The 115343-nt window shown below is 71.9% G+C and carries 92 protein-coding genes, 4 pseudogenes and 1 riboswitch; of the genes and pseudogenes, 25 read left to right on the forward strand and 71 right to left on the reverse strand.

Going from position 1 to position 115343, the window contains the following annotated elements; translation table 11 throughout:
- The 4 genes from ACP4IX_RS23460 to ACP4IX_RS23475 form a co-directional block, all read right to left on the reverse strand.
- Positions 1-185, reverse strand: a 185-nt coding sequence (locus ACP4IX_RS23460) for a flavodoxin-dependent (E)-4-hydroxy-3-methylbut-2-enyl-diphosphate synthase (RefSeq protein ID WP_164396686.1), incomplete at its 3' end; no start/stop codon positions are given.
- Between the two features lie 328 nt (positions 186-513).
- A complete protein-coding gene (locus ACP4IX_RS23465; protein ID WP_426522103.1) occupies positions 514-1806 on the reverse strand; it encodes a M50 family metallopeptidase in 1293 nt (430 codons plus the stop codon).
- An 8-nt stretch (positions 1807-1814) separates the two neighbouring features.
- On the reverse strand, positions 1815-3071 hold the full coding sequence (gene dxr, locus ACP4IX_RS23470; protein WP_426556541.1) for a 1-deoxy-D-xylulose-5-phosphate reductoisomerase: 1257 nt from the start codon (positions 3069-3071) through the stop codon (positions 1815-1817).
- Positions 3072-3253: 182 nt separating this feature from the next.
- The gene (locus tag ACP4IX_RS23475) at positions 3254-5209 is read right to left on the reverse strand and encodes an acyl-CoA dehydrogenase family protein (protein ID WP_426521992.1); all 1956 of its coding nucleotides are present in this window, start codon (positions 5207-5209) and stop codon (positions 3254-3256) included.
- Between the two features lie 353 nt (positions 5210-5562).
- Between ACP4IX_RS23475 and ACP4IX_RS23480 the strand changes: the two genes are divergently transcribed.
- From ACP4IX_RS23480 to ACP4IX_RS23490, 3 genes are all read left to right on the forward strand, one after another.
- Positions 5563-6576, forward strand: coding sequence for a LacI family DNA-binding transcriptional regulator (locus tag ACP4IX_RS23480; RefSeq protein ID WP_426521993.1), 1014 nt, complete (start codon positions 5563-5565; stop codon positions 6574-6576).
- 258 nt (positions 6577-6834) lie between these two features.
- Positions 6835-8880 (forward strand): glycoside hydrolase family 31 protein, encoded by a 2046-nt coding sequence (locus ACP4IX_RS23485; RefSeq protein ID WP_426556542.1) that lies wholly within the window; start codon positions 6835-6837, stop codon positions 8878-8880.
- Positions 8881-8971: 91 nt separating this feature from the next.
- Positions 8972-10159 carry a sulfotransferase family protein gene (locus ACP4IX_RS23490; RefSeq protein WP_426556543.1) on the forward strand — a complete coding sequence of 396 codons (1188 nt, stop codon included), beginning with the start codon at positions 8972-8974 and terminating at the stop codon, positions 10157-10159.
- Positions 10160-10199: 40 nt separating this feature from the next.
- Here the strand turns inward: ACP4IX_RS23490 and ACP4IX_RS23495 are convergent, their stop codons facing one another.
- From ACP4IX_RS23495 to ACP4IX_RS23525, 7 genes are all read right to left on the reverse strand, one after another.
- Positions 10200-10907: a glycoside hydrolase family 12 protein gene (locus ACP4IX_RS23495; protein ID WP_426556544.1), complete on the reverse strand. Its 708-nt coding sequence runs from the start codon at positions 10905-10907 to the stop codon at positions 10200-10202.
- Positions 10908-10950: 43 nt separating this feature from the next.
- Positions 10951-13161 (reverse strand): glycosyl hydrolase family 95 catalytic domain-containing protein, encoded by a 2211-nt coding sequence (locus ACP4IX_RS23500; RefSeq protein WP_426556579.1) that lies wholly within the window; start codon positions 13159-13161, stop codon positions 10951-10953.
- 71 nt (positions 13162-13232) lie between these two features.
- Complete coding sequence (locus ACP4IX_RS23505; RefSeq protein WP_426556545.1) at positions 13233-15209, reverse strand: beta-galactosidase; 1977 nt, start codon at positions 15207-15209, stop codon at positions 13233-13235.
- On the reverse strand, positions 15209-17434 hold the full coding sequence (locus ACP4IX_RS23510; protein ID WP_426556546.1) for a WD40/YVTN/BNR-like repeat-containing protein: 2226 nt from the start codon (positions 17432-17434) through the stop codon (positions 15209-15211). Before ACP4IX_RS23510 ends, ACP4IX_RS23505 begins: the two co-directional genes overlap by 1 nt.
- 118 nt (positions 17435-17552) lie before the next feature.
- Complete coding sequence (locus ACP4IX_RS23515; RefSeq protein WP_426556547.1) at positions 17553-18488, reverse strand: carbohydrate ABC transporter permease; 936 nt, start codon at positions 18486-18488, stop codon at positions 17553-17555.
- Positions 18485-19522 carry an ABC transporter permease gene (locus ACP4IX_RS23520; protein WP_426522001.1) on the reverse strand — a complete coding sequence of 346 codons (1038 nt, stop codon included), beginning with the start codon at positions 19520-19522 and terminating at the stop codon, positions 18485-18487. Before ACP4IX_RS23520 ends, ACP4IX_RS23515 begins: the two co-directional genes overlap by 4 nt.
- 26 nt (positions 19523-19548) lie before the next feature.
- Positions 19549-21237, reverse strand: a complete 1689-nt coding sequence (locus ACP4IX_RS23525; protein WP_426522002.1) for an extracellular solute-binding protein — start codon at positions 21235-21237, stop codon at positions 19549-19551.
- Between the two features lie 390 nt (positions 21238-21627).
- On the opposite strand from ACP4IX_RS23525, the gene ACP4IX_RS23530 reads away from it, so the two are divergent.
- Positions 21628-24525: a glycoside hydrolase family 3 C-terminal domain-containing protein gene (locus ACP4IX_RS23530; RefSeq protein WP_426556548.1), complete on the forward strand. Its 2898-nt coding sequence runs from the start codon at positions 21628-21630 to the stop codon at positions 24523-24525.
- Between the two features lie 57 nt (positions 24526-24582).
- Here ACP4IX_RS23530 and ACP4IX_RS23535 read toward each other — a convergent pair.
- The 4 genes and pseudogenes from ACP4IX_RS23535 to ACP4IX_RS23550 all read right to left on the reverse strand — a co-directional run.
- Positions 24583-24678: pseudogene (locus ACP4IX_RS23535) on the reverse strand (DNA-binding response regulator); the annotation flags it as partial.
- A gap of 343 nt (positions 24679-25021) precedes the next feature.
- Positions 25022-26467 carry an aldehyde dehydrogenase family protein gene (locus tag ACP4IX_RS23540; RefSeq protein WP_426556549.1) on the reverse strand — a complete coding sequence of 482 codons (1446 nt, stop codon included), beginning with the start codon at positions 26465-26467 and terminating at the stop codon, positions 25022-25024.
- A 215-nt stretch (positions 26468-26682) separates the two neighbouring features.
- Positions 26683-28362 carry a PucR family transcriptional regulator gene (locus tag ACP4IX_RS23545; RefSeq protein ID WP_426556550.1) on the reverse strand — a complete coding sequence of 560 codons (1680 nt, stop codon included), beginning with the start codon at positions 28360-28362 and terminating at the stop codon, positions 26683-26685.
- Between the two features lie 154 nt (positions 28363-28516).
- Positions 28517-30934, reverse strand: a complete 2418-nt coding sequence (locus tag ACP4IX_RS23550; protein ID WP_426556551.1) for an ATP/GTP-binding protein — start codon at positions 30932-30934, stop codon at positions 28517-28519.
- A gap of 257 nt (positions 30935-31191) precedes the next feature.
- On the opposite strand from ACP4IX_RS23550, the gene gabT reads away from it, so the two are divergent.
- Both gabT and ACP4IX_RS23560 read left to right on the forward strand, forming a co-directional pair.
- Positions 31192-32526 carry a 4-aminobutyrate--2-oxoglutarate transaminase gene (gene gabT / locus ACP4IX_RS23555; protein ID WP_426556552.1) on the forward strand — a complete coding sequence of 445 codons (1335 nt, stop codon included), beginning with the start codon at positions 31192-31194 and terminating at the stop codon, positions 32524-32526.
- Between the two features lie 500 nt (positions 32527-33026).
- On the forward strand, positions 33027-33707 hold the full coding sequence (locus ACP4IX_RS23560; RefSeq protein WP_426522010.1) for a phosphatase PAP2 family protein: 681 nt from the start codon (positions 33027-33029) through the stop codon (positions 33705-33707).
- Between the two features lie 105 nt (positions 33708-33812).
- Here ACP4IX_RS23560 and ACP4IX_RS23565 read toward each other — a convergent pair whose 3' ends face one another.
- From ACP4IX_RS23565 to ACP4IX_RS23590, 6 genes are read right to left on the reverse strand one after another with little or no spacing between them, the layout of a single operon-like run.
- Positions 33813-35240 (reverse strand): NAD(P)/FAD-dependent oxidoreductase, encoded by a 1428-nt coding sequence (locus tag ACP4IX_RS23565; RefSeq protein WP_426556553.1) that lies wholly within the window; start codon positions 35238-35240, stop codon positions 33813-33815.
- A gap of 35 nt (positions 35241-35275) precedes the next feature.
- Entirely contained in the window at positions 35276-36076 is an 801-nt protein-coding gene (locus tag ACP4IX_RS23570; RefSeq protein WP_426522012.1) for an ABC transporter permease, read from the reverse strand.
- Complete coding sequence (locus ACP4IX_RS23575; protein WP_426522013.1) at positions 36077-37009, reverse strand: ABC transporter permease; 933 nt, start codon at positions 37007-37009, stop codon at positions 36077-36079.
- Positions 37009-38193: an ABC transporter ATP-binding protein gene (locus ACP4IX_RS23580; protein ID WP_426556554.1), complete on the reverse strand. Its 1185-nt coding sequence runs from the start codon at positions 38191-38193 to the stop codon at positions 37009-37011. The genes ACP4IX_RS23575 and ACP4IX_RS23580 overlap by 1 nt, the downstream gene beginning before the upstream one ends.
- Positions 38194-38198: 5 nt before the next feature.
- Positions 38199-39446 carry a polyamine ABC transporter substrate-binding protein gene (locus ACP4IX_RS23585; protein WP_426556555.1) on the reverse strand — a complete coding sequence of 416 codons (1248 nt, stop codon included), beginning with the start codon at positions 39444-39446 and terminating at the stop codon, positions 38199-38201.
- A 56-nt stretch (positions 39447-39502) separates the two neighbouring features.
- The gene (locus ACP4IX_RS23590) at positions 39503-41038 is read right to left on the reverse strand and encodes a gamma-aminobutyraldehyde dehydrogenase (RefSeq protein WP_426556556.1); all 1536 of its coding nucleotides are present in this window, start codon (positions 41036-41038) and stop codon (positions 39503-39505) included.
- Positions 41039-41240: 202 nt separating this feature from the next.
- On the opposite strand from ACP4IX_RS23590, the gene ACP4IX_RS23595 reads away from it, so the two are divergent.
- Positions 41241-41891 carry an NADAR family protein gene (locus tag ACP4IX_RS23595; protein ID WP_426556557.1) on the forward strand — a complete coding sequence of 217 codons (651 nt, stop codon included), beginning with the start codon at positions 41241-41243 and terminating at the stop codon, positions 41889-41891.
- 160 nt (positions 41892-42051) lie between these two features.
- Here the strand turns inward: ACP4IX_RS23595 and ACP4IX_RS23600 are convergent, their stop codons facing one another.
- Positions 42052-42762 carry a DUF4190 domain-containing protein gene (locus tag ACP4IX_RS23600; RefSeq protein ID WP_426522018.1) on the reverse strand — a complete coding sequence of 237 codons (711 nt, stop codon included), beginning with the start codon at positions 42760-42762 and terminating at the stop codon, positions 42052-42054.
- Between the two features lie 157 nt (positions 42763-42919).
- Here ACP4IX_RS23600 and ACP4IX_RS23605 point away from each other — a divergent pair, with 157 nt between their 5' ends.
- From ACP4IX_RS23605 to ACP4IX_RS23615, 3 genes are all read left to right on the forward strand, one after another.
- Positions 42920-43981 (forward strand): adenosine deaminase, encoded by a 1062-nt coding sequence (locus ACP4IX_RS23605; protein ID WP_426522019.1) that lies wholly within the window; start codon positions 42920-42922, stop codon positions 43979-43981.
- Between the two features lie 14 nt (positions 43982-43995).
- Complete coding sequence (locus ACP4IX_RS23610) at positions 43996-44739, forward strand: glycerophosphodiester phosphodiesterase (protein ID WP_426522020.1); 744 nt, start codon at positions 43996-43998, stop codon at positions 44737-44739.
- 118 nt (positions 44740-44857) lie between these two features.
- On the forward strand, positions 44858-46057 hold the full coding sequence (locus ACP4IX_RS23615; RefSeq protein ID WP_426556558.1) for a serine hydrolase domain-containing protein: 1200 nt from the start codon (positions 44858-44860) through the stop codon (positions 46055-46057).
- Positions 46058-46114: 57 nt separating this feature from the next.
- Here ACP4IX_RS23615 and ACP4IX_RS23620 read toward each other — a convergent pair.
- Positions 46115-46273: pseudogene (locus tag ACP4IX_RS23620) on the reverse strand (spermidine/putrescine ABC transporter substrate-binding protein); the annotation flags it as partial.
- A gap of 127 nt (positions 46274-46400) precedes the next feature.
- On the reverse strand, positions 46401-47840 hold the full coding sequence (locus ACP4IX_RS23625) for a gamma-aminobutyraldehyde dehydrogenase (protein WP_426522022.1): 1440 nt from the start codon (positions 47838-47840) through the stop codon (positions 46401-46403).
- 210 nt (positions 47841-48050) lie between these two features.
- On the opposite strand from ACP4IX_RS23625, the gene ACP4IX_RS23630 reads away from it, so the two are divergent.
- From ACP4IX_RS23630 to ACP4IX_RS23655, 6 genes are all read left to right on the forward strand, one after another.
- Entirely contained in the window at positions 48051-48566 is a 516-nt protein-coding gene (locus ACP4IX_RS23630) for an Lrp/AsnC family transcriptional regulator (protein WP_351398245.1), read from the forward strand.
- A gap of 2 nt (positions 48567-48568) precedes the next feature.
- Positions 48569-49942: an aspartate aminotransferase family protein gene (locus ACP4IX_RS23635; RefSeq protein WP_426522023.1), complete on the forward strand. Its 1374-nt coding sequence runs from the start codon at positions 48569-48571 to the stop codon at positions 49940-49942.
- A gap of 406 nt (positions 49943-50348) precedes the next feature.
- Positions 50349-51134, forward strand: a complete 786-nt coding sequence (locus ACP4IX_RS23640; protein ID WP_426556559.1) for an ABC transporter ATP-binding protein — start codon at positions 50349-50351, stop codon at positions 51132-51134.
- Complete coding sequence (locus ACP4IX_RS23645) at positions 51116-52579, forward strand: hypothetical protein (RefSeq protein ID WP_426556560.1); 1464 nt, start codon at positions 51116-51118, stop codon at positions 52577-52579. The genes ACP4IX_RS23640 and ACP4IX_RS23645 overlap by 19 nt, the downstream gene beginning before the upstream one ends.
- Before the next feature lie 158 nt (positions 52580-52737).
- Positions 52738-53145, forward strand: a complete 408-nt coding sequence (locus ACP4IX_RS23650) for a VOC family protein (RefSeq protein ID WP_426522026.1) — start codon at positions 52738-52740, stop codon at positions 53143-53145.
- 331 nt (positions 53146-53476) lie between these two features.
- Positions 53477-54187: an LAETG motif-containing sortase-dependent surface protein gene (locus tag ACP4IX_RS23655; RefSeq protein WP_426556561.1), complete on the forward strand. Its 711-nt coding sequence runs from the start codon at positions 53477-53479 to the stop codon at positions 54185-54187.
- 66 nt (positions 54188-54253) lie between these two features.
- Here the strand turns inward: ACP4IX_RS23655 and ACP4IX_RS23660 are convergent, their stop codons facing one another.
- The 10 genes from ACP4IX_RS23660 to rpsB all read right to left on the reverse strand — a co-directional run bounded on the left by ACP4IX_RS23660 (position 54254) and on the right by rpsB (position 65154).
- Positions 54254-55054 carry a maleylpyruvate isomerase family mycothiol-dependent enzyme gene (locus ACP4IX_RS23660; protein WP_426556562.1) on the reverse strand — a complete coding sequence of 267 codons (801 nt, stop codon included), beginning with the start codon at positions 55052-55054 and terminating at the stop codon, positions 54254-54256.
- Positions 55055-55079: 25 nt separating this feature from the next.
- On the reverse strand, positions 55080-56099 hold the full coding sequence (locus tag ACP4IX_RS23665) for an ABC transporter ATP-binding protein (RefSeq protein WP_426522029.1): 1020 nt from the start codon (positions 56097-56099) through the stop codon (positions 55080-55082).
- Positions 56100-56118: 19 nt separating this feature from the next.
- Positions 56119-57720, reverse strand: coding sequence for an ABC transporter permease (locus ACP4IX_RS23670; RefSeq protein ID WP_426522030.1), 1602 nt, complete (start codon positions 57718-57720; stop codon positions 56119-56121).
- A gap of 44 nt (positions 57721-57764) precedes the next feature.
- On the reverse strand, positions 57765-58808 hold the full coding sequence (locus tag ACP4IX_RS23675; protein WP_426556580.1) for a thiamine ABC transporter substrate-binding protein: 1044 nt from the start codon (positions 58806-58808) through the stop codon (positions 57765-57767).
- 123 nt (positions 58809-58931) lie between these two features.
- A riboswitch (TPP riboswitch) is annotated at positions 58932-59037 on the reverse strand.
- Positions 59038-59103: 66 nt separating this feature from the next.
- Positions 59104-60216 carry a 23S rRNA (adenine(2503)-C(2))-methyltransferase RlmN gene (rlmN, locus tag ACP4IX_RS23680; protein ID WP_426556563.1) on the reverse strand — a complete coding sequence of 371 codons (1113 nt, stop codon included), beginning with the start codon at positions 60214-60216 and terminating at the stop codon, positions 59104-59106.
- 166 nt (positions 60217-60382) lie between these two features.
- A complete protein-coding gene (locus ACP4IX_RS23685) occupies positions 60383-61543 on the reverse strand; it encodes a phosphatidate cytidylyltransferase (protein ID WP_426522032.1) in 1161 nt (386 codons plus the stop codon).
- Entirely contained in the window at positions 61543-62100 is a 558-nt protein-coding gene (gene frr, locus ACP4IX_RS23690; RefSeq protein ID WP_345588792.1) for a ribosome recycling factor, read from the reverse strand. The genes ACP4IX_RS23685 and frr overlap by 1 nt, the downstream gene beginning before the upstream one ends.
- Positions 62101-62281: 181 nt before the next feature.
- The gene (pyrH, locus tag ACP4IX_RS23695; protein WP_426522033.1) at positions 62282-63040 is read right to left on the reverse strand and encodes a UMP kinase; all 759 of its coding nucleotides are present in this window, start codon (positions 63038-63040) and stop codon (positions 62282-62284) included.
- 206 nt (positions 63041-63246) lie between these two features.
- Complete coding sequence (gene tsf, locus ACP4IX_RS23700) at positions 63247-64083, reverse strand: translation elongation factor Ts (RefSeq protein WP_426522034.1); 837 nt, start codon at positions 64081-64083, stop codon at positions 63247-63249.
- 156 nt (positions 64084-64239) lie between these two features.
- Positions 64240-65154, reverse strand: coding sequence for a 30S ribosomal protein S2 (gene rpsB / locus ACP4IX_RS23705; RefSeq protein ID WP_426522035.1), 915 nt, complete (start codon positions 65152-65154; stop codon positions 64240-64242).
- Positions 65155-65518: 364 nt separating this feature from the next.
- On the opposite strand from rpsB, the gene ACP4IX_RS23710 reads away from it, so the two are divergent.
- Positions 65519-66067, forward strand: coding sequence for a murein hydrolase activator EnvC family protein (locus tag ACP4IX_RS23710; RefSeq protein WP_426556564.1), 549 nt, complete (start codon positions 65519-65521; stop codon positions 66065-66067).
- Positions 66068-66183: 116 nt separating this feature from the next.
- Here ACP4IX_RS23710 and ACP4IX_RS23715 read toward each other — a convergent pair whose 3' ends face one another.
- The 17 genes and pseudogenes from ACP4IX_RS23715 to ACP4IX_RS23795 all read right to left on the reverse strand — a co-directional run bounded on the left by ACP4IX_RS23715 (position 66184) and on the right by ACP4IX_RS23795 (position 79746).
- Entirely contained in the window at positions 66184-66741 is a 558-nt protein-coding gene (locus ACP4IX_RS23715) for a TetR/AcrR family transcriptional regulator (RefSeq protein ID WP_426522105.1), read from the reverse strand.
- Positions 66742-66869: 128 nt separating this feature from the next.
- Positions 66870-67712 (reverse strand): RNA polymerase sigma factor WhiG, encoded by an 843-nt coding sequence (gene whiG / locus ACP4IX_RS23720; protein ID WP_426522037.1) that lies wholly within the window; start codon positions 67710-67712, stop codon positions 66870-66872.
- 263 nt (positions 67713-67975) lie between these two features.
- Complete coding sequence (gene dprA, locus ACP4IX_RS23725; protein WP_426556581.1) at positions 67976-69106, reverse strand: DNA-processing protein DprA; 1131 nt, start codon at positions 69104-69106, stop codon at positions 67976-67978.
- Positions 69107-69282: 176 nt separating this feature from the next.
- On the reverse strand, positions 69283-70908 hold the full coding sequence (locus tag ACP4IX_RS23730) for a YifB family Mg chelatase-like AAA ATPase (RefSeq protein ID WP_426522038.1): 1626 nt from the start codon (positions 70906-70908) through the stop codon (positions 69283-69285).
- The gene (locus ACP4IX_RS23735) at positions 70908-71270 is read right to left on the reverse strand and encodes a YraN family protein (RefSeq protein ID WP_426522039.1); all 363 of its coding nucleotides are present in this window, start codon (positions 71268-71270) and stop codon (positions 70908-70910) included. Before ACP4IX_RS23735 ends, ACP4IX_RS23730 begins: the two co-directional genes overlap by 1 nt.
- A 127-nt stretch (positions 71271-71397) precedes the next feature.
- The gene (locus ACP4IX_RS23740; protein WP_003965949.1) at positions 71398-71706 is read right to left on the reverse strand and encodes a DUF2469 domain-containing protein; all 309 of its coding nucleotides are present in this window, start codon (positions 71704-71706) and stop codon (positions 71398-71400) included.
- 56 nt (positions 71707-71762) lie between these two features.
- On the reverse strand, positions 71763-72287 hold the full coding sequence (locus tag ACP4IX_RS23745; RefSeq protein WP_426522040.1) for an NUDIX hydrolase: 525 nt from the start codon (positions 72285-72287) through the stop codon (positions 71763-71765).
- Positions 72277-73053 carry a signal peptidase I gene (gene lepB / locus ACP4IX_RS23750; protein WP_426522041.1) on the reverse strand — a complete coding sequence of 259 codons (777 nt, stop codon included), beginning with the start codon at positions 73051-73053 and terminating at the stop codon, positions 72277-72279. The genes ACP4IX_RS23745 and lepB (ACP4IX_RS23750) overlap by 11 nt, the downstream gene beginning before the upstream one ends.
- Before the next feature lie 209 nt (positions 73054-73262).
- A complete protein-coding gene (gene lepB, locus ACP4IX_RS23755; protein WP_426522042.1) occupies positions 73263-74270 on the reverse strand; it encodes a signal peptidase I in 1008 nt (335 codons plus the stop codon).
- Positions 74161-75243 (reverse strand): annotated as a pseudogene (gene lepB, locus ACP4IX_RS23760) (signal peptidase I); the annotation flags it as partial. The gene lepB (ACP4IX_RS23755) and the pseudogene lepB (ACP4IX_RS23760), both read right to left, overlap by 110 nt.
- 166 nt (positions 75244-75409) lie before the next feature.
- Positions 75410-76132: pseudogene (gene lepB, locus ACP4IX_RS23765) on the reverse strand (signal peptidase I); the annotation flags it as partial.
- A 45-nt stretch (positions 76133-76177) separates the two neighbouring features.
- Entirely contained in the window at positions 76178-76528 is a 351-nt protein-coding gene (rplS, locus tag ACP4IX_RS23770) for a 50S ribosomal protein L19 (protein ID WP_003973398.1), read from the reverse strand.
- Between the two features lie 136 nt (positions 76529-76664).
- Positions 76665-77498: a tRNA (guanosine(37)-N1)-methyltransferase TrmD gene (trmD, locus tag ACP4IX_RS23775; protein WP_426522043.1), complete on the reverse strand. Its 834-nt coding sequence runs from the start codon at positions 77496-77498 to the stop codon at positions 76665-76667.
- Positions 77498-78076, reverse strand: a complete 579-nt coding sequence (gene rimM / locus ACP4IX_RS23780; RefSeq protein WP_426522044.1) for a ribosome maturation factor RimM — start codon at positions 78074-78076, stop codon at positions 77498-77500. The genes trmD and rimM overlap by 1 nt, the downstream gene beginning before the upstream one ends.
- Positions 78077-78276: 200 nt before the next feature.
- Positions 78277-78516, reverse strand: coding sequence for an RNA-binding protein (locus tag ACP4IX_RS23785; protein ID WP_426522045.1), 240 nt, complete (start codon positions 78514-78516; stop codon positions 78277-78279).
- 2 nt (positions 78517-78518) lie between these two features.
- Positions 78519-78938 carry a 30S ribosomal protein S16 gene (gene rpsP / locus ACP4IX_RS23790; RefSeq protein WP_426522046.1) on the reverse strand — a complete coding sequence of 140 codons (420 nt, stop codon included), beginning with the start codon at positions 78936-78938 and terminating at the stop codon, positions 78519-78521.
- 211 nt (positions 78939-79149) lie between these two features.
- Positions 79150-79746, reverse strand: coding sequence for a hypothetical protein (locus ACP4IX_RS23795; RefSeq protein WP_279561947.1), 597 nt, complete (start codon positions 79744-79746; stop codon positions 79150-79152).
- Between the two features lie 673 nt (positions 79747-80419).
- Between ACP4IX_RS23795 and ACP4IX_RS23800 the strand changes: the two genes are divergently transcribed.
- The gene (locus tag ACP4IX_RS23800; RefSeq protein ID WP_426522047.1) at positions 80420-81289 is read left to right on the forward strand and encodes a class I SAM-dependent methyltransferase; all 870 of its coding nucleotides are present in this window, start codon (positions 80420-80422) and stop codon (positions 81287-81289) included.
- Between the two features lie 213 nt (positions 81290-81502).
- Positions 81503-82099 (forward strand): hypothetical protein, encoded by a 597-nt coding sequence (locus ACP4IX_RS23805; RefSeq protein WP_426522048.1) that lies wholly within the window; start codon positions 81503-81505, stop codon positions 82097-82099.
- 66 nt (positions 82100-82165) lie between these two features.
- Here ACP4IX_RS23805 and ftsH read toward each other — a convergent pair whose 3' ends face one another.
- The 6 genes from ftsH to ACP4IX_RS23835 form a co-directional block, all read right to left on the reverse strand.
- Positions 82166-84112, reverse strand: a complete 1947-nt coding sequence (ftsH, locus tag ACP4IX_RS23810) for an ATP-dependent zinc metalloprotease FtsH (protein ID WP_426556565.1) — start codon at positions 84110-84112, stop codon at positions 82166-82168.
- A gap of 115 nt (positions 84113-84227) precedes the next feature.
- Positions 84228-85778 carry a signal recognition particle protein gene (gene ffh, locus ACP4IX_RS23815; protein ID WP_426522050.1) on the reverse strand — a complete coding sequence of 517 codons (1551 nt, stop codon included), beginning with the start codon at positions 85776-85778 and terminating at the stop codon, positions 84228-84230.
- Between the two features lie 218 nt (positions 85779-85996).
- Positions 85997-88498 carry a [protein-PII] uridylyltransferase gene (locus ACP4IX_RS23820; RefSeq protein WP_426522051.1) on the reverse strand — a complete coding sequence of 834 codons (2502 nt, stop codon included), beginning with the start codon at positions 88496-88498 and terminating at the stop codon, positions 85997-85999.
- A 26-nt stretch (positions 88499-88524) separates the two neighbouring features.
- Positions 88525-88863: a P-II family nitrogen regulator gene (locus tag ACP4IX_RS23825; protein ID WP_397770036.1), complete on the reverse strand. Its 339-nt coding sequence runs from the start codon at positions 88861-88863 to the stop codon at positions 88525-88527.
- Entirely contained in the window at positions 88860-90206 is a 1347-nt protein-coding gene (locus ACP4IX_RS23830) for an ammonium transporter (protein ID WP_426556566.1), read from the reverse strand. Before ACP4IX_RS23830 ends, ACP4IX_RS23825 begins: the two co-directional genes overlap by 4 nt.
- A gap of 401 nt (positions 90207-90607) precedes the next feature.
- The gene (locus ACP4IX_RS23835) at positions 90608-92101 is read right to left on the reverse strand and encodes a hypothetical protein (protein ID WP_426522053.1); all 1494 of its coding nucleotides are present in this window, start codon (positions 92099-92101) and stop codon (positions 90608-90610) included.
- Between the two features lie 443 nt (positions 92102-92544).
- Between ACP4IX_RS23835 and ACP4IX_RS23840 the strand changes: the two genes are divergently transcribed.
- The gene (locus tag ACP4IX_RS23840) at positions 92545-93216 is read left to right on the forward strand and encodes a bifunctional DNA primase/polymerase (protein ID WP_426522054.1); all 672 of its coding nucleotides are present in this window, start codon (positions 92545-92547) and stop codon (positions 93214-93216) included.
- Between the two features lie 443 nt (positions 93217-93659).
- On the opposite strand, the gene ftsY is transcribed toward ACP4IX_RS23840, so the two are convergent.
- Entirely contained in the window at positions 93660-94874 is a 1215-nt protein-coding gene (gene ftsY, locus ACP4IX_RS23845) for a signal recognition particle-docking protein FtsY (protein ID WP_426522055.1), read from the reverse strand.
- Between the two features lie 176 nt (positions 94875-95050).
- Here ftsY and ACP4IX_RS23850 point away from each other — a divergent pair, with 176 nt between their 5' ends.
- Positions 95051-96496 (forward strand): cytosine permease, encoded by a 1446-nt coding sequence (locus ACP4IX_RS23850; RefSeq protein ID WP_426556567.1) that lies wholly within the window; start codon positions 95051-95053, stop codon positions 96494-96496.
- Positions 96497-96664: 168 nt separating this feature from the next.
- The gene (locus ACP4IX_RS23855) at positions 96665-97036 is read left to right on the forward strand and encodes a hypothetical protein (protein ID WP_426522057.1); all 372 of its coding nucleotides are present in this window, start codon (positions 96665-96667) and stop codon (positions 97034-97036) included.
- Positions 97037-97177: 141 nt separating this feature from the next.
- Here the strand turns inward: ACP4IX_RS23855 and ACP4IX_RS23860 are convergent, their stop codons facing one another.
- From ACP4IX_RS23860 to ACP4IX_RS23875, 4 genes are all read right to left on the reverse strand, one after another.
- Positions 97178-98596 (reverse strand): sugar porter family MFS transporter, encoded by a 1419-nt coding sequence (locus tag ACP4IX_RS23860; RefSeq protein ID WP_426522058.1) that lies wholly within the window; start codon positions 98594-98596, stop codon positions 97178-97180.
- A gap of 193 nt (positions 98597-98789) precedes the next feature.
- Positions 98790-102362: a chromosome segregation protein SMC gene (gene smc, locus ACP4IX_RS23865; protein WP_426556568.1), complete on the reverse strand. Its 3573-nt coding sequence runs from the start codon at positions 102360-102362 to the stop codon at positions 98790-98792.
- Between the two features lie 263 nt (positions 102363-102625).
- Entirely contained in the window at positions 102626-102838 is a 213-nt protein-coding gene (locus ACP4IX_RS23870; protein WP_003973418.1) for a hypothetical protein, read from the reverse strand.
- Positions 102839-103216: 378 nt separating this feature from the next.
- Entirely contained in the window at positions 103217-103498 is a 282-nt protein-coding gene (locus ACP4IX_RS23875; RefSeq protein ID WP_426522060.1) for an acylphosphatase, read from the reverse strand.
- A gap of 178 nt (positions 103499-103676) precedes the next feature.
- Here ACP4IX_RS23875 and ACP4IX_RS23880 point away from each other — a divergent pair, with 178 nt between their 5' ends.
- Together ACP4IX_RS23880 and ACP4IX_RS23885 are read left to right on the forward strand one after the other, a co-directional pair.
- Positions 103677-104873 (forward strand): CAP domain-containing protein, encoded by a 1197-nt coding sequence (locus ACP4IX_RS23880; protein ID WP_426556569.1) that lies wholly within the window; start codon positions 103677-103679, stop codon positions 104871-104873.
- A 95-nt stretch (positions 104874-104968) separates the two neighbouring features.
- Positions 104969-105373, forward strand: coding sequence for a winged helix-turn-helix transcriptional regulator (locus tag ACP4IX_RS23885; protein ID WP_426522062.1), 405 nt, complete (start codon positions 104969-104971; stop codon positions 105371-105373).
- Here ACP4IX_RS23885 and mutM read toward each other — a convergent pair.
- From mutM to ACP4IX_RS23930, 9 genes are all read right to left on the reverse strand, one after another.
- Positions 105363-106223: a bifunctional DNA-formamidopyrimidine glycosylase/DNA-(apurinic or apyrimidinic site) lyase gene (gene mutM / locus ACP4IX_RS23890; RefSeq protein WP_426556570.1), complete on the reverse strand. Its 861-nt coding sequence runs from the start codon at positions 106221-106223 to the stop codon at positions 105363-105365. The two genes, ACP4IX_RS23885 and mutM, sit on opposite strands and share 11 nt — an antisense overlap.
- Positions 106224-106311: 88 nt before the next feature.
- Positions 106312-107154, reverse strand: a complete 843-nt coding sequence (gene rnc / locus ACP4IX_RS23895) for a ribonuclease III (RefSeq protein ID WP_426522064.1) — start codon at positions 107152-107154, stop codon at positions 106312-106314.
- Positions 107155-107161: 7 nt separating this feature from the next.
- Positions 107162-107335: a 50S ribosomal protein L32 gene (gene rpmF, locus ACP4IX_RS23900; RefSeq protein ID WP_006139588.1), complete on the reverse strand. Its 174-nt coding sequence runs from the start codon at positions 107333-107335 to the stop codon at positions 107162-107164.
- A gap of 2 nt (positions 107336-107337) precedes the next feature.
- Complete coding sequence (locus tag ACP4IX_RS23905) at positions 107338-107982, reverse strand: YceD family protein (RefSeq protein ID WP_426522065.1); 645 nt, start codon at positions 107980-107982, stop codon at positions 107338-107340.
- Between the two features lie 315 nt (positions 107983-108297).
- The gene (locus ACP4IX_RS23910; RefSeq protein WP_426556571.1) at positions 108298-109410 is read right to left on the reverse strand and encodes a cell division initiation protein; all 1113 of its coding nucleotides are present in this window, start codon (positions 109408-109410) and stop codon (positions 108298-108300) included.
- A gap of 141 nt (positions 109411-109551) precedes the next feature.
- The gene (gene coaD / locus ACP4IX_RS23915; protein ID WP_426522067.1) at positions 109552-110031 is read right to left on the reverse strand and encodes a pantetheine-phosphate adenylyltransferase; all 480 of its coding nucleotides are present in this window, start codon (positions 110029-110031) and stop codon (positions 109552-109554) included.
- A gap of 26 nt (positions 110032-110057) precedes the next feature.
- On the reverse strand, positions 110058-110645 hold the full coding sequence (rsmD, locus tag ACP4IX_RS23920; RefSeq protein ID WP_426522068.1) for a 16S rRNA (guanine(966)-N(2))-methyltransferase RsmD: 588 nt from the start codon (positions 110643-110645) through the stop codon (positions 110058-110060).
- Between the two features lie 63 nt (positions 110646-110708).
- On the reverse strand, positions 110709-112919 hold the full coding sequence (gene recG, locus ACP4IX_RS23925) for an ATP-dependent DNA helicase RecG (protein ID WP_426556572.1): 2211 nt from the start codon (positions 112917-112919) through the stop codon (positions 110709-110711).
- Positions 112920-113075: 156 nt separating this feature from the next.
- Positions 113076-114767: a DAK2 domain-containing protein gene (locus tag ACP4IX_RS23930; RefSeq protein WP_426522070.1), complete on the reverse strand. Its 1692-nt coding sequence runs from the start codon at positions 114765-114767 to the stop codon at positions 113076-113078.
- Positions 114768-115037: 270 nt separating this feature from the next.
- Here ACP4IX_RS23930 and rpmB point away from each other — a divergent pair, with 270 nt between their 5' ends.
- Positions 115038-115223, forward strand: coding sequence for a 50S ribosomal protein L28 (gene rpmB, locus ACP4IX_RS23935; protein WP_013000438.1), 186 nt, complete (start codon positions 115038-115040; stop codon positions 115221-115223).
- The last annotated feature ends 120 nt before the right edge of the window (positions 115224-115343 follow it).

The following is a 115343-nucleotide window of genomic DNA, read 5'->3' on the forward strand; positions in this document are numbered from 1 at the left end:
GCCGTCAGCTCGGCGATCTGCTGGAGCGTCGCACCGATGTCCGACGTACGGGTCGTGGTCATGGACTGCACCGACACGGGCGCGTCACCACCCACCGCCACGGACCCGACCTGGATCTGCCGGCTCTTGCGGCGCTCGGCGAGCTTGGTCGGAACGGACGGCATGCCGAGAGAAATCGCAGTCATCTGCTGTGCAACCCCAAGTCGTGGATCAGAATCCGGCCCCGTTCAGCGGCGGGCTCCGGCCTCCGAGATTACGGCACGGACATGGACGCCAGACACACGGCGTACGGGAGACGCACCCTTTGGCGTCCGTTCGCCGGGTGATCGGCGTGAAGCCCGGTCCGGAGGGGCATGCTCTCCGGATCGGGCTTCTCATCCGATCGTTTCAGATCGTACGTATCGTATGGATCGCACGGATCGCACGGATCGCACGGATCGCCTGAATCATGTGGATCGCAGGGGATCTTCTGAATCATGCGGCTTCGCGTGGATCGGGCGGATCGTCCCCGCCTCAGCTGATCCGTACCGGATTGACGACGTCCGCCACCAGGACCAGCAGCGTGAAGCAGACGAAGATGCCCGCCACCACGTAGGCCACCGGCATCAGCTTCGCCACGTCGAACGGGCCCGGGTCCGGGCGGCGCAGCACCTTGGCCGCGTTCCGGCGCAGCGACTCCCACAGCGCGCCCGCGATGTGGCCGCCGTCGAGCGGCAGCAGCGGGAGCATGTTGAAGAGGAACAGGGAGAGGTTGAAGCCGGCCACCAGCATGATGAACATGGCGAGCTGCTGGGTGGGCGGGATGTCCAGGGTCGCGATCTCACCGCCGACGCGGGCGGCGCCCACGACGCCCATCGGGGAGTCCGCCTCGCGGGGCCCGTCGCCGAAGGCTGCGTCCCACAGGGCCGGGATCTTGGCGGGCAGGGCGGCGAGGGAGTCGACGGCGTCGCCGATCCGGTCGCCCATCCAGGTCACGGACTGGCCGAAGTCCTGTTTGACCACGCCGGTGGCGGCGCTGAAGCCGAGGAAGCCCGCGGTGACGTACTCGCCCTCGACGATCTGTCCGTTGCCGTCCTTCTTCGCGACCTGGTTGGTGGCGATGGTCGCCTGGAGGGTGACCTCCTGGCCTCCGCGCTCGACGACGACCGGCACCTGCTCGCCGGGGTTGGCGCGGATCATGTCGGACAGCCGGTCCCACTCGTCGGTCCGTACGCCGTCGAAGGAGACGATCTTGTCGCCCGCCTTGAGGCCGGCCGCCGCGGCCGGGGAGGCCGGGTCGGACTTGGTGCAGTCGTCGCGGTTCTCGGTCTGCGAGATCACGCACTGGGAGACGGAGCTGACGGTGGTGGTCTGCTGCGAGATGCCGAAGCCCATCAGAACGGTGAGGAAGAGCACCACCGCGAGGATGAGGTTCATGAACGGGCCCGCGAACATCACGATGACCCGTTTCCACGGCTTGCGCGTGTAGAACAGGCGCTTCTCGTCACCCGGCTGCAGTTCCTCGAAGGCGGCCGAGCGGGCGTCCTCGATCATGCCGCGCCAGGGCGAGGTGGAGCGGGCCTCCAGCCGGCCGTCGGCGCCGGGCGGGAACATGCCGATCATGCGGATGTAGCCGCCGAACGGGATGGCCTTGACGCCGTACTCGGTCTCGCCCTTCTTCCGCGAGAAGAGGGTCGGCCCGAAGCCGACCATGTACTGCGGCACGCGGATGCCGAAGAGCTTGGCCGTGGACAGGTGGCCCAGCTCGTGCCAGGCGATGGAGAACAGCAGGCCGACCGCGAAGAGGACTATGCCGAGGATGAACATCAGGGTCGTCATGCACGGGCCTCCGCCGTCTGTGCCGCCAGTTGCCGGGCCCGCTCGCGCGCCCAGGTCTCCGCTTCGAGGACGTCCGCGACGGTGAGCGAGGTTCCCGTACGGGGGGTGCCGTGCTCCTCGAGCACCCGCGTGACGGTCTCCATGATCCCGAGATAAGGCAGCGCGCCGGAGCGGAACGCCTCGACGCACTCCTCGTTCGCGGCATTGAACACCGCCGGGGCCGTGCCCGCGAGTTCCCCGACGTGCCGGGCCAGGTCCACCGAGGGGAAGGCCTCGTTGTCGAGCGGGAAGAACTCCCAGGTCGAGGCCTTGCTCCAGTCGAAGGCGGGGGCGGCGTCGGGGACGCGTTCGGGCCAGCCCAGGCCGATGGCGATGGGCCCGCGCATGTCGGGGGGCGTCGCCTGGGCCAGGGTCGATCCGTCCGTGAACTCGACCATCGAGTGGACGTACGACTGCGGGTGCACGACCACCTCGATGCGGTCGAAGGGGATGTCGTAGAGCAGGTGGGCCTCGATCACCTCCAGGCCCTTGTTGACGAGGGTGGCGGAGTTGATCGTGATCACCGGGCCCATGGCCCAGGTGGGGTGGGCGAGGGCGTCCTCCACGGTGACGCTCGCCAGCTGCTCCTTCGTACGTCCCCGGAACGGGCCGCCGGACGCGGTGACGACCAGCTTGCGCACGTCGGCGCGGGTGCCGGCGGCCAGCGCCTGGAAGAGGGCGGCGTGCTCCGAGTCGACCGGGATGATCTGCCCCGGCTTGGCGAGGGACTTGACCAGCGGGCCGCCGACGATGAGCGACTCCTTGTTGGCGAGCGCGAGGGTGCGGCCCGCCTCCAGGGCGGCCAGGGTCGGTGCGAGGCCGATGGAGCCGGTGATGCCGTTGAGGACCGTGTGGCAGTCGGAGGCGGCGAGCTGGGTGGCCGCGTCGGCTCCGGCGAGGATCTCGGGGAGCGGCTCGCCGGGGCCGTACTGGCCGCTCAGTGCCTCCCGCAGGGCGGGGACGACGTCCTCGCGGGCCACGGCGACGGTCCGTGCCTTCAGCCGGTACGCCTGCTCGGCGAGGAGGGCGACCCGGCCGCCGTTGGCGGACAGGCCGGTGACCCGGAAGCGGTCCGGGTTGCGCAGCACGAGGTCGATGGCCTGGGTCCCGATCGACCCGGTGGACCCGAGGATCACCACGTCCTTCGGGCCGTCGCCCGCCACCGGGTCGTAGACGAGGTGGGGGTCGGCGAGTGGGGCTGGACTGTCGCTCATCCCCCCATTGTTGCCGCAACCGCCCTCCGGTTGGACAGCGCGTCCCTCGCACGGGTGTCGCGGGCCCGCGCGGGGCCCGGAAGAGCCCCGCGGCCTGCGGGCGGACCTGGCCCGCCGGGAAGGCCGGGCAACCCCGCCGGGAAGGCCGCGCAGTCCCGGCGGGGGCCTGACGTATGCCCGCCCTACCTGATGGGGCGGTGGACGTTGTCCCTGCTACTCGGGCCCGGTGTCGCGTCCGCGATCCACGGGCCGTCGCCGGACGGGTCGACGACGCCCCGCTCCAGCCACTCGTACGCGCCGCCCAGCACGCCCTTGACGACCTTGCGGTCGACGTCGTCGGTGTTGGTCCACAGGCGGCCGAAGAGCTCCTCGACGCGGATGCGGGCCTGGCGGCAGAAGGCGTCGGCGAGCTGGTAGGCCTCGCGGCCGTGGTCGCCCTCGGCGCGCAGGTGCTCGGCGCGGACGCAGGCGGCGCTCATCGCGAACAGCTCCGCGCCGATGTCGACGATCCGGCCGAGGAAGCCCTGCTTGGTCTCCATCCGGCCCTGCCAGCGGGACATGGCGTAGAAGGTGGAGCGGGCGAGCTTGCGGGCGGTGCGTTCGACGTAGCGCAGGTGCCCGGACAGGTCCTGGTGGCCGGACGGGTGGAAGCCGGCGTACGAGCGCGGGAGCTGCCCCGGCCCGGCGACCAGCTTCGGCAGCCACCTGGCGTAGAAGACGCCCGCCTGCGCGCCCGCCCGTGCCTTGTCGGACAGGGTCTTGTCGGGGTCGATCAGGTCACCGGCCACCGAGAGGTGGGCGTCGACGGCCTCGCGCGCGATCAGCAGGTGCATGATCTCGGTGGAGCCCTCGAAGATGCGGTTGATGCGCAGGTCGCGCAGCAGTTGCTCGGCGGGGACCGCGCGCTCGCCGCGGGCTTCGAGGGAGGCCGCGGTCTCGAAGCCCCGGCCGCCGCGGATCTGGACCAGCTCGTCGGCCATCAGCCAGGCCATCTCGGAGCCGTAGAGCTTGGCGAGGGCGGCCTCGATGCGGATGTCGTTGCGGTCCTCGTCGGCCATCTGGGAGGAGAGGTCCAGGACCGCCTCCAGCGCGAAGGTGGTCGCCGCGATGAAGGAGATCTTCGAGCCGACCGCCTCGTGCAGCGCGACCGGCTTGCCCCACTGCTCGCGCACCGCCGACCACTCGCGGGCGATCTTCAGGCACCACTTGCCGGCGCCGACGCACATGGCGGGGAGGGAGAGGCGGCCGGTGTTGAGGGTGGTGAGGGCGATCTTGAGGCCGGCGCCCTCCGGACCGATGCGGTTCGCGGCCGGGACGCGGACGCGGTGGAACCGGGTGACGCCGTTCTCCAGGCCGCGCAGGCCCATGAAGGCGTTGCGGTTCTCGACGGTGATGCCCTCGGAGGCGGCCTCCACGACGAAGGCGGTGATGCCTCCCCTGCCGCCCGTCCCGTCCTCGGACTTCGGGACGCGGGCCATGACGACCAGCAGGTCGGCGACGACGCCGTTGGTGGTCCACAGCTTCACGCCGTCGAGGACGTAGTCGTCACCGTCCCGGACGGCCGTGGTGGCCAGGCGGGCCGGGTCGGAGCCGACGTCCGGCTCGGTCAGCAGGAACGCCGAGATGTCGGTGCGGGCGCAGCGCGGCAGGAACGTGTCCTTCTGCTCCTGCGTCCCGAACATCTTCAGCGGTTGGGGCACGCCGATCGACTGGTGGGCGGAGAGCAGCGCGCCGATCGCGGGGTTCGCGGATCCGACCAGGGCGAGGGCTTTGTTGTAGTAGACCTGGGTGAGGCCGAGGCCGCCGTACTTGGTGTCGATCTTCATGCCGAAGGCGCCCAGCTCCTTCAGCCCCGTGATCACGTCGTCCGGGATCCGCGCGTCGCGCTCGATCAGGGCTCCGTCGATCTTCGTCTCGCAGAAGTCGCGCAGCTTGGCGAGGAACTCCTCGCCGCGCTGGACGTCCTCGTCGGCGGGGAGCGGATGGGGGTGGATGAGGTCGAGGCGGAAGCGGCCGAGGAACAGCTCCTTGGCGAAGCTCGGCTTGCGCCAGTCCTGTTCGCGGGCCGCCTCCGCGACCTGGCGGGCCTCACGTTCGGTGACGGTGGGTCGGGAGGAGGGGGTGGGTGGTGCGGACATGAGGCTCACCTCGCCGCGAATCGGCATCGGGGGAGGTACGTCCACGAAGATCGCCGGGGTGATCGCCGGGATTCGTCATTCGCGAACTTGCGGACGTACGTTACTAGTCGGTGCTACCCGATCGTATGTACCCGATCCCGGGCGCTCCCACCACCCTTCGTGCCGCCGTTCGGCCGATGACCGCAAGGAGGACGGGAGGCGGACGGAGGGCGGACGGAGCGAGAAGAAAGGTGTCGAAGCGCTTCGACAACCTATGGACACCCACCCCGGCTGAGGCTACTGTCGAACCACCCTCACCCGCTATTGTCCACCCCGCGCGCTGTCGAAGCGCTTCACAAAGCTTGGAGAGCTGGATGGTCACCCTCGCCGAGGTCGCCCAGCACGCCGGAGTCTCGGCAAGCACGGTGAGCTATGTCCTCAGCGGCAAGCGGTCCATCTCCACCACCACCCGGCAGCGGGTCGAAGAGAGCATCCGCACGCTCGGCTACCACCCGAACGCCGGCGCCCGCGCCCTGGCCAGCAACAGGTCGAACATCATCGCGCTGATGATCCCGCTGCGCACGGACATGTACGTGCCGGTGATGATGGAGATCGCCATCGCGGTCGCGACCAGCGCGCGCAGTCACGGGTACGACATCCTGCTGCTCACCGGTGAGGAGGGCCCCGACGCGGTGCGCCGCGTCACCGGCAGCGGGCTCGCCGACGCGATGATCCTGATGGACGTCGAACTCGACGACGAGCGGCTGCCCCTGCTGCGGGGCACCGACCAGCCGTCCGTGCTGATCGGTCTGCCCGCCGACACCACCGGGCTGACCTGCGTCGACCTCGACTTCCGGGCGACCGGCGCACTGTGCGTGGAGCATCTGGCGAAGCTGGGGCACCGCGACATCGCGGTCATCGGCGAGGCTCCCGCGGTCTACGAACGGCACACCGGCTTCGCCGAGCGCACCCTCGACGGGTTGCGCACCCGTGCGCGGGAGCTGGAGCTGCGGCTGCTGCACCGCCCCTGCGAGGGCGGGTACGACGCGATGGCCGCGACCCTCGCCCGCGTCTTCGACGAACGCCCGGACACCACGGGCTTCGTCGTCCAGAACGAATCGGCGGTCGAGCCGCTGCTCGCCCTGCTGCGCCAGCAGGGCCGGGCGGTGCCCGAGGACGTGTCGGTGGTCGCGGTCTGCCCCGAGCAGGTCGCCACCCAGGCCTCGGTTCGGCTCACCTCGGTCGCCGTGCCCGCGCAGGAGATGGGCCGGCATGCCGTGGAGCAGCTGGTCGCCAAGCTGGACGGGCGCGGCAGCGACGAGGTCGTGCTGCTCGCGCCGGAGCTGACGGTCCGGGCCAGCTCGGGGCCGGCACCCGTCCGGCCGTAGCTCACGCGACCGGCCCCACCGCAGGCCGCCCGCCCGCCTCCCCCGCACCGCGTCACCGCCGTCCTCGACCGCCGCCCTCCCCCGCACCGCGTGACCGCTCGGCCCGCCCGTGCCAGGGCACCGCCGTGTCCGCACTCGAAGCTCGCACTCGAAGCTCGCACTCGAAGTCCGCACTCGAAGCTCGTACTCGAAGTCCGCACTCGAAGCTCGTACTCGATGTCCGCACTCGAAGTTCGCACTCCCCCAGGAGCCTGCCTCGTGAACCAGCCTGCCGAGACACAGCCCAAGGTCAGCCTCGCCCAGTCCTCCCCCACCGTCGGCACGTTCCGCGAGCGGGACGGCGCGCTGGAGTGGAGCGGCCGTCAGGAGACCGTCCGGATCGAGGCGTGGGGGCCGGACGCCGTCCGGGTCCGGGCCCGCCTCGGCGGGCCGGTGCTGGAGGACCTGCCGGGCGCACTCCTCACCGAGGCCCCGCCGACCGAGAGCACCGTGAAGACCGAGGACGGGCACGGCTCACTGACCGTCGGCGCGCTGACCGTGGAGGTCAGCCCCGAGGGGCAGGTGCGGTTCGTGCGGACCGCGGACGGTGGTGAGCTGCTGGCCGAGGAGCGCGCCCACTTCTGGTGGCCCGGCCCGCGCCTGTACACGGCGGTCGGAGGCGGGCACCACCGGCTGGAGCAGCGGTTCGCCGCCTACGACGACGAGAAGCTGTACGGCCTCGGCCAGCACCAGCACGGCCGCCTCGACCAGAAGGGCCTGGTCGTGGACCTGGTCCAGCGCAACGCCGAGGTGTCCATCCCCGTCCTCACCTCCAGCCGCGGCTACACGCTGCTGTGGAACAACCCGGCGATCGGCCGCGTGGAGCTGGCGCACAACGGCACCCGCTGGGTCGCCGACTCGGCCCGGCAGATCGACTACTGGATCACCGCCGGCACCCCGGCCGACACGCAGCGCCGCTACAGCGCGGTGACCGGCCGTACGCCGATGCTGCCCGCGTGGGCGGCGGGCTTCTGGCAGTGCAAGCTGCGCTACCGCACCCAGGACGAACTCCTCGCCGTGGCCCGGGAGTACAAGCGGCGCGGACTGCCCATCGACGCGATCGTCTGCGACTTCTTCCACTGGACGCACCTGGGCGAGTGGAAGTTCGACCCGGCCGAGTGGCCCGACCCGGCGGCCATGGTCCGTGAGCTGGACGAGCTGGGCATCAAGCTGGTGGTGAGCGTCTGGCCGTCGGTGTCCCCGCTCTCCGAGAACCACCCGGTGATGGAGCAGCGCGGCTACTTCGTCGGCACCCAGTACGGCCCGATGGCGCACGCCGACTGGCCGGACAAGGAGGTCGCGTCGACGGTGCAGGTGGCCTTCTACGACGCCACCAACCCCGAGGCCCGCGACTTCGTGTGGTCGAAGGTCAAGGAGAACTACCTCGACAGGTACGGCATCACGGCCTTCTGGCTGGACGCCTGCGAGCCCGAGCTCAAGCCCGGCTTCCCGGAGAACCTGCGCTACTGGGCGGGCCCGGGCCTGGAGGTCGGGAACATGTACCCGGCCGAGAACTCCCGCGCCTTCGACGAGGGCCTGCGCGCCGCCGGGGTGGACGAGGTGATCACCCTCAACCGCTCGGCGTGGGCCGGCAGTCAGCGGCACGGCGCCGCGCTGTGGTCCGGTGACATCGGCACCGACTTCGCGACCCTGCGCCGTCAGGTCGCGGCCGGTCTGAACACCGCGCTCTCCGGCATCCCCTGGTGGAACACGGACATCGGCGGTTTCCACGGCGGCGACCCGGACGACCCTGCGTACCGCGAGGTGATGATCCGCTGGTTCCAGTTCGGCGCGCTGTCCCCGCTGATGCGCCTGCACGGCTTCCGCGACCCGGGCATGCCGCTGGGCCCGGACATGACCGGCGGCCCGAACGAGGTGTGGTCGTACGGCGAGGAGGCGTACCCGGTCCTCGAGAAGTACCTGCGGCTGCGCGAGCGGCTGAAGCCCTACGTGCTCGACGTCATGCGGGAGGCGCACGAGGAGGGGCTGCCGGTGATGCGGCCGCTGTTCCTGGAGTTCCCCGAGGACCCGGCGGCCTGGCCGGTGGACGACGCCTATCTCCTCGGCCGGGATCTGCTGGTCGCGCCGGTGCTCACGGCCGGTGCCACGGCCCGCACGGCCTACCTTCCGGCGGGCGCGCGCTGGACGGACGCGTGGACGGGTGAGACGTACGGGGGCGGGGCGGCCGTGACGGTGGACGCGCCGCTGGACCGCATCCCGCTCTTCCTGCGGGACGGGGCCGAGCTGCCGGTGGCTCAGGAGTAACGGTTCCGCCGGAGGGAGAGGGTTGCCGGGTGGGACGCCGGGTCACCTTACTAGCAGTGCAGTGCAGTCGACCGTTACCGAAAGGCCAGACGTGCCCTCGACTCCCCTCGCCCTCCGGCTCGCCGACCTGTTGCTGCGGCCGGCGTCCCGATCCCGGCACACGCCCGACCGGACCTTCGACCGGCTCCTCGCACGGGCGGGAGGGGCGGAGGCCGACGAGCGGTTCGCCGACGACTTCCGCTCCCTGCTGCGCTGGTGGGCCGGGGCGGAGAACCTCACCCCGGTCGGCTGGCAGTCCGCGCAGTCCCACGTCCGCAGACACCTCGCCGGCCGGGCCCGGATCCGGCGGCTGATCGCGGAGCACCCCGGCATCGAGCGGGAGCCCGTGGAGAAGCCGGTGTTCGTGGTGGGCCTGCCGCGCACCGCGACGACGCTCACGCACGGCGTGCTGTCGCTGTCGGACGAGCACCGCTGCCCCCTGCTGTGGGAGCTGCTCACCCCCGGCCTGGAGGTGCCGCCCGGTGGGCGACGCAAGGCGACGGCGCCCGCGCGCCGGATGGTCGACGGCATCAACCTGCTCGCGCCGCGCTTCCGCGACATCCACCCGATGGCCGCCGAAGGCCCCGAGGAGTGCACCTTCGCGCTGCCGCACGCGCTGATGCCGCTCTCCTCGGCGCGGATACCCGAGTACCAGGCCTGGCACTACGAGCGGGACTTCGTCCCCGACTACCGCCACCTCAAGCAGGTCTACCAGGTGCTCCAGTACGGCCGTCCGCGCCGCCGCTGGATCCTCAAGTCCCCCATGCACCTGGAGAACCTCGACGCGCTGCACACCGTCTTCCCGGACGCCACCATCGTGTGGACCCACCGCGATCCGGTCACCGTCGTGGCGTCGTTCTGCAGCCTGGTCGAGCACGGCATGGCCGTCAGCACCCGCCCCGTCGACCCGCACGGCATCGGCGCCACCTGGCTGGAGCTGCTGAGCCGCTCCGCGGCGCGCGGTGTCGCGGCCCGTGCCGCCCTCCCCCCGGAGAGGCTGGTGGACGTCCCGTACTCCTGGCTGGGGACCGATCCGGCCGTCGGCGCCCCCAAGCTCTACGCCGCCGTCGGCGCCCGCTGGACCGGCACGGAGGCCGCCCGGCTCGCCGGGGTCGCCGCCCGCCCCAAGGGCAGCCGCCCGCACCGGTACGAGCTGTCCCGGTACGGCCTGACCCGGGCCGAGGTCGAATCCGCCTTCGCGGAGTACAACGCGTTGCGGGCCGAGGTCGACCGCGCCTGACGTAGGCACGGCCGGCCCCGGCCCCGGCCGGGGAGCTGGGTCAGCCGCCGCTGACGGACATGCTGTGGGTACGGAAGTCCAGACCGCCCGGCGAGGAGGTGATCTCGAAGCCGAACTGGACGTCGCCGATGGTCTCGTCGCCCATCCAGCCCTTGGTGTCCTTGATCCATTTCAGGATCGGCAGGATCTGGACGCTCCCCGAGTTCGAGTCCGAGGTGCGCAGGAACGAGAAGACCTCGTTGGCGCCGTTGTCGCCCTTGTAGACGTTCCAGGTGTGGCCGCCGAGGGCGACCGACCCCTGCGGGCTGCCGAGCGGGCCGACGGCTCCGTGGTGGTTGACCCAGAGCATGATCTCGTAGTCGTGGTCCGTGTCCCAGATGTCGTACGACGTGTTGTACGCGCCGGACGACGGGACCGTCACGTTGTACGTGCTGCTGAGCGAGCCGAGGGAGGAGATCGGCTTGTTGATCACCTTCTTGGCGTTCGGGTAGGACTTGATGCCGCCGGTGCCCGGGTGGTCGGCCCAGACGCCCCAGTCGGTGCCGGAGTTGGCCCAGACGCACTGGCCGCCGGCGCCGGAGCCCCAGATGTTGTTGTAGAGGGTGTAGCCGTTCAGCTGCGTGTTGCCCCACTGGTCGCAGGAGTTCCAGACGGCTGCCTGGGCGGGGGCGGCGGCGAGGCCGGCGGTGACGCCGAGCGCGAGGGCCGGGGCCAGGAGGGCGGTCAGGGTGCGGGTGCGTGGTGCCATGGCGTTCCTTCCATGGGTGGGGGGAGTGGGGAGGGCGGTGGTGCTACCGCGTCTTGACGCTGATGACGCGGTCCTCTCCGGCGACGAGGTCGAGCGGCTCGGTGCCGGAAGGAGTCCGGAGTTCGATGCGGTGCGTGCGTCCGGGGCGCAGGACGGCCGTCGCGTCGCCGTCGGGCCTCCAGGTGAGGTCGACGACCGCCCCGAACCGGGTGCGCAGGCCCCTGATCCCGCCCTGCGGGCAGAACTCCGGGAGGGCGGGCAGCAGGACCAGCCGGTCGGGGGTGGACTGCACGAGCATCTCGATGAGCACGGCCGGCAGGGCGTGCGCGGCGTCCGCGTTGTAGACGTCGCGGTGGGGGTAGTGCGCGCTCATCAGGGACGTGTGGAAGAAGTCGCCGTCGAGGACCTGGCCGACGGCGTGGGCGACCCGGGCGGCGTCCCGCAGCCGGGCCGCGATCAGGGCGTGGTGGAGGTGGCCGTGGGCGGAGTCGTTCTCGGCGCCGCGCAGGTGGAGGGCCCGGTGGGCGGCCTCGGCGAGTTCGGGGGTGTCGTACGGGTTGATCTCGTCGAGCGGCCACACGCCGTAGAGGTGGCTGAGGTGGCGGTGGTCGTAGGTGTCCGCCAGGCCCGGCCACGCCCATTCCGCCAGGGCACCGTCGGCGTTGGTCCGGTGCGGTGGGAGGCGGTCGGCCAGGGCGCGCCAGCGGTCGGCGTGCTCGGGGTGGCGGTCGGCGGCGGTCAGCAGGGCGTGCCGGGCGGCGGAGAGGTCCATGGCCGCGTTGACGGTGCCCCAGCCGGCGTTCGCGGGACGGTTCTCGGGCGAGTACGAAGGGACGACGAGTACGTGACCGCGGTCGTCGGTCCGGGTGAGGAAGTCCTCGTAGAAGAAAGCGACTTCGGCGAGTGCCGCGGTGGTGCGGGGGTCGTGGGCGCCGCGGGTCTCGTCGTGTTCGACCAGGGGCGCCAGCAGCCAGTCGGCGCCGGCCGTCCACAGGTGCAGCGGGTACTCGCGGCTGAAGTGGCAGGTGTGCCCGGACTCGCCGTCGGTGTGCGAGGGGGCGACGACGCCGCGGGTGCCGAAGATCGCGCGGGCGTTGTCCCGCCAGTCCGGGAGCTGCCGGTGGACCAGGGCGGCATGGGCCTCGGTGACCTCGGGGAGGTCGGCCGCCGCGGCGGAGGCGGTCTGGAGGTTCAGGTTGGCGTTGGTGGTGAACGCCCCTGACCAGGCCGTGTCCCAGTCGCCGGTCCACAGGCCGGTCAGGCGGGGCGGGAGCATCCCGCTGGCCGACAGCAGGTGGTAGCGGCCGGCGGCGAAGAGGCGCTCCAGGAGGGCCGCGCGGTCCGTGCCACGGGAGCGGTCGAGCAGCGCGGAGCCCGGCAGGGCGCGCTCGGCGGGGTCGGCGGCGAGGTCGAGGGTGACGCGCTCGTAGGCGGTGCGGTGGAGGGCGAGGTGCCGGCCGAGGAGACGGTCGTACGACGTCGCGTCGGGCAGGTCGCGCAGGGCGCGGCCCTCGGCGACCACGTCCAGTTCGCCGGTGTGCCGGTGCACGCGGGTGAGGAGCAGTACCTCGGTGGCGCCCTCGACGAGTACGCCGGGCGGGACCAGCCTCGTGGTGCCGCCGGTGACGGCGACCAGGGTGACGCCGGTGTACGCCAGGTCGCTGCCGGGGTAGCGGGCGCGCAGGCTGAGCAGGGCGCCCTCGGGGGTGAGGACGGCGCCGTGGCCGACGCCGAGTCCGGCCGGGGCGCCGGGGAGGCGGGGGTCGAGGGACAGGTCGAGGATGAGGTGCGGGGCGGTGACGCGCTGGACGATCACGTCGTCGGCGCGGGAGACGAAGACGCGGCTGGTCCAGGTGGAGCAGGCGGCGGTCGTCTCGCCGGTGGTGAAGTCCACGGAGCGGTGGTAGGCGGCGTGGGTGTCGCCGGGCGGCCTGTTCAGGCGGACCTGGAAGGCCGGGTGGAAGGGCCGCACCCATTGCAGCGGGCGGCCGTCGGTGAAGCCCTCGGCGGCCGTCGTGTCGCCGGCCAGCAGGCGGTCCTGGAGGGCGGGGAGGTCGGCGGCGAGCCGGGGTGGGCGGCGGTGCTCGTCGTCGCCGTTCGGGCGGACGAGGGTGTGGTGGGTGACGACGACCCGGTCGGCGTTCGGATCGCCGAACACGAGGGCGCCGTGGTGGCCGTTGCCGCTCAGGAAGGCGTCCTCCCAGCGGGCGGCGGGCCCGGGCTCCCAGGTGCCGTGCACGGGCCCGCCGGGCACGGTCCCGCCGGGCGTGGGTGCGCCGGGCGTGGGTGCGCCGGATGGGGGTGCGTCTTTGATGGGCGTGTCGGTCATCGGGCCGGCTCCGTGAGGACCGCCACGCCGTAGCGGCCGAGGGTGACCCGGTCGGTGACGGTCGCGTCGGTCAGCAGGTCGCGGTGGGTGCCCGGGACGTCGACGGTGACCGGTTCGCGGCCGTGGTGGAGGAGGAAGAGCAGGTCACCGCGGCGTACGGCCTCGACGTCGGCCGGGAGCCCGTCGAGCACGGGGCGGACGCCCGCCTCGGCGGCGGCGCGGGCGAGCAGGCCGCGCAGCGCGTCCGGCTCGGGGAGGGTGGAGAGGTACCAGGCCCGGTCCTTGCGCAGGACGGCCGGCAGCCCGTCCAGCTCGCCGCCCTTGTACAGGACGGCCTCCGTGGCGGTGCCGTCGGGCTCGATCTCCTCCGACCAGAGGGTGCCGCGGAAGCCGTCGCAGGCGGCGGTACCGTCCGCCTCCAGGGGCCACCACTCGTGCAGGACGCGGATGCCGAACAGCTCGCGCAGCCGGGCGTCCATGCCGCCGGCCCTGACCCGGTCGTCCTCGTCGGCGACGCCGGTCCGGAAGCCGCAGACGAGGGTGCCGCCACCGCGGACGTAGGCGAGGAGGTTGTCGATCGCCGCGTCCGTGAGCGCGTACAGCTGGGGTACGAAGACCGCCCGGTACGGGGTCAGGTCGTGCTCCGGGTGGGCGAAGTCGGTGGTGAGGTGGGCCTCCCACAGCGCGCGGTGCCAGGCGCGCAGGACGTCGGGGTAGTCGAAGCGGGTGGAGGGGCGGCCGTCCTGGTCGCCGGCCCACCAGGAGTGCCAGTCGTGCAGGACGGCGATGTCGGCGGTGACCGTGCCGTCCGCCGCGTGCGGACCGAGCGTGGCGAGGTCGGCGCCGAGCTGCTTGACCTCCTGGTACGTACGTCCCTGCGCCCCCGCGTGGGAGACCATCCCGGAGTGGAACTTCTCGGCGCCCTGCCTCGACTGGCGCCACTGGAAGTAGCAGACGGCGTCCGCGCCGCGGGCCACGGCCTGCAGTGACCACAGGCGGTTGAGGCCGCGCGGCTTGGGGTGGTTCGCGCCGCGCCAGTTGACGGGGCCGGCCGCCTGCTCCATGAGCATCCAGGGGCCGCGCGCCTGGGAGCGGGTCATGTCCTGGACCAGGGCGCCCTCCTGCGCGCCGAAGGGATCGCGCGGGTCGGGGTAGAGGTCGACGGAGACGACGTCCTCCTCCTCGGCCCAGCGCCAGGCGTCCTGCCCGGACCACAGCGGCATGAAGTTGGTGGTCACCGGTATGTGGGGGGTGTGGCGGCGGACGATGTCGCGTTCGGCGGCGTAGCACTCCAGGAGCATGTCGGAGGTGAAGCGCCGGAAGTCGAGGACCTGGGCCGGGTTCTTCAGGTAGTGGGTGCGGCGGGCCGGCAGGATCTCGGCCCAGTCGCCGTAGCCCTGGCTCCAGAAGGCGGTGCCCCAGGCGGCGTTGAGGGCGTCGAGGGTGCCGTACCGGTCCTGGAGCCAGCGGCGGAAGCGGGTGGCGGCCTCGTCGCCGTGGTCGTAGGTGCAGTACTCGTTGTTGATGTGCCACAGGGTGAGGGCGGGGTGGCCGGCGTAGCGGGCGGCCAGGGCCTCGGTGATGGCGGCGGCGTGGCGGCGGTAGGTGGCGCTGGAGTGCGAGAAGTGCTGGCGTCCGCCCCACCACTCGGTACGGCCGTCCTCGTCGGCGGGCAGGGTGTCCGGGTGGAGCCGGCCCAGCCACGGCGGGGGCGACGCGGTGGGGGTGGCCAGGACGACGCCGATGCCGTTCGCGTGCATCAGGTCCATCAGGCGGTCCAGCCAGCCGAAGTCGTGCACTCCGGGGCGGGGTTCGAGTTTCGACCAGGAGAAGACGCCGAGGGTGACGGAGTTGACGCCGGCGTCCTTCATCAGGCGGACGTCCTCGTGCCAGGTCTCCTCGGGCCACTGCTCGGGGTTGTAGTCGCCGCCGTAGAGGATGCGGTGGCGGGTGGTGTCCGACAGGCTGGGCATCAGCGGGGCTCCCCGTACTGGATGCCGCGTCCGTTGGTGGCGAGGTAGACGCGGCCGTACACGCGGGGGTCGCCGGTGATCGTCTCGCCGGTCCACCCCCACTGGTTCTGGTCGTCGTTGATCCGCGTCCAGCTCTTCGCCTCGTCGTCGGAGCGGTAGACGGCGGTGATGGCCCCGGTGGAGCCGACCTGGTAGATCGCCGGGTAGCCGGCGCCGTCGGCGGCCTTTCCGAAGCCGAGGGTGTGGGAGGACCGGCAGCTGTCGACCTTGGTGAAGGTGAGGCCGCCGTCGGTGGAGCGGTGCAGGCCGTTGTCCTTGGTGCTCAGCCACAGGTCGCCGGTGCGGCCGGGTGCCGCGGCCAGCTTGTACTGGCTGTCGCCGGCGGGCAGTCCGGTCGCGCGGGCGGTGAAGGTACGGCCGCTGTCGGTGCTGGCGAGCAGCGTGCCCGTGTCGGTGTCGTACGCGTAGAAGAGCGTCGGGTCGGCCGGGTCGGCGACCGGCGTGGCGCCCTTCGGGAAGGAGGGGATCTCGGACCAGGTCGTGCCGTTGTCCGCGGAGCGGTGGGCGGGGTACCTGGTGCCGTCCCAGTGCAGGAAGGACCACAGCAGCACGCTGCCGTCGGCGTTGGCGGCGATCGGCCCGGGTGCGTTCTTGGCGAGGTCGGGCTGGGTCGCGAAGGGTTCCCAGGTCCGTCCGCCGTCGTGGGAGTACGCGCCGTTGCCGTGATCGCTCCAGCCCGCCCGGACGACGTACGCCGGTCTGCGTGCCGCCTGTGCGAGTCCGGTCGCCGACCCGGACACGGGGTTCGTCGCCATGCCGTGCGCCGGGGACGCCGTGAGCCGTTCGTGGTACATGACGCCGATGTCCCTCGACCCGCTGAGCAGGTGCGCCCGCCCGGTCGGGGGCGAGATCAGCTGGGTCACGGACGTCTCCTCCAGGCCGCGGATCTGCGGGGCCCAGCGTCGCAGGTCGCGGGTGCCGTAGAGGGTGGCGCCGGTGCCGTACACGAGGTGCTTCGAGTCGTACGGGTCGAGGGCGACGGCCTGGATCCACCAGCCGAACTTGGGCTGCTCCTCGCCCCACTTCAGGTACGGGGTCTCGGAGACGTCGAGGACGGCCGAGTCCTTCAGGGACGTCCAGGTGCGGCCGCCGTCGGTGGTCCGGTACAGGGTGTCGACGGCCGCCCAGCGGTTGTTGGTGGAGACGACGGCGGTGCCGGGGCGGCGGGCGTCGACGGCGACGCCGCCGTAGCCGAAGGTGTCGGCGGCGCCGTCATCGGTGGTGCCGCCGGGCCGGACGGGCGTGACCTCGGTCCAACGGCCGTTGACCGTGCGCAGCTTGTGCACGCTGCCGGTGGACTGGCCGTTCGGGCCCGGTGCGTCGGCGTACGTCACGTACAGCTCGCGGGTGTGCCGGTCGTACGCGGCACGGACCGGGACCGTGGCCGCGGTGCCGGAGGGCCGGCCGGGGACGGGCTCCCAGGTGGTGCCGTCGGACGTGCGGAAGAGGTTCGGTGCGGTGCCGCCGGCGTCGCCCCAGCCGGCGTAGACGGTGCGGCCCGCGGCCACGAGGAGGGTGACGCCCTGGCCGGTGGCGTTCGGGGCGGCCGGGAAGCCGGTGGCGGGAGCCCAGGTGGCGCCCCGGTCCACCGACTTCCAGAGGCCGTCGTGCCGGGTGCCCAGCCACAGGGTGTCGCTGTCGCGCGGATCGACCAGGAGCCGCTCGCCGGTGCCCCGGCCGTCCTCGTTGGCACCGAGCTTCACGGTGAGGTCGGTGCGCCGCCAGGTCCTGCCCCGGTTCTCGGAGCGCAGGACCGCGCCGTTGCCCGACCACGCCTGGGAGTAGGTGCCGCAGGCCAGGTAGAGCCGGTCCGGGTGGGCGGGGTCGACGGCCATCGCCTCGACGCCGAGGAGGTTCCAGTCGTCCCAGCCGAGGTGGTCCAGGAGCGGGATCCACCGGTCGGTGCGGTCGTCCCAGCGGTAGGCGCCGCCGATGTCGGTGCGGGCGTAGGCGAGCCCGCGGACGCGGGGGTGGAACAGGACGCCGGTGATGAACCCGGTGCCGCCGATGACGACGTTGCGCCAGCGGTAGGCGGGGGCGTCCGCCATGTCCTCGGCGGCGTGCGCGCGTCCGGGTGCGAGCGGGACTGCCGTGAGCGCGGCGACGGCCGCGGTCCCGGCGAGAACGGCACGCCGGCTCGGGCTGCGTGACACGGACGCATGCATGACATACCTCGTTCTGTGCGGCTCGGGGGCGGAGGTGGGCAGGGCGGACCGGGGCCGTCGTGGCCGGACGCGGGTCAGGAGCGGCCGGCCACGACGGGGCTGGGAACGGGCGCGGGCGTCAGCCCTTCACGGCGCCGGTCAGCATCCCCTTCTTGAAGTGACGCTGGACGAACGGCGACAGCACGGCCACCGGCAGCAGGGCCATGACCATGACGGCCATCTGCACGGCCAGGCCGGAGAGTTCGCCGGTCTTGATCGCCTGGCCGAGGCCGACCGGGGCCTCCTGCTTCTGCACGAGCTGGATCATCACGTTCTGCAGGGGCAGCATGTCCTGGTCGTTCAGGTACAGGGAGGCGTTGAACCAGGCGCTCCAGTAGCCGACGGCGTAGAACAGCGTGATCACCGCGACGACCGCGCGGGACAGCGGCAGGACGATCTGCCACAGGATGCGCAGGTCGCCGGCGCCGTCGATGCGGGCGCTGTCGATCAGCTCCTGGGAGATGCCCATGAAGAAGCCGCGCAGCACCAGGATGTTGAAGACGCTGATCGCGCTGGGCAGGATCAGCGCGAGGTAGGTGTCCGTCAGCCCCAGGGACTGCACCAGCAGGTAGGTGGGGATGAGGCCCGCGCTGAAGAACATCGTGGCCAGCAGCACCATGAGGATCCAGCGGTGGCCGAGGGAGCCGCTGCGCGACAGCCCGTAGGCGCACAGCACCGACACCGCCATGGAGAAGACGGTGCCGACCAGGGTGATGCCGATGCTGACGAGCGCGGCGCGGGTGACCTGGCCGCCGCTGAGCAGTTCCGTGTAGGCGACGAAGGTGATGTCCGTCGGGATCATCACCAGCCCGCCGGCCTCGTCGATGGCCTTGCGCGAGGAGAGGCTGGTGACGACGACGATCCACAGCGGGAACAGGATCGCCAGGCAGGCCAGGAGCAGGACCAGCCCCTTGCCGAGGAGTCCGGCCCCGCGGGGCTTCTCCTCCCACACCGGACGCGGCGGGGCCGCCCACCGGCTGGGCGTGCGCGCGGGTTTGCCGATGACTGCGGTCACTTCTTGTACACCCCCTGCTCGCCCATGAGGTGGGCCACCTTGTTCGCGATGAGGACCAGGCCGAGACTGATGACGCCCTTGACGAGACCGGCGGCGGCCGCGTAGCCGAAGTCCTGGTTGCGTACGCCGTTCCACCACACAAAGGTGTCGAGGACCTCCGCGGCTCCTGGTCCGACGGCGTCGCGTTGCAGCAGGATCTGTTCGAAGCCGACCGTCAGGGCGTCGCCCACGCGCAGCACCAGCAGCAGGGCGATCACCGGGCGCAGCGCGGGCAGTGTGACGTGCCACATGCGGCGCCAGCGGTTCGCGCCGTCCATCGCGGCGGCCTCGTACAGGTCGGGGCTGACCGAGGCGAGCGCGGCGAGGAAGACGATGATCCCCCAGCCGGCGTCCTTCCACACGCTCTGTGCGGTGACCAGGAACTTGAAGGTCTCCGGGTCGGTCATGAGGCTGAGCCCGTCGTACCCGTGGTCGCGCAGCAGCTGGGAGAGGAGTCCCGCCCCGCCGAGCAGCTGCTGGAAGACGGCGATGACCAGCACCCACGAGAAGAAGTGCGGCAGGTAGAGGATGGCCTGCGCGATCGCCCGCACCCGGGGCCGGACCACGCTGTTGATGAGCAGCGCGAGCAGGATGGGGATCGGGAAGTACAGCACCAGCTGGAGGACGAACAGCACCAGGGTGTTCTGTACGGCGTTCCAGAAGGCCGAGTCCTCGAAGATGCGCTGGAAGTTCTCCAGACCCACCCACGGGCTGTGCAGGATGGAGACGATCCCGTTCTCGCTGATGTAGGGGTCGTACTCCTGGAAGGCGACGACGTTGCCGAGGATCGGTACGTAGTTGAAGAGCAGTACCAGCAGGATGGCCGGCAGTGTCATCAGCACCAGGACACGGTCACGCCGGAACCTCAGCTTGAGGCTCAGCTTCCCCGAGGGCGGCTTCGCCTCACGAGGGCCGGCGGCGTCGTCGGACGCCACCGGGGTCTTCTTCGTCGCATCGGCCTCGGCTCTGGTCCGGGGCACCGTGTTGTGGGACACGGCCGTTCTCCTTGCCTCGGTACCGGTCAGCTCGCCGCCGTGCCGTTCTCGTCGAGCAGCTTCTTGTACCAGTCGCGCAGTTTGTCGCCGCCCTGGCTGCGCCAGTCGGAGACGGCCTGCTGCATGTCGCCGATCTTCTTGCGGCCGCGGACGATGTCGTCCTCCAGCTGCTCGAAGTCGTTGGACAGGTTGGTGTAGCGGTTGGGCTCGGTGACCTGCATGCCGTAGAAGGTGGGCTTCTTGGTGAAGGCCCCCATCCGCTGCTGCCACTCGACCTGCCCCTTGGCGACCTCGGGGAAGTCGGGGTGGGCGATGGTCGCGGCCGGGCTCGCGATCATCACGTAGGCGTTCATCACGTCGATGTTGCCCTGGTCGGTCTTGGTGGGCACGCCGTCCTTGACCGCGTAGTGGGTGCCTTCCACGCCGTAGTTGGTGGCCATGTACTCCTTGGTGCCGTACGGCGCGGCGGTGACGTTGGCGACGGCCAGCACGTCGCGGATCACGGACTCGGAGGCGTTCTTGTTGACGAAGGCGAAGATGCTCGCGGGGTTCTGCGCCCACAGCGTGGGCTCACCGCCGTCGTGCCCGAAGAAGTCCATGCCCCAGATCTTGAACCCGGGGTTCTGGGTGGCCTGTTCCGCGGTGCGGCTCCACCACTGGGAGATGTCCTGGTTGTAGACGAGGAACTCGCCGGCGGCGAACTTGGGCCCGGGGTCGGCGGCGTTGCTCTTGCCCAGCTTGGCGTCGGGGTGCACGACCCCGGCGGCGAACAGCTTGCGCGTCCACTCCAGCGCCTCGAGGTACTCGTCGGTCTCGGCGCGGTAGATCAGCTTCCCGTCGACCTGGTTCCAGCCGAGCGACTTCTCGTTGCCGGAGAGCACACCGAAGGCGTTGAAGGCGGTCCACTTCATGTCCAGGCAGGCCCAGCGCTTGGCCTTCGCGTTGGTGGCCTCCTTGGCCAGCGCCATGAACTCGTCGCAGGACCGGGGGACTTCGTAGCCCTCCTTCTCGAAGATGTCCTGGCGGTACAGCGGCACGATGCCGGACACGTACGAGGACGGCATCGGCAGGCCGCGCAGCTTGCCGCCGAAGATGGAGCGCTGCCAGGCGTCGGTGGGGATGGCCGCGAGGTTGGGGAAGTCCTTGACCGCGTCGCCGGAGAGGTAGGGGCCGAGGTCGGCGAACTTGCTGATGATGGCGCTGGGGATTCTGCCGGTCATGTTCCAGCCGGGCACGACCACCACGTCGGGCACCTCGCTGGAGGCGAGGACCGCGCCGAGCTTCTGGTCGTAGGTGTTGCCGTCCTGGTTCTGCCAGACCACGTCGACGCCGATGAGGTCGTTCATCGCCTTGTAGTAGGCGTTGCCGTCCTTCGGCGGGGACCCCCAGAACGGCGACATGACGGTGACCTTGCCGCCCTTGCCGAGCTTCTTCGGCACCGAGGTCTTCAGGCCCGCGAGGTCGAGCTTGCTGGTGAAGCCGACCGCGGAGCCGTTCTTGCTGGGGATGTCGGGGGTGACCACGTTGCTGGCCACGTACGCCGGCAGCAGCTTCTCGGCGTCCTTGCCCGACGTGGTGCCGTCCCGCGAACCTCCGTCCGACCCACCGCCGCAGGCGGAGAGCAGCGGCATCCCTCCCGCCACCGCTGCGGTGGCTACCGCCGTGGAGGCGAGGAACTTTCTCCGGCTGGGACCGGAGGCGGCGTTCGGCGTCATTGCGTCAACCCTTCGTGGCGCACCAGGACACCCGGCGGTGGCCGTCGGCTGCGGTGTCTTGAGTGGAACTGGCTGAGCTGAAGCGGTCGTCGGAGGAACGCCCGGCTCCCGTCGCACCCCGGGTGCACTGTCGAGCCAGAGCCTCTTAGTCGAAGCGCTTCGATGTTGCTGCGAGGTTAAGTGAACGCCTGGGGGTGCACAAGAGTCGATTGCAGAATTCCTCCGAGGTATCGGGAGGGCGATGGTGGCCGAACCGGGTCATGTGACACTTGGATTGCGATGACAAGTCGGAGGTGATGTGCGGAAGTGTCTTGACACCCACCCCCGGGGCCAATGAGCATCGAAGCGCTTCGAAAGCGTCTCGCCGCTCCATCGCAAGGGGAACTCCACGTGACCGCACCCACGCCGCCCACGCCGCCTTTCCGTGATCCGCACCTGCCGTTCGCGAAGCGCGTCGACGACCTGATGTCGCGGCTCACGCTCGACGAGAAGACCGCGTTCCTGCACCAGTTCGCGCCCGCCGTCGAACGGCTCGGCATCGCCGCCTTCCGCACCGGCCAGGAGGCCCTGCACGGCGTGGCCTGGATGGGCCCGGCGACCGTGTTCCCGCAGGCCGTCGGCCTCGGCGCCACCTGGAACGACGACCTGGTGCGCCGCGTCGGCGAGGCGGTGTCCAGGGAAGCCCGGGCCATGCGGGCGCGCGACGACCGCGTCGGCCTCAACGTCTGGTCCCCGACCGTGAACCTGCTGCGCCACCCGCTGTGGGGACGCAACGAGGAGGGCTACTCCGAGGACCCGAGGCTCACCTCGGCCATCGCCACCGCCTACACCCGCGGCCTGCGCGGCGAACATCCGACGTACTGGCGCACCGCGCCCGTCCTCAAGCACTGGCTCGCGCACAACAACGAGACCGACCGGGACACGTGCTCGTCGTCCGTCCGCCCGCGCGTCCTGAACGAGTACGACCTGCGGGCGTTCCGCGAGACGGTCGAGGCGGGCGCGGTGGCCGGGGTGATGCCGGCGTACAACCTGGTCAACGGACGCCCCAACCACGTCTCCCCGTACCTGCGGAGCCATCTGCGCACCTGGACCCAGGACGACCTCCTGGTCTGCTCGGACGCGGGCGCCCCCTCCAACCTGGTCGACTCCGAGCACTACTTCGACACCCATGAGGAGGCGACCGCCGCCGCGCTGCGGGCCGGGGTGGACAGCTTCACCGACCACGGCACGGACTCCTCGAAGATCGTCGCCCGGGTCCGGGGCGCCCTCGACCAGGGCCTGCTGACCGAGGCCGAGGTGGACGCGGCCGTGCGCCGGCAGCTGTCGGTCCGCTTCCGGCTCGGCGAGTTCGACCCGGAGCACGACCCGCACGCGGACTCGGCCGCCTTCGACACACCGGAGCACCGGGCGCTCGCGCTGGAGGCGGCCGAGCAGGCGGTCGTCCTGCTCAAGAACGACGGCGTGCTGCCCCTGGCCGACGGCACCCGGGTCGCCGTCGTCGGTCTGCTCGCCGACGAGTGCAAGCTCGACTGGTACAGCGGCACCCTCATCCACCGTGCCACTCCGCTGGAGGGCCTGTACGAGCGGTTCGGCGCCGAACGCGTGAGCTTCGGGGAGGGCGTGGACCGGGTCCGGCTGAAGACGGCCGCCGGTGCGTTCCTGTACGTGCCCCCGTCCGACGACTCCCCCGGCGAGGCCCGCGGCACCGAGGGCGCCCTCGACCCGGCCCTGCTGGCCGGCCGCACCGACCTGCCGCCCCTCACCACCGACGCCACCGGCAGCGAACTCGCGCTCGTCGACTGGGGCGAGGGCGTCCTCACCCTGCGCGCGCCCGACGGCCGCTACCTCTCGGTCGCCGAGGACGGCTACCTCCGGGCCTCCGCCGACCAGCCCGGCGGCTGGATCGTGCAGGAGACGTTCCGCCTGGAACCGCACGGGAACGGGCACCTCCTCCGGCACCTGGGGACGGGTCGTCACGTCCAGGTCGCCGCCGACGGCGTGAAGGTTGCCGCTCCGGACGCCTCCTCCGACACCTCCTCCGACGCCTCCCCGGACGCCTCCTCGGACGGCACGGCCCCGGAGGTCTTCGAGCTGGTCGTCGCCGAGCGCGGCGAGGACGCGGTCACGCGGGTGGCGGCCGAGGCGGACGTAGTCGTGGTGGTCGCGGGCAACGACCCGCACATCAACGGCCGGGAGACCGAGGACCGTACGACGCTGCGGCTGCCCGCCCACCAGGAACGCCTGCTGCGCGCGGCCCGCGCCGCGAACCCGAGCACCGTGCTGGCGCTGGTGTCCGCCTACCCGTACGCCGTCGACGCGGAGGCGCTCCCGGCGGTGCTGTGGACCGCGCACGGCGGCCAGGCGGGCGGCACCGCGCTGGCCCGGGTCCTCGCCGGTGACGTCTCCCCCGCCGGGCGGCTCCCGCAGACCTGGTACGCCGACGACTCCGACCTGCCCGACCTGCTCGACTACGACGTGATCGGCGGCCGCCAGACCTACCTGTACTTCGAGGGGACGCCGCTGTTCCCCTTCGGGCACGGCCTGTCGTACGCGTCCTTCTCGTACGCGGACCTGGCGACGCGGGTCGCGCACGGGAAGGTGTCCGTGTCCTTCACGGTCACCAACACGGGGGCCGTCGCCGCCGGCGAGGTGGCCCAGCTCTACGTCCGCGCCGAGGACCCGTCCCTCCCGCGTCCGCGCCGCGAACTGCTGGCCCACCGCCGGCTCGCCCTCGCCCCGGGCGCCACGGCGGAGGTCTCCTTCGACGTCCCGCTGTCCGCGTTCGCGTTCTGGGACGTCGCGCAGGACCGGTGGCGGCTCGAGCCGGGCCCGTACGCCCTGCTGGTGGGCGCGTCCAGCGAGGACGTGCGCCTGTCGCAGACCGTGTCCCTGGAGGGCGAACCCGCCGCGCCGCGCCCGGTCCGCGAACGCGGCCTCGACGCGGCCGGCTTCGACGAGCAGAGCGGCACGGAGATCGTCGACCGGACGAAGGCGGCGGGCGAAGCGGTGACGCCGGTGGCGGACCGGACCGGCGAACTGCTGTTCCGCGACTGCGACTTCGGTTCCGGCGTCACCGGCGTGACCGTGACGGTGGCGGGCGGCGAGGGCACCGTGGAGATCGCCCTCGACGGCGGCCCGGCATCGGCGGTGCTGTCTTCGACGACGCCCACCTCGGGACCGTACGACTACGTGGAGCTGGGTGCCCGGCTGACCGCCGAGGGCGTTCACGATCTCCGCGTCAGGCTGCGCGGCACTCTGCGGCTCGCGCACGTCGGCTTCTCCGGTTGAGGGTCCGGAGGAAGCCGGCACGATGAAGGGGCCCGGCACCGGTACCCACCGGCGCCGGGCCCCCGACTCGCCACCGGCCCGGACCAGGCCCGTCTCATAGGCCACGAGCACGGTTTGGGCCCGGTCGCGCAGCTCCAGCTCGGCGAAGAGCCGGTCGGGAGGCGACAGCCGCCTGTCCGCAGGCCGAGCGGGACCTCGGACGGCTGCCGGCCACCGTCTTCCCGCACACCGTGGCCCCCGCCGTCGTCGGGGCCGCCCGCCACCTGCTGATGAGCGGCGTTACGCACATCGTTGCCGGACTGCCCGGCTCCGCCGACCTGCCGCAAGCTCCGCCGACCTGCCGCAGGGGAGTAACCCTCCGTGTCCCCGCCGAGTTCCCGCGACCGGTCGGCTCTCCGTCAGATCCGGGACGTGGCGGCAGATCGGCGTGCGCCTACGCGCCGACGGCCCGAGCCCCCGCACAGTGGGCTCGGGCCGTCGGCCTTCTCGGGCTGTCTCAGAGCGCGAGGCCCGTCAGGACCAGCACCCGCTCGTACGTGTAGTCGTCCATCGCGGACTTCACGCCCTCGCGGCCCACGCCGGACTGCTTGGCGCCGCCGTACGGCATCTGGTCGGCGCGGTAGGAGGGGACGTCGCCGATGACGACGCCGCCGACCTCCAGGGCGCGGTGGGCGCGGAAGGCGGCCTGGAGGTCGTGGGTGAACACGCCCGCCTGGAGGCCGTACTTGGAGTCGTTGACGGCGGCGAACGCCTCGGCCTCGCCGTTCACCTTCTGCACGCTGAGGACGGGGCCGAAGACCTCCTCGCGGGCGAGGGTGGTGCCGTCCGGGAGGTCGGTGAGGACGGTCGGCGCGTACGAGGCGCCGTCGCGCTTGCCGCCGGTGTGGAGGGTGGCGCCGGCCTCCACGGCCTCCCGCACCCACGCCTCTACGCGCTCGGCGGCGGCCTCGCTGACCAGCGGGCCGACGTCCGTCGCGTCGTCGTTGGGGTCGCCGGTGACCTGGGCCTCGACGGCGGCGACGATACGGGGCAGCAGACGGTCGTAGACGGCGGCGTCGGCGATCACGCGCTGCACGGAGATGCAGGACTGGCCGCCCTGGTAGTTGGAGAAGGTCGCGATGCGGGTCGCGGCCCGGTCCAGGTCCTCGTCGCTCGCCCAGTCGCCGAGGACGACGGCCGCGCCGTTGCCGCCCAGTTCCAGGGTGCAGTGCTTGCGCGGGACCGAGTCCATGATCGCGTAGCCGACCGTCTCGGAGCCGGTGAAGGAGATGACCGGCAGGCGCTCGTCCTGGACGAGGGCGGGCATGCGGTCGTTCGGGACCGGCAGGATGCTCCACGAACCGGCGGGCAGGTCGGTCTCGGCGAGCAGCTCGCCGAGGACCAGGCCGGAGAGGGGGGTGGCGGGCGCGGGCTTGAGGATGATGGGCGCGCCGGCGGCGATCGCGGGGGCGATCTTGTGGGCGCACAGGTTCAGCGGGAAGTTGAACGGCGCGATGCCGAGGACGACGCCCTTCGGGAAGCGGCGCGTAAAAGCGAGGCGGCCCTGGCCGCCGGCGTCGGTGTCGAGGCGCTGGGCCTCGCCGCCGTTGAAGCGACGGGCCTCCTCGGCGGCGAAGCGGAAGACGGACACCGCGCGGCCGACCTCGCCGCGGGCCCACTTGACCGGCTTGCCGTTCTCGGCCGAGATCAGGCGGGCGATCTCCTCGGTGCGCTCGGCCAGGCGCCGGCTGACGTGGTCCAGCGCGGCGGCGCGGACGTGGGCGGGGGTGGCGGCGAACTCGTCCCGTACGGCGTACGCGGCGGCCACGGCCTCCTCGACCTGGGCGTCGGTCGGCACGCTCACCGTGCCGGCCAGGCTGCCGTCCCAGGGGGACGTGACGTCGAAGGTGGCCTCGCCGGTGGCCTGGCGGCCGGCGAGCCAGAAGGCGTGGGTGGAAGTCATGGAGTTCCGGCCCTTCCGCGTTGGGGGTGTGCACGTTTCCGTGGCTTGCGGGTCCACGGTAGGGCGGGGGGCGGTGAGGGACGCTTGTCCGGGGCGTAGTGGTGAGGACGGGGGGTTCGACGTTGTGGCCATGTGCGGACACTGGTCGAAGGGTTCTCTCCCCACCGCGCCGCCGCCCCGCGGGCCGCCGCGCCGCCCCTTCCGCCAACGGGCTGTCAGTCCGACGACGTCGCCTTCAGGGCCAGCCACAGCTCCATCCGTACGTCCGGGTCGTCCAGTGAACGGCCCAGGATCTCCTCCACCCGCCGCATCCGGTAGCGCAGCGTGTGCCGGTGGACGCCGAGGTCGGCCGCTGCCGCGTCCCACTGTCCGTGGCGGGAGAGCCAGGCGCGCAGGGAGGCCACCAGGTCGCCCCGGCCGGTGGCGTCGTGGTCGCGCAGCGCCCGCAGCAGGCCGTCGGCGAAGGCGCGCACCGCGTCGTCGGCGAGGAGCGGAAGGACCGACCCGGCCGCCAGGTGCTCGTGCTCCACGCAGACGCGTCCGCGGCGGCGGGCCACCGACAGGGCCTGTTCGGCCTGCTTGTAGGCGGCGGACGCGGCGATGGGCCCGGACGGTGCCGACAGGCCGACGACCAGGCCCTCCTCGTCGCCGCCCGGCATCGGCTCCGGGTGGGCGGTCTCCAGCGCCGAGGCGTACTCGACGCAGGCGGCGACGGCCGCGCCGCCGTCCGTGGCCAGCACCACCAGTCGCTCTCCCTCCGGTACGACCAGCACCGACTCTCCGGAACGGGCGGCGGCCGACTCCACGACCTCGGCGAGCGCGCCGAGCGGGTCGCCGTCGGTGTCGGCGGCGGCCAGCGCGGCGGCGGAGGGCCTGGGCCGGGTGGCGGGCCCGCGCGCGTGCGGGCCCGCGTGCGTGCGCGCGGCGGACGCCGAGGCCGCCTCGGCGACGACCATCCGGAAGGGCGCGTCCAGCAGGCCGCCGTACAGGTCTCCGGCGACCGTGCGCGCGTGGTCGGGCTCGCCGGCCAGCAGCATGCGCAGGACCGCCGCGTCTATGCGCTGCTCGGCCTCGTGCAGGGAACGCGAGCGTTCCGTGGTGAGCGTCAGCAGGGCGATCGCGGAGTGCACGGCGTACCGCTCGGCGGTACCGAGGGCGGCGGCCGTGCCGACGGCGAGTGCGGAGCGGGGCCTGCGGGAGGTGCCGAGGGAGTGGAGTTCGACGCGGTCGGCGCTCTCGGGATGTTCCGCGGTCGCGGCTCCGCCGACGACGGAGGAGGCCGGTGCGGGGCGTTCACGCAGCCGCTGTACGTCCGCCGTGAGCCGCGCGGCCCTGCGGCCCGCCCACTCCGGTGCGGCGGCGACGACCGCGCCCGAGGCGTCGTACAGCGCCGCCCAGCCGTCGACCTGCGAGGCCAGCGCGGCCAGCAAGCCCTCCGGGCCGTCGGTCAGCGCCTGCCTGGTCAGCTCGCGCTGGGCGGCGAACCCCGCGGTGACCGCGCGGTACTGGTCGGCGGCGATCGCGGCGGACACGGCCTTGCTGATGGCGAGGAAGGGGGTGCGGCGCGGCACCTCGAGCAGTGGCAGTCCTTCCTGCCGCGCGGCTTCGACCAGCGCCTCGGGGACGTCGACGTAATTGACCCCGACGGCGAACCCGAGCCCCACCACGCCGGCGTCCGCCAGCCGCTTCACGTACCGCCGCATCGCCTCGGGGTCCTCGGCGTCCAGCTTGAGGGCGGTGATCAGCAGCAGTTCCCCGCCCTCCATGTAGGGCACGGGGTCGGCGAGCTCACTGACGTGCGCCCAGCGCACCGGCACGTCGAGGCCGTCCTCGCCCGCGCGCACGGTCAGCTTGAGCGCGGAGTGGTGGACGAGGGAGGCGAGCGTGGGGGGCATGGGTGCCTGGGCCTTCGGATCTGCGTCAGCGGCGCGAGGTACGAGGTGCGAGGTCGGAGGTGTGAGGCATCGGTGATCTTTTGGCCGCGGCGTATGAACGACCTGTGTCGATTCTGCCTCACTGTACGGTCCCCGGGCACGCGCCCCGGACAGGTCACCCGCGCAGGTCCACCAGCAGCGGCGGCGCGTGCTCCCCCTCGACGGTCGTCAGCGACAGCACCGCGTGTCCGGCGGGCACGGCGTGCGCCAGCTCGGACGCCGACCAGCGCTCGCGTTCGACCTGCCGCACGGTCACCGCGTCCGTCGTCACCGCCTTGCCCGTCACCAGCTTGCGCAAGGCGTGGAAGAACCGGGTCATCGGCTGGTCGGCGAAGACCGTGTGCTTGGCGACCTCCGTCGTCTCCACCCACTCGGTGCCCCAGGTCTGCGCGAACCGGCTGCCGTCCCAGGTGGAGACGCCGCAGAAGGCCATGCGGCAGCCCACCGCCCCGTAGAGCGGGCCGTGCAGCGCCTCGGGGACGTCCCCGATGGTGCGCAGGGCGAGCAGCACGCCCGCGTTCTGCGAACGCAGTCGCTGGATGCGGCGCACCGATTCCGGGGTGACCGCGCCCGTCGCGTCGTCCAGGACCAGGCAGGCGAAGTGCTCGCGCCGGCCCTCCCGGACGATGGCGTGGAACTGCGCGAGGACCAGCCGGGTGATCAGTCGGCAGGCCTCGTCGTGACCGTGCTCCGGAAGATCGATCCGCACCCGCAGGGGGTGGTGGGCGACCGCGCGCAGAGAGAACGACCGGTCCGGGCCGCCGCCGCCGAGGAAGCCGGCGAACAGCGGCCGGTTCAGCAGTGCCAGACGGTCGGCCAGGGCCCGGCCCGCGTCGCCCGGTGTGCCCGTCTGGCGGATACGCGCATCGACGTCGCGGCGCATGATGTCGTTCCCCCGCGCGGCGAGCTCCTCCCCCAGCCGGGTCAGCGCCCCCTCCTCGTCCTCCAGCAGCGCGTACAGCTCCGGCAGGGAGGGGAAGCGGCCGTGCACCGTCCGGAACGGGCCGAGCAGCTGCGCCAGGGCGGTGGCTGCGCGCTGCGCGCCGACCGTGTCGAGGTCGCCCACCAGGGCCTCGGCGAGGATCGCGGCCGCCTGGTCCGGATCGTCGGTCTCGGCGTACGGGTCGAGGTCGTGCACCGAGGACGGGTCACCGATCCGTACGATCACGTCGAAGGCGCCGTCCGCGCCGATCCGGCTTCCCGGGGCGGACACGGCGACCACGGCACAGCTCCCGGCGAGTGCCTGCAGCGCGAGTGCCTCGGTCACCGGCTCGACGAGGGTGCGGGTCTTGCCGGACCCGGAGGGGCCGACGGCGAGCAGCGAGGTGCCGAGCACGTCCGGGCCGAGGGCCACCCCGGCGTCGTGGTACGGCAGCGGGGCGCGTTCGGCCGCCGCCCAGCGGCCGATGCGCACCTGCCCGGCGAGCAGGTCGTGGAGAGCGGCCCGGCGCGGCAGGTCCCGGGCGCCGGAGGGGTGGGTCCAGGCCGCACCGCCCTGGCGCAGGACGGTGTCGTGGAAGGCGTCCAGTGCGGCGCCGCGCCGAGCGGCGTCGAGGGCGTGCTCGACGCGGGCGCAGTCGACGTCGTTCATGCGGCCGCCGGCGACCTCGGCGGTGAGCACCTCGGCGGCCTCGTGCCGGCCGATGTCGCGCAGGGCGGGCCATTGGGAGCGGGGACGTACGGGTGCCGGAACGCCGGGGGGGACGTCCGCACGGCGGGCGGCGAGCAGCTTGCGCGCGTACGGCAGCCAGCCGCCGAGGCGGGCGAACGGCCACACCACGAGCAGTGTGACGACCGCGTACAAGGTGTCGGTGTAGAGGCGGGACGCCATCAGACCGTAGCCGTCGAAGATCAGCACGGTCAGCGAGAGCAGCGGATCGACGACCGGTACCGGGTCCCACCCGACGACCGGGAAGGCGTCGGGAAAGACGAAGCTGAGGACGAGGAGCGCGAGGAGGGCCGCGATCAGGGCGCGGGCGGGCTGGGGCCTGCGGGCCACGTAGTGGCGGACGACGGCACGCCAGCTGCCGAGCACGGCCACGGCGAGTACGAGCAGGGCGAAGGCGAGGCCCTCGTAGACCACCAGGGCCTCCGCCCCCGGGGCCGCCACCTCCCGCCCCTCGAACACCTTGGGCGACATCACCGTGCCGCCCCACCACCAGTCGTCCGGCGTGAACAGCCGCAGGAGGACGTACTGGTACGACGTGACGCCGCGCTGCCACAGCGACCACACCAGGATCGCCAGGGCGAGCGGGACCAGCATGCCGGCGACCGTCACCGGGGCGATCTTCTCCGAGGTCTCCTTGGGCGGGCGGTAGCCGTACCGCCAGATCCCGGTCCGGGCGGCCGGCCGCGCCTCGTCGAGCCAGGCGGCGACGGTCGACGGGGAGCGGGGTGGCTGTCCCGGCACCGGTGGCGCGCCCGGTGCCCGGCTGGGCCGCGGCGGCACGGCGGGTACCTGTGGCGGCCCCGCCGGACGCGGTACAGGACTCGCATGCGTACCCCGCGCGTCCCGGTTCCCGTCGCTGTCCATCGACCTTGCCCCCTGACCAGCCGTTCCATCCACCATCAGCGAGCCAATCTAACGCCCTCCCAGGGGGAGTCCACCGCTTACGCGGCCGGGCCCGTGTCGACGTGTCCACGTGTCGCCCCGCCCCTCACCTGTCCATCGCGGACAACGGGCTGCGCGGACAACGCCCACATGGAGCATGCCCGCTCCCCGGTCCCGGTCCTAGCCTGCGAGAAAAGAAGGCAAGCGTCCGTAAGATCCGCAAGACCCCAGGAGCCCCCATGACCGCCCTTCCGCAGGAGCGCCGCGTCGTCACCGCCATCCCCGGCCCGAAGTCGCAGGAGCTGCAGGCCCGCCGCACGGCCGTGGTCGCGCAGGGTGTGGGCTCCACGCTGCCGGTCTTCGTCACGCGCGCCGCCGGCGGCGTCATCGAGGACGTCGACGGCAACCGCCTGATCGACTTCGGTTCCGGCATCGCGGTGACCTCCGTCGGCGCCTCCGCCGAGGCCGTCGTACGCCGGGCGTCCGCGCAGCTGGCCGACTTCACCCACACCTGTTTCATGGTGACGCCGTACGAGGGCTACGTCGCCGTCGCCGAGGCGCTGGCCGAGCTGACCCCGGGCGACCACGCCAAGAAGTCGGCGCTGTTCAACAGCGGCGCCGAGGCGGTCGAGAACGCCGTGAAGATCGCCCGCGCGTACACCAAGCGGCAGGCGGTCGTCGTCTTCGACCACGGCTACCACGGCCGGACCAACCTCACGATGGCGCTGACCGCGAAGAACATGCCGTACAAGCACGGCTTCGGCCCCTTCGCGCCCGAGGTGTACCGCGTCCCGGTCGCCTACGGCTACCGCTGGCCGACCGGTGCCGAGCACGCCGGCCCGGAGGCCGCCGCGCAGGCGATCGACCAGATCACCAAGCAGGTCGGCGCGGAGAACGTGGCCGCGATCATCATCGAGCCGGTGCTCGGCGAGGGCGGCTTCATCGAGCCGGCCAAGGGCTTCCTGCCCGCGATCAGCGCGTTCGCGAAGGACCACGGCATCGTCTTCGTCGCCGACGAGATCCAGTCCGGCTTCTGCCGCACCGGCCAGTGGTTCGCCTGCGAGGACGAGGGCATCGTCCCGGACCTGATCACCACGGCGAAGGGCATCGCGGGCGGACTGCCGCTCGCCGCGGTCACCGGCCGCGCCGAGATCATGGACGCCGCGCACGCCGGCGGCCTCGGCGGCACCTACGGCGGCAACCCGGTGGCCTGCGCCGGTGCGCTCGGCGCCATCGAGACGATGAAGGAGCTGGACCTCAACGCCAGGGCGAAGAACATCGAGGCGGTCATGAAGTCCCGCCTCACCGCCATGGCCGAGAAGTTCGACGTCATCGGCGACATCCGGGGCCGCGGCGCGATGATCGCGATCGAGCTGGTCAAGGACCGCGAAACCAAGGAGCCGAACCCCGAGGCGACCGCCGCGCTGGCCAAGGCCTGCCACGCCGAGGGTCTGCTGGTCCTGACCTGTGGCACCTACGGCAACGTGCTGCGCTTCCTGCCGCCGCTGGTGATCGGCGAGGACCTGCTGAACGAGGGCCTCGACATCATCGAGCAGGGCTTCGCCCGCATCTGACCGGACACGTGCAGAGGTGCTCGGGGTACCCGCACGAGCACCTCAAGAGGCACCCGGCCGAGCATGTGCGCGAGCGCTCGAACGCGCATCTGAGCTGCGTTTCGCACGCCTGGCGCGGCGAACCGCAGAGCGTGTGAAGAACGTGTGCGAGGTGGATGGCAGGACCCCGATGGCCCTGTCCTGAGCGCATCCCCCTGTCGTAGGTTCTACGCAGATGAGAGATACACCCGCCCACAGGGGACTGTGGGCGGCATCTCAGGCCGGGGCCTCCCCAGCTTCGACCTGGTCGTGCCTCGCGCACACCACCGGAACCCGAGGGTTCCGGGTCTCCTCACCGATCGGACGGTCGCCCGCCCCAAACCCCCCGGGGCGCGCGGCGTTCCGGTCAGGACGACCGTTTCGGCACCCGGGACGGTGGTTCACCGAAGGGCCGGCACACTCCCCCCCTTGTGCCGGCCCTTCGGTGTGTCGCGCCGGGCGGGCCTGCGAAGCTGGGCGCCATGCCGGTCCCCCCACGCCCTCGCACCCGGTCCGCCCTGGTCGGGCTGCCCGTCCTCCTCTTCGCGCTGATCACCTGGCAGGTCGTCGCCGACGGCCCGCTGACCGGAGTGGACGAGCGGCTGAGCAGGGCGCTCGTCCACCCGGACCGGTTCTCCGAACTGCTGGCCGACCTCGGCAACGTGCAGGTGGCGGTGCCCGTCCTCGCCCTCGCCCTGGCCTACGTCGCGTGGCACGGGCGCGCCCGTGGTGTGGACCGCTGGTGGCTGCCGCCCCTCGCCGGGGCCCTGGCGATGGTCCTGGTGCCGGCGCTGGTCGCCCCGCTCAAGGCGTGGACCGGCCGCCCCGGCACCCCTGCCGTGCCTCCGGCCGTCGGCTACTACCCCTCCGGCCACACCGCCACCGCGGTCGTCGCGTACGGCGCGGCGGCGCTGCTGCTCCTGGGGCCGCTGCGCTCGCCCGCCGTCCGCCGTGTGCTCGTCGTGCTCTGCGTGGTCCTGGTCCTCGGTGCCTCCTACGGGCTGGTGCGCCGGGGCTACCACTGGCCGCTGGACGTGGTGGCCAGTTGGTGCCTGGGGGCGGTGCTGCTGGCCGGCGTCGCACCGGTCGCCCGCCGGAACTCACCGCCGGTCGGCCGGAGTACGCGCCGACGTCCTCCTGGACCGCCGCACCCCGGTCCGTGAACTCCGCGTTCCCGTACCGGTCCTCGTCGGCCGACCGCCCCGTCGGACCGCGCGGACGGGCCGGCTGCCGTGACCGGGCAGCCACGCCCGCGTCCCGGACGCGGTTCAGCTGTCGAAGCCGAGCCCCAGCCTGTCCATCGTCCGCAGCCACAGGTTGCGACGGCCGCCGTGCGCGTCCGCGCGGGCCAGCGACCACTTGGTGAGCGCGATGCCGGTCCAGGCGAGGGGTTCGGGCGGGAACGGCAGCGGCTTCCTGCGGACCATCTCCAGTTCGGTGCGCTCGGTGCGCTCGCCCGACAGCAGGTCGAGCATCACCTCGGCGCCGAACCGGGTCGCGCCCACGCCGAGTCCGGTGTAACCGGCCGCGTAGGCGACCTTTCCCTGGTGGGCGGTGCCGAAGAACGCCGAGAAGCGGGAGCAGGTGTCGATCGCGCCGCCCCAGGCGTGGGTGAACCGGACGCCCTCCAGCTGCGGGAAGCAGGTGAAGAAGTGTCCGGCGAGCTTGGCGTAGGTCTCCGGGCGGTCGTCGTACTCGGCGCGCACCCGGCCGCCGTACGGGTAGATCGCGTCGTAGCCGCCCCACAGGACGCGGTTGTCGGCGGAGAGCCGGAAGTAGTGGAACTGGTTGGCGCTGTCCCCGAGGCCCTGCCGGTTCCTCCAGCCGACCGAGGCCAGTTGCGCGTCGGTGAGAGGCTCGGTCATCAGGGCGTAGTCGTAGACCGGGACGGTGTAGGAGCGCACCCTGCGGACCAGGTTCGGGAAGATGTTGGTGCCGAGCGCGACCGTACGGGCGCGGACCCCGCCGTACGGGGTGCGTACGGCCATGCCGGCGCCGTACGGCCGCAGGGTGAGCGCCGGGGTGTGCTCGTACACGCGGACGCCGAGTTCGAGGCAGGCTCGCTCGAGGCCCCAGGCGAGCTTGGCGGGGTTGACCATGGCCACGCCCCGGCGGTCGTACAGGCCCGCGCGGAAGGTCGGGGAGTCGACCTGTTCCCGTACGGCCTCGGCGTCCAGGTACTCGACGCCGTCGGCGAGGCCCCTGGCGCGGATCTCCTCGTACCAGCCCTTGAGCTCGCGGGCCTGGTAGGGCTCGGTGGCGACGTCGATCTCGCCGGTGCGCTCGAAGTCGCAGTCGAGGCGGTGGCGGGCGACCGCCGCCTCGATCGCGTCGAGGTTGCGGGCGCCCAGTTCCTCCAGCCGGTGGATCTCGTCGGGCCAGCGGGCCAGGCCGTTGGCCAGGCCGTGGGTGAGGGAGGCGGCGCAGAAACCGCCGTTGCGGCCGGACGCGGCCCAGCCCACCTGCCGGCCCTCCAGCAGCACCACGTCCCGGCCGGGGTCGCGCTCCTTGGCGACCAGCGCGGTCCACAGTCCGCTGTAGCCGCCGCCGACGACCAGCAGGTCGCAGGTCTCGGCCCCGGTGAGGGCGGGCTGCGGGCGGGGGCGGCCGGGGTCGTCCAGCCAGTACGGGACCGGCTGGGCGTCGGAGAGGGATTTCGTCCAGTCGTTGCCGCGACTCATGGCGCTCGGGGCCATGATTTCAACTCCCTACGAATGCGGTACGGAACGCACTACGCCTTGCGGCGGTTTCGGCGGTTGCCGATGGCCATGGAGGCCAGGACGAACAGCACGGCGGTCACGAACATGGCCGTACCGACGACGTTGATCTGGACGGGCGTGCCACGCTGGGCCGATCCCCAGACGAACATGGGGAAGGTGACGGTGGAACCCGCGTTGAAATTGGTGATGATGAAATCGTCGAAGGAGAGCGCGAAGGCGAGCAGCGCGCCGGCGGCGATCCCGGGGGCCGCGATGGGCAGTGTGACGCGGACGAAGGTCTGGAAGGGGCCGGCGTACAGGTCCTGCGCGGCCTGCTCCAGCCGGGGGTCCATCGACATCACGCGCGCCTTCACGGCGGTCACGACGAAGCTGAGGCAGAACATGATGTGGGCGATCAGGACCGTCCAGAAGCCGAGCTGGGCGCCCATGTTGAGGAACAGGGTGAGCAGCGAGGCGGCCATCACGACCTCGGGCATCGCCATCGGCAGGAAGATCAGCGAGTTGACCGCGCCGCGGGCGCGGAAGCGGTAGCGGACCAGTGCGAAGGCGATCGCCGTGCCGAGCGCGGTGGCGCCGAGCGTCGCCCAGAAGGCGATCTGGAGGCTGAGCGACAGGGAGCCGCACAGTCCGGCGACGCCGCACGGGTCCTTCCAGGCGTCCGTGGAGAACCGCTGCCATTCGTAGTTGAAGCGCCCGTTCGGTTTGTTGAACGAGAACACCGTGACGACGACGTTGGGCAGCAGGAGATAGGCGAGCGTCAGCAGTCCGGCGATGACGACCAGATTGCGCTTGAACCAGTTGACGAAGGCCATTTAAACCAGATCCTCCGTGCCGGACTTGCGGATGTAGAAGGTGACCATGGCGAGAATCGCGGCCATCAGGAGGAAGGAGAGGGCCGCCGCCGTCGGATAGTCCAGCACTCTCAGGAACTGGGACTGGATGACGTTGCCGATCATGCCGGTGTCGGCCGAGCCCAGCAGGGAGGCGTTGACGTAGTCGCCGGTGGCGGGGATGAAGGTCAGCAGCGTCCCGGAGACGACGCCCGGCATCGACAGCGGGAAGGTGACCCTGCGGAAGACGGTGGACGGCTTCGCGTACAGGTCGCCGGCCGCCTCGTGCAGCCGGCCGTCGATGCGCTCCAGTGACGTGTACAGCGGCAGGATCATGAAGGGGAGGAAGTTGTACGTCAGACCGCAGACCACCGCGAGCGGCGTGGCCAGCACGCGGTCGCCGGCCGTCCAGCCGAGCCAGCCGGTGACGTCCAGGACGTGCAGCGTGTTCAGGACGCCGACCACCGGGCCGCCGTCCGCGAGGATCGTCTTCCAGGCCAGGGTGCGGATCAGGAAGCTGGTGAAGAACGGCGCGATCACCAGGATCATGATCAGGTTGCGCCAGCGGCCCGCGCGGAACGCGATCAGGTAGGCGAGCGGATAGCCGAGCAGCAGGCACAGCACGGTCGCGGAGGCCGCGTAGGCGACCGAGCGCAGGAACTGCGGCCAGTACTCGGACACCGCGTCCCAGTAGGTGACGAAGTGCCAGGTGACCTTGTAGCCCTCCTCCAGCGAGCCCGTCTGCACGGACGTGGAGGCCTGGTAGATCATCGGCGCGGCGAAGAAGACGACCAGCCACAGGATGCCGGGCAGCAGCAGCCAGTACGGCGTCCAGCGGCCCCGTCCGGTGCGCGGGGCCTTCTTCTCCGGCGCGGTCGGGGACAGTGGCGGTGGCGCCTCGGTGAGGGTGGACATCAGGCGGCCTCGCCCTCGGCGACGCCCGCGTCGATGTCCTGGGCGGCGTCCAGGCCGAAGGTGTGCGCCGGGTTCCAGTGCAGGACGACATCGGCGCCGGGCGCGAGCCGGGCGTCGCGGTCGATGTTCTGGGCGTAGACCTCGAACTCGGGACAGGCCGCGCAGTCGACCACGTACTGCGTGGAGACGCCGATGAAACTGGTGCTGCTGATCCTGCCGGTGAGACGGTTGCGGCCCTCGGGGACGGAGGCGGCGTCGTCCGCGTGGGTGATGCTGATCTTCTCCGGGCGTACGCCCACCAGGATCCTGCCGCCCGCCCGGACCGGCGCGGAACACCGGGCGCCGGGCAGGACCAGCTTGTCGCCGGCCGCCTTCACCACTACGTCGTCACTGCCGCCGCTGCGGGTGTCGACCTCGGCCTCGACGAGGTTGGAGGTGCCGAGGAAGTTGGCGACGAAGGTGGTCCGCGGGTTCTCGTACAGGTCGGCGGGGGCGCCCAGCTGCTCGACCCGGCCGGCGTTCATCACGGCGACCTGGTCGGCCATCGTCATGGCCTCCTCCTGGTCGTGCGTGACGTGCACGAAGGTGATGCCGACCTCGGTCTGGATGCGCTTGAGCTCCAGCTGCATCTGGCGGCGCAGCTTGAGGTCGAGGGCGCCGAGGGGTTCGTCGAGGAGGAGCACCCTGGGGTGGTTGATCAGGGCGCGGGCGACCGCGACGCGCTGCTGCTGGCCGCCGGAGAGCTGGTGCGGCTTCTTGCGGGCCTGCTCGCCGAGCTGGACGAGGTCGAGCATCTCCCCGACCTGCTTCTTCACGCTCTTGATGCCGCGCCGGCGCAGGCCGAAGGCGACGTTCTCGAAGATGTCGAGGTGCGGGAAGAGGGCGTAGGACTGGAAGACCGTGTTGACCGGCCTTTTGTACGGCGGGAGGGCGGTCACGTCCTGGTCGCCGAGGTGGACGGTGCCGCTGCTCGGCTCCTCCAGTCCGGCGATCATGCGCAGGGTCGTCGTCTTGCCGCAGCCGGAGGCGCCGAGCAGGGCGAAGAAGGAGCTCTGGGGCACGGTCAGGTCGAGCGGGTGCACGGCGGTGAAGGAGCCGTAGGTCTTGCTGATGCCGGCGAGGCGGACGTCGCCGCCGCGGCCCGTCGCGTCCGGCTGGGTCTTCGTCGTATTCGTCGTCGTCATCGTCGTCACGCCCCAGTGAGCTTCGCGAACTTCTCTTCGTAGGCCGTCTCTTCCTTCGGACTCAGGGAGCGGAAGGCACGGGAGAGGGCCTGCATGGCCTTGTCGGGAATGATCAGCGGGTTGTTCGCCGCGTCCGCGTCGATCTTCGCAAGCTCGTCCTTCACACCGTCGACGGGACAGACGAAGTTGATGTAGGCGGCGAGTTCGGCGGCCGGGCCCGGCTCGTAGTAGTAGTCGATGAGCCGCTCGGCGTTCGTCTTGTGCCGTGCCTTGTTGGGGACCAGCATGTTGTCGCTGGACGTGATGTATCCGCTGTCCGGGATGACGAAGTCGACGTCCGGGTTGTCCGCCTTGAGCTGGACGACGTCCCCGGCCCAGGCCAGACAGGCCGCGAAGTCGCCCTTGCTGATGTCGGCGGTGTAGTCGTTGCCGGTGAAGCGGCGTATCTGGCCGCTGTCGACGCCCTTCTGGAGCCGGGCGATCGCCGCGTCGTAGTCGTCGTCGGAGAAGCGGGCCGGGTCCTTGCCCATGTCGAGCAGCACCATGCCGACGGTGTCGCGCATCTCGGTGAGGAACCCGACGCGGCCCTTGAGCTTCGGGTTGTCGAGCAGGTCGGAGACCGTCCTGACCTCGGTGCCGTCCAGCGCCTTCCTGTTGCAGGCGATGACGGTCGAGATGCCCTGCCAGGGGTAGGAGTAGGCGCGGCCCGGGTCCCAGTCGGGGTTGCGGAACTGGGGCGACAGGTTGGTGAAGGCGTGCGGCAGGTTGGCCGGGTCCAGTTTCTGGACCCAGCCGAGCCGGATCATCCGGGCGGCCAGCCAGTCGGTGAGCACGATGATGTCGCGGCCGGTCTCCTGGCCCGCGGCGAGCTGCGGCTGGATCTTGCCGAAGAACTCGCTGTTGTCGTTGATGTCCTCGGTGTACGTGACCTTGATGCCGGTGCGTTCGGTGAACGCCTCCAGCGTCGGGTGCCGCCGGCCGCTCTCGTCGACGTCCATGTACTCGGTCCAGTTGGAGAAGGCGACTCTCCGCTCCTTCGCCGACCGGTCCTCGGCGGAGACGCCGCCCTCGGTCCTGCCGGCCGCCGGGATGCCGCAGGCGCTCAGCGTCCCGAGTCCGCCGACCGCGAGCGCGCCGCCCGCCGAGGCGCGCAGCAGTGAGCGGCGGGTGAGCGCGGCCCTGCCGCTGGTGAGACTGCGCCGCACGGCGGCCGCTCGGGCCGGGGACAGGCGGTCGGGCTCGTACTGCTCCATGCGCGTGGTTGCCCTTTCGGGTGGGTCGGCCGTGGTCGGCGGCCTGAGGGTGATGGCTATCGGTCCCCGAAGACGGTGCGGTGCCAGTCCTTGCGGACCGCCGCGGTGTTGTCGAACATGACGTGCTTGACCTGTGTGTACTCCTCGAAGGAGTAGGCGGACATGTCCTTGCCGAAGCCGGACGCCCGGTACCCGCCGTGCGGCATCTCGCTGATGATCGGGATGTGGTCGTTGATCCACACGCAGCCCGCCTTGATCGCGCGGGTGGCGCGGTTCGCCCGGTACACGTCCCGGCTCCAGGCGGAGGCGGCGAGTCCGTACGGCGTGTCGTTGGCCAGCCGGATGCCGTCGTCGTCGGTGTCGAAGGGCAGGACGACCAGGACCGGCCCGAAGATCTCGGACTGGACGGCCTCGCTGTCCTGGGCGGCGTCCGCGATGAGGGTGGGCCGGTAGTAGGCGCCGGCCTCCAGATCGCCCCGCGGTGCCTCGCCGCCGCACACCACGCGCGCGTAGGAGCGGGCCCGGTCGACGAAGCCGGCGACGCGGTCGCGCTGGACGTGACTGACCAGCGGTCCGAGGTCGGTGCCCGGGGCGAAGGGGTCGCCGAGGCGGACGGTGCCCATGAGGGCGGCGGTCCTCTCGACGAACGCCTCGTACAGGGGCCGCTGCACGTACGCGCGCGTGGCGGCCGTGCAGTCCTGGCCGGTGTTGATGAGCGCGCCCGCGACCGCGCCGTTGACGGCGGCGTCGAGGTCGGCGTCGTCGAAGACGAGGAAGGGCGCCTTGCCGCCCAGCTCCAGGTGCAGGCGCTTGACGGTGGCGGTGGCGACCTCGGCGACGCGCTTGCCGACGGCGGTGGAGCCGGTGAAGGAGGTCATGGCGACGTCCGGGTGGCCGACGAGGTGCTCGCCGGCCTCCCTCCCCGTGCCGGTGACGATGTTGATGACGCCGTCGGGGATGCCGGCCGCGGTGGCGGCCTGGGCGAACATCAGGGAGGTCAGCGGGGTGATCTCGGCGGGCTTCAGCACGATGGTGTTGCCCGCGGCGATCGCCGGCAGGATCTTCCAGGCGGCCATCTGGAGGGGGTAGTTCCAGGGCGCGATCGACCCGACGACGCCGATCGGCTCGCGGCGGACGTACGAGGTGTGGTCGCCGGAGTACTCCCCCGCCGACTGCCCCTGCAGCTGCCGGGCGGCGCCCGCGAAGAAGGACGCGTTGTCGACCGTGCCCGGCACGTCGAACTCGCGGGTCAGCTTCAGCGGCTTCCCGCACTGCAGGGACTCCGCGCGGGCGAAGTCCTCGGCGCGCTCGGCGAGCACCTCGGCGAACCGGTGCAGGGCGTCGGAACGCTCCCCCGGGGTGGCGCCGGCCCAGCCGGGGAACGCCTCCCGCGCGGCGGCGACGGCCGCGTCGACGTCGTCGGGACCGGCGAGCTCGTAGGTGAGGACGTCCCCGCCGGTCGCCGGGTCGACGACCGTGTGCGCGCGTCCGGAAGTGCCCTTCGTCAGGCGGCCCGCGATGTACTGGGCCCCCTCCGAGAAGCGGTCCTGGGCCGGGAATCGGTCCGCGGTGGCGTGGTCCGGATTGTGCATGTCGGCTCTCCTCGGTCTCCCCGTGACGGGGGCCGGCGTGGCTCAGGCTCGATGTGAGTGCCGATCCTGACAGAGCACCAGACCTCCAACAAGTGATTCCGTTGTTGCCATTTGGTTACGCGACGGAATCTGTCGACCAGGTGTCGAGTCACCACGGAAAAGGACGGACGGAGTGTCAGTGGCGCGTGCCAGACTCGCGTGCATGGAGAGGAACACGGGGGCGGCGGGGGGGTTCACGGGGGCGGCGGAGCCGGTCGGCGGCAGGGAAGCGCTGCGCGAGCGGGTCCGTGCGGGCGCGAGGGTCAAGTACCTGTGCTTCTGGGGGCACCGGCCGCTTCCGGACGGCCGGATCGGGCCGAGCTGTCTGAGCCAGTGGTGGCCGTCGCCGTTCACCGTGGCCGGGGTGGAGTACGCGACCGCGGAGCACTGGATGATGGCGGCCAAGGCCCGGCTCTTCGAGGACGCGGAGGCGGAGCGGCGGGTGCTGACGGCTGCTCATCCCGCCGAGGCCAAGAAGGCGGGGCGGCTGGTGCGCGGCTTCGACGAGGCGGTGTGGGAGCGGGAGCGGTTCCGGATCGTCGTCGAGGGCAGCGTCCACAAGTTCGCCTCGGACCCGGCGCTGCGCGCGTTTCTGCTGGGCACGGGCGAGAGGGTGCTGGTGGAGGCGAGTCCCGTGGACCGGGTGTGGGGCATCGGCCTGGCCGCGGACGACGAGGCGGCGACGGACCCGGAGCGGTGGCGGGGGCCGAATCTGCTGGGGTTCGCGCTGATGGCGGCACGGGGGCTGCTGCGGGAGAGCGACCCGAGGGCGATGCCGGGGCCGCCCCCTCCGTCCGGCGCTCCGGCCCGCTGAGCCTCGTCGGCTCAGCGGGCGCTCATGGGGCTTCGAGGGTTCACAGGCGCTCGGAGCCCTGGAGGGCAGAGGGCGCTCGGAGCCCGCGGAGGCCGGCCGACACTGATGACGCTCGCGGAGTCCGGCTACCCGGCCGGTGGCAGCGGCAGCGGCGGCGGCGTCACGGTTGCCGCGGTGCGGCCGAGTCGTGGGCCGGCGCAGCTGTCGCCACCGGGCGGCCGGCGCCGTAGTAGGGGTCGTCGTACTCCGACTCGTCGTTGATCGCGGCGGTGATCCCGACGGCGATCAGAGTGATCACGACGATCCCGAGGACGATACCGACGATGCCCATGACGAAACCGGCCTGCGCCTGACCGTGGTTGTCGGCCTCACCGCGCTCGGCCTTCCGGCGTCCCTTGACCCCGAAGACCACGGCGAGGACACCGAGCACCAGGGAGACCACGCCGTACAGGCAGAACAGGCTGCAGGCGAGGATGCCCAGCACCATCGCCGCGGTGCCCATGCCGTTCTGCGGAGGCATCGGAGCGCCGGGCCAGCCGTACCCCTGGGGGTAACCGGGATAGCCGTACCCGCCCGGGACACCCGGACCGCCGGGCGCGATCGGCGGAGGCGGCACCCTGTCCGCGGGAGCGGCGAACCCGGCGGGAGGCATCGGCATGCCGGCGGCCGGCATCCCCGCGACCGTCGCCTGGTCGTGCACGGACGGCGGTTGCGGCGGCCCGAACGGCCCGGCTCCGGCGGGTGGCCGGAGCGGCTCCTGCGGCTGCCCCGGGGCGGCGTGGCCCTTGGCCGGCGACGGCCTGTCCTCGGGGGCCGCCCATGGATCGTGAGCACCGGCGGGGCCCTCACCCGGCTGCGCTGCGTCCGACATGCTGTTGTCCCCCTGAGTCGATCGTGCCCGTCATGCTACGGTCCCGGGCCCTCTCGCGTGAGACCGGCCTACGATGATCCCCGATCCACCGATCAGCCGATCACCCGCGTCCCGCCGGCCCGCGCCGGCCCGGGGCGCCCGTTCCGGGGAGGAACCCATGACCGAGCACCTCGTCGACCCCGACGTCCCGCGCGATCTGCACACCTTCATCGCCGGTCTGCCCAAGGCCGAACTGCACGTCCACCACGTCGGCTCCGCCTCCCCGCGCATCGTCTCGGAACTGGCCGCGCGCCACCCCGACTCCAAGGTCCCCACCGACCCCGAGGCCCTGGCCGACTACTTCCAGTTCACGGACTTCGCGCACTTCATCGACGTGTACCTGTCCGTCGTCGACCTGATCCGCACCCCGGAGGACGTCCGGCTGCTGACGTACGAGGTGGCCCGGGACATGGCCCGGCAGCAGGTGCGGTACGCCGAGCTGACCATCACACCGTTCTCCTCCACCCGGCGCGGCATCGACGAGGGTGCCTTCATGGACGCGATCGAGGACGCCCGCAAGGCGGCCGAGGCCGAGTTCGGGACCGTACTGCGCTGGTGCTTCGACATCCCCGGCGAAGCCGGCCTGGAGTCCGCCGAGGAGACGACGCGGCTCGCCACCGACGACCGGCTGCGCCCCGAGGGCCTGGTCTCCTTCGGACTCGGCGGACCCGAGATCGGGGTGGCGCGGCCGCAGTTCAAGCCGTACTTCGACCGGGCGATCGCCGCCGGACTGCACTCGGTGCCGCACGCCGGCGAGACCACCGGCCCGCAGACGGTGTGGGACGCCCTCACCGACCTGCGCGCCGAGCGCATCGGGCACGGCACCAGCTCCGCCCAGGACCCGAAGCTGCTGGCGCACCTCGCCGAGCGGCGCATCCCGCTGGAGGTGTGCCCCACCTCGAACATCGCCACCCGGGCGGTACGCACCCTGGACGAGCACCCCATCAGGGAGTTCGCGCGCGCCGGCGTCCTGGTGACCGTCAACTCCGACGACCCGCCGATGTTCGGCACCGACCTCAACAACGAGTACGCGGTCGCCGCCCGGCTCCTCGACCTCGACGAGCGGGGACTCGCCGACCTGGCGAAGAACGCGGTCGAGGCGTCGTTCCTCGACGTGCCCGGCAAGGCGCGGATCAGGGACGAGATCGACACGTACACCGCCGCCTGGCTCTCCTCCTGAGACGGGACGCCCTCATGGACGCCTCACGCGACGTGACCGCCGTGGCCCACCGCGGCGACCCGTACCGGTACCGAGAGAACACGATCGAGTCGCTGCGCTCCGCCCTCGGCCGCGGCGCGGACGCGGTCGAGACCGACGTACGCCTCACCCGGGACGGTGTGCCCGTGCTGCTGCACGACGAGACGCTGAAGCGGCTGTGGCGGCACGACCGGCCGCTGCGCTCCCTGTCGGCGCAGGAGGTGCGCGGGCTGACGGGCGGCCGGGTGCCGACCCTCGCGCAGGCGCTGGCCGCGACCGACGGCAGCCGGCTGATGCTCGACCTGCCGGGCGGACCGGGCGAGCGGGCGGTCCGGCGCATCGTGGACGTGGTCCGCGAGTGCGGGGCCCAGGACCGCGTGTACTACACGGCCGGCGCCGCGGCCATGCTCGCCGTGCGCGCCGCCGATCCCGCCGCCGAGATAGCCATGACCTGGACGACGGGGGCGCCCCCGCGGCCCGCGCTGCTGGCGGCGGTGCGGCCGAAGTGGCTCAACTACCGGTTCGGCCTGGTGAACAAGGCCTTGGCCGAGCGGGTCCACGGCGACGGCTGCCTGCTGTCGGTGTGGACCCCGGACACCCGGCGCTCCATGCGCCGGCTGATCGCGCTGGGCGTCGACTCGATCACCACCAACCGCATCGACACACTGTGCGCGCTGCGCGACGGGCGGCTCGGGCCACCGCCCGTAAGGGCGATCCCGCACAAGTCCCGGCAGCTGTAAGGGACTTCCCCGAGCTGGGCCCCGGGGTGGGTGCCCTCCTCGCAGGGGATCCGCGGGGGCTCGCGGCACGACGAGGATGATCACCGTCCTTCCCCGTCCGGATCCCCTGGAGCAGTCGATGCGTGCCCGAGCCTCCTCCGTCCTCGCCGCTTCCCTCGTTCTCGCCCTCTCCGCCGGCCCGCTGGCGGTCCCCACGTCCGCCGCACCGTCCTCCGGCACCGCTTCCGCGTCCGCATCCGCCCCCACCGGGCACAGAACGGACGGGCCGGGCCGGACGGACGGGCCGGACGAGAAGGCACTGCGCGACGCGCTCTCCGTCGTCCCGGGCCGGCACGCCACGGCCGCCCTCGTGCGCGTCGGCGACCCGGACGGCGACTGGCACGGCAGCGCGGGCGTGCGTGACCTGGCCGGAGACCGGCCGGCACACCCCGACGCCCGCTTCCGGGCCGGTTCGGTCACGAAGGTCGTCACCGCAGCCACCGTCCTGCGGCTCGCGGCCCAGGACGAGATCGACCTGGACGCGCCGGTGCAGGGCTACCTCCCCGACCTGTTCACGCCGGAGTTCGAGCAGCCGATCAGCGTGCGCCACCTGCTGAACCACACCAGCGGCATCAAGCCGGGCGACGGTCTCGGCGACGACTTCGCGGAGGTGTACGCACACCGCTTCGAGACCCTCACCCCGCGGCAGGTCGCGGCGTCGGCGATCGCCAAGGGACCGGAGGACTTCACTCCGGGGAGGCGGCAGCAGTACCGGAACATCAACTACACGATCCTCGGCCTGCTGATCGAGAGGGTCACGGGGCACTCGTACGCCTCCGTCGCCACGCGCCTGGTCCTGCGCCCGGCCGGCATGCACCACACGTACTTCCCCGGCACCGACCCCCGCATCCGCGGCCCGCACAACCGCGGCTACCAGGCGGTGAAGCAGCCGGACGGCACGACGAAGCTCCTCGACGTGACCGAGTGGAACCAGGCGGACCGCTGGGCGGCCGGCGACATGATCTCCACCACCGCCGACCTGGAGAAGCTGCTCACGAAGCTGTTCCGGGGGAGGATCGTGCCGCGGCCGGAGCTGGAGGAGATGTTCACGACACCGCCGGGCGTTCCGGGCGCGCAGCGCAGCGCGGGACTGGAGTACACGGAAGTCGACGGCGAGATCTTCTGGGGCAAGTCGGGGTCCCGCTACGGATACAGCGCCCTCATCGGCGGCACCCGCGACCTGAGCCGCACCCTCGTCTACTCGGTCAACGCCACGGACGCCAAGAGCGCGGAGCGGAACCCGGTCCTCGACCGGATCACCGCGGCCGCGCTGAAGTAGCCCCCGTCAGCCGCCGCGCCACCGCGGTGCGCCCCGACCGCCACCGCGAACTCCCCCGAACTTCCGGCCCGGGTCGAAGGCGGGCGCACGCAGCAGCGGGTCCAGGTACCCGGTGACGTTCGGCCGGCGGGAGCGGTCCGTCTCCTGGACCCAGCCGAGCCGGACGAACCGCCCGCACCTCCAGTCGCTGATGACGATCAGGTCGCGGTCGACGGGCACAGTCGACGCTGCGTCGAGAGGACCCGTCCAGGCCCGACACCCTGTCTGCCGGGGCGAGTGCACGGTGCACGCCGCGCGGCCCCGGCCGGGAGTTCCCGTCCGGGGCCGCGCACGAGCCGGGGCGTCAGCCGTCCAGCGACGTCATCACGTGCTTGATCCGGGTGTAGTCCTCGAAGCCGTAGCCCGACAGGTCCTTGCCGTAGCCGGACTTCTTGAAGCCGCCGTGCGGCATCTCGGCGACCAGCGGGATGTGGGTGTTGATCCACACGCAGCCGAAGTCCAGCCGCTTGGACATCCGCATGGCGCGGCCGTGGTCCTTGGTCCACACGGAGGAGGCCAGGGCGTAATCGACGCCGTTGGCCCACTCGACCGCCTGGTCCTCGTCGCGGAAGGACTGGACGGTGATGACGGGGCCGAAGACCTCGTTCTGGATGATCTCGTCGTCCTGCTTGAGGCCGGAGACGACGGTCGGGGCGTAGAAGTAGCCCTTGTCGCCGACCCGGTGGCCGCCCGCCTCGACCTTGGCGTGGGCGGGGAGGCGCTCGATGAACCCGGTGACCTGCTCGAGCTGGTTCGGGTTGTTGAGCGGGCCGTACATGACGTCCTCGTCGTCCGGCTGACCGGTCCTGATCTCGGACGCGGCCTTCGCGAGCGCGCTCACGAACTCGTCGTGAACCGACTCGTGGACCAGCACGCGGGTGGCGGCGGTGCAGTCCTGGCCGGCGTTGAAGTAGCCCGCCTCCGAGATGCCCGCGACGGCCTTGGGGATGTCGGTGTCCTCGAAGACCACGACCGGAGCCTTGCCGCCCAGCTCCAGGTGGACCCGCTTGAGGTCCTTCGACGCCGACTCGGCGACCGACATGCCGGCCCGCACCGAGCCGGTGATGGAGGCCATCGCCGGGGTCTCGTGCTCGACCATCAGGCGGCCGGTGTCACGGTCGCCGCAGACGACGTTGAAGACCCCCTTGGGCACGATCGAGCCGATGATGTCGGCCATCAGGGCCGTGGACGCGGGGGTGGTGTCCGAGGGCTTCAGGACGACCGTGTTGCCCGCGGCGAGCGCCGGGGCGAACTTCCACACGGCCATCATCATCGGGTAGTTCCACGGCGCGACCTGCGCGCAGACGCCGATCGGCTCGCGGCGGATCATGGAGGTCAGGCCCTCCATGTACTCACCGGCGGCCCGCCCCTCCAGCATCCGCGCCGCGCCCGCGAAGAAGCGGATCTGGTCGACCATCGGCGGGATCTCCTCGGAGCGGGTCAGCCCGATGGGCTTGCCCGTGTTCTCCACCTCGGCCGCGATGAGCTCCTCGGCGCGCTCCTCGAACGCGTCCGCGATCTTCAGCAGGGCCTTCTGCCGCTCGGCCGGGGTGGTGTCGCGCCAGGCCGGGAAGGCCGCGGCGGCGGCGGCCATGGCGGCGTCCACGTCCGCCTGCCCGGACAGGGGGGCCGTCGCGTAGGCCTCGCCCGTGGCGGGGTTGACCACCTCCGTGGTCCGTCCGTCGGCGGCGTCCCGGAACTCACCGTCGATGTAGTTGCGCAGACGACGCAGCTCGGTGCTCACTGCCGGCCCTCCAAGTTCGGTGTCTACTTCGGGTCTCTCCGGTTCGGACCTCGCTGGCGTCGCTCGTGTCCAAACACTGAGACACCCACCCTAGACGCAGACGCCACGTTTTCAACACCCCCGGTCGCCGCTGGGATGCGAAATCCGCAGCAGTTCGCGGCCGGGACAACGAATTTCATCGATCTGGCCTTGCGAAACTGTCGATACGTCGTGCACAGTGAAGCCGTGGCCAGTCGAAGCGCAGACCAGAAGGACTCCCGCGAGTCCCGGAACGGCGGTCCCCAGTTGGACGCCGTCTCCCTCGCCATCATTGAGCAGCTCCAGGAGGACGGCCGCCGGCCGTACGCCGCCATCGGCAAGGCCGTGGGCCTGTCGGAGGCGGCCGTGCGCCAGCGCGTCCAGAAGCTGCTCGACCAGGGCGTGATGCAGATCGTCGCCGTCACGGACCCGCTCACCGTGGGCTTCCGCCGGCAGGCGATGGTCGGCGTCCGTGTCGAGGGCGACGTGGAGTCCGTCGCCGACGCGGTGACGGCCATGTCCGAGTGCGAGTACGTGGTGATGACCGCGGGCTCCTTCGACCTGATGGTGGAGGTCGTCTGCGAGGACGACGACCACCTCCTGGACGTCATCAACAAACGCATCCGGGCCGTCCCCGGAGTGCGCTCCACCGAGAGCTTCGTCTACCTCAAGCTCAAGAAGCAGACCTATATGTGGGGAACCCGATAATCGTGAGCACCGACAGCCCCAAGGACCTCAGCAGGACCGCCTACGACCACCTGTGGATGCACTTCACCCGCATGTCGTCGTACGAGAACGCCCCCGTCCCCACCATCGTCCGCGGTGAGGGCACCCACATCTACGACGACAAGGGCAAGCGCTACCTCGACGGTCTCGCCGGCCTGTTCGTGGTCCAGGCCGGACACGGCCGCACGGAGCTGGCCGAGGCCGCGGCCAAGCAGGCGCAGGAGCTCGCCTTCTTCCCGGTGTGGTCCTACGCCCACCCCAAGGCCGTCGAGCTGGCCGAGCGCCTGGCGGACGAGGCCCCCGGGGACCTCAACAAGGTCTTCTTCACCACCGGTGGCGGAGAGGCGGTCGAGACCGCCTGGAAGCTCGCCAAGCAGTACTTCAAGCTGACCGGCAAGCCGACCAAGTACAAGGTCATATCGCGCGCGGTCGCCTACCACGGCACCCCGCAGGGCGCCCTGTCCATCACCGGCCTGCCCGCCCTGAAGGCGCCGTTCGAGCCGCTCGTCCCGGGCGCGCACAAGGTGCCGAACACCAACATCTACCGCGCCCCGCTCTTCGGCGACGACCCGGAGGCCTTCGGCCGCTGGGCCGCCGACCAGATCGAGCAGCAGATCCTGTTCGAGGGTCCGGACACGGTCGCGGCCGTCTTCCTGGAGCCCGTGCAGAACGCCGGCGGCTGCTTCCCGCCGCCGCCCGGCTACTTCCAGCGGGTCCGCGAGATCTGCGACCAGTACGACGTGCTGCTCGTGTCGGACGAGGTCATCTGCGCCTTCGGCCGCCTGGGCACGACGTTCGCCTGCGACAAGTTCGGCTACGTCCCGGACATGATCACCTGCGCCAAGGGCATGACCTCGGGCTACTCCCCGATCGGCGCGTGCATCATCTCCGACCGCCTGGCCGAGCCGTTCTACAAGGGCGACAACACCTTCCTGCACGGCTACACCTTCGGCGGTCACCCGGTCTCCGCCGCGGTCGGTCTCGCCAACCTCGACCTGTTCGAGCGCGAGGGCCTCAACCAGCACGTCCTCGACAACGAGGGCGCGTTCCGCGCGACCCTGGAGAAGCTGCACGACCTGCCGATCGTCGGCGACGTCCGCGGCAACGGCTTCTTCTACGGCATCGAGCTGGTCAAGGACAAGGCCACCAAGGAGTCCTTCAACGAGGAGGAGACCGAGCGCGTCCTGTACGGCTTCCTCTCCAAGAAGCTCTTCGAGAACGGTCTGTACTGCCGTGCCGACGACCGCGGGGACCCGGTCATCCAGCTCGCCCCGCCGCTGATCTCCCACCAGGAGACCTTCGACGAGATCGAGCAGATCCTGCGCGCCACGCTGACGGAGGCGTGGACGAAGCTCTGATCCAGACCCGCTCCGATCATCCTTCTGGCTGATCATCACCGGCCCCGGTGCCGCCCGTTCGAGTGAGACACGGCGGCCCGGGGCCGCGTGCTGTCCGGCCTCCCCGCGGGGACTGCCTAGCGTGCCCTTGGACTCCTCCCCCTCGCTGGACGACAGGGACTCCCGGCTCACACCGCCCCGTCCCCCGGCGAACGGCCGAGTCCTACGCGATCAGCACCGGCCGGGCCGAGACCAGCCCGGGTCGGCACAACCGCCATGGAGGTGGTGGCACGTGCTCGGTTCTCGCGACGCGCTGCCCACAGCGGACTCTCCGCGCGACCAAGCCCGTGCTCTCCAGTCCTCACCTTCGTTCCCCCGTACGAGGCAGTCAGCACGGTACTTCTGATCAGAACCGAGGTGTACGCCCATGGAGGCCCCGCCGGACCACGACGTGCTCTGCGCCCGCGCCCTGCACTTCCAGCACCACGACGGCTCCCCCGCGCTGCAAGGCGTGTCGCTCGGTGTCCGCGAGGGCGAGATCCTCGCCGTGACCGGCCCGCGCGGCAGCGGCAAGACCACGCTGCTGCGGTGTCTGTCCGGGCTGGTCCGGCCGCAGGACGGCGAGGTGTGGTTCGACGGCGTGCCGGTGCACACCCTGGGCCCGCTCCGCCGCGAGCGACTGCGGCGCGACCGCTTCTGCTGGATCGACCCCGCCCCCGTGCTCGTCCCGGAACTCAACGCCTGGGAGAACGCCGCCCTCCCCCTCATGCTGCGCGGCACCGGCCGGCGCCGGGCCAAGACCGCCGCCCTGGAATGGCTGGAACGCCTCGACGTCGGCGACAGCGCCCGCCGGCGCCCGGCCGAACTCCAGCAGGCCGAGCGGCAGCGCGTCTGCATCGCCCGCGCGCTCGCCGCCGCCCCCGCGGTCCTCTTCGCCGACGAGCCGACGGCCCCCCTGCACCGGGCCGACCGCGCCCGCGTCCTGCGGACCCTCACCACCGCGGCCCGCTCGCACGGCATCACCGTCCTCCTCGCCACGCACGACGCGCGGACCGCCGCCCTCGCGGACCGCACGGTGGCGCTGCTGGACGGACGGCGGGTGCGGACCCTGCACCTCCCCCCGGTCGCCGAGACCGCGGTGGCCGCCGAGACCACCGGGGCCACCGGGGCCTCCGGAACGGAAGGCCGGGCGGCGTGCTCGCTCTCCGCCTGACCCGCTCCGCCCACCTCGCCGTCCACCTGCGCCGCCTGCTGGTCGCGGTGGCCTCGGCGGGCACGGGCTTCCTGCTGCTGTGCGCCCTCGGCCACGCGATGACCCACCCGGACGCACCCGGCGCCTCCGCCCTCCGCCTGGCCTGGTGCGCGGCGCCCCTCGCCGCCACGGTGTACCTCGCCGTCGCCGTGGCCCGCACCGATCCCGGTACCCGGCCCCGCCCGGGGCTGTCGGCGATCGGCCTGGGCCCCGGCCGGCTGATGGCCGTCTCGGTGACGACCACGGCCCTGTCCGGCACGCTCGGCTCGGTGGTGGCCCTGCTCGTCTTCCTCCACCTGCGCGGCGACCTGGCCGGCCTGCCCTTCGGCGGCGTCACGGCCGACGCCCTCGCCGTCGGCCACCGCCTCCCCGGCCCGGCGGCACTGACCCTGCTGACCCTGGCACCGGCCACGGCGTCGGCGGCGGTCGCGGTGACGCTGCGCCCCCGCGATCCCCGCTCCGCCCCGACCACCGGCTCCCGCGGCTTCGGCCGCTTCGGCGCGTACGGCTGGGGCACGGCCCGCGAAACCTTCGGGGCGTACGGCCGCTTCGGTGCCCGCTCGGCCGCGGCCCCGGCGGCAGGCGGAGCCGCCCGGCCCGCGGACAGCCGTCCCGCCGGGGCCGTACCCGTCCCACCGGGAGGCGGCCTCCTGCAGACGCGGGCCGGTGCCGCCCTTCCCCCCGCCACGACAGACGCACCCCGGCCGGCGCCGGACGCCGCACCCGGCCCCACGACCGAGGCCGCAGCCCGCCCCACGACCGACGCCGCACCCTCCGCCACGGCCGACGCCGCACCCGGCCCCGCGACCCCGGCCGGCCCCCAGAACACCGGCGCCCTCCCCTGGGGCATCGCCGTGCTCACCCTCGGCCTCGCCGTCGAGACCTACGCCGGCGGCACAGCCACCACCCCCGACACCGCCCCCTCCGCCGGCGTCCTCGTCGGCTGGGCCCTCACCGCGCTGGGCCTCGCTCTGGCCGGCCCCGGCCTCACCCACCTGTGCGGCCGCCTGCTGCAGGCCGCCCGGCCCGGCGCCCTGCGTCTCCTCGCCGGCCGAGTCCTCATGAACGAGTCGAACCGCATCGGCCGCCCCCTCGGCGTCGTCTGCGCCGTGGCCTCCGGGGCCTACGTCGCCGCCACGCTGTACGACACCGGTGGACCGGTCCTCGGCCCGCTGAGCGTCTTCGGCGTCCTCCTCGTGGCCGGCTGCACGGTGGCCACCCTCCTCACCGCGGCCGTCGAGGCCAAACACGCCCGTGCCGAGACCACGGACACCCTGCTGCGGCTGGGCGCGCCCCCGGTAACGCTGCGCGCCGCCGCCGCCGTACGCGCCGCCGCCCTGTTCGCCCTCTTCGGCCCGCTGACCGTGATCGTCGCGGAGCTGGCATCGCTGCCCCTGGCCCGCTGACCCCCGTACCGGCCCTGTACCCGTCCCGTACGGACCCCCGTACGGACTCCGGAAAAAGTTCCAGGAATTCTGCGGACCGGCGATGAGTTCCGGGTGCCCTCGGCGTCTAACCCTTCGAACGGCATGACAACAGCAGCACACCGACGGGAGAGGCCCCCATGTACCAGCAGATGATCTTCGTGAACCTGGCCACCAACGACCTCGACGCCTCGAGGAAGTTCTTCACCGAGCTCGGTTACGAGATCAACGCCCAGTTCAGCGACGACACCACCGCTTCGATCCCGCTCAGCGAGACCATCGTCGTGATGGTGCACACTCCGCAGAAGTACCGCGAGTTCACGAAGAAGGAGATCGTGGACTCGACGAAGTCCAGCGAGGTGCTGATCGCGCTGAGCGCCGAGAGCCGCGAGAAGGTCGACGAGCTGGTGGAGAAGGCGGTCGCGGCCGGCGGCTCGGTCTCCGGCGAGACCCAGGACCTCGGTTTCATGTACGGCCGCGCCTTCGACGACCTGGACGGCCACACCTTCGAGGTCGTGTGGATGGACCCGGCGGCGGTCCAGGGCTGATCCGCCCGCAGGCCCGGCGGCGGTCCAGGGGCGAGCCCCCGCGCGGGCAGGCCCGGCCCGGGGCGGGTGGCTCACCCACCCGCCCGGGACGCGCACCGGCCCGCGCCGGCTTCCCGGTGGCCACCGGCGGCGGACCGAGAGGGCTTCCAGGGCGCCGAAACGTCTCGGCGGTTAATGAGACGGCAAAGCCAACACCCTTGACGGGGCTATGCGTTGACACTGCTTATGAACCACTTATAAACCAGTGAGGCTCGTGGGTGTGCCGACGCCACGTCACCACGCGTCAGCACCCACTCCACCCCCCGCATCAGCGCTCCCGTAAAGGACCAACGTGGCAGTCCTGTCCCTCATCAGTCGCACGTCCTCACGCCGTAGCGTTCGCGCCCTCGGCATCGCCTCCGCCTCGGTGGCCCTGGCGCTCGGTGCCGCCGGCAACGCCCTCGCCTGCGACATCAGCGAGTTCTCCGCCGCCGCCGAGTGCGAGGGCGGCAAGGGTGTCATCACCGTCACCGACGTGGACCCCGCCGGCATCCCGGCCACCGTCACCGTCTACCTGCAGAACAACGGCTCGGACGCCGAGAAGATCGGTGAGCAGGTGGTCAAGGGTTCGCGCGAAGGCAGCACCATCACGTTCGCCGCGGACTGGAAGCCGAACGCCGAGTACCGCATCCATGTCAGGGCCGACCAGTACGTCGACGAGGACATCAAGCCGAACCTCGTGACCCCCTCGACCCCCTGCAAGACGGAGGACACGCCGGCCCCGACCCCGTCGGAGAGCTCCTCCACCCCGGCCGGGGAGACGGAGACGCCGGCCCCGGAACCGTCCACGTCGGCCCCGGAACCGGCGCAGAGCGAGAGCACCGCACCGGCGGCCGTGCCGGGCAACGCCCCGTCCCCGGCGGCCGGTGAGTCCAACCTCGCCGAGACCGGCGCCAACTCCAACACCGGCGTGATCGTCGGCGTCGCGGCGGCCCTGGTCGCCGTCGGTGGCGGCGCGGTCTTCTTCGGCCTGCGCCGCCGTGGGGCGAACAGCAACCGCTGACGCCCCACGCACGGGTACGCGACGGTGGCCCGCCCCCGGCCGGGGGCGGGCCACCGTCGCGTCACATCAGGCGAACGTCGCCTTCTCCAGCCAGAGTTCCAGCAGCTCGCGGTCGCCGAGCACCTGGAGTCCGGGGGCGTCCACCGGGATCCGGCGGTAGAAGGCCAGCAGCACGTCCGTGAGGGGCCCCCGCAGCGCCACGGTCGCCTTCTCGTGACCACGGCGCCAGGTGACACCGTCCTCGGGAAGCTCGATGAGCCATTCGGCGTCGAGGTCGGCACCGGTGTCGGTGGCGTGCAGGTGGATGCTCCGGCCCGGGGCCCGCAACGCCTGCGCCGGACCGTCCGGCACCACCCGCTGTACGAACCGCACGATGTCCAGCCATTCGTCGATCGCGTCCGCCGCCACGTCGGCCGCGACGGGCTCGAGCGAGCGGCCCGCCGCGAGTGCCGCGTCCGCCCCGTGGACGACGAGTTCGTGCGTCACCCGGCGGGCCCAGAAACCCGCGGTGTGCTCCCCCGACCACGACCACGCCCGCCCGTCCGGCCCGGCCTCCCGCAGCGCGCGCACGACCGTCGCGGCGGACTCGGCCAGCCAGGACTCCAGGGCTGCCGCGTCTCCGCGCGCGTCGGGCCCCGCGGCCCCCGGCGCCCAGTCGATCGGGACGTCCTCCTGCGCACGGGTGCGGACGATCAGCTCCGTCCAGCGCAGGGCGCGGCCGACGTGCCGCACCAGGTCCTCCAGCGTCCAGTCCGGGCAGGTCGGCACAGTGGCGGACAGGTCGGCGCCGGAGGACAGCACGGAACCGAACCGGCCCGCCTGGTGGGCGACTTCATCGCAGTAGCGGTCGTGTGCGAGACGCGTCATGCCCGTCACCCTACGAGGTGGACGATCATCGGAGCACGACGATTTCCGCCACGTCGAACTCCACCCCCACCGCCTCCCCGACCTCCGGTGCCGCCCGCAGCGCGCACGCCGCCTCCAGGCGCGGCGCGTCCTCGGGCTGGAGGTGGACGGCGACGTGGGTACCGCGGAAGGTGCGGGCGGTGACCGTGCAGCGCAGGCCCGCGTCGGCGGATACCAGGCGGACCCCGGCGGGCCGCACGAGCAGCGTGCGGGTTCCCTGCGCGGCGTCCTCGGGGACCGGTACCTTGCCCCACGGGGTGCCGGCGACCTGCCCGGCGACGGTCGCCTCCACCACGTTGTCGAAACCGAGGAAGCGGGCCACGAACGCGTCGGCCGGCCGCTGCCACACCTCGAGGGGCGTCCCCGACTGGGCGATCCGCCCGTCCCGCATCACGACGACCCGGTCGGCGAGCGCGAAGGCCTCGCCCTGGTCGTGCGTCACGGCGAGCACGGTGGTGCCCAGCCGGCCGAACAGCTCGCGCAGTTCCACCACGAGCCGTTCGCGCAGTGAGCGGTCGAGCTGGCCGAGCGGCTCGTCCAGCATCAGCAGGCGGGGGCGGGGCGCGAGGGCGCGGGCCAGCGCCACCCGCTGCTGCTCACCGCCGGAGAGCGCGGCGACGGACCGGCGCGCGGCATCCGGCAGCCCGACCAGTTCCAGCAACTCCTCCACCCGCTCCCGCTGTCCGGTGCGGGACGCACCGCGCATCCGCGGTCCGAAGGCGATGTTCCCGGCCACGTCCCGCTGCGGGAACAGCTGGTGGTCCTGGAACATCAGCCCGACCTCCCGCCGGTGCGCGGGCACCCCGGACTGGTCCCGCCCGTCGAGCGTCACCCGCCCCGCGTCCAGCGGCTGGAGCCCGGCGACCGCCCGCAGCAGCGTCGACTTGCCGCTGCCGCTGGGCCCGAGCACGCACACCACCTCGTGCTCGGCGACTTCCAGGTCGACGGCGTCGAGCACGGCCCGGCCGCCGAAGCGGACCGTCGCGCCCTCAAGGCTCAGCAGCATTCCGAGAACCCCCGCATTCCTAGAACTCCCCGCTCCGGTCGGTCCGCAGCCGCTCCAGCACCACCAGGGCCACCGCGCACACCAGCATCAGAATCGTCGAAAGGGCCATCGCCTGGCCGTAGTTCATGTCTCCGGGCCGCCCCAGCAGCCGTGCCACGGCCACCGGCAGCGTCGGGTTGTCGGGCCGCGCGATGAACACGGTCGCCCCGAACTCCCCGAGCGACACCGCGAAGGCGAACCCTGCCGCGACCAGCAGCGCCCGCCGCACCATCGGCAGGTCGACCTCCCGCCACACCCGCCACGGCGACGCCCCGAGCACGGACGCCGCCTCCCGCAGCCGTACGTCCACCGCCCGCAGCACCGGCAGCATGGTCCGTACGACGAACGGGACGCCGACCAGCGCCTGGGCGAGCGGCACGAGGATCCACGACGAGCGCAGGTCCAGCGGTGGTTCGTCCAGGGCGATCAGGAACCCGAAGCCGACCGTCACGGCGGAGACCCCGAGCGGCAGCATCAGCAGCGCGTCGAAGCCGCGCACGAAGCGGCCCGCGTCGCGGCGGGTGAGCGCGGTGGCGGCCAGCGCGCCGATCACCACGGCGATGGCGGTGGCGGCGACGGCGTACTGGAGGGAGTTGCCGATCGCCTCGATCGGCGGGACGAGGAAGGCGCCGCCGTCCTCGCGGGTCAGCGCCCGGTAGTAGCCGAAGCCGGGTGCGCCCAGTGACCGCTGGACCAGCACGGCGAGCGGGAGCACCAGCAGCACGGCGACGGTGACCAGGACCCCGGCCAGCAGCGCCCACTGCCCGGCGCCGCGCGGCCGGCGCGCGGTCGTGCCCGCGTCGACCAGCCGCAGGGCCGTCTCCCGGCGCCGTACCGTCCAGGCGTGCACGGCGAGGACGGCGGCCACCGCGGCGAACTGGATCAGCGTCAGGACGGCGGCCGTGGACAGGTCGAAGATCTGGGAGGTCTGCCGGTAGATCTCCACCTCCAGGGTGGAGAAGGCGGGGCCGCCGAGGATCTGGACGACGCCGAAGGAGGTGAAGGTGAACAGGAACACCATCAGCGCGGCGGCGGCCACGGCGGGCGCGAGCGCGGGCAGCGTCACCTGCCGCCAGGCTTTCGGCCGCGAGGCACCGAGCATCCGCGCGGCCTCCTCCTGCCGCGGGTCGAGCTGCGCCCACAGACCGCCGACGGTGCGTACGACGACGGCGTAGTTGAAGAAGACGTGCGCGAGGAGGATCGCCCACACGGTGGTGTCCAGCCGCAGACCCCACAGCTCGTCGAGCAGCCCGCCGCGCCCGACCAGCGCCAGGAACGCCGTACCGACGACGACCGTGGGCAGGACGAACGGCACGGTGACGACGGCCCGCAGCACCTGCTTGCCGGGGAAGTCGAAGCGGGCGAAGACGTACGCGCCGGGCAGGGCGATCAGCAGCGTGAGCGCGGTGGAGGCCAGCGCCTGCCAGGTGGTGAACCACAGCACGTGCCGGACGTCGGACCGCGCGAGCACGTCCGCGATCCGCCCGAACTGCCAGGACCCGTCGGTCTCCAGCCCGCGCGCGACGATCGCGGCGACGGGGTAGGCGAAGAACACCGCGAAGAACGCGACGGGCACGGCCATCAGGGCCAGCCGCGCCGCGTTCCCCGTGCGACGCCGGCGCTCGGCTACTTGAGTACGAGTGAGGTCCACGACGTGACCCACTGGTCGCGGTGGGCGGCGATCTTCGCCGGTTCCATGGTCTGCGGGTCCTCGGCCTGCGGCCCGAACTTCCGGAACGCCTCGGGAACCTGCGCGGCCTCCCGCACCGGGTAGACGAACATGTTCAGCGGCATGTCGTCCTGGAACCGCTTGCTGATGAGGAAGTCGAGGAGTGCCTTGCCGCCCTCGGGGTTGCCGGCGTTGCTCAGCAGACCCGCGTACTCGACCTGGCGGAAGCAGGTGCCGGTGGCGACGCCCGTCGGCGCGGTGGCCGACTGCGGGTCGGCGTAGATGACCTCGGCGGGCGGGGACGAGGCGTAGGAGACGACGAGCGGACGGTCGCCCTTGGCCTTCCTGCCGCCGGACGAACCGGAGAACTCCTCGTTGTACGCCTGCTCCCAGCTGTCGACGACCTTGACGCCGTTCGCCTTCAGCTTCTTCCAGTAGTCCTGCCACCCCTCGTCGCCGTACTTCGCGGCGGTGCCGAGGAGGAAGCCGAGCCCGGGCGAGGAACTGCCCGCGTTCTCGGTGACGAGCAGGTCCTTGTACTCGGGCTCGATCAGGTCGTCGAAGGAGTCCGGCGGCGTCAGCCCGTGCTCACTGAAGTACGCCTTGTCGTAGTTGACGCAGACGTCCCCGGTGTCGACGGGCGTGACCCGGTGCTTGTCCTGGTCGGTCCGGTACTCGGGGAGGACGAGGTCGGATCCCTTCGCCTCGTACGGCTGGAACAGCCCGTTGTCGAGCGCCCGGGACAGCAGCGTGTTGTCGACGCCGAAGAGGACGTCGCCCTGCGGGTTGTCCTTGGTGAGGATGGCCTTGTTGACGGCCTGCCCGGCGTCGCCGTCCTCCAGGACCCGGACCTTGTAGCCCGAGCTCTTCTCGAAGGCGGCGATGACGTCCTTCGACGCGGCCCACGAGTCGTGGCTGACCAGGGTCACGGTCCTGGGGTCGCCGTCGCCCCGGCCGTCGCCGTCGGACGACGCTCCGCACGCGGTCAGGCCGCCGGCCATGCCGAGTCCGACGGCGAGGACGGTGGCCCTCTTGATGATGCTCACTGGATTCCTCCTGGGTGACCAGGAGAAGACGCGGCCCCGCCCGGAACCCTGGCGAGGGTCCCGGGCAGGGCGCAACAGCTCGAGTGGTGACCGATCTCCCTACCCAGAATGACCTGGGCCAGGTTCGGAGGGTCTGCGGCCGGTGCCGCACTCTCAGCGCTGTGGCGCTCCCCTGTCGGAATATGAAGATGTACTTCCGTAGGAACTTCCGTATGACGTTGTCGTACGACGATGTGCGACGCCGGTCAGGTTACCGCTCGCTCGCGGCGAGCTGACCACACGCCCCGTCGATCTCCTGACCGCGGGTGTCCCGGATCGTCACCGGTACACCGTGCGCCGCGATCGCCTCCACGAACGCCTTCTCGTCCTCGGGCCGCGACGCGGTCCACTTCGAGCCGGGCGTCGGGTTGAGCGGGATGAGGTTGACGTGCACGGGCCTGCCCTTGAGCAGCCGCCCGAGCCGGTCGCCGCGCCACGCCTGGTCGTTGATGTCCCGGATCAGCGCGTATTCGATCGACAGCCGGCGCCCGGACGTGGCCGCGTACTCGAACCCGGCGTCCAGCACCTCACGCACCTTCCAGCGCGTGTTGACCGGGACGAGGGTGTCCCGCAGCTCGTCGTCGGGCGCGTGCAGCGAGATGGCGAGGCGGCACTTGAAGCCCTCGCCGGTGAAGCGGTGGATGGCCGGGACGAGACCGACCGTCGAGACGGTGATGCCGCGCTGGGAGAGGCCCAGGCCGTCGGGCTCGGGGTCGGTGAAGCGGCGGATGGAACCGACGACGCGGTTGTAGTTGGCGAGGGGCTCGCCCATGCCCATGAACACGATGTTGCTGAGCCGGGCCGGTCCCCCAGGGACCTCGCCGTCCCGCAGGGCCCGCATGCCGTCCACGATCTGGTGCACGATCTCGGCGGTGGACAGGTTCCGGTCCAGCCCCGCCTGCCCCGTGGCGCAGAACGGGCAGTTCATGCCGCAGCCCGCCTGGGAACTGATGCACATGGTCACCCGGTCCGGGTAGCGCATGAGGACGGACTCGACGAGCGTCCCGTCGAACAGCTTCCACAGCGTCTTGCGGGTGGTGCCCTGGTCGGTCGACAGGTGCCGCACGACCGTCATCAGCTCGGGCAGCAGAGCTTCCTGGAGCCCCTGGCGCGAGCCGGCTGGGATGTCGGTCCACTGCTCGGGGTCGTGCGCGTAGCGCGCGAAGTAGTGCTGCGAGAGCTGCTTCGCGCGGAACGGCTTCTCGCCGATCGCGGCGACGGCCTCCTTGCGCTCGGCGGGCGTGAGGTCGGCGAGGTGCCGCGGCGGCCGCTTCGCTCCGCGGGGTGCGGCGAAGGTGAGCTCACCTGGGGCGGGACGGGCCACGGTCGGACAACTCCTCAAAACGACGGGCCTTGGCGAGTCCCCGCTCACGCGGGGACGACGGCAGCCATGCCGAAGCCAGGAGACCTCACCGGACTGTCCCCGCGTCGGCGGGGACACACGAAAGGGCCCGCAGCAGCGCGGGCCCTTCCAGACTACCTGAAGCCTGTCAACCCGATCCGACGAAGATCACCAGCAGCAACCACACCACCGGCGCGGTCGGCAGCAGCGAGTCCAGGCGGTCCATGATGCCGCCGTGCCCCGGGAGCAGCGTGCCCATGTCCTTGATGCCGAGGTCCCGCTTGATCATGGACTCGCCGAGGTCGCCCAGCGTGGCGCTGACGGCGACCGCGAGGCCGAGCAGCAGGCCCTGCCACCAGGTGCCGTCGTCGATCACGAACTGCATGCACAGCGCGCCGGCCGCCATCGCGAACGCCACCGCTCCGAGCAGGCCTTCGCGGGTCTTGCCGGGGCTGATGCGCGGGGCGAGCTTGGACCTGCCGAAGCGCCAGCCGACGGCGTAGGCGCCGGTGTCGCTGACGACCGTCAGCACCAGGAAGACCAGCACGCGCCGCGCGCCGTCGTCCGCCATGAGCATCATCGTGACGAACGTGGCCAGGAAGGGCACGTAGAACGCCGCGAAGAGGCCCGCCGTGACGTCCTTGAGGTAGCCCTCCGGTGGCTCGGTCATCCGCCACACGAGGACCGCGAGGGCGGTGAGCGCCATGGCGACCCACGCGCCTTCGGCGCCCCGCACATACCCGGCGACCACCATCGCCGCGCCGCCGATCGCGAGCGGCACGAGGGGCGCCTTGATGCCCTTGCGCTCCTGGAGCCGCTTGGTCAGCTCCCACAGGCCCACCACGACGGCGACCGCGACCACGCCGACGAAGACGGCCTTGACGACGAACAGCGAGGCGACGATCACCGCGCCGAGCCCGAGGCCGACCCCTATCGCGGCACCCAGGTCGCGCCCCGCGCTCTTCTTCTGCGGCTGGGGCCGGTGCTGCGCCGGCTGGGGGGCGTCGGGCATGGGCTCCGGATTCTGCGGCACCGCCGCATACGGCTGCGCCGACGGATTCTCGCCGCGAGGATCGTCGCGCAGCGGCTCGTCTCGGAACAAGGGGCCGCTCAGCCGAGCGGCCCCTTGTTCGTCATCCTGGTCTCCGCCGTGTTCGGGTACGTCGGGCACGATGGGCATGGGGCGAGTCTGCTGCGCGTAGTGCGCATCGTACGCGGGACCCGCCGGGGCAGCGCCCTGGACAGGTCCCTGGTCGGACGGCCCCCAGTACCCGGCTTGTGGCGGCGCTCCCCAGGAAGAGTCGTTCATCAGACCTCGAGCAGCTCGGCTTCCTTGTGCTTGAGGAGCTCGTCCACCTGGGCGACGTACTTGGCGGTGGTGTCGTCGAGCTCCTTCTCCGCACGACGGCCCTCGTCCTCGCCGACCTCGCCGTCCTTCACCATCTTGTCGATGGTGTCCTTGGCCTTGCGGCGCACGGAGCGGATGGAGACCTTGGCGTCCTCGGCCTTGCTCTTGGCGACCTTGATGTAGTCGCGGCGGCGCTCCTCGGTGAGCTCGGGGAACACCACCCGGATGATGTTGCCGTCGTTGCTGGGGTTGACGCCCAGGTCGGAGTCGCGGATCGCCTGTTCGATGTTGCGCAGGGCGCTCTTGTCGAAGGGGGTCACCACGGCCATGCGCGGCTCCGGCACGGAGAACGAGGCCAGCTGGTTGATCGGCGTCAGCGCGCCGTAGTAGTCGGCCACGATCTTGTTGAACATCGCCGGGTGCGCACGGCCGGTGCGGATCGCGGCGAAGTCCTCCTTGGCGACCACGACGGCCTTCTCCATCTTCTCCTCGGCCTCGAGGAGGGTCTCTTCGATCACCACTTGCTCCTGCGTGTCTTGAGTAGGCCCGGCTGCGGTTCCCTCTCGGGGTCGCGGCCGGCTGCGTCGCGTTCTTCCTGCACGGTTCCCGACCGGCGGGACATTGTCCATCCCCCGGCCCGGCCCCGTCCCGTCCGTCCCCCGGACAGGTGGCGTCCGCGGACAGGGGGTGGTTCTCCGGTCAGTCCCGGCTGTCTTGGTCACCCACAAGCGTGCCGATCTTCTCACCCTTGACGGCGCGGGCGATATTGCCCTCCTTCAGCAGCTCGAAGACCACGATCGGGAGGCTGTTGTCGCGGCAGAGCGTGACGGCCGTCGCGTCGGCGACCTTCAGGTCCCGGGTGATGACCTCGCCGTAACCGAGCGCGTCGAACTTGACGGCGTCCGGGTTGGTCTTCGGGTCGGAGTCGTAGACCCCGTCCACACCGTTCTTGCCCATGAGCAGGGCCTCGGCGTCGATCTCGAGGGCGCGCTGGGCGGCGGTGGTGTCGGTGGAGAAGTAGGGCATGCCCATTCCGGCGCCGAAGATGACCACGCGGCCCTTCTCCAGGTGGCGCACGGCGCGCAGCGGGATGTACGGCTCGGCCACCTGGCCCATGGTGATGGCGGTCTGCACGCGGCAGTCGACGCCCTCCTTCTCCAGGAAGTCCTGGAGGGCCAGGCAGTTCATCACGGTGCCGAGCATGCCCATGTAGTCGGAACGGGCGCGGTCCATGCCGCGTACCTGCAGCTCGGCGCCACGGAAGAAGTTGCCCCCGCCGATGACGATCGCGACCTGTGCGCCGTCCCGTACGACGGCCGCGATCTCGCGGGCGATGGCGTGCACCACGTCGGGGTCGACGCCCAGGCCCCCACCGCCGGAGAAGGCCTCTCCGGACAGCTTCAGCATGAAGCGGCCGCGTACTTTGCCGTCGTCGCTCTTCTCGGCCTTGGTGGTCATGGAGATCTCGCCTCTTTTACGTGGGTCACACACACGAAGAAGGCCACTGCCGGTGGGGGCGTGTTTCGCATCCCATACGCGGCAATGGCCTCCTCGTCAGATCTGCTGTCGCCCGCCGCCACGCGCGCGTACGCAACGGCGTAGGCGAACGGCGTCGGCGACTGCTGTCGACCCTACCGGGGTCGCGCGTCCGTCGCGGTACGGACTCAGATGCCGACCTTGATGCGCGAGAAGCGCTTCAGGGTGACGCCGGCCTCGTCCAGAACCTTCTGGACGGACTTCTTGTTGTCGAGCGCGTAGGGCTGGCCCAGCAGCGTGGCGTCCTTGAAGAAGCCGTTGAGGCGACCCTCGACGATCTTCGGCAGGGCGGCCTCGGGCTTGCCCTCGGCGCGGGTGGTCTCCTCGGCGACGCGGCGCTCGGTCTCGACGACCTCGGCCGGGACGTCCTCCTTGGAGAGGTACTTCGGCGCGAAGGCGGCGATGTGCTGGGCGACGCCCTTGGCGAGCTCGGCGTTCGGCTTGTCCAGCTCGACGAGGACACCGATCTGCGGCGGCAGGTCGGGCATCGTGCGGTGCATGTACGCGGTCACGAAGCCGCCGGAGAACTGCGCGAAGCGGTCCAGGACGATCTTCTCGCCGAGGTTGGCGTTGGCCTCGTCCACGAAGGCCTGCACGGTCTTGCCGGGCTCGATCTCGGAGGCGAGCAGCGCCTCGAGGTCGGCCGGGGCGACCTTGGCGACGTGCTCGGCGATGGCCTTGGCGACGTTCTGGAACTTGTCACCCTTGGCGACGAAGTCCGTCTCGCACTTCAGCTCGACGAGGACGCCCGAGGTGTTGTCGTCGGCGATGATCGAGACGACGGCGCCGTTCTCGGCAGAGCGGCCCTCGCGCTTGGCGACGCCCTTCTGACCCTTGATACGGAGCGCCTCGACGGCCTTCTCGACGTTGCCCTCGGCCTCGTCCAGCGCCTTCTTGCAGTCCATCATGCCGGCGCCGGTGAGCTCACGAAGCTTCTTGACGTCGGCGGCGGTGTAGTTCGCCATGAGTCTGTGAATCTTTCTGGAAGTCTGGAAGATCGAAGATCTGCGGGATCACGGACCTACATGGAGCTGCAGGCCCATGACCTTCCACCGACCTACGGGTGAACGGCGGGAGCGGTTTCGATGTCACCGCTCCCGCCGTCGACGCCGACGGGACGGTCAGGCCTGCTCGCCCTCGGCGGCCGGAGCCTCGGCGGCGGGCGCCTCGGCGGCGGGGGCCTCGGCAGCCGGCGCCTCAGCGGCGGGGGCGGCCTCGGCGGCCGGGGCCTCGGCGGACTCGTCGTCGGCCTTCTTCTCGGCCTTCTCGCCCTCGAGCAGGTCGCGCTCCCACGCGGCGAGCGGCTCGCCGGCGGCCTTGTCGCCCTTGTCGGCGGCAGCGGCGCCGGAGCGGGCGATGAGGCCCTCGGCGACGGCGTCGGCGATCACGCGGGTGAGCAGGGTGACGGAGCGGATCGCGTCGTCGTTGCCCGGGATCTTGTAGTCGACCTCGTCGGGGTCGCAGTTGGTGTCGAGGATGGCGACGACCGGGATGTTGAGCTTCCGGGCCTCGCCGACCGCGATGTGCTCCTTCTTGGTGTCCACGATCCAGACGGCGCTGGGCACCTTGGACATCTCGCGGATACCACCGAGGGTCTTCTCCAGCTTGGCCTTCTCGCGGGAGAGGACCAGCAGCTCCTTCTTGGTGAGGCCGGAGGCGGCCACGTCCTCGAAGTCGATCTGCTCGAGCTCCTTCAGGCGCTGCAGGCGCTTGTAGACGGTCGAGAAGTTGGTGAGCATGCCGCCCAGCCAGCGCTGGTTGACGTAGGGCATGCCGACGCGGGTGGCCTGCTCGGCGATGGCCTCCTGCGCCTGCTTCTTCGTGCCGACGAACATGACCGTGCCGCCGTGGGCGACGGTCTCCTTGACGAACTCGTAGGCGCGGTCGATGTACGACAGCGACTGGAGCAGGTCGATGATGTAGATGCCGTTGCGCTCCGTGAAGATGAAGCGCTTCATCTTCGGGTTCCAACGACGGGTCTGGTGACCGAAGTGGACGCCGCTTTCCAGCAGCTCCCGCATCGTGACGACGGCCATGGCCGTATCTCCTCGAGTTTCTCGGTTGTGCCGCGGAAGCCGGACGGCTCCCGCGCCTGACGCCCGTGACGCGCCTGCCGCAAGGGACCGAGGGGCGCTGACACGAGCCTTGACGGGCCTCGTGTCGGGGCGTGCGAAGTCGACCCGGTGACCCGGATCGCCATCAGAAGTGTACGGGACCCGCGGGGTACCGGGTGACGCGGCTGTCCACAAGCGGCAGACGGTCCACAGGGCCGGACGGCGACCGGCCCCGGTGCGGGACGGTTCTCGCATGCGAGCGAGGCGATGTGCGCGTGCGTGTATGTGGATGGTGCTGCTGGCCGTCATGGTCCCGGGACCGCCGCGACCGGCACCGGGGTGGGCGATGACGGTGACCGCCGCGGACGCCGGGCCGGGTCCGGATCCGACGGTACCGGCGGTGGCCCGCCACTGGCCGGTCGGTATCCGGCCGGCGGTGCTGCGGGGCTGGGAGCCCCCGGCCACCCCGTACGGCCCGGGCCACCGCGGCGTGGACCTCGCCGCGGTGGACGCGGCCCCGGTTCGGGCGGTGGCGGCGGGCACGGTGTCGTTCGCGGGGCGGGTGGCGGGAAGAGGCGTCGTCTCACTGGAACTGACGGGGACGGGTGCCCCGCCCCTGCGGACGACGTACGAGCCGGTCGAGGCGACGGTGCAGAAGGGTGACGAGGTCGCGGCGGGTGAGGTGCTCGGCACGGTGGAGCCGGCAGGCCCCCACTGCGCGGCCTGTCTGCACTGGGGCCTGTTGCGGGGCGACGTCTATCTGAACCCGCTGTCGGTGCTCCCTCCGTGGCTGCTCGCGCGGGGTCCGTCGAGACTGCTGCCGGTTCTGGGAGTTCCCCTGCCCCCGCGGCCACGGGTGGGCGCCGGGGCCTCCTCCCCGGCAGGCACCCCGTAACGTCGGGCCGCGCGATCGGCCCGCGGCCGGGGCGCCGGGCCCCGGGAACGCCGAGGATCCTCGGTCGGTCCTGCCGGCCTGCTTCCCTCCCGGCCGGCCAGCTCCGCCCCGGGCGGTCAGCCCCGCACACCCCGCAACGCCATGGAAACCGCCGCCTCCGTGATCGCCGTCGGCTCCTCCGCCGCCCCCAGCTCGATCCGCCGCACCGCCGAGTCCACGACCCCTTGGAGCAGCATCGCCGCCAGCCGCGGCTGCCCGTGCCCCATCTCCCCCAGCGCCTCGCAGATCATCGCGATCAGCCCGCCGTGCGCCGCCCGGATCTTCTCCCGCGCGCCGGCGTCGAGCTCGCTCGCGGAGATGGCCACGACGGCCCGGTGCCGCCGGTCCCCGACCAGGTCGAGCTGCTTGCGCACATACGCCTCGACCTTGGCCTCTGGCGTCTCCTCGCGCTCCATCGCCGCCTCGACCTCCGCGGCCCAGACCGGGAAGTCGACGGCACACAGCTCCTCGACGACCGCCGCCCGCGACCGGAAGTACTCGTAGACGGACGACCGGGCGAGACCCGTCCGCTCGGCGAGGGCGGGGAAGGTCAGCGCCTCCGTGCCGCCGTCGGACAGCAGGGAGCGTGCCGCGTCCAGCAGGGAGGCACGCTGCATCGACCGGTGCTCGGCCACGGAGGCCGCTCGAATCCTTGGCACGTCACCACTTTACGGACGTGCCCCGCCGTACGGGAGTCAGCCACCCGGACGCGTGACCGCCGCCGGTGTCACAGGCGGAGCCGGCCGCGTGCCATAAGTCCAGGTCAGCGACCGAACCCCGCCAACTTCGCCCGCAGTTGCAACACCGACTTGGTGTGAATCTGGCTGACCCGGCTCTCCGTCACGCCCAGCACGTTCCCGATCTCGGCGAGCGTGAGCCCCTCGTAGTAGTACAGCGTGACGACGGTCTTCTCCCGCTCGGGCAGCGTGTTGATCGCGCGTGCCAGGAAGCGCCGCAGCTCCCGGTCCTCGGCGACCTCCACCGGATTGTCGGCGGCGGTGTCCTCCAGCGTGTCCATGAGGCTCAGCCGGTCCCCGCCCTCACCCCCGGCATGCAGCAACTCCTCCAGCGCCACCACGTTGGCCAGCGACAACTGGCTGAACACCGCATGGAGGTCCTCCACCGCGATCCCCATCTCGCCGGCCACCTCGCTCTCCGACGGGGTACGGCGCAGCCGTGCCTCCAGCGTCGCGTACGCGCGTTCCACGTTCCGCGCCTTCTGCCGGACCGACCGCGGGATCCAGTCCAGTGCCCGCAGCTCGTCGATCATCGCGCCCCGGATCCGGGTGATCGCGTACGTCTCGAACTTGATCTCCCGATCGACGTCGAACTTCTCGATCGCGTCGATCAGCCCGAACACACCCGAGGAGACGAAGTCCGCCTGCTCGACATTGGGTGGCAGTCCCACGCTCACCCGGCCCGCCACATATTTCACCAGGGGCGAGTAGTGCAGGATCAGCTGTTCCCGCAGCCGCTCGTCGCCCGTCGCCTTGTACGACCGCCACAGCTCGTCGAGCGTCGAGGGGGCGGGCGGTCGCACGCTGCCACCGTCGCGGGCGGCTGGGGGGATCGCCGCCCGGTCGGACCCGGAGGTGTGCTGGGGCATTCGTCGCCTTGTGCCGTTCTGCCGTGATGTGGTGTGTGTGCCTGGGTGAGGCCGCCGGTCTGCTGTCTACATGGGGGTCCTCGTGAGCGTAGCGTGACTGGAGTGTCGCGGTGCGCGAAGAGCCGGGCGGGGTCGTACGCAGATACGTTCCGCTGATTGCTCCGCAGGGGCGACGGTGATCGCTGTGCGTGATCACTCGAATACCTCAACTGCCACTGTTCACAAGGGCGTCGGGGTTCCCCCGGACGGCCGAACACCCTGCGTCAGCACGGATCGCGGCCTTCGCGGACCGAGATCATCATCTGGCGTGTCAACATCCAGCCGTCGCCGTGTCGTTCGACGTAACCAAGCGCTCGAAGCTCGTACAGTCTCGCGATCGCGTCGTCCTGTGTGGTCTGGGCGCGGCGCGCCACCTCGGCCGCTGCCGCCGTTCCCCGCGCGGGGAGCCCTGCCAGCACCTGACGGGTGCGAGGTTCCAGCAGGTCGGTGGGGAGGACCGGCCCACGCCGGTCCGGGGGCAGCTCGCCCATGTCACCGACCAGTTCGACGACCTCGGCGGCGTCGCTGACGAGCACCGCGTCGCCGCGCAGCAGTTCGTGCACACCCGCCGAGAGCGCACTGGTGGCCGGCCCCGGGACACCCATCGTGTGCCGGCCCAGGCGCTGGGCCGCCCGTGCCGTGACCAGCGACCCGCTGCGGTAGGCGGCCTCGACGACCACGGTGCCCCGGGTGAGTGCGGCGATCACACGATTGCGCAGGACGAACCTGCTCGGCGTCGGATGATCGCCCGGCGGCAGCTCACCGATGACCAGTCCCTGTTCCGCGATCCTGGTGATCAGCCCGGTGTGTCCGGGCGGGTAAGGGCGGTCGACGCCGCAGGCGAGGACGGCGGCGGTGGCGCCCCCGGCGCCGAGAGCACCCCGGTGGGCGGCTCCGTCGACCCCGTAGGCGCCGCCGGACACCACGACCCAGCCGCGTTCGGCGAGCCCGGCGGCGAGGGTGGCCGCCATGTGGGCGCCGTACTCGGTGCACGCGCGGGCGCCGACGACGGCCACCGACCTGAGCGCCCACATACGCAGGCTGGGCCCGCCGCGCACCCACAGTCCGAGGGGCCGGGCGTCCCCGAGGTCGTCCAGCTGACGCGGCCACTCGGCCGTCCCGGGGGCAACGAACCTCACCCCCGCCGCCCGGGCGGCGGTGAGGTCCCGGCGCGGCTCGGCCCGGCCTGCTCGGGCACACAGCCCGGCCCACCGTTTCGCGCTCACCCCCGGCAGGGCACGCCCGCCCTCGCGCAGCCGCCGCACCACGTCCGCGACGCCGCGCTCCCGCACCCACCGACCGGCGGTCTCGTCTCCGGGCTCGATGACCCGGGTCAGGAAAACCCGGCCGAGCAGCTCGTCGCCCGCCTGGGCGTCCCACGCGGCGTCGTCGTCCCTGCCCGGTCCGTCGTCCCTGCCCGGCCCGCGGTCCCGGGCCGAGCCTTCACCCCTGTCCTGTGTCACGGCGCCCTCCCCCTCCACGGCCCCGTCCTCTGTCACGGCACCCTCTCCAGCCACGGCTTCTTTCCCGGTCACGCCGGCGCCCCAAGGGCCATGGGGACTCCCCTCGGCACGCCCGTGCGCAGCTGCAGCGCCAGAGCGACATCCTGTGCGTCGGGCCGGTCGTGGCCGACGAGGTCCGCGACGGTCCAGGCGACGCGGAGGACCCGGTCGAGGCCACGGGCGGTGAGCACGCCCCGTTCCAGGCAGCGTTCCGCGTCCTCCAGTGCGCCGGGCGCCGCGTACCAGCGGCTGCGCAGCTCCCTTCCGGGCACCTCGCTGTTGGAACGCCACGGGGTGCCCTCGAAGCGCGCGGCCGCCCTGTCCCGGGCCGCACGCACCCGGTCGGCGACCGTCGCGGTGGCGTCACCCCGGGTGCCGTCCCCCGCCAACTGACTGCGCGTGACCCGGTCCACCTCGACCCGGAGGTCGACCCGGTCGAGCAGCGGGCCGGACAGCCTGGCCTGGTAGCGGCGGATCGCCGAGGGCGGGCATTCGCAGAGGTCGCCCTTCCGCGAGTACCGCCCGCACGGGCAGGGATTGGCGGCCAGGACCATCAGGAACCGTGCCGGGAACCGCACCACGCCCGCACTGCGCGCGATGACGACGTGCCCGGACTCCAGCGGCTGGCGCAGAGCATCCAGCGCATGGCTGCTGAATTCCGGTGTTTCGTCCAGAAAAAGGACTCCTCGGTGCGCCAGCGACACGGCTCCCGGCCGCCCGATGCCGGGTCCGCCCCCGACGAGGGCCTGCATCGTGGCGGAGTGGTGCGGTGCGCAGTAGGGGGCCACGTCGATCAGGGGCTTGCCCGGCGGCAGCAGGCCCGCCACCGAGTGCACCGCTGTGACCTCGAGCGATTCCGCCCGGCACAGCCTGGGCAGGATGGCGGGCAGCCGTTCGGCGAGCATGGTCTTACCGGCGCCGGGCGGCCCCTCCAGGAACAGGTGGTGGCCGCCGGCCGCGGCGACCTCCACCGCCGTGCGCGCCGCATCCTGGCCCACGACGTCGGCGAGGTCGTGCCCGTGGTCGTGCTGCGCCGCTCCCGTGGCGTGCATCCCGGTGGCGGCGCCCGTGCCGGGCATCCGCAGGCCGGCGAGGAGCGGGTCGGGCCTGCCCCGCTGGTCCGGTTCCTCCTCCGGCACGGGCTCGTCCGCGAGGAGGGCGATCAACTGGCGCAGGCTGCGCACGCCGAGCACCGACACGCCGGGCACCAGGGACGCCTCGGCAGCGGCGCACTCGGGGACGACCACCTGTTCGTAGCCGGCCTCCGCCGCGGCCAGTACCGCCGGCAGGATGCCGCGCACCGGCCGCACCCGTCCGTCCAGGCCCAGCTCCCCGATCATCACGATGTCGGCGAGCACACGGGGATCGACGCGCTCGGCGGCGCCGAGGACGGCTGCGGCGACCGCCAGGTCGAATCCGCTGCCGCTCTTCGGCACCGAGGCCGGGCTGAGCCCCACCGTCAGCTTCTTCTGCGGCCACTCGGCGCCCGAGTTGACCACTGCGGCCCGCACCCGGTCCCGGCTCTCGGTCAGGCTCTTGTCCGGCAGCCCGACCAGAGTGAACGCCGCCACGCCCGGTTCGAGGTCGGCCTGGACCTCGACCACCACGCCCTCGACGCCGACGAGCGCCACGGAGCACGTGCGCGCGAACCCCATCACGCCACCCCCCGCGCATGCTCGACCACGGGGGCGCCGCGCCGCGGCAGGAGTACACCGACCAGGTCGACGCGGACGCCGCCGGGCGGGGCCCCTCCGTGGGTCTGGATCCAGTGCTCGGCGAGCCGTCGCAGCCGCTCCGCCTTCTCCGGGGTCACCGCGGCCATCGGGTGCTCGAAGGAGCCGCCCCTGCGGGTCTTGACCTCGCAGACGACCAGGACGTCCCCGTCCCGGGCGACGATGTCGACCTCACCGGTCCGGCCGCAGCGCCAGTTGCGCTCCAGGACCGCCATCCCGGCGTCGGCCAGCCGGCGGGCCGCGAGTGTCTCGCCGTACTTGCCCATCGCACCTCGTGCGTTCATGTCGGCACCACCTCCGGCGCCAACGATGAGGGCAGCTCAGCGAGCTTTTGGATCTTGGTGGACGGTCAGGCGGCTGTGGACAACCCCGTCACCCACACGAGTGCGGCCTGCCGGTCACGGAGCGGAGTCAGCCGCCGGGAAGCTCCAGGTCACTCTTGTTCAGCTCCTCGATGTTCACGTCCTTGAACGTCAACACGCGCACCTGTTTCACGAACCGGGCCGGCCGGTACATGTCCCACACCCAGGCATCGGCCATCGACACCTCGAAGAACACCTCACCCTGGACCGAGTGCACCTGCATCTCGTAGTCGTTGGTGAGGTAGAAACGCCGCTCGGTTTCGATCACGTATTTGAACAGGCCGACGACGTCGCGGTACTCCCGGTAGAGCTTGAGCTCCATCTCGGTCTCGTACTTCTCGAGGTCCTCGGCGCTCATGGCATGTTCCCCTTCAGCCGTGCGGTCCCACCATTGTGCGCCAGTCCCGTGCGCCCCTAGACGATTTCGGTGTCCAGGGTCACCGGTCCGGCCGGGGGGCCTTCGTCGAGCAGCGTGCGCAGCAGCTCGGCGAGTCTGGTCGGGTACACCGTCTCATGTGCCCGGGTCAGTTCCCGACAGGTCCACCAGCGTGCTCCGGCGACACTGCGCCGCTCCAGCTCGGTGAGGCCCACGGCCCTGGTCGCCGTCTGGGTCGTGCGGGCCAGGTAGTACCACTCGTCCTGGTCCCAGCGACGGCCGGCGAAGGGGAAGGAGCACCTGCGCCGCCACAGCACCGGGCCGAGCTCGATGTCGGTGATGCCGGTCTCCTCGACGAGTTCCCGCCGCGCGGCCTCCTCACGGGTCTCGTCGCCCTCCACGCCGCCGCCCGGGGTGAACCACCAGTCGTCGGCCGGATCGTCCGGTTCGTGCCCGTGCAGCAGCAGGATGCGGTCGTCGGGGTCGAGCAGGACCACCCTGGCGACCCTGCGCAGCCCGCCCGCGTAGGAGTCCTGCCCCGCTCGCGTCGGTTCAGCGGGCATCGGTGGTCCCCGTTCCGGTTCGGGCGCGGGAGGCGGCGGCCCGCTTGGCGACGGGGCCGTGGGCCGCGCCGCCGAGGATCAGCACGGCCCCGGCGATCACCAGCGCGACGACCGTCCGCAGCGGGCCCGGTGAGGAGAGGTCCCCCAGCGTCCCGAAGCCGGTCGGCCGCTGCAGCATGCCGTTCACGGGCCAGACCACGGCATCGACGCGGGCGTCCACGGCGTCGCGCGAGACGGTGCCGCCGGCCGCGTCGGTGAGGTGGGCGGTGGAGTCCACGGACGTGTCGCGCTCGTCGCCGAGGAGGAACAGGCGGCCCTCGGGGACGGTCACCGTCGGGAAGCCGCTGCTTTCGGCCGGCATACCGGCGGGCAGGTACGGCTCGTCGACGGCCTTGCCGTTGACCTCGAGCCTGCCTTCCTGGCAGCAGGAGACGGTGTCCCCGCCGACCGCGACCACGCGCTTGACCATCGGGGCGTTGGCCCAGGCCCTGTCCTTGAAGACGACGACGTCGCCGCGGCGGACGTCACCGCCGTCGATGCGCTGCGCCAGCACCCGGTCACCCGCGTCGATCGACGGTGTCATCGAGTTGGTCGGCACGGTGTAGGGCCGGTAGACCACCGCTCCCCAGGCGAAGCCTCCGAGGAACAGCACCAGACCCAGCGCCACGGCAAGGTTGGACAGCCGCTGCCCGGTCCGGCTGCCCGCCGGGCGCCTGTTCGCGCCGCCGCCGGGCGAGGACGTACGTGTCGTGCTCTCGCCACCCATGGATCCGCACCTTACCCGGCGGTACCCGAACGGGGCAGCCCCTCCCGGGGAGGCCGGACGGACCAGCGCCCGCCCCTCCCTGGCGGCGCCGAACGAGGCAGCCCCTCCCAGAGCCCGGGAGGGGCGCGGGGAGGGGCCGAGAGGGGCCGGCCGGGGGCTGCCTCGCCACAGGCCGATCTTCACAGCGGCGGGCGTGCGTCCCGAGGCGCTCAGCGGGACTCGGCGGACGCGATGCGCCTGCGGCGCCACCAGACGACCGGGACGACTCCGGCGAGGGCCAGTCCCTGGGGCGCGACCGACAGCGCGGCGGCGGCCGACGACCGGGCCTGGAGACCTTCCTGGTCGAAGGTGTCGGGGACCGGCAGGGTGTCCCAGCGGTTCATCGGCCAGGCGATCACGATGGCGCGGCCGACGACTTCCTTCACCGGGACCATGCCGCCGTGCTCGTCCGACTGGTTGTAACGGGAGTCCCGGGAGTTCTGCCGGTGGTCGCCCATGACCCAGATGGAGCCCTCGGGGACCTCGACCTTGAACTGGCCGCCCTGTTCGTCGACGCTGCACGGCGTGTTGTTCGGGTAGACGTACGGCTCGTCCAGCGCCTTGCCGTTGACCTTGAGCGGGCCGGTCTTGTTGCACTCGACGGTGTCGCCGCCGACCCCGATGACGCGCTTGATCAGGTCCTTCTCGTCCGCGGACGGCATCAGGCCGATCCAGCTGAGGACCGTCTGCAGCGCGTTCGGGTCGGGCGTCGGCTCGCCCGCCAGCCAGTCGTCCGGGTCGTGGAAGACGACGACCTCGCCCCGCTCGGGCTCGGAGCCGAACCAGGGGGTCAGCTTGTCGACCAGGACCCGGTCACCGATCGTGAGTGTGTTCTGCATCGAGGCGGACGGGATCGAGAACGCCTGGACCAGGAACGTTTTGATCAGTAGCGCGAGCACCAGCGCGATCCCGATCAGGATGGGCAGTTCCTTCCAGAAGGAGCGCGGTTTCTTGGCCGCGGAGGGCGTCGCCGGGTGCGTCCCGCCCACTCCCTCGTCCTGGGTCCCGCTCTGTTCGTCCGTCACCCTGCCGTCCTCGGTCCCCTCGGTCCCCTCGGTCCCGGAGTCGCGCCCGGAGGCCGGGGCGCCGTCCGCGGCCGGGCCGGCCGTCTCCACGGGGCGTCCGTGGTTCTCCTCGCCGTCGTGTCCGGACCGTGCGCCAACCGCCACATCCCCCACGCCAACTCCTTACTTTCTGACGCCGCCCGCCCCGTACACGGAGCAGGCCCACCACTCCCATAACGAGCGGGAGTTCCGCAGGGGTCGGGAGTTGAATCATCGTGTTCGGATCGTAGGGGGCAACCCTATGCGACAGCCGGGGAGCGGCGGTCGAACCGGAGGCCGAGTCGGACACGGACGCATACGTTTTCGGTTCGTCCAGGGTGGTCCAGTGGCCGAACGGCCAGGCGATCACCATGGCCCGCCCGACCACCTCGTCCTCGGAGACCGTGCCGAAGTCGGTCCCCTGGTGGAAGCGGGAGTCGGCGGAGTTGGACCGGTGGTCACCCATCACCCACAGCCGTCCCTCGGGGACCGTGACGTCGAACGGCGTCTCGGACGGCTTGTCGCCGGGATACAGGTAGTCCTCGTTCAGGGCGACGCCGTTGACGGTGACCCGGCCTTGGGGGTCGCAGCACTTGACCCGGTCCCCGCCCACTCCGACGACCCGCTTGATGAGGTCCTTCTCGTCGTCGGACGGCAGCAGACCGATGAACGCGAGGCCTTCCTTGACCTGCTTGACGACGACGGGGTCGTCCTTCTCGGTGGTCTGCTCGCCCTGGAGCCAGCCGCCGGGGTCGCGGAAGACGACGACGTCCCCGCGTTTCGGCTTGGAGCCGAACCACGGGGTGAGCTTGTCCACCAGGACCCGGTCACCGATCTGGATGGTCTGCTCCATGGAGCCCGACGGGATCACGAACGCCTGGACGAGGAAGGTCTTCAGCACCAGCGCTATGAGGATGGCGACGCCGACGAGAAGGGGCACCTCCTTCACCGCGCCGCGTCTGCGGCGCCGTTTGACCTTGCGCTGCAGCTTGCGCCGCTCGGCGCGGGACCGCCCGCCGGACGGCGTGCCGGCGCGCCGGGAGCCGGTGGGCAACAGGTTCTCCGTGGGGCTGCTGGGTGACCCGCGCGGTTTGCCCCGGCTACCCATCGGCGCCCTTGGCGTGCTCGGGCCGACGCGCGTCGGTGTGCGGCCCGTCGGCCGCGTTCGGCGTCTCCCCCGCGGTGCCCGGCTGATCCGCGGTGCCCGGCTGATCCGCGGTGCCCGTCCGGTCCGGGGCGCCCGTCCGGTCCGCCGCGGTGCCCCGGTTCCCCTCCCCACCTGAACCCGCACCCGCGTCCGCGTCCGGGACGGGCCCGTAGGCGTCGGGACGGTCGAGGTGGGTGGCGTGGCCGAAGGGCCAGACGATCCAGTCGGCGCGGCCTATCACCGCGTCCACCGGGACCATGCCGCCGCCCGGCGAGCCCAGATGGTCGCGGGAGTCGCTGGAGCCGGCGCGGTGGTCGCCGAGGACGAAGAGGGTGCCGTCGGGGACGACGACGTCGAAGGGCACCGTGGACGGGCGGTCGCCGGGGTACAGGAACGCCGACTCGTCGACCGACTGGCCGTTCACCTGGACCCTCCCGTCCCTGTCGCAGCACACCACGTGGTCCCCGCCCACACCGACAACGCGTTTGATGTAGTCGCCGTGCCCGAAGAGCCCGGTGCCGTCGAAGACGACGACGTCGCCCCGCTGCGGACGGCCGTCGAAACGGTACGCCAACTTGTTCACGAGGACCCGGTCACCGACCCTCAATCCGCGCTCCATGGATCCGCTGGGGATCTGGAACGGCTGCAGCACGAAGGTGGTGAGCAACAGCAGGAACAGCAGCAGCGCCAGGAGGGCCACGGTGAACCGGCCGCCCGGCACCCAGTCCGTGATCCGCCCCGCGAACGCGGAACGCGACCGTTCCTCCGGGCCCTCCGGGTCCGAGGCTTGCTCGGATTCGGAGGGGCGGGAGGAGCGGTCGCGCTCCGTGGGCTGTGCTTCGGTGTCCATCGGGGCCAGATGTTATCCGGCCCCGGTGTGGACCTCTCAGCGCGCTCAGCTGTCGCGCTTCTCCTTGATCTTCGCCGCCTTGCCGCGCAGCTCGCGCAGGTAGTACAGCTTGGCGCGGCGGACGTCACCGCGGGTGACGAGCTCGATCTTCTCCACGATCGGGGTGTGCACCGGGAAGGTGCGCTCGACGCCGACGGAGAAGGAGACCTTGCGGACCGTGAAGGTCTCGCGCACGCCGGCACCCTGGCGGCGGATGACTACGCCCTTGAACTGCTGCACACGGGAGCGGTTGCCCTCGATGACGCGGACGTGGACGTTGACGGTGTCGCCGGGGCGGAAGGCCGGGACGTCGCTGCGCAGCGACGCGGCGTCGACGGAGTCGAGCAGGTGAGACATTTCGTCTGCTTTCTTCGCTGATGCCACAGGTCATCAACGGAAACTAGGTGTTTCGGAATCTGGGCCGTGCGGGTCGGGACGGGCGTCGTGTCCCCCTGTGGCAGGGGCGCGCTCCGGACGGACGCACAACAGCGCCCTATTCTTCCACGCCCGGCGTCCTGCGCCAAAATCGGCCGTACGGTTCCCCGTCCGGGTCGGGTTCCCAGCCCAGGATGGAGAGCATCTCGCGGTCCTTCTTGTCGAAGGCCTGGGGGTCGCACCGTTCGATCAGGTCGGGCCGGTTGGCCGTCGTGCGCCGCAGGGCCTCGTCGCGGCGCCAGCGGGCGATCTTCCCGTGGTGGCCGCTGAGCAGCACGTCGGGGATGCCGCGGCCGCGCCACTGCGGCGGCTTGGTGTGGACGGGGCCCTCCAGCAGGTTGGCCATGGCGCCGGGGGCGAAGGAGTCGTCCCGGTGGGACTCGGCGTTGCCGAGGACGCCGGGCAGCAGCCGCGCGACGGCCTCCGTCACGACGAGTACGGCCGCCTCGCCGCCGGCCAGGACGTAATCGCCGATGGACACCTCGTACACGGGCATCCGGGTGGCGTACTCGTCGATGACGCGGCGGTCGATGCCCTCGTAGCGGGCGGGCGTGAAGATCAGCCAGGGCCGCTCGGAGAGGTGGACGGCGAGTTCCTGGGTGAAGGGCCGGCCGCTGGGCGTGGGCACGATGAGGGCGGGCTCGCCGGAGCCCGCCTCGTAGCCGTCGGCCAGGACGGAGTCCAGTGCGTCGCCCCACGGCTCGGTCTTCATGACCATGCCGGGGCCGCCGCCGTAGGGCGTGTCGTCGACGGTGTTGTGCCGGTCGTAGGTCCAGGAGCGCAGGTCGTGCACGTGGACGTCGAGTTGTCCACGCGCGCGTGCCTTGCCGACCAGGGAGACGTTCAGCGGTTCCAGGTACTCGGGGAAGATCGTGACGACGTCGAGCCGCATTACGCCTCTTCCTCCGGGGAATCCGCGGGGGCGTCCGCCGAGGCGTCCCGCGCGGACGCGATCTCGGCGCGGTCGTCGATCAGGCCGGGGGGCGGGTCGATGACCGCTCGCTGCTCGTCCAGGTCGATCTCGGTGACGATCTCCGAGACGAACGGCACGTAGACCTCGCTGCCGTCGGGGCGCTCCACCACGAACAGGTCCTGCGTGGGCAGGTGGGAGATCTCGGTGATCCGGCCCACCTCGTCGCCGTCCTTGGTCACCACGTCGAGGTCGATCAGCTGGTGGTCGTAGTACTCGTCCTCGTCCTCGGGGCGCTCGTCCGGGTCGACGTCGGCGATCAGGAGGGTGTTGCGCAGCGCCTCGGCTCCGGTGCGGTCGTGGACGCCGGCGAAGCGGAGCAGGAGGCGGCCGCTGTGGACCCGGCCGGTCTCGATGGTGAGGGGCCCGACGGAGGCGGGGTCGGTGGCCAGTACGGCACCGGGCCCGAGCCGCAGCTCCGGCTCGTCGGTGCGGACCTCGACGGTCACCTCGCCCTTGATTCCGTGGGCGCGGCCGATGCGCGCGACTACCAGCTGCACTGTGCTTGATCTCCTGTCGGAACTGCGGCGAGCCGGTCACGGCTCGTACGACGCCGGTCACGGCGCACACGACCACTCCGGTCGCGGCGCACACGGCTACGCGGGTCGCGGCGTACACGACTACGGTCACGGCCCGTACGACTACGGGCCGGGGACGGCCCAGTGGCCCTCCCCGGCCCGAGCCGGTGCTGCGTTTGGCGTCAGCGGACGTGGTCCACGTCGACGAGGTCGACGCGGACACCGCGGCCGCCGATGGCGCCCACGACGGTGCGCAGGGCGCGTGCGGTGCGGCCGTTGCGGCCGATCACCTTGCCGAGGTCGTCGGGGTGGACCCGGACCTCGATCACACGCCCGCGACGCAGGTTGCGCGAGGCGACCTGCACATCGTCAGGATTGTCGACGATGCCCTTCACGAGGTGCTCGAGAGCCTCCTCGAGCATGCTCAGGCCTCGGTCGACTCGGACGCAGCGGCAGCCTCGTCCTTCTTGTCGGCCTTCTTCTTCTGGGTGATCGCCTCACCCTTGCCCTCGTCGTCGCCACCGATCGCCTCGAAGGACGGACGGGCCGCCTTCTCGGCCGGCTGCAGCAGCGGCGCCGGGGCGGGCTCGCCCTTGAACTTCTGCCAGTCGCCGGTCTTCTTCAGGATGGCGAGCACGGGCTCGGTCGGCTGGGCGCCGACGCGGAGCCAGTAGGCGACACGCTCGGCGTCGACCTCCATCACCGACGGGTTGTACGTCGGGTGGTACTTGCCGATCTCCTCGATGGCCCGGCCGTCACGGCGGGTACGGGAGTCGGCGACGACGATGCGGTAGTGAGGCGAACGGATCTTGCCCAGACGCTTCAGCTTGATCTTGACTGCCACTGGAGTGAATTCTCCTGGATTTGACGTGATTGGGCACGGCGGGAGAGCCGCGTGGGGTTGCGGTACCCGAGTGCCCGATGGACGCGTCAGCCGGAGGAGAGAGGGGTCCTGTGCGACTGTCGAGTACAGCTAGCCATTGTGCCACACGCGGGCAGAGCCGCCGGACCGAGGGCCCTGCACCCGCATCCGGCTGCCACGGGCCGCCGGGCCGTCAGCTCGCCGCCGCGCCGACCACCTCCGGGATCCGGAACGGCTTGCCGCAGCCGCCGCACATGATCGGAGCCTGTGCCAGGACGGACGGGACGACCCGTACGTTGCGTCCGCAGTCGCAGACCGCCTTCACGCGCACCCCTCCCCCGGAAGAGCCGTGCCGGGCGGCCGGACCGCGGAAACTGCGGACCGAGTCGGTCGCCGTCGCGGCGGTGTGGGCCTTCAGCGCGCGCTGGAGGCGTTCCATCGTCGGGCGGTAGCGGCGCTTCGCCTCGGGGGTGAGCGTGACCAGCGAGAAGCCGCTGCTGGGATGCGGCTCTTCGGGGTGGTCGAGGCCCAGTTCCTCGGCGATCGCAAGGAATCGTCGGTTGTGGTAGCGCCCCGCGCGGGAGGTGTCGCGTACTCCACGCGCGGCAGCGATGCCGTGGACTGCCTCATGGAGCAGTCGCTCGAAGGAGAGCTCGTGCCCGCAGGCGGACGACGACTCTCCGATCAGGGACTCGGGCGCGGCAAGATCGGGCAGCTCGGTGTGGTGCCGCTGAATGTCGGCCCACGCCTGCGCCAGCTCTGCGGCGAGAACAGGTGGTGTCGTGCTCACGTAATGGCAACGAGCCGGAGTGCCGCTGTGTTCCTATTCCGGGGCATCCCAAATAATTTGCACGTACCCGTCAGTTGCCGCTGATGCGTCGCGACGAGGGCGGGTGCGCTGATCTGCGGAGAAGCCTCGCAGCTCATACCAAGCTGGTGCGTAGTCCGTCGTACGCGCCGGCGCGTAGACCCCGTCCATGCGCCGGGGGGGGGCGTGGGGCTCGGGGGTGCGCAAGGGGCGTTTCGGCCGCTGTCGCACCGGAAGCACACCGCCCGATGGGGCACATCGACGGGCGCGACGTTACCGGGTGTGCCGTCGGCGTGCGGCACCGCCCCGCCCCCGTCGGTTCCCGCACCCGCGAGGCGGTCGCCGGGCCCGTCGACCTTGGCCAGAACCGCCTCGTCGGCGCCGCCTCCCCCCGCTGTCATCACCGAGCGGCACGATCAGGCCATCCGACGAAGGAGTCGGGAGGGAGCTACCGGGAGTACCGCGCGGCCAGGCCCACGTTGCCGGGAAGTGAAATCTCGCCACTGAGGCCGGGTTCGGGCAAACCGGCCGCCGCTACCACTGGACGCCGCGGCGAGCCCGGAGTTTCCTGGCATACGGGGGAAGTGCGAGCGCACTGCACGGGGGCCACGGAATCGGGCACAGCGGCAACACTCGGCGATTGGGGCGCTTTCCTATGACACCTACGCTCGTGCGGCAGCACTCGTCCCACGCGGGGGCGACGCCTCGTGTGGACCCCGGTGCACGCGCGCGTGACTGGTCCGAGATACAGGAGCGGATGCTCGTACCGCTCTACGAGGCCGTCTACGAGCGACTGGACGTGGGCGGCGACACCAGAATGCTGGGGCTGGACTGCGGGTCCGGGCTGGCCCTGCTGATGGCCGCCTCGCGCGGCGCCGCGGTGACCGGTGTCGACTCCCGATCCCCGGAGCGCCTGGCCCTGGCGCGGCAGCGGCTGCTTCCCGAGGTGGCGGGCGCGGGGGGCACGCGCGCGCGGGCGCGCGGGGCACGCGTCGTCGACGGCATGCCCCGGGACGCGAAGGACCCGTCGGCACCGGCGTTCACCCTGGTGACCGCCTTCGAGCCCATCGGGTGCCGGGCGGGCGACGCGGAGGGACTGGGTGAGCTGCTCGCCCAGGCGACGCCACTCGCCGGGCGCGGGGCGGCCGTGGCGCTGGCCGGGTGGGGCCCGCCGGAGCGGTGCGCCACGACGTCGGTGCTGCGGGTGGCCACCAGACTCGCGGACCCGCTGCGCAACGCGGGCAGCTGGCGCCCCGCCCTGCGGGACGACCTGGAGGAGGTCGCCCAGCGGGCCGGGCTCAGGCCGGACGGCTCCGGTCGGGTGGCGTGCCCCTTCGGGTACGCCGACGCGGGCAGCGCGCTGCGGGGGCTGCTGTCGACCGGGCTGTTCGACGCGGCGATCGCGGCGACCGACCAGGAACAGGTCGACAAGGAGCTGTCGGAGGCCCTGCATCCGTACCAGCGGCCGGACGGGACCGTGTGGATGCCAAACGTGTTCCGGTATGTGATCGCCCGTCTTCCCTGACGTCCGTTCCGGTCACGTCTGCGCGGGCTGCGGGACGCTCGGCCTCCTGCGCGGCCCCTGCGGAACTCCTCCCGGAGAGCGCCTCCCGATACGGGTGTGCACGGCGTGCGGGAAACGGGCGGAGGATTCCGTCGTGTCCCCCGGTGGATCACGGGCCCTCTAATCTGATCCACCGTCCGGGGGGACAGACACGTCTGCGTACAGGAGCCTGTAGTGCCGCACCACAAGACCGCGCTGCGTCTCGCCGCGCCCGTCGCCGTCCTCGCCCTGGCCCTCACCGCCTGCGGGAGCGGTGACGACACCGACGCCAGGAGTCCGGAGAGCCCCGATGTGCCGGCCTCTCCCTCCCCGACGGCCTCGGGCGGCGACATGGCGACGGACGAGAGCGCGACGGGGAAGGTCGCGGAGGACCCCGGCGAGGTCACCTACGACGTCGTGGCACGGAAGGTCGACGTCGGCACCGAGGCGGAGGCCGCGAGGGCGGTGGCGGACGCGGCGGACGCCGAGGGCAAGGTGCTGGCCGTCGCGCACGTCAGGTACACGCACAGGAGCGGCCCGGCCCTCACCGGGGGCTCCGGCGTGCACGACCGCACCACGGTCTTCGCCGACGGGCAGCGCGGCGGCGTCCTCATCGGCGCCTCCGACGACGCCCCTGGCTGCGAGGACCCGTACGGCGTGGAGAGCTGGCAGCAGGGCGAGAGCCACGTCTTCTGCGCGACGTACCTGGTTCCCGCGAACGCCACGAGCGTGGAGGTGCACTGGGAGGAGGAGGACGGCGTGCCCTACGTCTGGAAGTTCCCGCAGTCCTGAGGACAGGGAACAGACGACAGAGACAGACGACGGGCGACGGGCGACGGGGACACCCGGAGGGCGCGGTCACGCCTCCGCGTCGCCCTTCGCCGGCCGGGTGATCCCGGCGATGCGGTACGCGTCCGCCTCGTCCAGCGTCTCGTTCGCCAGCAGCGCCTCGGCCAGCGCGTCGAGCTGCCCGCGGTGGTCGCGCAGTTTGCGGACGGCCTCCGCGTAGCACTCGTCGACCACCCGTCGCATCTCCCCGTCGATGGCGTCGAGGGTCCCCGGCGCGGCGGCGAGTCCGTAGGCCTGCTGGGCGTCGCCGGGCAGGGCGGAGAGCCGGCCGACCTGTTCGCTCATGCCCCAGCGGCCGACCATGCCGCGCGCGATGCGGGTGACCTGTTCGAGGTCGCTCTCCGAACCGGTCGTGATCACGTCGTACACCACCTGCTCGGCCGCCATGCCGCCCAGCGCACCGATGATCCGCCCGCGCAGATACTCCTCCGTGTACGCGTACTTGTCCGCGTCCGGCGTCGACAGTGTCACCCCGAGTGCCCGTCCGCGCGGAACGATCGTGATCTTGCGAACGGGGTCGGCGCCCGGCTGCAGCATGCCCAGCAGGGCGTGCCCGCTCTCGTGGTAGGCGGTGCGCCGGCGCTCCTCCTCGGGCATCACCAGCGGACGTTCGGCCCCCAGCTGGACCTTCTCCAGTGCCTCGGAGAGGTTCGCCTGCGTCACCCGGTCCTGTTTGCGCTTGACCGCGAGCAGCGCGGCCTCGTTGGCGAGGTTGGCGAGTTCGGCGCCGGTCATGCCCGGGGTCGTGCGGGCGACCTGGGCGAGGTCGACGTCGGGGGCGAGCGGGATCTCGCGGGTGTGGATCTCCAGGATCGCCTTCCGGCCGCCCCGGTCCGGCGGCGAGACGCTGACCACCCGGTCGAAGCGGCCGGGACGGGTCAGCGCCGGGTCCAGGATGTCGGCGCGGTTGGTGGCGGCGATGACGATCACGCCCTCGGCGCCGGAGAAGCCGTCCATCTCGGTGAGGATCTGGTTCAGCGTCTGTTCTCGCTCGTCGTGACCTCCCATCCCGGAGCCGCCGCCGCGGGCCCGGCCGATGGTGTCGATCTCGTCGATGAAGATGATCGACGGCGCCACCTTCCGGGCCTCGGCGAACAGCTCCCGCACCCGGGAGGCGCCCACGCCCACGATCATCTCGATGAACTCGGACGCGGACGCCGAGAAGAACGGCACGCCCGCCTCGCCGGCGACCGCGCGCGCGAGGAGCGTCTTTCCGGTGCCGGGCGGGCCGGACAGCAGGACGCCGCGGGGCATCTTGGCGCCCATGCGGCGGTAGGCGTCGGGGTTCTTCAGGAAGTCGACGACGTCGCTGAGCTCGCCCTCCACCTCGTCGATCCCGGCCACGTCGGCGAAGGTGGTGCGCGGCTCGCCGGCCTCCAGCTCGACCGGCTTGGGCGGCGCCTTGCGGCCGAGCATGCCGCCCGCCCCGCCGCCCAGGGCGCCCCTCATGCGTCGCGCGATGACGACCCACAGCACCACCAGGAGCAGCATCGGCGCCAGCGAGATCAGCAGGTTGACCAGGAGACTGCGCTGCTGGACGACCGGCTCGGCCGTGACGGTGACGTCGTGCTCGGTCAGCTCGTTCCAGAGCCGGTCGTCCGCGAAGGTCGGCCGCTCGGTCATGAACTTGGTGTAGGTCCCGTCGCCCTCGGGATTGTCCCGAGCCTTCTTCAGCTGGCCCTGGATCGCGTCGCCCTTGGCGTAGATCTTGCTGACGTTGCCCGCCTCGACCTGCTTGCTGAACTCCGTGTAGGAGATGGTCGGCTCGTCGCCCTCGTTGAAGAAGGAGAGCACGAGGTTGGCGACGAGGAAGACGATCAGCGCTGCCAGGACCAGGTTCCACCGGCCGCCACGCATCCTCCTGCCGCCGGGCGGCGGCTTGGGGGGCTCGTCGGGCGTGCCCTCGGTGCGCCAGGGCGGCTCGGGGGCCTTGCGCGGCGGGGACGGGTTGGTCATATCCGGACGTTACGACAGGAAAGCCGCCCAGGCATGTGCGTGTACGGCGCTGGGGGCACCCCTCCGGTGAGGGGCGCCCCCAGCGCCGTACGGACCATGCGGACCGAACGAGCCGTCAGCCCATGAACTTCTTGAACTCGTCCGGCAGCTCGAAGTCCTGGCCGCCCTGCTGCGGCAGCCCGAAGGCGCCGCCGTTCTGCGCGGCCGCGGCGCGGCGGGCGGCCTCCTCCTGCTCCTGCTGCTTGCGCTTCATCGGGTTTCCGGAGCGCTGCTTGCCCTTGGCCTTCTTCTGCTGCTTCTTCTGCCGGCCGGGGCCACCGCCCATGCCCGGCATCCCCGGCATTCCGGGCATGCCGCCGCCCTGCGCCATGCGGGACATCATCTTGCGGGCCTCGAAGAACCGCTCCACGAGCGACTTGACCGCACTGACGTCGACCCCGGAGCCCTTGGCGATACGGGCGCGGCGCGAGCCGTTGATGATCGTCGGCTCCTGGCGCTCGGCCGGGGTCATCGACTTGATGATGGCGGCCGTGCGGTCGACGTCGCGCTCGTCGAGGTTGTTGATCTGGTCCTTCATCTGGCCCATGCCCGGAAGCATGCCGAGCAGCTTGCTGATGCTGCCCATCTTGCGGACCTGCTCCATCTGGGCCAGGAAGTCGTCCAGGGTGAAGTCCTGGCCCTTCTTGGACGCCAGCTTGGAGGCCATCTTCTCGGCCTCTTCCTGGCTGAACGTCTTCTCCGCCTGCTCGATCAGGGTGAGCAGGTCACCCATGTCGAGGATGCGGGAAGCCATCCGGTCGGGGTGGAACGCGTCGAAGTCCTCGAGCTTCTCGCCGTTCGACGCGAACATGATCGGCTTGCCGGTCACCGAGGCGATCGACAGGGCCGCGCCACCGCGGGCGTCGCCGTCGAGCTTGGACAGCACGACACCGTCGAAGCCGACGCCGTCGCGGAAGGCCTCGGCGGTGTTGACCGCGTCCTGACCGATCATCGCGTCGACGACGAAGAGGATCTCGTCGGGGCTGACGGCGTCGCGGATGTCCGCGGCCTGCTGCATCAGCTCCTGGTCGATGCCCAGGCGGCCGGCGGTGTCGACGATGACCAGGTCGTGGACCTTGGCCTTGGCGAACTCGATGGAGTCCTTGGCGACCTTGACCGGGTCGCCCACGCCGTTGCCCGGCTCGGGCGCGTAGACCGCGACGCCGGCGCGCTCGGCGACGACGCTCAGCTGGTTGACGGCGTTGGGGCGCTGGAGGTCACAGGCCACGAGGAGCGGGGAGTGGCCCTGCTCCTTGAGCCAGCGGCCCAGCTTGCCCGCGAGGGTGGTCTTACCGGCGCCCTGCAGACCGGCCAGCATGATCACGGTCGGCGGCTGCTTGGCGAAGCGCAGGCGGCGGGTCTCGCCGCCGAGGATGCCGACCAGTTCCTCGTTGACGATCTTGAGGACCTGCTGGGCGGGGTTGAGGGCCTTGGAGACCTCGGCGCCCAGGGAGCGTTCCTTGACGCGCTTGATGAACGCGCGCACCACGGGGAGGGCGACGTCGGCTTCGAGGAGCGCGATGCGGATCTCGCGGGCCGTGGCGTCGATGTCCGCCTCGGACAGCCGTCCTTTACCCCGGAGGGATTTGAAGGTGGCTGACAGGCGGTCGGAGAGAGTATCGAACACGGCGGCGTAGGTCCTCGCGTCGGCGTTGGTGTGGGTCGCCCTCCAGGGTATCCGGCCCGGCAGGCAAATCGTCCCTGCCCGCCGCAGAGAGCGGTCGGGGACGGATCCCCCGCAGCGGCGGGGAGCGCATCAGCGAAGCCGTCAGGCCGGACGACGTCCTCGGACCGTCCCCGCACCGGCGGGGGCACATCCGGTCAACGTACGACCCGGCCACGAGCTCACGCCCGCAGCAACTCCTCCAGCCCCCTGGCCACGGACACGGCCTCCTCCCCCGGCAACGGCGCGCCCTCGCCCCCCGTCACGTAGAACGCGTCCACCGCGTTCGCCCCCAGCGTGCTGACGTGCGCACTCCGCACCCGCACCCCCGCCCCCTCCAGCGCCCGCCCGAGACGGAACAGCAGCCCGGGTGCGTCCTGCGCCCGGACCTCGATCACCGTGGCCAGCCGGGAGGCGGCCGGGGCGACCGTCACCCGGGGCGGGGGCGGCGCCACGCCCCGGCGGCGCGGGTAGGCGGCGTCGCGTTCGGCGAGCCGCGCGGCGATGTCCAGGGTGCCGTCCAGCGCCCTGGCCAGGTCGGCGCGGAGCCGGGTGGCCTGCGGCAGGGAGCCGTACTCGGCGGCGACCCGCCAGTCCAGCAGCAGCACGGAGCCGTCCACGCCGTCCGGCAGCGGCAGGGACCGCAGCTCGGCGGTGCGGACGGTCAGCCGGTGCATGGCCAGGACCCCGGCGACCGCGGGGAGCACGCCCGGCTGGTCGGGTACGGCGATCAGCAGCTCCACCCCGAGCGGCTCCGGGGCGGCGCTCGGCTCCGGACCGGCCGGCGGCTCGGTCTGGGCGCACAGGGCGAGCACCGGCCCGCCCGTGCGGAAGGCCTCGACGGCGAGCCGTTCCTGCTCGGCGGTGGGCGCGTCGGCCTCGGGCTCCGCGGGCGGATGCCCGGCCAGGACCGCCGAAACGCGTGTGACCAGGTCGGCGACGAGGGAGCCGCGCCAGGACGACCAGGCCGCCGGTCCGGTGGCCAGCGCGTCGGCCTCGGTCAGGGCGTGCAGCAGCTCCAGGGTGCCCTCGGTGCCGACCGCCTCGGCGACCGCCCGCACGGTGGCCGGGTCGTCGAGGTCGCGCCGGGTGGCCGTCTCGACGAGCAGCAGGTGGTGGCGTACGAGGGTGGCGAGGACGGCCGCGTCCGCGCGGTCGAAGCCGATCCGGGCGGCCACGTCCCGGGCGATGGTCTCCCCGGCCACGGAGTGGTCGCCGGGCCAGCCCTTGCCGATGTCGTGCAGCAGCGCGGCGACCAGGAGCAGGTCGGGCCGGTGGACCCGGCGGGCGAACCCGGCGGCGCGTACCGCGGTCTCGATCAGGTGCCGGTCGACGGTCCACAGGTGCACGGCGTTGCGCTGCGGGCGGCAGCGCACCCGCTCCCAGTCGGGCAGCAGCCGGGTGATCAGCCCCTCGGCCTCCAGCGCCTCCCAGACCTGCACCGTGGGCCGGCCCGAACCCAGCAGCGTCACCAGCTGCTCCCGCGCTTCGGCGGGCCAGGGCGTGGGCAGCGGGCGCACGGTGGCCGCCAGACGCCGTACGGCGTGCCGGGAGAGCGGAAGCCCGGCCTGCGCGGCGGCGGCAGCGGCCCGCAGCGGGAGCACGGGGTCGCGGTCGGGGCGCGCGGTGCGCGCGAGCACCACCTCGCCGTCCTGCTCGACGACGCCCTCGGCGAGCGGGGACCGCCCGGCGGCCGGTCTGCCGCCGCCCAGCGCCCTCCCGTCGCCCGCCACCGCCCTTCTGAGGAAGTCGCTCCGCTCCCTTGCCATGGTGCGCAGCCTCGGCCGCACGGAGCGCGCGCGCAGTACGCGCCCCACCTCGCGCCAGGTGACGTCCCCGGCGTACGAGACGACGCGCGCCGCCTCGTACACCTGCCGCAGCAGCGCGTCGGCGTCCAGCAGGCCCAGCCCGGCCGCCACCTGGTCCTGCTCCTGCAACGCCAGCCGGTCGGTCGCCCGGCCCGTCGCCAGGTGGAGCGCGTCCCGCACGTCGAGCAGTCGGCGCCGGGCGTCGGCGAGGCCCTCGCGCGGGGCGTCGGCCAGCCAGGAGGCGGCGACGGCGCGCAGGGCGGTGGCGTCGCGCAGACCGCCCCCGGCCTCCTTGAGGTCGGGTTCCAGCAGGAACTGCAGCTCGCCGTGGCGTTCGGCGCGCTCGGCGCACAGGTCGCGCAGCTCGGGGAGGCGTTCGGCGGCCTGGTTGCGCCAGTCGGCGAGGACGGTGGTGCGCAGCGATGCGGTCAGCCCCGGGTCGCCGGCGAGGTGGCGGGCGTCCAGGAGGCCGAGCTGGACCTTGAGGTCCTCGCCGGCCGTCTTCCGGGCTTCGGCCGGTGTGCGTACGGAGTGGTCGAGGGCGAGGCCGAGGTCCCAGACGGGGTACCAGAGGCGGTCGGCGAGGGCGGCGACCGCCTTGTCGTCGCCGCCGTCGTGCAGCAGGAGCAGGTCCAGGTCGCTGCGCGGGGACAGCTCGCCGCGGCCGTAGCCGCCGACGGCGACCAGGGAGACGCCCCGCAGCGGGCCGGCCCCCGCGGCGAAGAGGCCGGCCAGCCACTCGTCGGTCAGCTGGGCGAGGGCCGTACGGCGCGGCGGCCCGGACCGCGCCCCCTCGGTGAGGAGGCGCAGCCGGGCCGCCGCGTAGCCGCTGGGTCCCGAGTCCTCTGCTTCTTCCGTCACGTCCGTGCTCGTCACCCGGCGACTCCTGTTCGTCCGTCGTGTCAGAGGGCGTCGGGGCCGCGCTCGCCGGTCCGGACCCGTACCGCCGTGTCGACGGGGACCGACCAGACCTTGCCGTCGCCGATCTTGCCGGTGCGCGCCGCCTTGACCACGACGTCGATCAGCTGCTCGGCGTCTTCGTCCTCGACCAGCACCTCGATGCGGATCTTGGGTACCAGGTCGACGGTGTACTCGGCGCCCCGGTAGACCTCGGTGTGGCCGCGCTGGCGGCCGTAGCCGCTGGCCTCGGTGACGGTCAGGCCGTGGACCCCGAAGGCCTGGAGGGCCTCCTTGATCTCGTCGAGCCGGTGCGGCTTGACGACGGCGGTGATGAGTTTCATGCGTCCACCTTCTTGCTCTGGGCCGACGCGGCCGCGGTGGCGGCCGGCGGGGCGGTCGTCCGGGCGGCACCGCCGCCGGCGCCGCTGAAGTCGTACGCGGTCTCGGCGTGCTCGGCCTGGTCGATGCCGGCCACCTCGTCGTCCTCCGGCACCCGCATGCCGATCGTCCTGTGCAGGACGAGGGCGAGGAGGGCGGAGACGACCAGGGAGTAGGCGAACACGCCGAAGACTCCGGCGCACTGCTTCCAGAACTGGTCCAGGCCGCCGCCGTAGAAGAGGCCCTGGGCCTCGGACTGGCCCTTGCCGGTGGCGAAGAGGCCGACGAGCAGGGAGCCGAGGATGCCGCCGACGAGGTGGACACCGACGACGTCGAGGGAGTCGTCGTAGCCGAACCGGTACTTCAGGCCGACCGCCATGGCGCACAGCACCCCGGCGACGAGGCCGACGGCGATCGCGCCGAGCGGGGAGACCGCGCCGCCCGCCGGGGTGATGGCGACCAGGCCGGAGACGGCGCCGGAGGCGGCGCCCAGCGTGGTGAAGGCGCCGTGCCGGATCTTCTCGTAGGCGAGCCAGCCGAGGACGGCCGCGCCGGTGGCGACCTGCGTGTTGACGAACATCAGCGCGCCGACGCCGTCGTCGTTGCCGAGCCAGGAGCCGGCGTTGAAGCCGAACCAGCCGAACCAGAGCAGGCCGGCGCCGAGCATGACCAGCGGCAGGCTGTGCGGGCGCATCGGGTCCTTCTTGAAGCCGACCCGCTTGCCGATGACGAGGATCACGCCGAGCGCGGCGGCGCCGGCGTTGATGTGCACGGCCGTGCCGCCGGCGAAGTCGATCACGCCGAGTTCGAAGGCCCAGCCGCCGGCGCCCCACACCCAGTGGGCGACCGGGAAGTAGACGATCGTGGCCCACAGGGCGATGAACAGCGCCCAGGCCGTGAACTTCACCCGGTCCGCGAGGGCGCCGCTGATCAGGGCGGGCGTGAGGACGGCGAACATCAGCTGGAAGACCAGGAAGACGAAGACGGGGATGGTGTAGCCGTCCCAGAGCTCGGTCAGGCCGATGTCGCTGAGGCCGACCCAGTCGGAGTTCCAGCCGACGATGCTGCCGGTGTCGGTGCCGAACGCCATGGAGAAGCCGTACAGCACCCACAGGACGGTGACGATGCCGAGGCTGATGAAGCTCATCATCAGCATGTTCAGGGTGCTCTTGACGCGGACCATGCCTCCGTAGAAGAAGGCCAGGGCCGGGGTCATGAGCATCACCAGGGCGGAGCAGATGAGCATGAAGCCCGTGTTGGCGGCAGAGAGCTCCGTCTCTGCGGCGAGCGTGATGGCTGGAGCCATCGGCGTCTCCTCGTCGTTGGTACGGCCCCGTGCGGGCGAAGCCTGAGCGGGCGGCGGGCTGTGAGGGGTGGGCCGGTTATGCGCCATGAGATTGGCGCAGCGCGGTTTCCGTGGACGCCCCTCGCTGTTTCGCCGCCGTGACGAAGGCGCTGTGCGTGTTACGCGTGAGTGAACGGCCGGCTCGCGGACCGGGGTCACGTATACCGTGACGCGCCCTTACCGACGACGGCCCCAACCATCAATTGAGCAACCCCCACGGCGAGCAACCACCTCCGCGAGAGCGGCGCCGGCTTAGGCGCAAAGGAAAGCCCGGCCGCGGCGGGCCTCCGAGTGACCTGGCATGGGGGAGCCGAGTCGGGCAGTTCGGGAGGGCCGGCCGCGGCCGGGGCTGGTGGGGGAGGTCAGACCGCTTCGGCGGTCTCGGGCAGTTCGACGGCGAGCCGTTCGGTGAGGTCGACGACCTCGCCGAGGTCGCCGAAATCGCGTACAGCCGTGTCGACGGTCTTGCGGATGCGGGTGTTGACGCGTTCGGAGCGGACCTTCTTGGCGATTCTCATCGCGTCGACGGCCAGGACGGTGCTCTCCTCGGGTTCGCGGCGCAGCAGGTGCACGGTGGCCATGCCGATCAGGTTCAGCGCGTACGAGCGCTGGTGCTCGTCGTCCTTGGCGAACAGGTCCACCGCGCGGCGCATCAGCGGTTCGGCCAGGGACGCGTAGGCGGGGCTGCGGCCGGCGACGTAGGCGAGATCGCGGAAGGAGTGGCTGTTCTCCCCGTGCAGCTCGGCCTCGGAGAAGAAGCGGATCCAGTCGGGGTCCGGCTCGTCCCACTCGTCGGCCTCGGTGTAGGTGTCCTCGGCCATGCGCACGGCCCGCTTGCAGCGGCCGGGCTGTCCCATGTTCGCGTAGGCGCGGGCCTCCATCGCGTACAGCATCGACTGGGTGCGGGGGCTCGCGCAGTCCCGGCTGCCGTACTGCGCGAGGTGGATCAGTTCCAGGGCGTCGTCGGGCCGGCCGAGGTGGATCATCTGGCGGCTCATGCTGGAGAGGATGTACGAGCCGAGCGGCCGGTCACCGGCTTCCTTGGCGGCGTGCAGGGCGAGGACGAAGTACTTCTGCGCGGTGGGCTGCAGCCCCACGTCGTACGACATCCAGCCGGCCAGCTCGGCGAGTTCGGCGGCGACCTTGAACAGCCTGGACCGGGTGGCGTCCGTCTGGGGTTCCTGCAGGAGGTCGGTCACCTCGTGCAGCTGGCCGACCACGGCCTTGCGGCGCAGGCCGCCGCCGCACTGGGCGTCCCAGCGGCGGAACATCACGGCGGTGGACTCCAGCAGGTCCAGCTCCGGCCTGGACAGGCGGCCGCGCGCGCGTGTGGCGGGCGCGGGCTCGTGTCCGGACGCGGTGGCCGACGGCGCGGGGACGAGCCAGCGCTGCATGGGCTCGATGAGGGACGGGCCCGCGGAGAGGGCCAGCGAACTACCGAGGAAGCCGCGCCGCGCGAGCATCAGGTCGCTGCGCGAGAACTCGCTGAGCAGGGCCACGGTCTGCGGGCCCGTCCAGGGCAGGTCGACGCCGGTCGCGGAGGGCGTCGGGCGGGTGGAGCGCAGGGCCAGGTCCTCGACGGAGACGACGACGCCGAAGCGCTCGGAGAACAGCTCGGACAGGATCCGCGGGATCGGCTCCCGCGGATTCTCGCCGTCGAGCCACCGGCGCACGCGTGAGGTGTCCGTGGAGATGTGCCCGGCGCCCAACTGGCGTGCCCGGCGGTTGACCTGGCGGGCCAGCTCGCCCTTGGACCAGCCGCTGCGGGCGAACCAGGAGGTGAGCAGCTCGTTGGGGCGCTTGTCAGCAGGCGACGCGCTTACCGCGCTCGTACCGCTTCCGCCGTTGCCGCTCACTGGAACGCCCCCATCTCTGAGACCACCTGCCGCCGAGTGCGCCAAGCCCTATCAGAATGCCGGTGGTTACGGTCGTCCGTCCGGCGGATGCCACCCTCCGAACGGAATGCCGCGTTGCCTCCGGCATACCCACGCGGGCATGTGCCCCAAGGCTCCATGCACACAAAGTAATCCGGCGATCACGGTCCAGCCATGGCGTTTGCGGAATCGCCACCATTCGCCACCCCTTCGGATGAACTCCCAGTGGCCTGCGCACGATTCACTTGACACAGGCCGACCGGGAGTCGGTGCAACGGTGCGCGCCGGGGCGCGCCCGGTCGGGCGCACCACCCGGAGCGCTTCCGAACGCTGCGTGAACCGCGCCGGACTGGGGAGTTGGAAGCAGAGAGTCACGTTTCACGTCCGTTGCGTAACCGCCGTTGCGTCGACCCGTTGGAGGGGGCATGGGCTTCACGATCGGCATCGGCGGCAGTCGGGGATTGCGCGACATCCGGTCCGGCGCACGTCGCCGAGGCCGCGCGTCGGAGTGCACCGTCGTGGCCGAGTTCACCGGACTGTGGGGCTGGTCCGTGGTGCCGGGTGCCCGGGCCGCCGCGGGCGTCTGCTCGTGCGGTCGGCGCGACTGCCCGGAGCCGGGCGCGCATCCGCTGGACTTCGCGCCGGAGGTGCCCGCCGGTGCGACGCTGGACGAGGCCGGCGAGGCCTGGGCCCAGTTCCCCGGGGCCGCGGTGATGCTGCCGGTCGGACGTTTCTTCGACGTCATCGAAGCGGCCGAGCCGGCCGGGCAGCGGGCACTGGCCAGGCTGGAGCGCATGGGCCTCCCGCTCGGCCCGGTCACGGTGACCCCGCAGGGCCGCTCCCACTTCTTCGTCGCTCCCGGCGCCGCCGCCGAACTGCCCCGGCTGCTCTACCGCATGGGCTGGGACGATCCTTCCGCCCTTGACCTGCGCGGTCTCGGCCCCGGTACGTACATCACGGCCCCGCCCTGTGACCGCGGCGGCCTGGGACCGGTGCGCTGGCTGCGTCCGCCGGCCCTCGACTCGGCGACCAAGCCGCCGGCGGCACGGCTGCTGCTGGGAACACTGGCCTACGTGGCCCATCGGTCGCGGGCTTAGGCCGCGGTCACCGGCACCCGGCCACCACCGGCACCGCCGGCACCACCGGCACCGCCGGCATCACCATCCGCACCTCGAAGGGCGGCCGCCCCGGCAGCGAACGGGCGGACGCTTCCCACACGCGTGCGCGGCACGCTCTGACCGGTGGGGTGCCCTGACGGTGGGCGGGGCGCACCGCAGCCCGGCCGCGCGATCCGCCGCCGGACCTCCGCCCTCGGAGCACCCGGTGCCGGGCGCACCCACCGGTTGCGCGGGTCGTCCGCTGTCCACACCCCCGCCCGGGGAGCCGCGCCCGACGGGACACGGATTCCGCTGGCGTCGGCGCCGTCCGGGCGGGGCCCCGCCCAGACGGCGCCGACGGCGCGCGGCCTCCTGGAACACGCTCCAGGAGGCCGCCCGAGCCAGGAATCCCTCCCTCCAGGGAGGTTCCAGGGAGGGAGGACTCAATCGCCGACAAGGGCATCAACGAACGCCCCGGGCTCGAACGGCGCCAGGTCGTCCGCGCCCTCGCCGAGCCCGATCAGCTTGACCGGCACGCCCAGCTCGCGCTGCACGGCGACCACGATGCCGCCCTTGGCCGTGCCGTCCAGCTTGGTGAGCACGATGCCGCTGATGTCGACGACCTCGGCGAAGACCCGCGCCTGGATCAGGCCGTTCTGGCCGGTGGTGGCATCGAGGACGAGCAAGACCTCGTCCAGCGGCGCGTGCTTCTCCACGACGCGCTTGACCTTGCCGAGCTCGTCCATGAGACCGGTCTTGGTGTGCAGGCGGCCGGCGGTGTCGATGAGCACGACGTCCGAGCCCATCTCCTTGCCCTCCTTGACCGCGTCGAAGGCGACGGAGGCGGGGTCGCCGCCCTCCGGGCCGCGCACGGTGTGCGCGCCGACCCGTTCGCCCCAGGTCTGCAGCTGGTCGGCGGCGGCGGCACGGAAGGTGTCGGCGGCGCCGAGGACGACGCTGCGGCCGTCGGCGACCAGCACGCGGGCGAGCTTGCCCGTGGTGGTGGTCTTGCCGGTGCCGTTGACCCCGACGACCATCACGATGCCGGGCTTGCCCGACGCGGGCTCGGTCTTGACCTCGCGGTCCATCTCGGGCCCGAGGAGGGTGATCAGCTCCTCGCGCAGGAGGCCGCGCAGCTCCTCGGGCGTGCGGGTGCCGAGCACCTTCACACGCTCGCGCAGCCGCTCGACCAGCTCCTGGGTGGGCTGCACGCCGACGTCGGCGGTGAGCAGCGTGTCCTCGATCTCCTCCCAGGTGTCCTCGTCGAGATGCTCCCGGGAGAGCAGGGTGAGCAGGCCCTTGCCGAGGGCGTTCTGCGAGCGGGAGAGGCGGGCACGGAGCCGGACCAGACGGCCGGCGGTGGGCTCGGGAACCTCGATCTGCGGGATCTCGAGCTCTTCGACGACGGGCGGCTCCTCGACGGTGGCGGGAGCGGTGCCGCCGTCCGGGAGGTCGACCTCCTCTATCGTCCGGCGCGTTTCGTCGCGCGGCGTCTCGGCCTCTTCGCCGACGTGGGGCTCGGCCGGAGGGGCGGTGATGTCGGGCGCGGCGGGGGGCGGCGGAGGCAGCTGCTTCTTGCGGCGGCTGCCCACGATCAGCCCGCCGAGCGCGCCGATCACGACGACGGCGATGACTACAGCAAGGATGACGATTTCCATAACCCGTCCAGTATCAGTCATGGGTCCCCGGAGACCGGCCCTTGTGGCTTCCTCCAAAGGACAAAGGCCACTGGAAGGAAGGAGTCGGATCAAAGTACGATGGAGGAGGCCACGTCAACGCGCGTAGAGTCCCGACCGCCCCCTCTTCTCCCACGATCGAGGCACGGACCCCCCACATGAGCAAGACCGCCGAGACCGAAGGCGCCCTGGAAACCCGTGGCATCGAGCAGGTGCCCGACCACGAGCGCACCGCCCGGATCCGTGAGCTTTTCCCGACCTGGGTCGGCGCCAACATCAGCGTGCTGCTGCTCACGATGGGCGCGAGCCTGGTCGTGGCGTACCGGCTCAACTTCTGGCAGGCCCTCGTCGTCGCGGGCGCCGCACCGGTCGTGTCGTACGGGCTGGTCGGGCTGATCGGTATCGCGGGCAAGCGCGGGGGCGCTCCCGGCATGGCGCTGTCCCGGGCCGTCTTCGGGCAGCGGGGCAATCTGCTCCCGGGTTCGCTGATCTGGATCGCCCGCTGGGGATGGGAGACGATCAACGCGGTGACCGGCGCCTACGCCCTGCTCACCGTGCTGGACATCGTGTTCGGTATCCGTGCCAACGGCGTGCTCGACATGGTGACGCTGCTCGCCTTCGTCGTGGCGACGTTCGCGATCTCCGGGCTGGGCATCAACGCCGTGCAGAAGTGCAACACGTACGCGGCGTACCTCTTCGGCGCCTTCTCGGTGCTGGTCCTCGCCTACCTGGTCGTCGACACCGACTGGTCCGCGGTCTTCGACCGGTCCGCCGGTTCGGTCGCCGCGATGATCACCGGCGTCGGTCTGATCGCGGCCGGCGGCGTCAGCTGGATCCCGTCGGCCCCGGACTTCACCCGGTACCTGCCGCGCACGGCCTCCTCGAAGGGGATCGTGGGCGTGACCGTCGGCGGCGCCGGCATCGTCGTACTCCCCATGGTCCTGATGGGCATGGTCATGGCCGTCTCCACGCCCGACCTGGCCTCGGCCGCCGACCCGGTCTCCTTCCTCGGCGAGATCCTGCCGACCTGGATCGCGGTGCCCTACCTGCTCATCGCGCTGATCGGCATGCTGCTGATCAACTCGATGTCGATGTACTCGGCCGGCTTCACCGCGCAGACGCTGGGGATCAAGGTCCCCCGGCACTGGGCGGTCTCCGTCAACGCCGTGATCTCGCTGGTCTTCGGCGGGGTGCTGATGCTGGTGGCGACCAGCTTCATGGGCTCCTTCATCGCCTTCCTGTCGCTGCTCGCGGTCGCCTTCTCCGCCTGGGTCGGCGTCTTCGGCGTGGACATGCTGCGCCGCAAGGAGTACGACGGCGAGGCCCTCGCCGACACCGGCCGCACCAGCGCCTACTGGTACCGCGGGGGCTTCTCCCCCGCCGCCGTCGCCGCCTGGGCGGTGGGGCTGGTCGCGGGCCTGATGTTCACGACGTCCGACTGGTTCACCGGGCCCCTCGCCGCGAACAACGTCATCGGCGAGTACGGCCTCGGCTGGGTGGCCACGGTGGTGATCTCCGGCCTGCTGTACGCGGTGCTGCCGAAGCCTGCCGTGGTCGTCCCCGCGTCGGCCGCCTCGGACCGGGCCGAGGCAGCGACCGTCTGACGTACACGGCCGACGCCCCCTTCTCCACCCGGCGCCGAGGACTACTTCTCGAGCGGCACCGGGCGGGGCGAGGGGGCGTCGCGCTCCGTACCCCCGCTGCCCGTAGCCGGCTGCCCTCGACGGCGATAACCCGTTGCCCGCCCCGTCCCGGGGTGGTTGCCTGCGTCCATGAGCCTGCTGGTGGAAGTCTTCGTCCGGGAACCGGACGGTTCCCGGCGTTTCCCGGACAAGGACGCCTACAACTCCGGCGGCTTCGAGTCCTGGCGCACCACGGTGTGGGGGTCGGACCTGGTTCGCTCGCTGGGCGCCCGCCTCCTGCCGGTCCTGGCCGAACGGGATCTGGAGGTGGAGCACCGGCAGGTACCGGACCTGTTGCGCGAGGTCGCCCTGCTGCGGTCCCATCTCGACCGGATAGCGGCCGGCACCGACCACCCTCGGTCGGTGCGGGAACACCGCAGGCAGATCGAGGACCGTCTGCGCATCATCGACGAGTCCGCCCGGCAGGCCCTGGAGATCGGCGGCGGAGTCATCATCTGGTGAGCCGGCGGCCCGCGTGTCCGGATGTACGACACCGCCGCCCCCGGTCCGGGCGGTGAGCCGGGGCCGGGGGCGGCGGACGATACGAGGAGAGGGGCAGCGGGGACTGGGCCCTTCTCCCCGAGTGCGGGGGGGGTGGGGCGGTCAGCCCATCTCCTCCAGGGCCTTGCCCTTCGTCTCGTTCACGAGCTTCAGGACGAAGGGGATGGAGAGCGCGGCGAAGAGCGTGTAGATCACGTAGGTGCCGGAAAGGTTCCACTCGGCCAGCGACGGGAAGCTCGCGGTGATGGCCCAGTTGGCGATCCACTGCGCGGAGGCGGCCACGCCCAGCGCGGCGGCGCGGAGCCGGTTCGGGAACATCTCGCCGAGGAAGACCCAGACGACCACACCCCAGGACAGGGCGAAGAAGAGGACGAACAGGTGGGCGGCGATCAGGGCGACCCAGCCCTGTGTGGCCGGGAGCTTGCCGTCGACCAGGTCGAAGGAGAACGCCCAGGCCTCGAGTGCCAGGCCGATCACCATGCCGACCGAGCCGATGAGGGCGAGCGGCTTGCGGCCGATGCGGTCCACGAAGATCATCGCGATCACGGTGCCGACGATGTTGATGATCGACGTCGTGAAGGAGTAGAAGAAGGACTGCGTCGGGTCGACGCCGACCGACTGCCACAGCGTCGAGGAGTAGTAGAACGCGACGTTGATGCCGACGAACTGCTGGAAGACCGACAGGCCGATACCGATCCAGACGATCGGCTTGAAGAAGAAGCTGCCGCCGAGCAGGTCCTTGAAGGAGGACTTCTCCTCGCGGTGCATGGCGTGCTCGATCTCGGCGACGCGGGCGTCGAGGTTCACCTCCTTGCCCTCGACCTCTTCGAGGATCTGCCTGGCGCGCTCGTGCTTGCCGACGGAGATCAGGAAGCGCGGCGACTCGGGGATGGCGAAGGAGAGCAGGCCGTAGAGGACGGCCGGGACGACCATGACGCCGAGCATGACCTGCCAGGCCTCCAGGCCCATCAGCTCACCGCGCTGGTCACCGCCGGCGGCGTTCAGCAGACCCCAGTTGACCAGCTGCGACACCGCGATACCCACGACGATCGCGGCCTGCTGGAAGGAACCGAGCCGGCCTCGATAGGCGGGCGGGGAGACCTCCGCGATGTACGCGGGGCCGATCACCGAGGCCATGCCGATGGCGAAGCCGCCGACGACGCGCCACATGGCGAGGTCCCACAGCGCGAAGGGCAGTGCGGAGCCGATGGCGCTGACGGTGAAGAGGACCGCCGCGATCTGCATGCAGCGGATACGGCCGATGCGGTCGGCGATACGGCCGGCGGTCGCGGCACCGATGGCACAGCCGATCAGCGCGATGGCGATGACCTGGGCCAGTAGCGCGGAGCCGACGTCGTAGCGGTCCCGGATGGCCTCGACGGCACCGTTGATCACGGAACTGTCGTAACCGAACAGGAAACCGCCCATCGCGGCAGCCGCCGCGATGAAGATGACGTGCCCGAGATGATCGGGGTGAGCCGTCCTGGCTCCTGATTTGGGTGCCTGCGATGTGCTGGCCACGTGTACTCCTCGGGCTACCGGCAACGCTGCCGGGGTGGATCGCCTTCGAGATACCACTAAAAGGAACCTGAAGGTAAAAGCAACGTTGCAGAGACTATGCCTTCAAGTATCGAAGTCAATAGGAAGAGAGCTGTGAGTTTCGCGATGCAGGGAAGGGCTATGTGTTCAAGAGTTGAAGCTAACGTGCGCGTAGCTAGCGCAACCGCTGGCTGATGACTTTCGACACACCGTCGCCCTGCATGGACACGCCATACAGGGCGTCGGCGACTTCCATCGTGCGTTTCTGGTGCGTGATGACGATCAGCTGCGACGCCTCCTGCAGCTCCTGCATGATCCTGATCAGCCGCTGCAGATTGGTGTCGTCGAGCGCCGCCTCGACCTCGTCCATGACGTAGAACGGGCTGGGCCGCGCCTTGAAGATCGAAACGAGCATCGCCACGGCGGTCAGGGAGCGTTCCCCGCCCGAGAGCAGCGAGAGCCGCTTGACCTTCTTGCCCGGCGGCCGGGCCTCGACGTCCACGCCCGTGGTGAGCATGTTGTCGGGGTCGGTCAGGATCAGCCGCCCCTCACCGCCCGGGAACAGCCTGCCGAAGACGCCCTCGAACTCCCGGGCCGTGTCCCGGAAGGCCTCGGTGAAGACCTGCTCGACGCGTTCGTCGACCTCCTTGACGACCTGGAGCAGGTCGGCGCGGGTCTTCTTCAGGTCCTCGAGCTGCTCACTGAGGAACTGGTGCCGTTCCTCCAGCGCCGCGAACTCCTCCAGGGCCAGCGGATTGACCTTGCCGAGCTGCTGGTAGGCGCGTTCGGCGGCCTTCAGGCGCTTCTCCTGCTCGGCGCGGACGAAGGGCCGCGGACGGTTGCGCGGGTCGTCCCCCGCGGCGGGGTCGGATGCGGTCTCGGGGAGCTCCTCGCCCTCGGCGGGGGGCGAGGGCGGCACCTCTTGATGGGGGCCGTACTCGGCCGTGAGCCCCGCCGGTTCCACACCGAGTTCCTCCAGCGCCTTGGTCTCCAGCTGCTCGATGCGCAGCCGCTTCTCGGCGCCGAGTACCTCGCCCCGGTGGACTGAATCCGTCAACTTGTCGAGCTCCGCCTTGAGGTCGCGCCCGGTGGTGCGCGCGGCGGTCAGCTCCTGTTCGCGCCGCGTCCTGGCGGCCTCGGCGGCGGTGCGCTCCTCGTCGGCGCGGGTCAGGGAGACCTCCACGTGCGCGAGCAGCTGCCGGGCGCCTGCGGCGACCGCCTCGGCGACGGCCGCCTCGTGCCGCAGCCGGGCCCGCCGCTGTTCGGCACGCGCGCGTGCCTCACGTTCCGCGCGGGCGGCACGGTCCAGGGAGTCGGCCCTTCCGGCGAGGCCCTTGACCCGCTCCTCGTGGGTACGGACCTGGAGGCGGGCCTCCATCTCGGTCTGGCGTGCGTTGGCGCCGTCGGCGGCGAGCCGGTCGCGCGCGGAGGTGTCGGGCTCCTCCTCGACCGGCGTCTCCTCCGCCACGGCGAGCCGCTCCGCCAGTTCCTCGACGTCCGTCAGCGCCTTGTCCAGCGCCTCCTGCGCCCGGGCCGCCGCGGCGGCGGACCGCTCGGCCTCACCGGCGGCGCCCCGCGCCTGCCCCGCGAGCCGGCCCAGCTGCTGGGCCACGGCGGACTTCTCCCGGTCGGCGGCCCGGCGCCGCTCCCCCAGTTCCTCGACGAGCGCGGCGCACTCCCGGCGCCGCTCGCCGGCGGCGGCCTGCGCCTCGGCGAGCTGCTCGCACCGCACGCCCAGTTCCTCCAGCTCGGCGGCGGCCTGGTCCACGGAGGCCTGCACCTCCAGCAGGCTCGGCGCCCCGGCGGACCCGCCCTGCGCGAAGTGGGCGCCCAGCAGGTCGCCCTCGGCGGTGACGGCGGTCAGTTCCGGGTGCGCGTAGACGAGGTCCTCGGCGTCCTCCAGGGTGGCGACGACGACCATCCCGCGCAGCAGCCGCCGTACGGCGGGCATCAGGTCGGCCGGCCCGCGCACCAGGTCGGCGGCGTACGGCGGCCCCTCGCCGCGCGGCGCCCCCGCCACGTCGTCGGGGGCGCCGGCGAGCAGCAGGGCGGCACGGCCGGCATCCTGCTTGCGCAGCAGGCGGATGGCGTCGGCGGCGGCTGCCGGGGAGGTCACCGTGAGGGCGTCGGCGGCGGCGCCGAAGGCGGTGGCCAGGGCGGCCTCGTGGCCGGGCGTCACGGTGAGGAGCCCGGCGGCCGGGCCGAGCAGTCCGGTGAGCCGGTCCTTGGCTGCGAGCAGCGCGCCGGTGCCGTCCTTGCGGCGCAGTCCGAGGGCGAGGGCCTCACGGCGGGCGTGCGTCGCCGCGCGCTCGCGTTCCGCCGCGGTGGCCGCCTCGCGGGCGGCGCTCAGAGCTGCCTCCGCCTCGGCCAGCCCACGCTTGGCGGCCTCGTGCCGCTCGGCGAGTTCCTGGTCACCGGCTTCGAGCCCGTCGACCTCGGCCCGGAGCGCCTCGTACTCCTCCTGGGCGGCGGCGGCCCTCTCCCGGGACTCGTCCCGTGCTTCGGCCAGCCGCTCGATCTCGGCCTGGGCCGAGGCGGCGCGGGAGCGGGCGGCGCCGACCTGGCCGCTGAGCCGGGCCAGCCCCTCGCGGCGGTCGGCGATGGAGCGGGCGACGTCCTTGAGGCGGCGTTCCTCCAGGGCCAGTGCGCGTTCGAGGTCGGCGCGGTGGGCGACCGTCTGCTCCAGCGCGTGCTCGGCCGCCTCCAGGGCCGCTTCGAGTTCGGCCTCCTGCTCGCGGACGCGGGCGGCCTCGCGCTCCAGGTCCTCCGGGTCGCGCCCGCGCCGCTCCTCGGGGGGTGCGGAGGTGGCGCTCTTCACACGTGCGTCGGCCAGCGAGATGGTGCCGCGCACCCGTTCGGCGAGCTGGGACAGCTCGTACCAGGTCTGCTGGGCGCGCTGGAGGCGGGGCGTGAGCCTGCGCACCTCGTCCTCCAGGTCCGCCTCGCGGCGCAGCGCACTGCCCAGCTCCTGCTCGGCGGCGTCCTTGCGTTCCTTGAGCGCGGCCTCGTCGGCGATCTCGGCCCGGAGCGCCTCGCGCAGCCGTACGAGGTCGTCGGCGAGGAGCCTGAGCCGCGCGTCCCGGAGGTCGGCCTGGATGACGGCGGCCCGTCGCGCCACCGCCGCCTGCCGGCCGAGCGGCTTGAGCTGGCGCCGCAGCTCGTCGGTGAGGTCCTGCACGCGCGCGAGGTTCGCCTGCATCGCGTCCAGTTTCCTGAGCGCCTTCTCCTTGCGCTTGCGGTGTTTGAGGACGCCCGAGGCCTCCTCGATGAAGGCGCGGCGCCCCATCGGGTCGGCGTGCAGGACCGAGTCGAGCTGGCCCTGGCCGACGATGACGTGCATCTCGCGGCCGATGCCGGAGTCGGAGAGCAGTTCCTGGATGTCGAGGAGGCGGCAGGTGTCGCCGTTGAGCTGGTACTCGCTGCCGCCGTTGCGGAACATGATCCGCGTGATGGTGACCTCGGCGTACTCGATGGGCAGTGCCCCGTCGGAGTTGTCGATGGTCAGCGACACCTCGGCCCGGCCGAGCGGCGGGCGGCCGGTGGTGCCGGCGAAGATGACGTCCTCCATCTTGCCGCCGCGCAGCGACTTGGCGCCCTGTTCGCCCATGACCCAGCTGAGCGCGTCGACGACGTTGGACTTGCCCGAGCCGTTCGGACCGACGACGCAGGTGATGCCCGGCTCGAACCGGAGCGTGGTCGCCGAGGCGAACGACTTGAACCCGCGGAGGGTCAGGGCCTTCAGGTGCACGCCGTCGGACTCTACCTTTCACGGGTGTCTCACTCCATGAACGGGTGAACCGCCGCGGTTTCACCAGTGAACGTCCAGGGCACATCAGACGTTGAAGAGGGTGAAAGGATGCGCGGGGGAGGAAAAGACGGCCGGACGGCGGAGGCGGGCGAAGGCGGGGCAAGAAAGAAGGGACGCCGAAGCGTCCCTTGCAGACTCTGACACCTGAGCGGTTGTACGGGCGGGCCCAACCACTGCTGTGCCGTAGTGGAGTGATGCAGTGATCAGGTGAGCGCAGGCTCCGCCTGGTGTGCGTCAACGCTCTCCATGCTCTCCATGATCCTGTCGTGAGAAGCGGCAGCCGCCAACGCGTCGTTCTCCGCCTGGATCCGTCCGAGCTCGGATTCCAGATCCTGGACGCGCTGCTGGAGCCGTCGCATCTCGGCGAGGAGTCGAGGGTCGGAGCCGCCGACGTAACCGAGAAGCGCCTTTGCCATGATGGATGGTCCTCCACAATGAGTGACCGACCGAAGCGGTGTGGGTCGTGAGGGAATCGCACCCGCGGTGCTTGGCACTTTGGAGTTTTCTCTGCCGTTCAACCATGCCAAACAGCTAAGGTGCGCGGGGCTTTCAGCGTCTCACCAAAAAGTTTGACGGTCAACACGATCACGCCCCGTATCGGCGGGTACCCGGGGGCACGCGGCCTCGAAACGGCGACGCGGCGACTCCTGCGGGCCCCTCGGGGCGTGGCGATCATCCTGCGTGCGGAGCCTGCCACGACAGGCGGCCGTTGGCAACCACCTGCCCGTTTTCCGCCGTGGACGCCTTCCCGGAGACGGCAGCACCCGGAACGAAGGTCTCCGTGAGGCCTCGCGTCAGCGGATGGCGAAGCCCTCGTATCCGCCACGAGGTGTGTCCCAGATCTCGGTCACGCCGTCCACACGTCCGGGCGTGTCGTCACCGCGCAGCCAGTCGAGCAGCCCCTCGCAGCGCTCGCGCGGCCCCTCCGCGACCACCTGGACGCGCCCGTCGGCCAAATTGAGAGCAAAACCACTCATGTCGCCGAGTTCCAGCGCCCTGGCCCGCGTGAACCAGCGGAAACCCACGCCCTGGACCTGTCCGCGCACCCACGCGACGAGCCGTACATCTTCACTCATGACGGCAACCTAACCAGTCAATGTCTCGCCGGACACTTCACCCCCTTGCGCCATGCGGTACCGTCCCCACCCAATGAAACTCACCTGAAACTCACTCGAACGTGTGAGTTCCGTGTTGATCGTGAGGACACGTCGACCGCGAGGACACGTCCAGCGCGAGGACGAGGAAGGCCAGGACATGGGACGCCACCGACGCTCCGCCGCCGGCCGCGCCGCCACGGGCCGCGCCGCGGGGGGCCGTCAGACGGACGGCACGACGGGACGGGGCCCTGACCCGCAGGCCCCGGACGCGGACGGCCGCCCCCCGAGGGGGATCGCGCCCTACCTGAACCCCGATGCGTACGCCGAGGTCCGTGCGAAGAGCGACGCCTACCTGTTCGCGCCGGACGGTCCGGACGGCGGAGGCCACCCGCAGGCCGGCCGCACGGTCCCCTTCCCCAGCGACGGGTTCACCCCCGACGACGGACCGCCTCCCGCCGGCAGGCGCCGCCGCCGGAAGAAGGCCGCCACTCCGGTCCGCACGGGGCTGCTCGGCGTCTCCGCGGCGGTCGCCATCGGCACGGTCGCGGTGGCCACGGGCGCGGTGCCCGGCCTCGACAACTACCGGATCGGCAGCGGCAGCGGCGGCGGAGGCGGCCGGGTGCAGTCCCAGGACGCCCCGACGAACACTCCGTCCGAACAGGGCGGCACCTCCGGCAGCGCCGAGACCGGCCGCGGCGGCGACACCTCCGCGAGCCGCGGCACCGACCGGTCCTCCTCGCCCTCCGGCTCCTCGGAGTCCACCGGCTCCTCGAAGGACTCCTCGCCCGACTCCTCCGCCCCCTCGTCGCCCTCGTCGTCCCCCTCGGCATCGGCGTCGAAGCCCGGCGCCCCCGCCGAGGCTCCGTCGAAGACGCGGCAGCCCGAGAAGACTCCCGGCTCGAAGCCGAAGCCCACGCCGTCGCGCCCGGCCACCGAGGAGCCCGACCGGCCCAGCGCCCCCGCCGCCGCGTCGGAGCAGGCCGTCGCCCAGGCTCAGGTCCTCAAGCTCGTCAACGACGAGCGGGCCAAGGTGGGCTGCAGCCCGGTGGCCGCGAACAGCGCGCTGCGTGAACTGGCCGAGGACTTCAGCGAGGCCATGGCCCAGCAGGGCTTCTTCGACCACACCGACCCCAGCGGCGCGACACCCTGGGACCGGGCCGCGGCGGCCGGGATAGGCAATCTCGGGGGCGAGAACATAGCCCGCGGACAGGCCGACGCCCAGGCCGTGATGGACGCCTGGATGGACAGCCCCGGCCACAAGGCCAACATCCTGAACTGCGAGTTCCGGACCCTGGGCGTCGGCGTCCACTTCGGCTCCGGCGGCCCCTGGTGGACCCAGAACTTCGGCTACTGAGACAGCCCCGGTCAGCGGCGGCCGAAGCGCCGGGAGCGGTGTCAGCGGCGCAGCGCCGTCTGCGGCACCGCGCTGCGCTCACGTAGGCTGGGCGTATGTCGACCACGCAGGAGCGCACGGAGGAGCAGGACCTCCCGTACGACGTGTTCTCCAGGGCCTGTCCCTCGCGCGGCACCTTGGAGCACGTCACGGGGCGCTGGGGCGCTCTGACGCTCGGCGCGCTGTACGAGGGCTCCTTCCGGTTCAACGAACTCCGGCGCCGTGTCGACGGTGTCAGCGAGAAGATGCTGGCCCAGACCCTGCACGCGCTGGAGCGCGACGGCCTGGTGCACCGCGAGGCCCAGCCCGTCAACCCGCCCCGCGTGGACTACGAGCTCACCGCACTGGGGCGCGAGGTGGCCGGTCGGCTGATCGCGCTCATCCAGTGCCTGGAGGGACGGATGGACGAGGTGCTGGCGTCGCGTGAGCGGTACGACGCGCGGCGGACGCCTACGGCGTGATCCTCGGCGGCCGCTGGCACTTCGGGCAGAAGTAGCTGGAGCGGTTCATCCACGGCCGCCGGCGCATCGGCGTGGCGCAGCGGCGGCAGGGCAGGCCCTCGCGGCCGTACGCGTCGAGCGAGCGGTCGAAGTAGCCGGACTCGCCGTTGACGTTGACGTAGAGGCTGTCGAAGCTGGTGCCGCCGACGGCGAGGGCGGCGTTCATGACGTCGCGGACGTGGCCGAGGAGTGCGGCGGTGCGGGGGCGGGTGAGGGTCGCGGTGGGCCGTTCGTAGTGCAGGCGGGAGCGCCACAGGGCCTCGTCGGCGTAGATGTTGCCGACGCCGCTGATCAGTGACTGGTCGAGCAGGGCCCGTTTGACGGTGGTGCGCTTGCGGCGCAGGGCGAGGTGGAACGCCTCGTCGTCGAAGAGCGGGTCCAGGGGGTCGCGGGCGATGTGCGCGATGACGTCGGGCAGGCCGTCGGGGGTGGTGTCGTGCAGCGACAGGCCGCCGAAGGTGCGCTGGTCGACGAAGCGGAGTTCGGTGCCGAGGGCGTCGGTGAAGCGGACGCGGACGCGCAGGTGCTTCTCGGCGGGTGCCTCGTGCGGCTGGACCAGCAGCTGGCCGCTCATGCCGAGGTGCGCGAGGACCGCCTGACCGGTGTCCTCCAGCGGCAGCCACAGGTACTTGCCGCGGCGGCTGGGGATGCCGATGCGGTGGTCCTTCAGGCGGTGGGCGAAGTCGTCGGGGCCGGCGAGGTGCCGGCGTACCGCGCGCGGGTGCAGCACCTGGGCGTCGGCGACGGTGCGGTGGGCGACCCAGCGCTCCAGGCCGCGCCGTACGACCTCGACCTCGGGCAACTCGGGCATGGCGTCCCCTTCGGGTGGCCGGTGGACGAGCCGAACGCCCGCCCCGGGAGTGGGGCGGGCGTTCGGGACGTGCGGTGGAACGGGTGGGTCAGGCGGAGGCCGACGAGGTGTCGGCGGCCTCGTCGACCTCGGCGGACGGCTGGTCGGCCGTCGCCTTGGCGCGCTCGTCCGCCGCGGTCTTGATCGACCGCCACGCGGATTCCGCGGCCTGCTGCTCCGCCTCCTTCTTGCTGCGGCCGGTGCCGGTGCCGTACGAGACGCCTCCGACGCGGGCGGCAGCAGTGAAGGTCTTCTCGTGGTCCGGGCCGGTCTCCGTAACCAGGTACTCGGGGACACCGAGCCCTTCGGTCGCGGTGAGTTCCTGGAGGCTGGTCTTCCAGTCCAGGCCGGCGCCGAGGTTCGAGGACTTCTCGATCAGCGGGTCGAACAGGCGGTGCACCAGTTCGGAGGCCGCGTCGAGGCCCTGGTCGAGATAGACCGCGCCGATCACCGCTTCGAGGGTGTCGGCGAGGATGGATGCCTTGTCCCGGCCCCCCGTGCCCTCTTCGCCCCGGCCGAGCCGGATGAAGGAGCCGAGGTCGAGCCCACGGCCCACCTGTGCCAGCGCACGCGAGTTGACCACCGCGGCCCGCAACTTGGCCAGCTGGCCTTCGGGCAGGTCGGGGTGGGTGCGGTACAGCGTGTCCGTGACGACGAGGCCGAGGACGGAGTCACCGAGGAACTCCAGCCGCTCGTTCGTCGGCAGACCGCCGTTCTCGTAGGCGTAGGAACGGTGGGTCAGCGCACGCACCAGAAGGGCGGACTCGAGCTGATAGCCGAGCCGCCCTTCCAGAAGCGTGTGGGACGAGGCCTGGGTGTCCGCCTTCTTCTTGGCGGGTGGGTCCGCCTGGGCGACTTCCGCCTTCTTGGGGACTGACACAGTGCCTCTCACCAGCCGCTCAGACCTCGAGGACCTGGCGCTTGTTGTAAGTGCCGCAAGCCGGGCACGCGATGTGCTGCAGCTTGGGCTCGTGGCAGCGCTCGCACGCAACCAGGGTGGGGACCGCAGCCTTCCACTGCGACCGGCGGTGGCGCGTGTTGCTGCGCGACATCTTCCGCTTCGGAACAGCCACGGCTACTTCTCCTGCTTCTCGTCGACGCCAGGTTCGGCGCCGCTCATCTCGTCCTTCTCGCCGTCTCCGAGTGAACCGGCGAGTCCCTGCAAAGCCGCCCAACGAACGTCGACGGCGTCGTGATGGTGGTCCGGGTCGTCCGCCAGGCGTGCTCCGCACTCGGAGCACAGACCCGGGCAGTCTTCCTGGCACACCGGCTGCATCGGCAGTGCGAGCACCACCGCGTCGCGCAGCACGGGTTCGAGGCCGATCAGTCCGTCCTCGACGAAGAGCCTGTCCTCGTCGTCCTCGGCGTCGTCGCCCGGTTCCGCCGCAGGGCGGCCCCGGTCGTCGGCGTCAGGGTACGAGAACATCTCCTGGAAGTCCGCCACAAGCTGCTGCTCGAGCGGCTCCAGACACCTTACGCACTCCCCCTCGGCCTTGGCACGGGCGGTGCCTGTGACGAGCACCCCTTCCATGACCGACTCGAGCCGGAGATCGAGTTCCACCGGGGCGCCTTCCGGCACTCCGATGACTCCCTGGATACCGAAGTCCCTGGGAGCGTCGACCGTGCGGGTCAGGCGCTGCAGCGCACCGGGCCGCCGTCCCAGCTCGTGCGTGTCGAACACGAGGGGGTCGCGGTGGTCGAGGCGCGCGTTCAGAACCATTCCTGCTTTCGGCCTTCGTAGCTTGGGGGGACTGCCCATCGGTGTTCCCGGGCAGCGCCGATCGCGGACGTACACGCGACCGAAGAGCCAGGATACTGGACCATTCGCTCACGGCCCAATCCGGTCGGGGGACCGGTGCGCGGGCCGGGGTGTGCCGTTCGGATCAGGCGGGCGACGGTGCCCTGCGATCGGCCCGAGCGGGGTCCGGCGCGTGCAGCCGCGAGGCGGGCGACGGGGCAGGACTCCCGCCCTTAAGGCAGGGGGGAAGCGCGTGCCGGACCCCGTGACCCCGGCAGTCCCGACGACACCCACCCCCTAGAGGCCGCGCCCCTGTTCGTAGGCCCTCAGCTGCTCGGCACTGATCATGCTGGTGTCGAAGAGGCTGGTCTCGTCGAGGCCCTGCGGCTGAGCCTGCGGGGGCTGGGAGGGCTGGGAGGGCTGCTGGGCGTAGCCCTGTCCGCCGTCGTCGTACGCGTGGTGCTGGGGGTCGTACTGGTAGGTGTACGGATCCGCCGGCTGCTGCTGGTAGCCGTACGGGTCCTGTTGGCCGCCGTAGGTCTGCTGGTAGCCGGCGTAGGGGTCGGGCTGCTGCTGGGCGTAGCCGTACGCCGGCTGCTGCGACGGCATCTCCGGAACGGCCTGGGCCGGTACCTGTGCCGCCGCCGGCTGCTCGCCGTACTCACGCTGCGGGGGCTGCCCGGCGGGGGCGTCGGAGAGGGCCGCGAGACCGGCGAGGTAGTCCGCGTCGCTGGAGTGCTGGACCGTGCTCGTGTCGTCCGCGAGGGCGCCGAGGTCGTCGGTGGCGATACGGCCGTGCAGCTTCTGACGGCCCCGGCCGACCGCGTCCAGGGTCTTGGCCAGTACGGCCTCGAAGGCGCCGAGCTTCGCGTCGACGTAGGTGTCGGCGTCGCGGCGCAGGGTCTCCGGGTCGTGGCTGCGTTCGGGGGCGTCCTCGTCCTCGTAGCCGTTCTCGTCGAGGCCGGGTCCGGTGCCGAGGAGCTTTTCGCGGCCCCGGCCCACGGAGCCGAGGGTCTTGGTGAGGACGACCTCGAAGTTGGCGAGCTTGGAGTCGACGTAGTCGTCGGCCTCGGCGCGGACCTCCTCGGCCTCCCGGCGGGCCTCGGCGAGAATCCGGTCGGCCTCGGCCTGGGAGCGGCGGGCGACCTCGGTGTCGGAGATCAGGGAGCCGCGCTCGGCGCGCGCGCCCTCGATGATGCGGTCGGCCTCCTCGCGGGCCTGCGCGACCAGCTGCTCCCGGTCGCCGATCAGCTCCTGGGCCTGGGCGAGGGAACCGGGCATCTCGGCGCGCAGCTCCTCCAGCATCGAGAGCAGCTCGGCGCGGTTGACCACGCACGAGGCCGACATGGGCATGGCGCGGGCGCCGGAGACCATCGCGGTGATCTCGTCGAGCTTCTTCTGCACGTCCACCGTGTGCTCGCCACTCTCTACAGCTGTGTTGGAGACGGACGGGACGACTGTACGACCCCGGGGTGTCCGGGGGACACCGGGTGACGGTTTGTCAGCCTCCGTGAGCTGTGCGGGGCGCGCAGGGGTGGGGGCGGGGCGGGCTCAGTCCTGCCTCAGGCGCTCGGAGAGGGTTTCCAGGACCAGCGGGGGGACGAGGTGGGAGACGTCGCCGCCCCAGGTCGCGACCTCTTTGACCAGGGAGGACGACAGGAAGCTGTAGGTGGGGTTGGTGGGGATGAACAGGGTCTCGACGCCCGAGAGGCCGTTGTTCATCTGGGCCATCTGGAGCTCGTAGTCGAAGTCGCTCACCGCGCGCAGGCCCTTGACGATGGCCGGGATCTCGCGCTGCTTGCAGAAGTCGACGAGGAGGCCGTGGAAGGACTCCACGCGCACGTTCCCGTACTCGGCGGTGACCTGGCGGATGAGGTCGATCCGCTCCTCGATCTCGAACAGGCCCTTCTTGGCCTGGTTGATCATCACGGCGACGTAGACCTCGTCGTAGAGGCTGGAGGCCCGGGCGATGATGTCGAGATGTCCGTTGGTGATCGGGTCGAACGACCCGGGACAGACGGCGCGGCGCACTTGAGTTCCCTCGCTCTCCGGTCCGGTCATCGTGCGTCTTCGCACGTAGAGGCGGCGTGACCGTACCAAAACGTTCCCTCGCCGTAGCGACGGGCCCGGATCGCGTCGAAGCCGTGCGGCCAGCGGAACTCGCCGCCCCTGGTGCTGCGCTCCACGGTGACGAGCGCTTCCCCGGTGAGCCACCCCTCCGTGCGGAGTGTGAGCAGGATCTCCCGGAGATCGTCGTCCGAGACGGCGTACGGGGGGTCCAGGAAGGCGATGTCGTACGGCTCGGCCGGGGCCGGAGTGCGGATGATCTGTTCCGCCCTGCCGGCCCGGACCTCGGCACCGGGCAGGCCGAGTGCCTTCACGTTCTCCCGGACCGTACGGGCGGCGCGGGCGTCGGCCTCGACGAGCAGGACGTGCCCGGCTCCCCGGGACAGCGCCTCCAGCCCGACGGCGCCGGAGCCGGCGTACAGGTCGAGGACCCGCTCACCGTCCAGCGGTCCGCCGAGCAGGGACTGCCAGGTGGAGAAGAGTCCCTCGCGCGCGCGGTCGGAGGTGGGGCGGGTGCCGGTCCCTGGCGGGACGGTGAGGCGGCGTCCGCCGGCCTTGCCGGCGATCACGCGGGTCATCTCTGGGGTCCTTGTCGGTACGCGGCGTGCTCGGGTGGACGGACGGTGTCCGTGCCCAGTCTCTCAGCCCTTCTCCAAGTACTGCTCCCTCTCCTCGTCCAGGAGGGCCTCCAGGGCCGTCCGCAGACCGGGCAGGCCGGTCAGCTCCGGGTCGGCGGCCACGACCGCCGCCGCCTCCTCCCGCGCCTCGGCGATGATCTCCTCGTCCTCGATGACGGCGAGCACCCGCAGGGAGGTGCGGGCCCCGGACTGGGCCTGGCCGAGGACGTCGCCCTCGCGGCGCTGTTCGAGGTCGATGCGGGAGAGCTCGAAGCCGTCGAGGGTGCCGGCGACGGCGCCCAGGCGCTGCCGGGCCGGGCTCGCCTCGGGCATCTCGGTGACCAGCAGGCACAGGCCGGGGGCGGAGCCCCGGCCGACGCGGCCGCGCAGCTGGTGGAGCTGGGAGACGCCGAAGCGGTCGGCGTCCATGATCACCATCGCGGTGGCGTTGGGGACGTTGACGCCGACCTCGATGACGGTCGTGGCGACCAGGACGTCGGTCTCCCCGGCGGCGAAGCGGCGCATCACCGCGTCCTTGTCGTCGGGCTGCATACGGCCGTGCAGGACTTCGACCCTGAGGCCCTGGAGCGGGCCCGCGGCCAGCTGCTCGGCGATGTCGAGGACGGCGAGCGGGGGCCGCCTCTCCGCGTCGCCCTCAAGCTGCTTGGACTTCTTCTTCGGGTCGTCGTCCTCGTCGCCGATGCGCGGGCAGACGACGTACGCCTGGTGGCCGTTCGACACCTCCTCGCGGACCCGCTCCCAGGCCCGGGCGAGGAAGTGCGGTTTGTCGGCGGCCGGGACGACATGGCTGGCGATCGGGGACCGGCCGGCCGGGAGCTGGTCCAGGACGGAGGTCTCCAGGTCGCCGAAGACGGTCATGGCGACGGTGCGCGGGATCGGCGTGGCGGTCATGACGAGCAGATGCGGCGGCTGTTTGCCCTTGCCGCGCAGGGCGTCGCGCTGCTCGACGCCGAAGCGGTGCTGTTCGTCGACGACGACCAGGCCGAGGTCGTGGAACTGCACCTTGTCCTCGATCAGCGCGTGCGTGCCGATGACGATGCCGGCCTCGCCGGTGGCCAGGTCGAGCAGGGCGTGCCGGCGGGCGGCAGTGCCCATGGAGCCCGTGAGCAGCACCACCTTGGTGGCGTGTTCGGCGCCGCCGAGCATCCCTCCCTCGGCCAGCTCCCCCATCATCTCGACGACCGACCGGTGGTGCTGCTGGGCGAGCACCTCGGTGGGCGCCAGCATCACGGCCTGCCCGCCCGCGTCGACGACGGCGAGCATGGCGCGCAGCGCCACCATCGTCTTTCCCGACCCGACCTCTCCCTGGAGCAGCCGGTGCATCGGGTGGTCGGTGGCCAGGTCGTCGAAGATCTCCCGGGAGACCTTCTGCTGGCCCTCGGTGAGGGTGAAGGGGAGACGGTCGTCGAAGGCCGTGAGCAGGCCGTCCGGGCTCGGTTTCCGGGGGACGGCGGGGAGTTGGGTCTCGGCGTGGCGGCGGCGGGCGAGGGCGACCTGGAGGACGAAGGCCTCGTCCCACTTCAGGCGGGCGCGGGCCTCCTCGATGTCCGCCTTGGTGTGCGGACGGTGGATCTTCAGGAGGGCCTCGGGGAGCGAGACCAGGCCGCGGCCCTCGCGCAGGGAGCCGGGGAGGGGGTCGACGGCCTCCTGCGCGCTGGGCAGCACCGTCTGGACCGCCTTGCCGATCTTCCAGGACTCCAGCTTGGCGGTGGCCGGGTAGAGGGGAATGAGGGCGCCCGCCCAGGACTCGACGCTCTCGGCCCCGTCGTCGTCCCCGCCGCGCAGCAACTCGTACGCCGGATGGGCCAGTTGCAGTCGGCGGTTGAAGACGGAGACCTTGCCCGCGAACATCGCGCGGGTGCCCGGCAGCAGCTCCTTGTGGGGCTTGTGGACGCCATGGCCGAAGAAGACCAGCTGGAGGCGGCCGCTGCCGTCCGTGATGGTCACTTCGAGCCGCTGCCCCTTGCCGCGCGGCGCCTTCGAGGAGGCGAAGGTGTGCAGGCGGGCGTCGGCGACCTGGGCGACCACCGTGACGTGCTCGTCCATGGGCAGGTCGGCGAGGTGGGTGAGCTGGCCGCGCTCCTCGTATCTACGGGGGTAGTGGTGGAGGAGGTCGCCGACGGTGTGCAGGCCGAGGTGCTCGGCCATCACCTTCGCGGTGGCGGGGCCGAGCACCTTCTTCAGGGGTTCTTGCAGTGCGGGCACGAGATCCATTGCACACCACGCCACTGACAACGGCCCCGCACCTCCCGGGGGAAGCCCCGAGAAACGCCGGGGCACCGCAGAGCGCTCCGGGGCACTCGGGGTGTTCCGGAGCGCTTCCGGCACTCCGAGTACTCCGAGTACTCCGAGTACTCCGGGCCGCCCGTGCTACTCCACGCCGATCAACAGCAGCGCGCCCTGCCGACCGCCCCGGTACACCACCGTGTCGACGGCGAGGTACGCCTGGCGGACGCGGGCCTCCAGGTGGGCGGCGACGGCCTCGGGGGCCCCGTCGCCGAGGACGAGGGTCACCAGCTCGCCGCCGGCCGCGAGCATGCGGTCCAGGACGGTGGCGGCGACCTCCGTGACGTCCCCGCCGATCACGGCCACGTCGCCGTCGACGAGGCCGAGCACGTCACCGGCCTGGCAGATGCCGGCCGTGGTCCAGGACTGGCGTTCGGCGACGGTGACCTCGGCGTGGCGGGTGGCGCCGGCCGCCGAGGTCATCGCCACCACGTCCTCGTCGAAGCGCCGCTCGGGTTCGTGCACGGCGAGCGCGGCGATGCCCTGGACCGCGGAGCGGGTCGGGATGAGGGCGACGCGGACGCCTTCGGTGCGGGCCTGCTCGGCCGCGGCGGCCGCGGTGTGGCGCAGTTCGGCGTCGTTGGGCAGCAGCACGACCTCGCGTGCGTGGGCCCGGCGTACGGCCTGGACGAGTTCGCCGCTGGCGGGCGGCTCCCCGGGGCGCGCGAGCACGGTGGTCGCGCCGGCCTCGGTGTACAGCCCGGCCAGGCCCTCCCCGGGCACGACGGCCACCACGGCGCGCTGGGCCCGTTCCCGGAGCGGGCGCCCGGTCCCGGTGGTGTGTGCGGCGCCGTACCCGAAGTGGGTGATGCGGATCCGGTACGGCCGCCCGGCCTCGACGCCCGCCTCCACGGCGGCGCCCGCGTCGTCGACGTGCACGTGGACGTTCCACAGTCCGTCGCCGCCGACCACGACGAGCGAGTCCCCGAGGGCGTCGAGCCGCTGCCGCAGCCGTGCCACGGCGGCGTCCCCGGCCTCCAGGAGGTAGATCACCTCGAAGGCGGGGCCGTTCCCGTCGCCCTCCTCCGCGGCGCACTCCCCCGCGGGGTCCGCGCCGTCGTGCGGCACGCGCGCGTGCGGCACGACGCTCGCCTCCACCCCCGGCGCCCGGCCCGTGAAGGTCTCCACCAGGGCCGCGAGCACCGTGACGAGGCCGTGCCCGCCGGCGTCGACCACGCCGGCGCGCTCCAGGACGGGCAGCAGCCCCGGGGTCGCGGCGAGCGCCTCGCGGGCCCCCGCGTAGGCCGCGCGGGCCACCACCGCGCAGTCGCCCTCCGCCCCGTCGGCGGCGTCGGCGGCGGCCGTGGCGACGGTCAGAACGGTGCCCTCGACCGGGTGGGCCACGGCCTGCCGGGCGGATGCGGCCGCGTGCCGCAGGGCCCGTCGCAGGCCCGGACCGTCGATGTGAGCGGGTTCACCCCCGGCGGTGAGCACCTGGGCCATGCCGCGCAGCAGCTGCGCGAGGATCGTCCCCGAGTTGCCGCGTGCGCCGATCAGCGCGCCGTGCGCCATGGCACCGACGGTGTCGGCCAGCGAAGGCCCGTCGCCCTCGTCCCGCTTCCCGGCGTCCACCTCGTGCGCCGCGAACACGGCCTCCACGGCGGCGACGGCCGACTCGACGGTCAGGTACAGGTTCGTGCCGGTGTCCCCGTCCGCCACCGGATAGACGTTGATCGCGTCGATCTCCTCGCGCGCCCGCCCCAGGGCGCGCAGCGACAGACCGCACCAGGTGCGCACCGCCAGAGCGTCGAAGAACCTCTGCGGCACCTGCGCCACCTGCGCCTCCCTGAGCTGCTGGATGTGGCAGGCAGCGTAGACCTTGGAGGGGTGTCCGCCGGAAGAGGGCCGGGGGCGGGCCTCTGAGCTGCCGTGGTAGTTTCGTTGTACGGGAGCAGCCGTTGTATGCTGCTCCGGTTGCCCGATCCCGATCGGGCTCTCTCCCCCCTGGCACCGCCACTCAGATGCCGGACCGTTCGCGGCTCCGGAACCTTGATCCCGGCATGCCGGGGTCAACCGTAAGTGCATCTGAAGTCTTTGGAGTGACCCGTGGCTGCCAACTGCGACGTCTGTGGCAAGGGGCCGAGCTTCGGCAACAACATCTCGCACTCGCACCGCCGTACGTCCCGTCGCTGGAACCCGAACATCCAGCGTGTGCGTACCGTGGTCGGCGGGACGCCGAAGCGCGTGAACGCTTGCACCTCGTGCATCAAGGCCGGCAAGGTCTCGCGCTGACGCGTCAGCTGAGCGCGCGGCCACGGCCTGGTCCGCTGCAGAAAGCCGGTCCACCTCCGGGTGGGCCGGCTTTCTGCCGTGCCCGAAACCTCTCCCGGCGGACCGTCCCCTCCCCCGCGC

Origin of the sequence: Streptomyces sp. WG5, from assembly GCF_049974565.1 — a bacterium.
In the GTDB taxonomy this organism is placed as follows: domain Bacteria; phylum Actinomycetota; class Actinomycetes; order Streptomycetales; family Streptomycetaceae; genus Streptomyces.

Coding starts and splice junctions, on each gene's coding strand:
- ACP4IX_RS23840 (WP_426522054.1), top strand. CDS start 92,545: ATGGGCTTCACGATCGGCATCGGCGGCAGTCGGGGATTGCGCGACATC.
- ACP4IX_RS23465 (WP_426522103.1), bottom strand. CDS start 1,806: ATGTTCATCCTCGGCATAGTCCTCTTCGCGGTCGGCCTGCTGTTCTCC.
- rpsB (WP_426522035.1), bottom strand. CDS start 65,154: ATGGCCGTCGTCACGATGCGGGAGCTGCTGGAAAGCGGCGTCCACTTC.
- ACP4IX_RS23640 (WP_426556559.1), top strand. CDS start 50,349: ATGGAGGCCCCGCCGGACCACGACGTGCTCTGCGCCCGCGCCCTGCAC.
- rplS (WP_003973398.1), bottom strand. CDS start 76,528: ATGTCTCACCTGCTCGACTCCGTCGACGCCGCGTCGCTGCGCAGCGAC.
- ACP4IX_RS23550 (WP_426556551.1), bottom strand. CDS start 30,934: ATGGACAGCGACGGGAACCGGGACGCGCGGGGTACGCATGCGAGTCCT.
- tsf (WP_426522034.1), bottom strand. CDS start 64,083: ATGGCGAACTACACCGCCGCCGACGTCAAGAAGCTTCGTGAGCTCACC.
- ftsH (WP_426556565.1), bottom strand. CDS start 84,112: ATGACCAACCCGTCCCCGCCGCGCAAGGCCCCCGAGCCGCCCTGGCGC.
- ACP4IX_RS23885 (WP_426522062.1), top strand. CDS start 104,969: ATGTCGACCACGCAGGAGCGCACGGAGGAGCAGGACCTCCCGTACGAC.
- ACP4IX_RS23565 (WP_426556553.1), bottom strand. CDS start 35,240: ATGGCCCCGAGCGCCATGAGTCGCGGCAACGACTGGACGAAATCCCTC.
- ACP4IX_RS23575 (WP_426522013.1), bottom strand. CDS start 37,009: ATGTCCACCCTCACCGAGGCGCCACCGCCACTGTCCCCGACCGCGCCG.
- gabT (WP_426556552.1), top strand. CDS start 31,192: ATGACCGCCCTTCCGCAGGAGCGCCGCGTCGTCACCGCCATCCCCGGC.
- ACP4IX_RS23730 (WP_426522038.1), bottom strand. CDS start 70,908: ATGGGGTTCGCGCGCACGTGCTCCGTGGCGCTCGTCGGCGTCGAGGGC.
- ACP4IX_RS23660 (WP_426556562.1), bottom strand. CDS start 55,054: ATGACGCGTCTCGCACACGACCGCTACTGCGATGAAGTCGCCCACCAG.
- ACP4IX_RS23580 (WP_426556554.1), bottom strand. CDS start 38,193: ATGACGACGACGAATACGACGAAGACCCAGCCGGACGCGACGGGCCGC.
- ACP4IX_RS23615 (WP_426556558.1), top strand. CDS start 44,858: ATGCGTGCCCGAGCCTCCTCCGTCCTCGCCGCTTCCCTCGTTCTCGCC.
- ACP4IX_RS23855 (WP_426522057.1), top strand. CDS start 96,665: ATGAGCCTGCTGGTGGAAGTCTTCGTCCGGGAACCGGACGGTTCCCGG.
- ACP4IX_RS23480 (WP_426521993.1), top strand. CDS start 5,563: ATGGTCACCCTCGCCGAGGTCGCCCAGCACGCCGGAGTCTCGGCAAGC.
- ACP4IX_RS23495 (WP_426556544.1), bottom strand. CDS start 10,907: ATGGCACCACGCACCCGCACCCTGACCGCCCTCCTGGCCCCGGCCCTC.
- ACP4IX_RS23685 (WP_426522032.1), bottom strand. CDS start 61,543: ATGAACGACTCTTCCTGGGGAGCGCCGCCACAAGCCGGGTACTGGGGG.
- ACP4IX_RS23540 (WP_426556549.1), bottom strand. CDS start 26,467: ATGACTTCCACCCACGCCTTCTGGCTCGCCGGCCGCCAGGCCACCGGC.
- recG (WP_426556572.1), bottom strand. CDS start 112,919: ATGGATCTCGTGCCCGCACTGCAAGAACCCCTGAAGAAGGTGCTCGGC.
- ACP4IX_RS23735 (WP_426522039.1), bottom strand. CDS start 71,270: ATGAACGCACGAGGTGCGATGGGCAAGTACGGCGAGACACTCGCGGCC.
- ACP4IX_RS23850 (WP_426556567.1), top strand. CDS start 95,051: ATGAGCAAGACCGCCGAGACCGAAGGCGCCCTGGAAACCCGTGGCATC.
- ACP4IX_RS23800 (WP_426522047.1), top strand. CDS start 80,420: ATGACACCTACGCTCGTGCGGCAGCACTCGTCCCACGCGGGGGCGACG.
- ACP4IX_RS23830 (WP_426556566.1), bottom strand. CDS start 90,206: ATGGCTCCAGCCATCACGCTCGCCGCAGAGACGGAGCTCTCTGCCGCC.
- ACP4IX_RS23875 (WP_426522060.1), bottom strand. CDS start 103,498: ATGAGTGAAGATGTACGGCTCGTCGCGTGGGTGCGCGGACAGGTCCAG.
- ACP4IX_RS23600 (WP_426522018.1), bottom strand. CDS start 42,762: ATGTCGGACGCAGCGCAGCCGGGTGAGGGCCCCGCCGGTGCTCACGAT.
- ACP4IX_RS23570 (WP_426522012.1), bottom strand. CDS start 36,076: ATGGCCTTCGTCAACTGGTTCAAGCGCAATCTGGTCGTCATCGCCGGA.
- ACP4IX_RS23710 (WP_426556564.1), top strand. CDS start 65,519: ATGACGGTGACCGCCGCGGACGCCGGGCCGGGTCCGGATCCGACGGTA.
- rsmD (WP_426522068.1), bottom strand. CDS start 110,645: ATGACCCGCGTGATCGCCGGCAAGGCCGGCGGACGCCGCCTCACCGTC.
- ACP4IX_RS23785 (WP_426522045.1), bottom strand. CDS start 78,516: ATGCTCGAGGAGGCTCTCGAGCACCTCGTGAAGGGCATCGTCGACAAT.
- ACP4IX_RS23665 (WP_426522029.1), bottom strand. CDS start 56,099: ATGCTGCTGAGCCTTGAGGGCGCGACGGTCCGCTTCGGCGGCCGGGCC.
- ACP4IX_RS23870 (WP_003973418.1), bottom strand. CDS start 102,838: ATGGCAAAGGCGCTTCTCGGTTACGTCGGCGGCTCCGACCCTCGACTC.
- ACP4IX_RS23475 (WP_426521992.1), bottom strand. CDS start 5,209: ATGTCCGCACCACCCACCCCCTCCTCCCGACCCACCGTCACCGAACGT.
- ACP4IX_RS23745 (WP_426522040.1), bottom strand. CDS start 72,287: ATGCCCGCTGAACCGACGCGAGCGGGGCAGGACTCCTACGCGGGCGGG.
- trmD (WP_426522043.1), bottom strand. CDS start 77,498: ATGCGGCTCGACGTCGTCACGATCTTCCCCGAGTACCTGGAACCGCTG.
- ACP4IX_RS23825 (WP_397770036.1), bottom strand. CDS start 88,863: ATGAAACTCATCACCGCCGTCGTCAAGCCGCACCGGCTCGACGAGATC.
- ACP4IX_RS23525 (WP_426522002.1), bottom strand. CDS start 21,237: ATGACGCCGAACGCCGCCTCCGGTCCCAGCCGGAGAAAGTTCCTCGCC.
- whiG (WP_426522037.1), bottom strand. CDS start 67,712: ATGCCCCAGCACACCTCCGGGTCCGACCGGGCGGCGATCCCCCCAGCC.
- dxr (WP_426556541.1), bottom strand. CDS start 3,071: ATGAGCGACAGTCCAGCCCCACTCGCCGACCCCCACCTCGTCTACGAC.
- ACP4IX_RS23675 (WP_426556580.1), bottom strand. CDS start 58,808: ATGGCCGGCGGCCTGACCGCGTGCGGAGCGTCGTCCGACGGCGACGGC.
- lepB (WP_426522041.1), bottom strand. CDS start 73,053: ATGGGTGGCGAGAGCACGACACGTACGTCCTCGCCCGGCGGCGGCGCG.
- ACP4IX_RS23610 (WP_426522020.1), top strand. CDS start 43,996: ATGGACGCCTCACGCGACGTGACCGCCGTGGCCCACCGCGGCGACCCG.
- ACP4IX_RS23595 (WP_426556557.1), top strand. CDS start 41,241: ATGGAGAGGAACACGGGGGCGGCGGGGGGGTTCACGGGGGCGGCGGAG.
- ACP4IX_RS23545 (WP_426556550.1), bottom strand. CDS start 28,362: ATGCCCCCCACGCTCGCCTCCCTCGTCCACCACTCCGCGCTCAAGCTG.
- mutM (WP_426556570.1), bottom strand. CDS start 106,223: ATGCCCGAGTTGCCCGAGGTCGAGGTCGTACGGCGCGGCCTGGAGCGC.
- ACP4IX_RS23560 (WP_426522010.1), top strand. CDS start 33,027: ATGCCGGTCCCCCCACGCCCTCGCACCCGGTCCGCCCTGGTCGGGCTG.
- ACP4IX_RS23650 (WP_426522026.1), top strand. CDS start 52,738: ATGTACCAGCAGATGATCTTCGTGAACCTGGCCACCAACGACCTCGAC.
- ACP4IX_RS23505 (WP_426556545.1), bottom strand. CDS start 15,209: ATGCCCAGCCTGTCGGACACCACCCGCCACCGCATCCTCTACGGCGGC.
- ACP4IX_RS23880 (WP_426556569.1), top strand. CDS start 103,677: ATGGGACGCCACCGACGCTCCGCCGCCGGCCGCGCCGCCACGGGCCGC.
- pyrH (WP_426522033.1), bottom strand. CDS start 63,040: ATGACCACCAAGGCCGAGAAGAGCGACGACGGCAAAGTACGCGGCCGC.
- ACP4IX_RS23605 (WP_426522019.1), top strand. CDS start 42,920: ATGACCGAGCACCTCGTCGACCCCGACGTCCCGCGCGATCTGCACACC.
- ACP4IX_RS23905 (WP_426522065.1), bottom strand. CDS start 107,982: ATGGTTCTGAACGCGCGCCTCGACCACCGCGACCCCCTCGTGTTCGAC.
- ACP4IX_RS23740 (WP_003965949.1), bottom strand. CDS start 71,706: ATGAGCGCCGAGGACCTCGAGAAGTACGAGACCGAGATGGAGCTCAAG.
- ftsY (WP_426522055.1), bottom strand. CDS start 94,874: ATGGAAATCGTCATCCTTGCTGTAGTCATCGCCGTCGTCGTGATCGGC.
- ACP4IX_RS23670 (WP_426522030.1), bottom strand. CDS start 57,720: ATGGCCGTGCCCGTCGCGTTCTTCGCGGTGTTCTTCGCCTACCCCGTC.
- ACP4IX_RS23585 (WP_426556555.1), bottom strand. CDS start 39,446: ATGGAGCAGTACGAGCCCGACCGCCTGTCCCCGGCCCGAGCGGCCGCC.
- ACP4IX_RS23590 (WP_426556556.1), bottom strand. CDS start 41,038: ATGCACAATCCGGACCACGCCACCGCGGACCGATTCCCGGCCCAGGAC.
- ACP4IX_RS23510 (WP_426556546.1), bottom strand. CDS start 17,434: ATGCATGCGTCCGTGTCACGCAGCCCGAGCCGGCGTGCCGTTCTCGCC.